The following is a 108,920-nucleotide window of genomic DNA, read 5'->3' as shown; positions in this document are numbered from 1 at the left end:
CACCATGCACCTGTTCGGCTTCGCCAGCGACCTGGAGCGGGTGGACCTGCTCTTCACCTCCCTGCTGGTGCAGGCCGCACACGGCCTGGCCGGCACGGCGGTGCCGTCCGGCGCGCACCCGGCCGCGTTCCGTCGTTCCTGGTTGGCCGGGTTCGCGCAGGTCGTCGGGGAACGGCTGCGGACGGCCGAGGCGTCGGCGGTGAAGGTCGCGGAGGCGGACGGCCCGTCGGTGGCACTGGTGCTCGTCGACCGGTCGGACCGGGTGCGTCGGCGGCTCGACGAGGTGTATCCCCGGCTGCGGACCGCCGCACCGCGGCGGCTGGCCGGCACCGGCTACTCCGTCGGAGCGGACGCGGGTCGCCGGGCCGACCTCGGCGGACGTACGGTCGGCCGGCCGTCCCGCCGGGCGCTCGGGGACCGCTGAGCCGACCCGGCCGGTCAGGCCGGATGCGGGCGGCGGCGGACGGAGTGGAGGTAGCGGGTGAGCATGTCCTGCCACCCCTCGGTCATCGCCTGCCGGTAGCCCTCCGCGGCGGCGCCGTGCCGGTCGAACTTCCGGTGTTCGACGGTGACCCGGGTGCGTCCCGGCCCGTCGGCCTCGACGAGCACCTCGACCTCGCTGGCCCGGGACGGGTCCGGCACGGGCACCCGGTCCGGGCCGATCTGCCAGACGAAGACCAGCCGGTGGGGCGGCTCCCAGGTGAGGACCCGGCCCCAGTCGGACCGGAAGCCGTGCGGGCCGATCTCGTAGAGCATGCCGCCGGGCCGGGGCTCGATGCCGAGGTCGGTGAGGAAGTCCGGTCCGGACCAGGTGTACTCGGCGACCCACCAACTGGTCAGTTCGGTGAAGGCGGTGAACGCCTCCGCCGGGGAGGCGGGGACGAGAAGAGTGCTGCGAAGGGAGAAACGGTCGACGTCCTGATGGACGGCGTCCGGCTCAGCGATCTCCTGCCCCATAGGCCCGGACCCTACCGGCTGGCGCCGCGACGTGCAGCGACCTTCGCCTGCGGGCCAGCGCGCGGTGACCTTGCGAAATCCGGATAAAAAGCATCAAGAATCGTCGCGTCACGCTGTCCCGAACGCGATCACCTCCGTCGATCACAAGTGCGTAAACCACCGCCCGGGCGGGCCCTCGCCCGTCTGTTGGGACGGGAACGCCATGGGTGTCTCCCGCCGACGGCGTTCGGGCACCGGCCCGCCGCCCCCGGCCACAATCTAGTACGTTTGTACATGTACGTCAGTACCAATAAAAGGGGCACCGGTGGCATACCTCTTCCTCCTGGGCGCGATCTCAGCCGAGGTGATCGGCACGAGCCTGCTGAAGGCGACCCACGGGTTCACCCGGCTGTGGCCCACCCTCGGGCTGGTCACGGCCTACATCACGGCGTTCCTGCTCCTCGCCCAGGCGGTGAAGACCATCCCGGTCGGCGTCGCCTACGCGATGTGGTCCGGCCTCGGCACCGCCGCGATCGTCGCCATCGGCGCGGCCTTCCTCGGCGAGCCGCTCAGCCTCGTCAAGGTGCTCGGCGTCGGTCTGGTCGTCGCCGGTGTGGTGATCCTCAACCTCGGCGGTGCGCACTGAACGCCGGTCAGCCCCGCCGGGCCGCCCGCCCCCGCGACCCGGAGGGCCGCCGTCGCGCGCTGACCGCCGCGGTCGTCGAGGTGATCGCGGAGGTGGGGATCGGCCGCACCACCCACCGGGCGGTGGCCGCCCGCGCCGGGGTGCCCCTCGGCGCGACCACCTACTACTTCCCCACCCTGGCCGACCTGGTGGCCGCCGGGCTGGCCCGGGCCGGTGCGGAACTCGACGCCGAGATGTGCCGGTGGGCCGACTACCTGGGCGACGGCAACGACCTGCCGGCCCGACTCACCCGCCTGGTCAACGACTACCTCGCCGACCGGGGACGGGCGCTCACCGAGTTCGAGCTGTACCTCGCCGCCGCCCGGAGCCCGGAGTTGCGTCCCCTCGCCCGCTCCTGGCGCGACCAGGTCCGCCGGCTCCTCGCCCCGACGGTCGGCGACCGGGCCGCCGGGGCCGTCGCCGCCTTCGTCGACGGAGTCGTGTTGCAGTGCCTTGCCACCGGCGAGCCGGTCGACCCGGCGGCCGTCGAGTCGGCGATCGCCGCGCTGGTCTCGGGTCGCACCGTCAGGTGACGACGGGACTGCGGCGCTCGATGAGGGTGACGTCACGCCAGACGCCGTGGTGACGGCCGACGCGCTGGCGGATGCCGACGGTACGGAAGCCGCAGGACGTGTGCAGGGCGAGGCTGGCGGTGTTCTCCGGGAACACGCCGGACTGGATGGTCCAGATCCCGGCCCGCTCGGTCGAGGCGATCAGGGCCTGGAGCAGACCGCGTCCGACTCCCCGCCCCCCGGCGTCGGGATGGACGTAGACGGAGTGCTCGACCACACCGGCGTAGACCCGCCGCTCGGACACCGCCGAGCAGGCGATCCACCCCAGGACCGCGCCGGCCCGGTCGACGGCGACCCACCGGTGCCCCGGCAACCGGGTGGCGGTGAAGCTCTCCCAGGCGGGCGGCTCGGTCTCGAAGGTCGCGTTTCCGCTGACGATGCCGAGCCGGTAGATGTCCAGGACCGCCGGACCGTGCTGGTCGCCCATCGCGGCGATGGTGATGTCCCCGGCGGTGCGGAGAGGTGGCACCGGGTCCGAACTCACGTGACGCTCTCGCCGGCCGTGGTGGGAAGTCTCGGCATGCGCCCAGGTTGGCAGGGGGCGGAACAGGGTGCAACAGGTGGCCCGCCCCCGGAACAGGTCCGGGTGGGCGGTCAGCTGCTGCGCGGGGCGTACATGATGACCGCGACCCCGACGAGGCAGATGGCCGCGCCGATCAGGTCGTAGCGGTCGGGGCGGAACTTGTCCACGACCACGCCCCAGGCGAGGGATCCGGCCACGAAGATCCCGCCGTAGGCGGCCAGGATGCGGCCGAAGTTCGGGTCGGGCTGGAACGTGGCGACGAAGCCGTAGAAGCCGAGCGCGATGACGCCCGCCGCGATCCACCACAATCCCCGGTTCTCCCGCCACCCCTGCCACACCAGCCAGGCTCCGCCGATCTCGGCGAGAGCCGCGAGCAGGAACAACAGGATCGACCGGGCAACCGTCATACGTCGGACCCTAGCGAAACGATCTCGCGCTCACGCTGCTCGCCTCCCCACCGGAGTGACGGCGGATGGGGTGGCGGCAGGTGGTCAGCGAGCGGGCGGGCCGCTCAGCGGGTCCGCTCAAGGCTGGCGAGTAGGTCGACGACTCGGGTCCTGATGTCGTCGCGGACCTGGCGGACGACGTCGAGGGGTTGGCCGGCGGGGTCGGGGAGTTTCCAGTCCTCGTAGCGCCTGCCGGGGAAGACGGGGCAGGCGTCGCCGCAGCCCATGGTGATGATGACGTCGCTGGCCTCGGCGGTTTCCCAGGTGAGCCGGGCCGGGGTCTGGTCGGTGATGTCGATGCCGACTTCCCGCATGGCGTCGACGGCGGCGGGGTTGATCTGGTCGGCAGGCGCGCTGCCGGCGGAGCGGACCTCGACGGTGTCTCCCGCAAGGTGGCGCAGCCAGGCGGCGGCCATCTGGGAGCGGCCGGCGTTGTGGACGCAGACGAAGAGGACGCTGGGCTTGTCGGTCATCGGGTTGCGCTCTCTCGGGCGGGATGGGGCACGACCACCGCGTCGGCGGCGTGCCCGGCGTGGGGGTACCAGGCGGCGAGGGCGGCGACGGCGATCAGACCGCCGACGAGTTGGGCGGCTACGAAGCCGGGCACGGAGGTCGGGGCGATGCCGGCGAAGGTGTCGGTGAACGCGCGGCCGACGGTGACGGCGGGGTTGGCGAACGAGGTCGACGAGGTGAACCAGTACGCCGCGCCGATGTAGGCGCCCACGGCGGCCGGGGCCGCGGTGGTGCGGCCGGTGCGGGCGAGGGCGAAGACCAGCACGACCAGGCCGGCGGTCGCGATCACCTCGGCCAGCCACAAATTCCCGCCGGTCCGGTCGGTGCGGGACCAGGTGACGGCCGGTAGTCCGAACATGAGGTCCGCCAGGACCGCTCCGGCGATGGCCCCGGTGACCTGCGCGGGAATGTAGGCGGCGAGGTCCCGGGCGGTGAGGCCGGTGCCGGCGCGGCGGCCGAGCCACCAGTCGACAGCGGAGACGACCGGGTTGAAGTGCGCGCCCGACACCGGCCCGAACATCAGGATCAGCGCCCCCAGGGCGAGCGCGGTGGCGACCGCGTTCTCCAGGAGCTGGAGTCCGGTGTCGGTCGGGGAGAGCCGGGAGGCGGCGATCCCGGAGCCGACGACAGCGGTGACCAACAGGGCGGTGCCGGCGAGCTCTGCGGACGCCCGCCGGGTCAGGGCGAGGTTCATGTGGCCGGTGCGGATGCGGTGGGGATGTCGAGCAGCGCGCCGAGTTGCCGGAAGGCCTCCGGGCGGACGCGGTACCAGACCCAGGTGCCGCGCCGCTCGGAGTCGACCAGGCCCGCGTCGCGCAGCACCTTGAGGTGGTGGGAGATGGTCGGCCCGGACAGGTCGAACGCCGGGGTCAGGTCACAGACGCAGATCTCCGGCACGGAAGCGATCATCGACATCAGCCGCAGTCGGACCGGATCGCCCAGGGCCTTGAACATCGGTGCGACGGCCGCTGCCTGGTCGACGTCCATCGGGCGGACCGCGATCGGTGCGCAGCAGGCGACCGCGTTCAGGTCCACCACCGACAGGGCTTGTTTCGACATACGCCTAGGTTGACGGAATTCGAAACAGAGTGCAAGGTGGGTCCTGATTCGAAAAGCATCTAGGCAAGGGTGGGCGTGATCACAGTCACCCCATCCGCTCCGGAGGAGAACCATGTCCCGTGTCCAGCTAGCCCTGCGCGTGTCCGACCTTGAAGGCTCCGTTGCCTTCTACGCGAAGCTGTTCGGCGTCGAGCCGGCCAAGCGCCGCCCCGGCTACGCCAACTTCGCCGTCGAGAACCCCCCGTTGAAGCTCGTGCTCCTGGAGGGCGAGCCCGACCGGCCGACCGTGCTGGACCACCTGGGCGTCGAGGTGTCCAGCACCGACGAGGTCGACGCCGCCACCAACCGCCTCACCGAATCCGGCCTGATCACCCTGGAGGAGAACAGCACCGAGTGCTGCTACGCCCTCCAGGACAAGGTCTGGGTCCGCGGACCCGGTGACGAACCGTGGGAGGTCTACACCGTCAAGGCCGACTCCGACCGCCTGGGGAAGGCCGTCGAGAGCGCCTGCTGCACCCCCGCCGCCGGGGAGGGACACGTCACCGCCGGCACCAGGGGAGGTTGCTGCTGACCGCTGCGACACGCGCCCGTCCCCGGTCGGAGAGGGCGGGCGCGTGGCAGGGGGCGCCAAAAGCAAGATCCCCACCGACGTTTCCGCTGGTGGGGACCTCTGTAGCCCGGCGAAAGGCTATGTGGCCAGGGGCGGGGTCGAACCGCCGACCTTCCGATTTTCAGTCGGACGCTCGTACCAACTGAGCTACCTGGCCGTACCCGGGTGAGTTTACCCCCCGGACGCAGAACGCCGCGCGGTGAGACGCGGCGTCGGCGTTGGCGGTCCTGACGGGACTTGAACCCGCGACCTCCGCCTTGACAGGGCGGCGAGCACTCCAACTGCTCCACAGGACCTAGCTCGTACTGCCTCCGGCCAGGCCGGATCGTGCCCCCAACGGGATTCGAACCCGTGCTACCGCCTTGAAAGGGCGGCGTCCTGGGCCGCTAGACGATGAGGGCGGCCCCGCCATCATTGCACACTCGCAACTTCTGCGGACTTGCTCCCATCCGGCCCCGCCGGAGGCCTGCAAAGCATACGTGATGAGCCGCCGGGCAACAAAATCGGTATCCGCCCGGCCGGAGTTTCGCCCAAAACCGCAGGTCAGCGTGGTTCAGCGCAGTTTGGTGACGCCGTACCGCCGTTTGCTCTCGGCGATCACCCCGGCGCAGGCGGCCACCGTGCCGGCCCGATTCCCGCCTCCGTCGTGCAGCAGCACCACCGCACCGGGCCGGAGTCCGTCCCGTACCCGCGCCACGATCGTCGCGGCCGGCGGCTTCGCCCAGTCCCGCGGATCCACGTTCCAGTGCAGCGGGGTCATGCCGAGTTCCCGGGCCACCGCCACCACCTCGGGCGTCCACCGGCCGCCCGGCTGCCGGTAGAAGGAGACCTTCGCGCCGGGCACCGCCGCCCGGATCGCCCGGGTGGTGCGGTCCAGGTCGGCGTGGATCTCCGCCCGGGGCCGGTCACCCAGGTCCACGTCGTGCCGCCAGCTGTGGTTGCAGAGCTGGTGCCCCTCGCGCACGATCCTGGCCACCAACCCGGGGTGCTTACGGACGCGGGTGCCGACCACGCAGAACGTGGCGGTGACCTGGTGCTTACGCAACTGCTCCAGCACCTTCGGCGTCCAGGCCGGGTCCGGACCGTCGTCGAAGGTGAGCGCCACCCCCCGGGTGCCGGTGGTACGCCGCAACCCCGCCGGCAGCGAGGTACGGGTCGTCTTCGGGCCGGGCTTCGACGCGGACGGCGAGGGGCTCGGCACGCCGGACGGCGCCGGGGACTCCGGTGGTTCGGGGGTCGGCGTCGCCTCGGCGGGGTGGGAGAAGACCGGGGCGGTCGGGCCGGCGGAGCGGACCGCTGTCCCCTCGCCGCAACCGGTGAGAAGCAGCAGCAGGGCGGCACCGGCCGCAGCCAGGACGCGTGGCGTCATCGTCGTCGCTCCCGAGAGGGGGGTCGGGGTCACGGGCGCTCCGACGTTACGCCCCGGTCCGGTGACGGTGACACCCCCGGTCAGTCAGTGGGCGACCGGTCCAACGAGTCCCGTACCGCGAGGGCCAGCGAGACCGCCTCGGCCAGCGACACCGGCCGGACCACCCCGGCCGGTAGGGTGTCGTCCCACCAGCCGGGACCGGCGGCGAGCACCAGCAGGGGCCGGTTGGGGCCCGCGAGCACCGCGGTGAGCTGGGCCGGGTCGGCGGTCGCGCGGAGGTGCGACCAGAGCACCACGGCGGCCGGGGCGGTCCGGGTGACTGCGGCCGTCAGCGCCGCCACCGGCACCCGCGCGCCGAGCATCCGGCAGCCGACCCCGGTTTCGGCGAGCGCGGCGGCCAGCGCCTCCAGGGGCAGGGTGTGCTGTTCGTCGTCGGTGCAGGAGAGCAGGACGCGGGGCGGGCCGTCGGCCGGGTTGGCGCGGGTGACCACCGCGAACGCCTCGGTCACGCAGCGGGAGAAGAGGTGCTCGACCTCGATCATCGCGGCGGTCGCGGCGTGCCGCTCGCCGATGCCGGTGAGCACCGGGCGCAGCAGTCCGTCCCAGGTGGCGACGACACCCCTGGCGGCGATCGACTCGTCGATCGTCCGGCCGACGGTGACCGGGTCCAGCCGCATGGCGGCGCGGGCCAGCCCACGGGCGGCCGGACCGGCCCGACCGACCGGGATGGCCGCCCCGCCGCCGTCGCGTACGGCGATGCCGTTCCGGCGCGATGGTGGTGTGTCGACCGGGGACTGTCGGGCCCAGCGGGCGGCCTCGGCCGGGGTGACCCCCTCGGCGGTGAGCCGACGCATGATCTCCAGCCGGGCCAGGTCGGCCGGGGTGTAGCGGCGGTGGTGGCCGGGGACGTGCTCGCTGGGGCCGAGTCCGTAGCGCTGGTGCCAGGTCCGCAGCGTGGTCACCGCGACCCCGAGCCGCCGCGCCACGGCTCCCGCGCTCAGCGCTTCATCGACCACCCGACCGCTCCGACGCGTCGTCCGCCGGAGCGCCGGACAGCGGCCCGGCCCGGTCGGGTGCGGGACCGCTGGGGCGCAGCAGGCGGTTCACCACTCCGCCGAGCCACGGCGCGTACGCGCGCGGGTCGGCGTCGAGTTCCGTCTCCAGGGTGAGCGGGTCGACCCAGCGCAGCTCGGCGACCTCGGAGGTGTCCGGCCGGAGCACGAGGTCGGCCGGCACGTCGGCGCGCAGCACGTGGTCGTACTCGAACTCGACCCGACCGGTGGCCGGGTCCTCGGCGTAGTAGACGTACACCCCGACCTCGGTCAGCTCGACCGGGCCGGCGCCGAGTTCCTCGCCCAGCCGCTTGTTGGCGGCCTCGGCCGGCGACTCGCCCGGCGCGGGGTGGCCGCAGCAGGAGTTCGCCCAGCGCAGCGGGAAACGGGTCTTGGCGGCGGCCCGCCGTTGCAGCAGTACCCGGCCGGACGGATCGACCAGCAGCACCGAGAAGGCCCGGTGCAGCCGACCCGGCGGCTCGTGCGCCTCGGCCACCGTGGTCCGGCCGGCGACGGTGCCGTCGTCGTGGACCAGTTCGACCAGGTGGGCCTCACGGGAGGTCACGGGAGGCACCTTTCGGTGATGCGTGCGGCGGCGAGCTTGCCGGAGATCAGCACCATCGGCACTCCGACGCCCGGTTGGGTGCCTGATCCTACAAAAACCACGTTCGACAGTGTGCGGTGCAGGTTCGACGGGCGGAACGGGCCGGTCTGGAAGAGGCTGTGCGCGGCGGCGAACGGGGTGCCGGCGGCCATGCCCTGGTCGGCCCACTCGGCGGGGGTGACGACCTCGCACAGCTCGACGCCGTCGGCGAAGCCGACGTAGCCCCGTTCCTCCAGCGTCGCCATCAGCTCGTCGGCGTACCGACGGGACAGGCCGCCGCGCCAGTCGAAGGGCGCCCGGTCGAGGTTCGGCACCGGGGCGAGCACGTAGTAGGTGTGCCGGCCGGCGGGAGCGACCGAGGGATCGGTGCGACTCGGGTTGGTGACCAGCAGGGACGGGTCGGTCATCAGTTCGCCGCGCCGGATCACCTCGTCGAAGGTGCCCTTCCAGGACCGGCCGAAGTGGATGTTGTGGTGGGCGATCTTCGAGTAGCCCTGCGTCGAGCCGACGTGCAGCACCACGCAGGACGGCGAGTAGGTCAGCCGGCGGGCGCGGGCTGGGGGGAGCAGGTCGCGGTACGCCACCGGGAGGTCCGGGTTGAGCACCACCACGTCGGCCGGGATCCGTTCGCCGTCGGTGGTGAGCACACCGGTGGCCCGGCTTCCGGCGGTCTCCACCCGCTCGACCGTGGTGCCGTACCGGATCTGGACGCCGTGCTTCTCGGCCGCCCCGGCCAGGCCCCGGGAGACGGCGTGGATGCCGCCGCGCGGGAAGTACACCCCGGCCACCGAGTCGAGGTACGCGATGACCGCGTAGATGGCCAGCGCGTCGTGCGGGGCGAGTCCGGCGTACATCGCCTGGAAGGAGAAGATCCGTTGGGTACGGGGGTCCCGGAAGAACTGGTTGATCTTGGTCTGGAGTCGGCGGAACGCCCCGCCGGCCAGCAGTTTCAGCAGGTTGCCGGTGAGCAGGTCGGTCGGCGCGTCGAGATTGCGCTCGATGAAGTCGGCCCGTTCCAGCCGCCACAGCTCGCGGGCGTAGTCGACGAAACGGAGGTACCCGTCGGCCTCCCGGGGGCCGCATACCTTCGAGATCTCCGCCGCCATCCGGGAGGTGTCGGTGATCACGTCGAGCGTCGAGCCGTCCGGGTAGTACGCCCGGTACGCCGGATCGAGCGGGGTCAGCTCCATCCAGTCGGTCAGCTCCTCGCCGACCGCGCCGAGCGCCTCGGCGATCAGCTCGGGCATGGTGAGCACGGTCGGGCCGGTGTCGAACTCGTACCCGTCGAGGCTGAGCCGGCCGGCCCGGCCGCCGGGCACCGGCTCGCGTTCGAGCACGGTCACCTGCCGGCCGCTGCCGGCCAGGTGCAACGCGCAGGCCAGTCCGCCCAGCCCCGCGCCGACCACCACGACCCGGTCGGTACGTCCGTCAACGGTCCGCACGCGGACCCCCTCCCTCGGAACGAAGAACGCCCATCATGCCCACCGTCGGGTGCTGGCGTCGGCGAGCCCGGCGAGCGCGGACCGCGCCGTCCCGTCGAGGTCGGCGACGTCGAGCGCGGCCAGCGCCTCGTCCACCCGTTCGGAGATCATCTGTTCCACCCGCCCGACCGCGCCGGTCGCCTCGACCACCCCGGCCAGTTCGGCGACGTCGTCCTCGTCGAGGTCGGTGCCGACCCGGTCGAGCCGGGCTTGCTGGGCCGGGCGGGCGAGCTGCCGGGCGAGCATCAGCAGCACCGTCGGCTTGCCGCTGCGCAGGTCGTCCCCGGCCGGTTTGCCGGTGAGGTCGGGATCGCCGTAGACGCCGAGCAGATCGTCGCGGAGCTGGAACGCCTCGCCGACCGCCAGCCCGTACCGGGTGTACGCGGCGACCGTCGGCGCGTCCACACCGACGCCGCCGAGGGTGGCCCCGTACAGCAGCGGGCGCGCCACGGTGTAGCTGGCGGTCTTGTAGCGGGCGACCCGCAGCGCCCGGTCCAGTGACCAGTTGGCGGGGTCGTTCTCGCCGAGCACGTCGAGATACTGCCCGGCGACCGTCTCCACCCGCATCTGGTCGTAGCAGCGCCGGGTCTCCAGCAGCCGGGTCGCCGGGAGCGTGGCGTGGGCGAGCAGGCGGTCCGCCCAGACCAGGCAGAGATCGCCGATGAGTACGGCCACCGCCTCGCCGAAGCGGTCGGGGTCGCCCCGGTGCCCGGCGGCCCGGTGGCGGGTGGCCAGCGCCCGGTGCGCGGTCGGCAGACCCCGACGGGTGTCCGACGCGTCCATCACGTCGTCGTGGACCAGGGCGAACGTGTGCAGCAGTTCCAACGCGGAGAGCGCGGGGAGCACGGGTGGCAGGGCCGCCTCGGGGCCGGCCACGCCACGCCAGCCCCAGTAGGCGAACGTCGGGCGGATCCGTTTGCCGCCGGCCAGCACGTGGTCACGGGCGGTCGCGGCGAAGTCGCCCATCGCCGCGTCGATTTCGGCAAGTGCGTCGATCTCGACGGCCAGGAACGCGGAGAGGGTCTCCTCCACGGCCCGGACCAGGTCTCTGGTGCAGGCGGCGAGCACTGCGGTCACTGGATCGTCGCCGTCGACCGGCCGGAGCGTCGCGCGGGCCGCGTTGTCGGCAACTGCGTCGTTGGCCATGTGGGCGAGCGTACCCTAGGGTTACGAGTTGCGTCGATTGGTGCGTCGATTTCAAGGAGGGGTCGGTGGACACGGATCTCACCGCTGCCTACGACCGGTGCCGTGAGCTGCACAGGCGTCACGGTCGCACCTACTATCTCGCCACCCGCCTGCTCCCCGCATGGAAACGGCGGCATGTGCACGCCTTGTATGGATTCACTCGGCACGCCGACGAGATCGTCGACCGCACCGAGGAACTGCCCCCGGCCGACCGCGCCGCGCGGCTCGACGAGTGGTCCGCCCGCTTCCTCGCCGGCCTGCACGGCGGACCGGTGGACGACCCCCTGCTGCCGGCGGTCCTGCACACCATCGCCGTCTTCGACCTGGACCGGGCCGACTTCGCCAAGTTCCTGCGCAGCATGGCGATGGACCTGACCGTCACCTCGTACCGCACCTACGACGACCTGCTCGACTACATGGAGGGCTCGGCCGCCGTCATCGGCACGATGATGCTGCCGATCCTCGGCAGCGCCGAACCGGCCGCCGCCCGGGAACCGGCCCGCCAGCTCGGCCTCGCCTTCCAGCTCACCAACTTCATCCGGGACGTCGCCGAGGACCTCGACCGGGGCCGCACCTACCTGCCCGACGAGGACCTCGCCAAGTTCGACGTCACCCGGGAGGACCTGCTCGCGGCGCGGGCCCGGGGTCGGGGCACGCCGAAGATCCGGGACCTTGTCGAGTACGAGGTCAGCCGCGCCCAGGCCCACTACGAGGCCGCCGCACCCGGGGTCGTCCTGCTCGACCCCGCTTCGCAGGCCTGCATGCGGACCGCGTACGCCCTCTACGGCGGGATCCTCGACGAGGTGGCCGGCCAGGGCTACGACGTGTTCACCCGGCGGGCGCTCGTACCGCGCCGGCAGCGGCTGGCGGTGGCGACGCGGGCGCTGCTCACCCCGGCCGGCACCCCGGTCACCGTCCCCGGCCCCCGGACCGTCGTGTTCGGCTGAGGTGGTGCCTCGGCGGCGCGGCGGCTCACGTGGTGGCAAGGGCACCTTGCAGGTGATTTTCGAGTAACAGGGGTCCCCTGCTACCAACTCGGCCGAGCAGGGCACCGTCTCAGAAGCAGGAGTGCAGGGCGTCGACGAGCGCCTCGACCCGGTCGAACCCGGCCAGCCGCGAAGTGGTGTACGCCAGCGTGTAGCCCCGGACCGGGTCGGCCCAGGCGCAACTGCCACCGATCCCGCCCATGCCCCAGCTGCCGTCCTCCTCGTACTGCATGCCGAGGGTCCACCGGGTGCGGCTGGCCAGGAGCAGGTCCGGGCCGTCGTACTGCACCCGGGTCGCCTCGGCCACCAGGTCGGCGGCGAACAGGCGTACCCCGTCGAGGGCGCCGCCGGCCAGCAGCCCGTCGTAGAGCCGGGCCAGCCCGGTCGCGGTGGCGTGCAGGTTCACCGCGGGAATCTCCGCGCCGCGCCAGAGCGGACTGTTCAGCACCGCCAGGTCGAGGCAGCCGACAGGGTTGCCGAGCGCCCGCTCCCGGAGGGACCCGGGTACGCCCAGCGTGGTCACCGGCCAGTCCGGCACCCCGTACGACAGGTCGGCGCAGCGCCGTTGGTCGGCCGGCTCCAGCCCGAAGGCGAGGTCCAGTCGCCACGGCCCGGCGATCTCCTCGGCGAGGAACCGGCCGACCGTTCGGCCGTCCACCCGGCGGACCAGTTCGCCGACGAGGTGCCCGTACGTCAGCGCGTGCTCGCCCGCGACGGTGCCCGGCTCCCACTCCGGCTCGGCGGCGGCGAGGTCCCCGGTGAGCAGTGCCCAGTCGCCCAGCGCGGGGGCCGGCCGGGGCACCGGGAAGACCGGCAGCCCGGCGGTGTGGGCCAGCACCTGCCGGACGGTGGCCGGGGTGCGGAATTGCGGCCAGTGCCGGACCACCGGGTCGTCCAGGTCGAGTCGACCCCGGTCGACCAGGAGCAGCAGGCAGAGGGCGGCCACCGGCTTGCCGACGGAGTACACGTTGACCAGGGTGTCCGCCTGCGACACGTCGCCGCCGGCTCGGCGCGGTTCGTCGGCGGGGTGCGTGCCGCCGCCGGCCGGTCGGGTCGAGCCGCCGACCAGGTCGACCACCGGCTGACCGTCGTACCGCACGGCCAGCGCCGCGCCGGTCTCCCGGCCCGAGGCGAACAGGTCGTGGAAGCAGTCGTGGACCGCGGCGAAGCGTGCGCGCATCGGGCCACGGTAGGGGGTACGGCCCCGGTTCCGCGTCGGATTACCGCGCCGGGGCCGACCCGGTGCTCAGCCGGACCCGGGCACCGTGTCGAGCGCCTCCCGGCAGGCGCCCGCGAGCGCGCGGGTCACGGCGTCCGCGTCGCCGGGCGCGCACCGTTCGGCGATCCGGCGGCTCATCGTGTCGAGGTACGGGGCGAGCGCGCCGGCCGGGGTGGACCGGGCGACCTCGGAGGCCGGTACGACCACGTTGACGGTGAGCCGTCGCCGGGTGGCGGAATACCGGAGGTGGTGCACCCCGCCGTGACCCTCGGCGCTCGTGACCGCGCCGCCCAGCGTGAGGTGGACGTCGACCTCGTCGAGCCCGTCGACCTCGACCCGTGCGAGCGACGCCTTCAGCGCCCGCCGCAGCGTGACGGTCGTCGCCAGGGAGTGCTCCGGGCCACCGAGGCGGCAGGTGAGAACCAGTCGCACGGTCTGACCTCCCCGGCCGTCAGCGGGCGTCGGTGTCCGGCGCGGACAGGTCGAGGGCGCCGACGGTCTGCCCGCCGCTGAGTTCCCCGGTCGGCTGGAACCCGAGCCGCAGGTAGAACCGCTCCGGTCCGTCGTCCCCCGGCTCCCAGGTCGTGTAGATCCGCCGCTCACCGCGTCGCCACGCCTCGTCGGCGACCGCCCGGACGGCGAACCGTCCGTACCCGCGTCCCTGCCGGTCGGCCGCGACGTTCAGGCGCCACAGCCCGGAACGTAGGTCGTCCGGGTCGTCCTCGCGCCAGGGGATCCGGAAGAAGCCCATCAGGAAGCCCACCAACTCGTCGCCGTCGTAGATCAGCCGGGGCCAGGCGATGCCGGGCCACGCGTACGCCTCGGCCAGCGACCGGGCGACCGGCTCGACCAGGTGCTCCTGATCCGGTCGTACCCGCAGGTCGCAGGCTGCGTCGACATTGCCGGGCGTGATCTTCTCAAGGCGCGGCTCGGGTGCGGGTGGCATGGGCGGACCCTACCGGCCACCCACGACGGGCTCGACCTGGTTGTCGCGGCCGGGCCGCACCCGGAGACCGGGACCGCCCGTGTGCGGTCATCCGCCCTCCCGGTGGTCCGGCCGGGTGGTTGGGGGATGCTGTCGGAATGACGGAGCCGCAGCAGGTGGACGTGGTCGTGGTCGGGCTCGGGGTCGGCGGCGAGGAGGTGGCCGGGCGGCTGGCCGAGGCGGGTCTCGACGTCGTCGGCGTCGAGCGGGGACTGGTCGGCGGCGAGTGCCCCTACTGGGGCTGCATCCCGAGCAAGATGATGATCCGGGCGGCCAACGCGCTGGCCGAGGCGCGACGGGTCGACGGGCTCGCCGGCTCCGCCGAGGTCCGGCCGGACTGGGCCCCGGTGGCCCGCCGGATCCGCGAGGAGGCGACGGCGAACTGGGACGACACCGCCGCCGTCGAACGGTTCACCGGCAAGGGTGGCCGCTTCGTCCGGGGGACCGGCCGGCTGGCCGGCCCGGGACGGGTGGCCGTCGGCGACCAGGTCTTCCAGGCCCGGTACGGGATCGTCGTGGGGGTCGGCACCCGGCCGTCGGTGCCGCCGGTCGACGGGCTGGCCGGGACGCCCTACTGGACCAACCGCGAGGCGATCGAGGTGGCCACGTTGCCGGCGTCGCTGCTCGTGCTCGGGGGCGGGGCGATCGGGCTGGAGTTGGCGCAGGTGTTCGCCCGGTTCGGGGTACGGGTGACGGTGGTCGAGGCGTCCGACCGGGTGCTCGCCGTCGAGGAACCGGAGGCGTCCGAGGTGGCGGCCGCCGCCCTGCGTGCCGACGGGGTGGAGATCCACACCGGCGTCCGGGTGGAGCGGGTCGACCACGACGAGGAGACCGGGTTCACCCTGCGGGCCGGTGACGGCGCCCGGTTCACCGCCGAGCGGCTGCTGGTGGTGACCGGCCGCCGGGCCCACCTGGACGAGTTGGGGTTGGACACCGTCGGCCTCGACGCCGGGCAGCGCTACCTGCGGGTCGACGGCCGGATGCGGGCCGGCGACGGGATCTGGGCGGTCGGCGACGTCACCGGCGAGGGGGCGTTCACCCACATCGCGATGTACCAGGCGGAGATCGTCGTCCGCGATCTGCTCGACCACGTCGGTCGGCGACGGGGCGGGCCGGACGCCAGTGGCACCGCCAGTTCGATCGGTGGAGCGGTCGGTGCCGCCGGAGCGGGCGGCGACGACTCCGGCCCGGACACCGCCGGCAGCGTGCCCCGGGCGGACTACCGGGCGCTGCCCCGGGTCACCTTCACCGATCCGGAGGTGGGGGCGGTCGGGCTGACCGAACGTCAGGCCCGGGACCGGGGGATCAACGTCCAGGTCGGCTTCGCGCCGCTCTCCTCGTCCACCCGGGGCTGGATCCACCGGGTCGGCGACGAGGGGTTCATCAAGCTCGTCGCGGACGCCGACCGGGGTGTGCTGGTCGGTGCGACGTCGGTCGGCCCGGCCGGTGGGGAGGTGCTGTCCGGACTGGTGGTGGCGGTGCACGCGGCGGTACCGGTGGGCCGGCTCCGACACATGATCTACGCGTATCCGACCTTCCACCGCGCCATCCGGACCGCCCTGGACGACCTCGCCTGACGGCCGCCCGGAGGTGGGACGGGACGCCGGCGCGGGGGCGGCTAGCCTTGCGCGGTGCCGAAGAACCCTCTCTCGCTCCGGCGGTTCCCCGGTCCGGTGCGGACGCTGCTGAGTTGCCTCACCGCAGTGGCGTTGGCCGCCACCGGGATCTACCTGGTGGGTCCGTGGTCGAGCGGATCGCCCGTGTCGACCGGTCGGCCCCGGCCGGTGGGCGCCCCGGTCGAGGTGCCCGGACGTACGGTCACCGTGCTCGGCGCGGGTGACATCCTCGTCCATCCGGAGCTGTGGGACCAGGCCCGACGAGACGGCCGCGGGCAGTTGGACTTCGCGCCGATGCTGGCACCGGTCCGCTCGGCGGTGGAGAGCGCGGACCTGGCGCTGTGTCACCTGGAGACCCCGGTCGCGCCGCCCGGCGGCCCGTACATCGGCTTTCCGCGGTTCAGTGTGCCCCGGGAGGTGGTGCAGGGCATCAAGAGCGTGGGGTACGACGGCTGCTCGACCGCCTCGAACCACAGCATCGACCAGGGCTACGACGGAGTGAAGCGCACCCTGGACACGTTGGACGGCGCCGGGTTGGGGCACACCGGTACGTACCGCACCGCCCGTGACGCCACCCGGCCCCGGATCTATCCGGTGGACGGGGTGCGGATCGCGCACCTGAGTTACACCAAGAGCTTCAACGGGCTGCGCCCGGCGTCCGGGCAGGCCTGGATCGCCAACCTGATCGACACGGACAAGATCAAGGAAGACGCCGCCCGGGCCCGCGCGGCCGGCGCGGAGATCGTCCTGGTCAGCCTGCACTGGGGCACCGAGTACGAGCACGAGCCCGACGCCGACCAGCAGACCTGGGCCCGTGAGGTGGCGGAGCTGCGCAATGTGGACCTCGTCTTCGGTCACCACGCGCACGTCGTCCAGCCGGTCGAGCGGATCGGCGACAAGTGGATCGTCTACGGGATGGGCAACCAGCTCGCCCGGCACGCGGAGCCGGTCAACGCCAATCGCGACGGGGCCATGGTTCGGGTGACGTTCGGACCGGCCGCGGCGACGAAAAGGTGGAAAGTGATGACCGTCGAGGCACTACCCACGTTCGTGGACCTGAACCCCGACATCCGTCTGATCGACCTGGAACGGGCGCTGGCCGACCCCGCCCTGTCCCCCGGGCGTCGGCGGATCTACGAGGCGGCCGTCGAGCGTATCCAGGGGAATCTGCTGACGAGGGCGGCCGGCGAGGCCGGTCTGGTGGTGCGCGGTACGGGGGAGTGACCGCCCTGCCGCGCCCGTCCTGCGGACCTGGAGCGGCGGCTGACCCAGGTCTCGTCGTCCGCGAACATTGCTAACATTCGCCCCGCCCGTCTGCTGCCCCAGGTCAGCGGCGTACGGCTGAGGTACGGATAGATGTCACGGGGGAAGGCGAACGGTCGTGTCAGTCATGCCTGGGCACACTCCGCACCGGCGCGGTGGTGGCGGACCGGACGACCGGGAGCAGCTCCTGCTCTGGCGGCGTCGGGCCCTGGAACAGCAGCTCCCCGCAGCAACCTTCCCGGCCGGCAGCGGTGCGCCGTCCCTGATCTACCTCTGGGCTTCGATGTTCGTCGTCGTCGCGGTGGTGCTCGGGTTCGCGCTCAACGCCCAGCGGGGCGTCCTGCCCGCGGTGATCGACTCGCAGCGCGACGTGGTCACCAAGTTGGCGTCCACCATCTCGGTGGCCAACCGCGCCTGGTCGGACGAACTGGACCGCGCGGTGGCCGGTCGAGGGACCGTCACCGACGCCGAACTGCTGACCCGGCTGGTCGGCGACGGCACCTCGGTCAGCGGTGCCGCAGTGGTGGAGACGGCATCCCGACGGTCGCTCGCCAGCAAGGGCACCGCCGTCCCCGCCGACCTGATCCCCGCCGAGATCCCGCTCGACTCGGCATTCGGGGCGACCATGCCGGACGGGCCCGTGGTGCTGCGCGCGTACCGGCTGGACGAGACCCGGACGCTGGTGGCGCTGCGACCGCTCACCCTGCGTAACCTGCGGCTGAACCCGGACGCGGGGCACGGGGTCCACGTGCTCACCCGCGACGGCGGGACGAGCCTGATGCAGGGGGCCAACGCGGTGGGGCAGGAGCACCTGCCCGTCGTCTTCGAGGGACTGGCCGGGAGCACCTCGCGGCAGAGCCGGGAGGTGGTGATCGAGGAGTGGCCGGACCGGAGGCTGATCGTGTCGTCCGCACCGGTCGGCGACACCGGCCTGGTCGTGGTCTCGCTACTGGCCGCGGAGGTCACCGGGGGTGCCTCGCTGCGCACCGGGCTGCTGCTGGGGCTCACCCTGCTGATGTTCGCGGTGCCGAGCTTCCTGCTCATGCGGATGTCGCTGGTCCGTCCGATCCGGGTCCTGCTCGCGCAGGCCAAGGCGGACGCCTGTGGCGGCCTCACCCCGCACCGCCGGCCGGCCCGGATCGCCGAGGCCCACCGGATCGCCCGGGCCCTCGCGCTGACCTCGGGAGACCGGCCGCCCGCCGCGCGTCGGTGGCGGCCCACCGTGTTGCAGGGGCTGACCGTCGCGATGGTGGTCGCGCTGCTCTGGCCGGCCGGAGCCGTGGTGCTGGCGCTCCAGAACCCCGCTCCCACGGTTCCGACGCAGCTTGTCCGGGACCAGGAGAACCGGGCGGAGGAAGCGGCCGTCGCGCTGGGCAGCGCCCTCGACGCCGGACTGGGGACGGTGTCCCGGACGTCCCGGTCGGTCGACCCCGACGACCGGGAGCGGACCGCCGGCGCGCTGCGCCGGGAACTCGCCGAGGCGGGTCGACTCCGGGCGCTCTACCTGGTGGACCGGGACGGGAAGGTCATGGTCTCGGCGGGACGGGAACCGCTGCGCACCGCTGAGCCGCTCCCCGGCGAGGTGGGCGTCCACCTCGACGAGGCCGTCTCCCGACTGCCCGTGGTGTTCGCCTACAACCTGCGCTCCGACGGCTTCGCGGTGGTGGGCGAGTTCGACCCGGATCGCCTGGTGGGGCTGGTCCGCCGGGTCGACGGCCGGGTCCGGGTGGTGGACGCCGAACTGCGGACCATCCTCGACTCGGAGGGCTACCGGGCGTATCAGCCGCTCGGGGAGGACCTGGCCGCCTCGGCGGCGATCGAGGCGCTGCCCGGCAACACCGTCGGCCGCTCGGCGACCGCCGACGGGGCACCCGCCCTGGTCGCCGCGTCGGGGCTGACCGCACCGACCACCGTGGCCCACCTGGAGTGGTCGGTGGTCGTGGAGCAGGACATCGCCGCGCTGCGCCTGCCGGAGATGGTGGAACGGCGATGGACGCTGCTGGTGGCCGCCGCGATGGTGGGGATCATCCTGCTCACCCACATGTGGCAGCTCTACATCTACGTCCGGCCGGTACAGCGGCTGGCCTCCTTCGCTAACCGGATGAGCCGGGGCGAGATTGACGTGCCGGTGCCGCCGCAGCGCCACGACGACATCGGCGCGGTGGCGATGTGCCTGGAGATCTGCCGGCAGGTCCGGCACACCGGCTCCGCCCGGTTCGGTGGCGCCATCCGGATGCGCGGCTCGGAGCTGAACCGTACGACGGTCCTGCCCCGGGTCCGGCGGCCGGAGCCCGCCCGGGGGAAGAAGGGCTGAGATGTTCTACCTCTACACCGTCTACGCGCTCTGCTGCCTGTCGTTGCTCGTGGCCGGGGTCATCGAGCAGCGCAACCACTACCGCAACCTCGACCGCATCCCGCACCGGGTGCTGGTGAACGGGATCCGGGGCAAGAGTTCGATCACCCGGCTCTGCGCCGGTGCGCTGCGCGGTGGCGGCAAGGTGGTGGTCGCCAAGACCACGGGCACCGCCGCCCGGTTCATCTTCCCGGACGCCAGCGAGGAGCCGGTGCACCGGAAGTTCGGCATCGCCAACGTGGTCGAGCAGATCGGCATCGTCCGCCGGGCCGCCGTCTACCATCCTGACTCGCTGGTCATCGAGTGCATGGCGGTGATGCCCGCGCTTCAGGAGATCAACCAGAGCAAGCTGATCCGGTCGAACATCGGGGTGCTCTGCAACGTCCGGGAGGACCACCTCGCCGAGATGGGACCGACTCTGGACGACGTGGCCCGGTCGCTCAGCCGGTCGATGCCGGTGGGCGGGATCTGCATCACCGCGGAGAAGGACCGGCTGGCGATCCTCGAACAGGAGGCCGCCAAACGCGACTGCCGGTTGATCGCGGTCGACCCGGAGACGGTCAGCGACCGGGAGATGGCCGGCTTCGGCTGGATCACCTTCAAGGAGAACGTGGCGATCGCGCTCGCCGTGGCCGAGCAGCTCGGGGTCGACCGGCGCAGCGCGCTCGCCGGGATGTGGGCGGCCCCACCGGATCCGGGTGTCCTCTCGGTGGCCCGGGTGCTGTACGAGGGCAAACGGGTCCGCTTCGCCAACATCTTCGCCGCCAACGACCCCGAGTCCACCTTCATGAACATCGAGCAGCTCGAGCGGCAGCAGCTGATCGGCCGGCCGCTCACCATGGTGATCAATTGTCGTCCGGACCGGGTGGAACGCAACGGCCAGATGGGCGCGCTCTCCGGCCGCATCAAGCCGCAGCGCATCGTGCTGATCGGTGAGATGACCCGTAGCGCCCGGGCGACGGTGCCCGCGGAACTCCAGGAACGGGTGGTCGACCTCGGCGGGAAGCTGCCCCCGGAGCGGTTGCTCGCCGACGTGATGACCGCCACCGCAGCGGACGCCTCGATCGTCGCGGTGGGCAACATCCACGGTCAGGGCGAAGTGCTGCTGCACGAACTGGCCGCACTGCCGAGCTGGAGTCCGCAGGGACAGGCCGGGGCCGAATCGATGCTGCGCACGCCGACCCTGCCGAGGTTCGACCACGATGCCGAGACCGTGCTGTTGGAAAGGATCCGTCGGTGACCTTCGGAGGAGAGCTCAGCGCGCAACTCGCCACCGCCTGCCTCGGTATCGGACTGGTATTCGCGCTGCTTTGCTATCTGACCACCAACCTCTCGCCGGGCGGCATGATCACGCCGGGCTGGATCGCGTTGGCGTTGATCGAGGACCCGCTCCAGGCGGGCGTGATCGTGGTGATGACCGTGGTCACATACGGGCTGACGCTGCTGATGCAGCGGGTGGTGATCCTCTACGGCAAGCGGCTCTTCGCCGCGATCGTGCTGCTGAGCGTCTTCCTCCAACTGACGCTCTTCGTGATCGTGCAGAAGGACCTGCCGCTCCTCTTCGCCCACCAGACCCTGGGCTTCGTCGCGCCGGGGCTGATCGCCTACCAACTCGTCCGACAGCCACCGAAGGCAACCGTCGTGGCCACCGCGATCGTCACCGCGATCACCTACGGCGTCGCGTTCAGCGGCGTCGTCGCCGGCCTCGTCCCGGTCACCTGACCGGCCGCACCCGAGGAACAGCCGATGAACTACCGGACCTACTCCCGGACCCAGGCCGCACTGGTCACCCTCGCCGCGTTCGCCCTGATGACCGGGGCCGGCTTCGTCACCTACCTCGTCGCCCGCCCCTCCACCGACCGGATCGTGCTGTCGCTCGGAGCCGCCGCCGTGCCGCAGAGCGTGGTCCGGGCCGACACCGGGTACAGCTACCGCCGGCTGAGCGCTCCCGACCGGACCCAGATCGTGGACGCCTCGGGGCAGGTACTCGCCACCATGACCGACGGGGCCCGGACGGTGCACCTGCACGGACCGGAGCGCACCTTCGCGGAACCCCGGTTCACCAAGGCCAAGGTGCACACCGACCTGTGGGTGCGGCTCGCCCCGAAGGAGTGGTACGCCGGCGCGGAGCAGGACGCCTGGTTCACCACCTGGTTCACCAGGGCGCGCGCCGACCGCTCTCCGGACGTGCTCGGGGTGGCGATGGAGTACACCTACGTCTCGTCGCCGAAGAAGGACGAGCAGGGCCTGCAGTACTCCGGCGACGCCGCCTTCGGACCCCTCTCCGACAAGGATCCGGACGGCCGGGCGGAGAACTCCGACTTCTACGACTACCTCGGGGTTCCCTGGACCTTCCCCGACAAGAAGGAGAAGCCGGCCGCTGCGCACATCCGTAGCCTCGACTGTTCGGGATTCCTGCGGATGGTCTACGGCTACCGGCTCGGGTACCCGCTGCGCGGGACGAACGAGGCGGGACCCGGGCTGCCCCGCCGGGCGTACGCCATGGCCTCGGTCGGCCCCGGTGCCCAACTGATGCCGAACACCGGCAAACGGGCCCGGGAACTGGACCGGTTGCTCCCCGGGGATCTCCTGTTCTTCAACGCGGGGCCGGTGCAGGGGACGCACATCGAGCACTCCGGCATGTACCTCGGCGTGGACGACCGGGGGCACCACCGGTTCATCTCCAGCCGGACCACCGCCAACGGGCCGACCATGGGCGACCTGGGCGGTGAATCGACGCTCGACGGCACCGGCTACTGGGCGACCCGGTTCCGTACCGCCCGGCGGGTCTGACCCGGATTCCGGGCCCGCCGGCCGGAAGGCTCGGCGCGGCGGGTAAGGGGCCGTGTCCGGGAGGCGGCGGGGCGGGAAGAGCCCGCCGGCCGGGAGGGGCCGGCAGGGCGGAAGGTCAGGCCCGCAACCGCTCCGCCAGCACCTGGGCGACCATGTCCCGGGCGACCGCGTCCCGGCGCACCGACCAGCTCAGTTCCAGGTGGACGAAGGCACTGTCCAGCTCGCCGCTGGCCCGGCCCTGCGCGTTCCGGGTGCCCTCCAGTTGGCCGCACTTCTGCGACCAGGCCCGACAGGTGTTCAGCCCGCTGCGGCTCAGCCCGTCGGCGATCCGTCGGGCCACCTGGCTGCGGGGTGCCGAACCGGTCGACACGACGGCGTCCGCGCCTTCCAGGTTCCGGTCGGCGAAACCGTGCAGTTGGATCTGGTCCAGCCCGCGCCGGGCGAACTCGACCGCCAGGGTGTGGAAGAGCGAGTTGCTGTTGTGCGCCACGTCCGCCGCCCCGCCGGCCGCCTCCCGGTGCGCGCCGGCCACCAGCAGCACGCTGCCCGGCAACCGCCGGTGCAGAGCGAGCCCGAGTTTCTCCGTGTCCAGGTCGAACGCCGGGTGCGGGACCTGCACCACGTGCCGCGCCGCCGCCGACCGGTCGAGCACGAGCGCCCCCCAGGTCCGCTCGTCCGAGCCGTCGGCCAGGAAGACGGTGACCGGGCGTCCGGTGGCCGGGTCGGTGCTGTGCTGTACCCCGAAGCCGAGACCGGCGAGGAGGTCCTCCTGACCGGCGCGGTCGTCGGGATCCTCGACCAGCAGCCGGGCCGCCCGGCGGGCCCGGGACCGCTCGTCCGCGTCCGGATCCCGGTACGGGCCGGTCCGGGACAGGCCGGTGGTCAGCTCGTCGACTACCTGGGCCGGGTCGAGGTCCGCACGGGCCACGGGCGCCTCCGGCTCGTCCCGCCCCCAGCCGACGGCGGTGGCGGCTGCGGCGGCAGCGGTCGCTGCGGCGGCGGCGAGGATGACCGTTCGTCTGGTCGTACCGACGACGGAAGCGGATCTTGGCACGTGTGCAGGCTAACCGAACCGGGCCGGGTCGACGGGGCGGGCGTGCCGGCCGGCACCGGCGGCGAAGGCAGCGACACCGGCCGCCGCCTCGGTCAGCGAATCGACGCCGTAGGCCAGTTCGACGGCCATCGCCTCCGCCTCCGGGCGACCCGCGCCGGCCCGTACCGCAGCCCGGTCGTTGCGCAGGCAGCGCTGCGGCGCGCGGGCGATCTCGGCGGCGAGCCGCTCGGCCTCCGCGCGGGCTGCGCCGGGCGCGACCAGCCGGTTGACCAGACCCATCGCGTACGCCTCCTCGGCCGGCACCGGTCGGCCGGTGAGGATCAGGTCCAACGCCCGGCTCTCGCCGATCAACCGGGGCAGGCGCACCGTCCCCCCGTCGATCAACGGCACCCCCCACCGCCGGCAGAAGACCCCGAGCACCGCGTCGGACTCGGCCACCCGCAGGTCGCACCAGAGGGCCAACTCCAGCCCGCCGGCCACGGCGTACCCGGAGATCGCGGCGACGACCGGCTTGGTCAGCGACATCCGGGTCGGACCCATCGGGCCGTCCCCCTCAGGTTCCACGCGGTTTCCGCTCGGCGTACCGATGGCCCTGAGGTCGGCGCCGGCACAGAAGGTGCCGCCCGCTCCCCAGAGCACGGCCACGGCGGCGGTCGGGTCGGCGTCGAAGGCGCGGAACGCGTCGGCGAGCGCCCGGGCGGTCGGGCCGTCGACGGCGTTGCGGACCCCCGGCCGGTCCAGGATCACCGTGGTCACCGGTCCGTCGCGCTCGACCCGTACACCCATCGGACCAGGATGCCCGGCTCCGGCCGGGCCGCGCCAGACCCCGGTCAGGCCCGGTCGGCGCGGACCAGCGTGGCACCGAGCGCGGCACCGACCACGCAGGCCACCCCGAGGAACTGCGGCCAGGTCAGCAGCTCGCCGAGCAGGACCAGACCGACCAGCGCGCCGATCGCCGGTTCGAGGCTCAACAGCACCGCGAACACCCGGGCCGGCATCCGGCGCAGCGCGGACATCTCCGCCGAGTACGGCAGCACCGACGACAGCAGCGCGACACCGACGCCGAGCAGCAGGATCCACGGGTCGAGCAGCGCGGCACCGCTCCCCGCGACGCCGAACGGCAGCACGGCGAGCGCGCCGACGGCCATACCCAGGGCCAGCCCCCGGCTGCCGGGGACCCGCTTGCTGACCGCTCCGCCGAACACCACGTAGCCGGCCCAGCCGACGGCCGTGCCGACGCAGAAGAGCAGCCCGAGGCCGTCGACCGCAGCCCCGCCCAACCCACTGATCAACAGGACGCCGCCACCGGCCAGCACCGCCCAGCCGGCGTCGAGCAGCCGACGGCTGCCGGCCAGCCCCACCAGCAGCGGCCCGGCGAAGCCGATGGTCACCGCCACGCCCAACGGCACCCGGTGCAGCGCGGCATAGAAGCTGAGGTTCATCAACGCGAGCATCAGGCCGAAGCCGACCACCAGGCCGCCGGTACGCCAGCCCAGCCGCAGCCCGGGACGGGCGACCGCGAGCAGGATCAGCGCGGCGAAGCCGAGCCGCAGCGTGGTGGTGCCACCGGGGCTGGTGGTGCCGAACAGCTGCTTGGCCACGGCCGCGCCGAGCTGGGTGGAGAACATCCCGAGCAGCATCAGCACCGGCGGCGGTACGGCGTCGGGACGACCCGCGCCGACGAGCCGGGCGACGGTGGAGGTGGGGACCGGCTCCGGACGGAGGGCGTGCGCGTACATGGGTGCAGCATGCCGTCCGACCCGTTCGGAGGGCGACCGGAATCCCGTCCGCCGGTTACCATGCTGGCGGCACGACTTGAGTGAGGTGCCCCGCGCGAGCGGGGAGAATCGGGAAGCCGGTGCGAATCCGGCACGGGCCCGCCGCGGTGACCGGGGAGCCACCGTCCACGCGCGAAGAGCGCAGCCACTGGTCCGCACGGGCTGGGAAGGCGGACGGCACGGCGTCGATCCGGGAGTCCGAAGACCGGCCTCGCGTCACGCGCCCACCCCTGCCGGGTGGGCCGAGCGCAGCGGGAGCCTGCCCATGGACCTGTACGACGTCATCCACCGCCGCCGGGACGTACGCGCCCAGTTCACCGGGGAACCGGTGCCCGACGAGGCGTTGCACCGGGTGCTCACCGCGGCGCACGCCGCCCCGAGCGTCGGCTACTCCCAGCCCTGGGACTTCGTCGTGGTGCGGGACGCCGACACCCGACGCCGGTTCCACGAGCACGTCCGCACCGAACGGGACGTCTTCGCCGCCACCCTGGAGGGGGAGGCGGCCGAACGGTTCGCCCGGATCAAGATCGACGGCGTGTTGGAGTCGACCCTGTCGATCGTCGTCACCCACGACCAGTCGCGGGGCGGGCCGGCGGTGCTCGGCCGGCACGCCATCGCCGACACCGGCCTCTACTCGACCTGCCTGGCCATCCAGAACCTCTGGCTCGCCGCCACGGCCGAGGGACTCGGCGTCGGCTGGGTCTCCTTCTACCGGGAGCCCTGGCTGGCCGACCTGCTCGGCATCCCCGCCGGCATCCGGCCGGTCGCCTGGCTCTGCCTCGGGCCGGTCACCCACTTCGAGACCGTGCCGGACCTGGCCCGGCACGGCTGGCGGCAGGCCCGCCCGCTCGCCGAGGCGATCCACCACGACCGGTGGACGCCGCGCGGCTGAACCCGCCGACGGGCTGCCCGAGCACGGTGGGCGGCACCTGCCCCGGTCCGGTTGGCGCCTGCCCGGTCACGCCGGGCGGCGGTGAAATCGTCACCGCCGCCCGGTTTGCGGGCTCCCGGACCGGGAAGTCGGTACGGGTGCGAGCACTTCTGATGAGGATCGAGCAGGCGGCCGGACTGGACCGGGTCGGCGACCGCCTCCAGCGGGCAGTCCAGAGCACCCTCCGGCCGCAGCGCGTCCGTGACCTGCTGCACGGCGTGTGGCTGGGGCATCCGCTGCACCCGGCGCTGGTGCAGGTGCCGGTCGGCGCGTGGCTCAGCGCCGCCGTCCTCGACGCGATGCCGGGCCAGCGGCGTGCGGCGACCGCGTTGGTGGCCGTCGGTACGGCCAGCGCCCTGCCGGCCGCCGTCACCGGGCTCAACGACTGGGCGGCCCTGAACCGGGAGCAGCGCCGGGTGGGGCTGGTGCACGCCGCCTCGAACACCGTCGGCCTGGCCTGCTACGCCGGCTCACTCGCCGCCCGGCTGAGCGGCCGGCACAACCTCGGGCGGACGCTGGCGTACCTCGGACTCGGCGCGGCGAGCGCCGGGGCGTACCTCGGCGGGCACCTGGCGTACAAGCAGGGGGCGCAGGTCAACCAGAGCGTCTCCGAGGCGCACCTGATCGGTGACGGCTGGCACCCGCTCGCCGACCTGTCCAGCCTGCCGGACCGGGAACTGGTCACCCGCGAGATCGACGACGTCTCGGTGATCGTCTACCGGCACGGCGACGACGTCACCGTGATGCTGGAACGCTGTCCGCACCAGAGCGGGCCGCTCGGCCAGGGCGAGGTGCGGGAGGTCGACGGTCACCCGTGCGTCGTCTGCCCCTGGCACGGCAGCACCTTCCAGCTGAACAGCGGCGGCAAGGTCGTCCACGGGCCGGCCGCCAACGACCAGCAGGTGCTCGCCACCCGGGTCGTCGACGGTGTCCTCCAGACCCGCCTGGCCTGACCCGCGTCGGCGCGTGACCGACATCGGCGCGCCGTCCGGCGCGGAGTCACTCACCGTGGGGATCCGCCGCCACTCTCACGCTGGCGTACCCAGCGTGACCGCGAACAGCCGGCACCGGTCGACGAGCGAGCGGTGTAACCCGCAGGAGACGACCTAGTCACGCCGATGGCGACCGCTACCCAGCGGGGCGCGGGTGCCTGCCGACGACGCGGGCCGACGGCGCAGGCCGAGCACCGCCCCGATCTGCGCGCCGACGATGCTCGCCACGGCGACCACGGCGGAAACCGCCAACGGCCGGTTGACCCGGTCCTCCTGACCCGGCCGGGCCGCCCCGACGGTCATCGGCGGGGCCTCCTCCTGCGGCCACTCGGTGGTCGGCGGCTCCGGCGTGACCTGGCGCGGACCCTGGTCGGGCGCCTGCTGGGGAGCCTGGTCCGGCACCTCGTCCGGGACGGGGGACGCCGGCGGCGGAGCCGGGCGCGGCGACGGCTTGTGCACCAGCCGACCGGTGGCGTGCGGCCGGGCACCGCCGTCGTCGGCCTGGTGGGGCAGTCTGATCAACTGTCCCGGGTGGATCCGGTCCGGATCGCCGAGCTTGTTCAGCTTGACCAGCACCCGGTAGCTCTGGAAGTCCTCCAGGTAGCGCTCGGCGACCTCGCCCAGGTAGTCGCCCTTGGCCACCCGGTACACCTGGGTCTGGTCGGTGGTCGCGGTCCGCTCCACCGCGCCGACCACCGGGGCCACGCCCCGGGCGACCGGGGTGACGGTGGTGGGTGGCGACGCCGTGGCCGGTCCGGTCGCCGACACGGCGTACGTGGCGGTGGGGGCCGACATCCCGTACGTGGCGGTCGCCGCGGTCGCCGCCGGGCTGGCCGCGATGATCAGGGCGACCGACCCGACCAGCGCCGCCGCCGCGCGCTGCTGGTTGCGCATGCCGGGCAGCTTCGGCGTCGGCCGGCGCAGCACCTGGGCGAGCAACTCCACCAGGACGGAGAACGCGAAGGTCGCCCATCCGAACCAGCCGAGCACCGCCAGGGCCCGGAGGAAGAGCTGCCCGTCGTCCCGACTGGTCAGTGCCGTGCCGACGGTGTCCAGTGTGGGCACCTCGGCGGGCAGCGGATTGCCGGCGAGGGCGACGAGGGCGGCGGGCCCCCCGACCAGTACCGCGCCGAGCACGACGAGCGCGCCGAAGCCGGTGAGGACCTGACCGGTCCGCCGGGCGGAACGGGATGCGGCCATGGCGGCCTTCCTCTCTACGGTCCGGTGATGGCGCGTGCGGTCGCCTCGCCGGAGACGGTCACGGAGTCGGTGAGGTCGAACAAGCCGAGCAGGTACCTGTCGTAGGTGATGGTCAGTCGGACGGTGATCTGCTTCTCGCCGTCCACCACGGGGAAGCTCACGGTGTGGTCGGTGACGCCGGCAGCCGTCAGGTAGTGCCGCACCGCGGCGGTGGCGGCCACCTCGTCGATCTCCTTCTTGCCGCCGTTGATCGCCTGTGCCCGGTCGATGGCCTGGCCGCCGGTCCGGGCCGCCTCGGCGGCGAGGTTGTCCGCCCGGTGCATGGTGCGTAGCTGCCCGGTGCCGTCGAAGGCCAGCCCGATGATCATGAGTACGCCGACCATGCTCACCGCGAGGAAGAGGCTCACCCGGCCCTCGTCCCCCCGGAACCCCCGGCCACGACCGGACCCGGGCTTCGGCGACCGTCGGCCGCCCGCCCCGGGTGCCGGGAACCGGTGGCGGCTCATCCCCGGCTCCGGTAGCTGTCCAGCGGCGAGGTGAAGCGCGCCGACACCGGCCGGCCGGCCGGCATCCCGGGCACGCTCGACAGGTGGATGTCGGCGAACGACACCGTGCAGCTCACCTGCACCGAGACCGCCGCCGGTTGCCCCGGGGCGGCTGCGTACGCCCGCTCGAAGCTGGTCGGCGCACCGTCCACCGACCCGGTGAAGCTGAACGACGGTGGGCCGACGCAGTCGAGCCCCTGCCAGTTGAGCTGTTCGGTGGCGGCGGCGACGGCGGCGTCCCGGCCCGTGCCGGCGTCCCGGGAGATCGAGGCGGCGCGGGCCGCGTCGTGCGCAGCAGCCTGGATCGCCTCCGCCCCCACGGCGGTACGCCCGGCCACCCCGGCCAGCACCATCAGCGCGATGAAGGCGGGCGCGAGCACCGCCACCTCCACCGACACCGAACCGCGCTCGGTGTTCCGCCGGCCCGGCCGGCGGCCGAGGAACCGGCGTTCGGCGACTCCCCGGCTCACGGGTTGCCCGCCGTGGTCCAGCGCTCCACCGTGCCGTGGGCGGTCTGCGACACCGTCAGGTGCACCCCAGGGACCACCGAGATCGACTTTCCGGTCACCGTGCAGGTGACCTCGGTGGCCGTGCTGGCGCAGCTCAACTCCGGCTTGGCCAGCCAGTCTCCGGCAGCGGCGAGGAAGGCGTTTCCCCGTTCCACACCCGCTCCGGCCGGGGCCTGGTGGACGCGTTGCGCGTTCACCCCGCTCTGCGCGGCGTGCATCGCCGTGCTCCGGGCCAGGAACCAGGCCGCGACCTGGATCGACCCGAAGAGGAGCAGCAGGATCGCCGGCATGACCACGGCCAGCTCGACCGGGTTGGCTCCCCGGTCGGCCCCGCCGGACACGAGTCGGAGCCGGGTGGCGGCGACCACCCGGCGACCGGTGACACGGATCGGTCGAATCACGGTTCGGCTAGGGGGTGGGGCCGTCGATGGAGTCCATCCAATCCCCGGCCTTGTCGAGGACGGCGGCGGTGACGGCCGCTGCGGCGATCACCAGGCCGGCGATGATCACGGCGGTCGGGACCGGGCTGTCGCCGCGCTCGCCGTCGCGGCGCAACTCGGCCAGCCGTGTGCTCACGACGACGTGCAGGTAGGTGAAGAAAGCCATCGGGGTGCTCCTCGTGTCGGGGTTCGGGTCTACAGGCGGGCCAGGAACGGATAGACGATGAAGCCGAGCAGCACGAACACCAGCAGCGAGCCGGGGACGTCGAGCCGACTGGTGATGCCCTCGGCGTGGGCCAGGTTGTCCGTGCGGATCTGGTCGCGCAGCGCGTCGGCGCGGCTGCGCAGGGTCTCGTGCACCTGCGCGCCCTCGCTGCCAGAGGAACGCATGATCGCGCCGACGTCCCCCAGCTCCGGGATGCCGATCTTGTCGGCCAGGTCGCGCAGCTCGTCCCAGGGCGAGTGCATCTGCATCTGGGCGATCCGCAGCGCCTCGCGGATCCGGTCGAAGACCCAGCCGTCGCAGACCTCCGCCGCCCGCTCCAGGGACTGCACCGGCCCGTGCGCGGCGGACAGTTGCAGGGCGACCAGGTCGAGATAGGTGCAGACTGCCAGCCGGAACTGCGCCCGGGCCTTGTCGGCCTTCTGGATTACCGAGCGGTGCGCGATCAGCGCGGCGAGGAAGGCCATCCCCAGGCTGCCCAGCACCGGTACGACGAACGGCAGGCCGATGCCCATCACGGCCAGGAAGGCCGCCGCCAGGGTCGGCGTGGCGAGCCCGATCAGTGCGGAGAGCAGCACCGAGAGGGCGTACTGCTCGGGGGTCTGGCCGATCAGCGCGAGCTGCCGGTGCGGCGGGCGCAGCCAGCGGGCCGCCCCGGTCAGCCACTCCGGATTCCGGGCGGCGGACGCGGTCACCGCCCGGGCGGCGGTCGGCGGCTGGTGCAGCCGGCGCAGCGCCGGACCCAGCGCCGGGGTGGCCGGCAGCATCTCCCGGACCACCAGGAACACCCCCAGCCCGACCGCCGCGCCGCCGACGACGGCGAGGGTGAGATGCCAGTTGAGGATCATGCGAGCGCGTCCTCCGGATCGGGGGCGGGCAGGAAGCGCGCCGGACGCGGGGGCTGGCTCATCGACCGCACCCAGGCCAGCAGGGCGATGAAGGCGGCACCGAGCACCACCATCACGACCTGCCCGGTCGGAGTGCCGTACGGGCGGATGTAGTCGGTGTTCAGCAACCCGTACGCGAGGGTGGCCAGGGTCATCCCGGTGAGGAAGCGGACCGCGAACCGGGGCTGGGTGCGTTTCGCCTCGATCTCCCGCCGGGTCGCCACCTCGGCCGCCGCCGCCCCGGCGATCGCCCCGAGCACGTCGCCGAGACGCTCGCCCCGGTCGGTGAGGTGCAGGATCAACGCCGCCACCACCTGGTCGGCGACCGGGTCGCCGATGTCGTCGGCGAACGCGAGCAGCGCGGGACGGGCCAGCCAGCCGGCCTGGAGCCGGGCGGCGAGCAGGCGTACCTCCTCCTCGATCTCCGGTGGCGCGGTGGCGATGGTGCCGACGATGGCCTGCTGGAGGCCCTGGCCGGTGGCGGAGATGTCCTTGAGCCGGCGGGTCCACTCGCCGACCGCCTCGATCCGGGCGATGGCCCGCTGCTCGGCCTGACCGACCGAGAAGAGCCACGGCGCGCCGGGCACCGCCACGGTGACCAGCAGCCCGACCACGGGCAGCCCGGTCAGCAGGAACGCCAGCGCGCCGGCCACCACCGCCCCCACCAGCAGGGTCTGGTGACGCCGCTGTTCCCGGCGGCTGGTGCCGGAGCCGAGCCAGAGCCGGCGCAGGCCCGCCCCGCCGCCCGGTCCGGGGCCCGGCGGGCGGGTGGTGCCGACCAGGGCGACCACCGCCAGCACCAGCCCGGCCACGCAGGCCGCCCCGGAGACCATGGCGATCAGTTCGATGTTGACGATCACCGGGTCACCCCCGGCTGCGTCCGGTGCCCGACCGGTCCGGCCACCGCGGTCACCGCCGACCCAGCCGGGTCTGCACGGGCCGTCGCCACGCACCGGTGCCCGCCTCGATGTAAGGGCTGAGCAGGCGGGCGTCGTAGCCGACCCGGAGGAGCTGCTGACGGACCCGCTCGGGCAGGTGTTTCGGCACCGCCCGGCCGTCCGGTCCGGGGCCGAAGACCTCGGTGGTGGTGATCCGGTTGCCCTCGCCGGCCCCGATCACCTCCTCCACGTGCGAGACGAAGCGGTGCTTGCGCCCGCCGATCGCGGTCTCGTCCTCGACGTTGACGTAGACGATCAGGTCCAGCGCGTTTCCGGCCATCCGGCGGGCCTGGTCGACGGTCATCTCCCGGCCGTGCGAGAGCGCCAGCTCGATGATCCGCTCGGTCACCCCGGCCGGCGTGCGGGCGTGGATGGTGCACATCGACCCACGGCTGGTGGTCATCGCCTGGAGCATCGGCACGATCTCCCGGGACCGCACCTCGCCGACGACGATCCGCAGCACACCCATCCGGAGCGAGACCGGGATCAGGTCGGCGATGGTCACCTCACCGGCCGGACGCCCGTCCAGGCCGCGCTCGCCGTGCCCCTCCCGGGCCTCGAAGCTCATCACCGCCCGGTGGCGGAGCTGACGGCGGGCCGGCAGCAGCTCCCGGCTCTCCTCCAGCAGCACGAACGGCTCGTCCGGCGGGATCTCGTCCATCAGCGCCCGGACCACGGTGGTCTTTCCCGCCCCGGCCAGCCCGGCGACCATGATGTTCAGCCCGGCGCGCATGGCCGCGCGGAGGAAGTCCCGGAGCAGGACGTCGATCATCTCGTCCAGGTCGGCGCGGAACCCGGCGATGTCGTCCAGGCTCACGTCGAGGGTGTTGTGCTTCCGGATCACCGCGTACGGCCGGCTGCTGACCAGGTAGACGGCGGCGAGCCGGCTCCCGTCGGGCAGTTGCAGGTCCAGGGTGGGCTTGGCGGTGGAGAGCGACCGCTCGGTCGCGCCGGCCCGGCGGGCGGCGGCCTGGAGGATCTCCACCAGCTCGTCGTCGCTGTCGGCGATCGGGTCGGCCCAGTCCACGCCGCCGCCGCGCCGGGTGATGCGCACCTGGTCGCAGCCGAGGATGTGCACCTCCTCGATCGTCTGGTCGACCAGCAGGGACTGGAGCCGGCCGAGTCCGACCAGTTCGGCGGTCACCTGGTGGAACAACTGCCGTTCCTCGTCGGCCGGCATCGGCGTGCCGGCCCGGCGCACCGCGTCGGCGTACTCGGCCACCACGTCGACGGCGATCCGGGCCCGCTCGACGTCCTCCTCGTCGACGGTGAAGTCCCGGCCGCGTTGCCAGAGGGTGAGGCGTTCGCTCAGCTCGCGGCGCAACTCCCGGACGACGGTGAAGTCGACCCGGGGACGTGGCGGCGGGGTCGGCGCGGGAGCCGGTGCCAGGGCCACCCCGCCGGGGTGGCGGCCGTTCGGTCCGGCCGGCTGCCCGTTCGGCGCGGCCGGGTGGGAGTGCCCGTTCGACGCGGGCGGATGCGGGTGTCCGTGCGGGCCGGTCGGGTGGCGGTGTCCGTTCGCGGGGGCCAGCGGCGGGGTGACCGACGTGGCCGAAGCGGTGCGCGGGTCGTGCTGGACCGGTTCAAACCGCATGGGGCACCCCCTGGCCGGTGGGCCAGCCCAGGCGGGCCCGCCGCCGGTCGAGCAGCGTGCCGACCGCCACCTCCAGCGCACCGGCCGCGCGCATCAGCGGCCGTCCGGCGCGGACGTTGCCGCCGAGTCCGAGCACCTGGGCGGTACGCGGGTCGTCCGGCAGCCGGCCGATCACCGGCAGTTCGAGGGCTTTGCTGATCTCGCTGTTGCCGTGGCCGTCGCCGACCACCAGGAGGCGCAGCGAACCGGGGGCCACCCGATGCTCGGTGAAGTCCCGCCCGATCGCCCGGACGAGCGACCGGGTCGCGGAGATGCCCGGCAGGGTGGCCCGGGTGACCACCAGCACCACTGCGGCGGCGCGCAGCACCGGCCAGGGCGGGCCGACCACGGCCAGCCGACCGCAGTCGACGAGCACGTCGTACCCGGGGGTGCCGTTCTCCAGCGTGCCGAAGAAGTCCGCGAAGCGCTGCCAGAGCGGGGTGACGCTGCCGGCCTGGACCGGGTCGACCACACCGGGCAGGAGCAGCCGTTCCCGTTTCGGCGCGTCCAGGTCGACCAGTTGCGACCAGAACATCGCCTCCAGGCTGCCGTCGCGCAGTTCCCCGACGGCCAGCTCGCCGAGCCCCCGGGCCCCGTCGAGCAGGCCCCCCAGGTAACCGGCGAGCACCGACCCGCCGGCCGGGTCGCACTCGGCCAGCACCAGCCGGCGGTGCCAGCTCAGCGTGCAGGCCAGCGCCGAGGTGGTCACCCCGGGCGAGCCCTTCGCCGAGACCAGCGCGATGATCGCCATGCTCAGACCGACCCGGTCAGCACGAGGGCGATCCGTTGTTCGGCGGCGAGCGCCACCACCGCCGGCACGTCCCGTACGGACACCGCCAGGTAGACCACGACGGTGCTGGTCTCCGGGGTGTCGCTGTCGATGACGGTCGCGGTGAACCGGGTGGCCGAGGTGGTCGTCCGGCCGTCGTTGGTCTTCGTCGGGGTGCTGACCAGCAGCACCTTGTCGCCGGGGCGCAGTGTGCGGGCCGGCACCTCGCTGGGCTTGAGGCCGAGCGCGAGCTGCTGCTGGTCGGGGCCGAGCAGCGGCTTGTCGGTGAGCTGCGCCCGGGTGACCAGGGTGCCCGGGGTGAGGGTGACCGCCGCCCGCTTGCCGATCACGTCGTCGATCTCGGTGGCCGCCACCGGCTTCAGGCCCTGGCCGCCGGCCACTTGCACGGACATCAGGTCGTCCGCGCTGAGCACGGTGCCCACCGCGACCGGGCGGGCGACGGCGAGGTACGTGCCGGTGGCCCGGACCGAGGTGACCGCGAAGGCCGCGCCGAGGCCGCCCAGTGCGATCAGGAGCACCGCCAGACCGAGCAGGCCGGGCCGCATCCGGCGTTGCCGGACCACCTTGGGCGGGGCGACCGGGGCGTCCACCGGCCCCGGCCCGTTGCGCGTCGCCAGGCTCACCGGGTCACCACCTGAAGCTCGTTGATCTGGACCTCTACGTTGCGGCTGGTTCGGACGGCCGGGATGGTGCCGCTCTCGCCGCCGCCCTCCCACGCCACGACCCAGTGGGTGGTGGCGTTGATCGTGTACGTGCCGGCCTTGTCGTATCCCGGGTAGCCGCAGTCGGGCGACTCCTGACCCGCGCGCGGACCGGAGGGCGAGTACGGAGTGCCCGGAACGGTGCAGGTGACCGTCTCGCCGTTGCCCATGTTCCAGACGACCTCGCGCACCTTGGCCGTGATGGTCACGGTCAGGCCGCGCTCCGAGGCGGAGGCGAAGAGCTCGCCGAAGTAGTTCGGGCCGGGGCTGGCCCACATCCAGACCGGGAGCCCGACCAGACCGGGGCCCTGGCTCTTGCGCGGGGCCACCGAGATGCCCGGCCGGAGCAGCCTGATCGAGGCGAGCGCCCGGAACGCCAGCTCCTCCGGATCCGGCGGTGCACCGAACCCGGGCGGCGGCGCGTCCAGATCGATCATGTCCACCGAGCCGAGGTCACCGCCGTTGCAATGGCGGACGTACCGTTGCTTGCCGGCGGGGACGTCCGGCGGCTGGGGCTGGGCCAGCTTGTAGTAACAGCCGTCGCTGTTGTTGAACCAGCCCATGTAGTCGTCGTAGCAGGCGATGGGCTTGCCGTTCCACTGGCACTTGGCCGGGCCGCCGCCGTGGTCCCCGCCGCCGTCGTCGCCACCACCCGGGTCCCCCGGGCTGCCGGGGGTGCCCGGGTCGTCGTCCCAGACGCTGCAGTCGGTCTGCCCCACCGGGCACTCGGCCCCCGGGGCGGCGACGGCGGGCGCGGGAGCGGTGATCGTCAGTGCCAGCCCGGTGAGGGTGGCGACCAGGGCGGCGACCAGCCGGCGGGTCGTCCCGGCCGGCGCGTGGCCCGCCCCGGCCCGGGTCTCCTGGCGCGGCGTGGTTGTCGTCCGGGTCAGCACGGCTGGTCCTCGTGGGCGACCCCGGCGCTGATCAGCCAACGCCCGTCGGAGTAGCGGGTCGCGGTGGCCGTGGCGAGGTGACGTCCCGCCCCGGTGCCGGGGACGACCTTGCGGGTCTTCGCGTAGACCAGCTTGTAGTCCGTCGCGTCGAGACAGTCCTGGATCTCCACGGTGGCCGGGACGGTGTCCAGGCTCACCACGGTGACGGTCGGGTCGGAAACGAGCTTTCCGGTACGCATGGCACCGTGCTCCTTTGCCTCGCGGATTACCAGCCGCACCCTGGTCAGAAGTGGATCTGCCAGGTATTTGGCCAGGTCGGGATGGTGTGGATCACTGCGTGCGCTGGCTGCCCGGGAAGCGGTCAGATATCCGGCGTACGCCGCGAGAGCCGCCTTTCCGGCTGCCGCCTCCTCCGCTTTCCGGTTCTCCGGAGCGACGGGCTCGTGTTCCGCCGTGACCGGGCCGGGCGGTTCGGGGCCCGTCCCGCAGGCGGTGCCGGTGCCGACCAGCAGGAGCGTGACGAGGCAGGCCGTCCAACGCCGGGGGTGCTGCCGTGCGCGCAACGCCGCCCTCCTCGATGCGGATCCCGTCCGGCCGGTTTCCGGGTATGCGGCAGCGCGTCCGGATGCCCCGGTCCGGATCATTCGATCTTCCATCTGTATTTACTCTTACTGATATGTACCGATTTTTCTGTCGGGTTTCTTCCCGATCATCGGTCGAGGTGTTCCGTCGACGGTTGCGTCCCACCCAAGGGGCGAGCATAGGCTGACGATAGCCGATGCAACAGAGGCAATTGGATTGAATACGCTCAGTGATTGAAGGTGGTGGGATGCAGTGGCGGCACCCGTCGTCGTCGGGGTGTGTCACCCGGCTCGTGTCGCCGTGCCGTGGCGCGGGGGCGGTCGCCCGGGCGGTCCGCCACGGATTCCGGTACGCGGCAACGGATTCGCTCGTCGCGGCGCTCGCCGTACGCCCCGGCGGTGTGCGGGGCCGGGTGGCTGGTCGGCCCGGGTGTCGATCGGCGCGCCGGGTGGCGACGACCCTCGGCCGTGCCGCTCCGCCGATGACGAAACTACTTTGCGTATCCCCCGCTCCGGCCCGCATCTGGAGATCCACATGACGCTGACCCGGCCACCGGTCACCCGTTCGGCCTGGGTGCGCCTCGCCGCCGTCCTCGCCCTCACCCCGCCCCTACGGCTGGCCGCGCTGCGGCACGCCGTACCGCCGGAGACGCCGTGCCGGAGCGGCTGCGCCGCCTGCGCCACCCCGGTCGGCCTGGACCGGCCGGTGCCGGCACTCACCCCGGTGGCCCGCTGCCCACGTTGCCGGGCCCGGGTCGGACCGCCACCCGGCAGCGTCGAGGTGGCCGTCCTCGCCGCGCTGGTGCTGCTCGGGACGCTGGACCTGCCCCTGTTCGCCCTGCTCGCGGCCGGCTGGTGGCTGGCCTGGGCGGTGCCGCTGGCCCTGGTGGACGCGGCGGTGCACCGGCTGCCCGACCGGCTGACCTGGCCAGCCGCCGGGGGCACCTGGCTGCTGCTCGGGGCCGCCGCGCTGACCGGCGCGGGGCCGGGTCCCTGGGTCCGGGCCACCGTCTGCGGCCTGGCCCTGGCTGCCGGTTTCGCCACCACCACGTTGCTGCTCGGGCGGCGCGGCTTCGGCCTGGGGGACGCCAAGCTGGCGCTCGGCACCGGCGCGCTGCTCGGCTGGTACGGCTGGACCGCGCCGGTGCTCGGGCTGGTGCTGACCTTCCTGCTCTCCGCGCTGGTCGCCGGGATCCTGCTGGTCGCCCGGCGGGTTCGCTGGACCAGTCACCTCCCGTTCGGGCCGTTCCTGATCCTCGGCACCGCCCTCACCCTGGCGCTGCTCGGCTGAGGCGCTCCGGCCCGCGAACAGCGGCCGGTCCTACCGGGCTCCGGTGGGGGTGCGGGTCTGCGCCGGCGGGCCGGTGCGGCGGCGGTCCAGCAGGCGGGCGACCGGCCCGGACAGCGTCATCAGCAGCACCGTGCCGACCAGCGTGCCGAGCAGCACCCCGGCGACCACGTCGTGCGGGTAGTGCACCCCGACGAAGGTGCGGGAGAACGCGGCCAGCAGGGCCAACGGGACGGCCAGCAGCCCCAGCCGGAGGCCGAGGACCAGGGTCGTGGCGGCCAACGCCCCGGCGATCGTGGAGTGGTTGCTCGGGAAGGACCAGTCCCCGGTCGGGGGGCAGTGCCCGGCCACGATGGTCAGGTCGGCCAGGGCCCGACACGGTCGTTCCTGGTCGACGAGGATCTTGATCCACTCGCTGAGGCCGTAGGCGAGGACCACCGCCACCGGGGCGACCAGCGCCGCCGCCCGGTCGCGGGACGTCCCGCCGAACCGCCGCCAGGCCGCCAGCAGGAACAGCAGGCCGAGCAGGACGACCGAGCCTTCGGTGAAGTGCGCGGCGAACCACTGCACCGGCTCCGGGGTGCGGTCGGCGAACTCGACGATGTCCCGATACCACTCCACGCTGACCCGCGGCACGTCCTGTGGCAGGTCGACCATCCATGACGTCATCAACTGCTCATACCTCCTCCAGCCCTCACGGACTGTAGAAATGGGCGGAGTCCGGCACAGTGTGCGAAGGTGAGATCTGATCCCTGACTTTCGTCTCAGCGCGTGCACAGGCGGGCGTGCTGGGATGATGGCGAGCGCACCTGAGTACGGGGAGGCCGTGTGCCCGACACGACCGTCAGCGACCACCCGGCCGAGCGTCGCGCCGAGGACGACGGCTGGCGGATCCGACGGACCGAGGCCGACGCCGGCCGTCTCGGCGAGACCGAGTCGATCTTCGCGCTGAGCAACGGCTGGCTGGGCTGGCGAGGCAACCTCGACGAGGGCGAGCCGTACGGCATGCCGGGCAGCTACCTCAACGGCTTCCACGAGCGGCGGGAACTCAGCTACCCCGAGGACGGGTACGCCTTCCCGCAGCTCAGCGACACCGTGATCAGCGCGCCGAACGCCGCGTTGATCCGCCTCTGGGTCGACGGCGAGCCGCTGGACGTGCGCACCGGCACGCTGCACCACCACGAACGGGTGCTCGACCTGCGGGCCGGTCTGGTCGAGCGGCACACCGAGTGGACCTCCCCCGGCGGACACCGGGTCCGCGTACGCAGCACCCGGCTGGTCTCGCTGGCCCACCACCCCGTCGCCGCCGTGCGCTGGGAGGTGGAGGCGCTCGACGGGCCGGTCGACGTCCGGGTCTGCTCCGACCTGGTTGCCAACCAGCGCGTCCCGGAACGCTCCGACGACCCCCGCGCCGCCACCGTCCTGGACGAGCCACTGGTCGCCGAGTACCGCCGGTCCGACGGGCCGGACGGCGTGCTGGTGCACCGCACCGGCCGCAGTGGACAGCGCGTGGCCGTCGCCGTGGCGCACCTCGTCGAGGCCCCCGACACCACCGCCACCGACACCGGGTGCCAGGGTGACCGGTTCCGGCTCGCCCTCAGCGGCCCGCTCCGCCCCGGGCAGCGGCTCCGCCTGACCAAGTTCGCGGCGTACGAGTGCACCCGTACCGACATCGTCGACCACCCGGCGGAGGCGGCGGACCGGTCGGCGGGCGACCCGGGGGGAACCGGGGCGGAGCGCCCGACGGACCTGGCCGCCCGGGCGGTGGCCGCCGCCACCGAGGCCCGGTCGGTCGGCTGGGACGCCCTCGTCGCCGAGCAGCGGGCCTGGCTCGACGCGGCCTGGACCACCGCCGACGTGGTGCTCGACGGCGACCCGGAACTCCAGCAGGCCACCCGCTTCGCCCTGTTCCACCTGATCCAGGCGGGGCGGGCCGAGGGCGACCGGACCATTCCCGCCAAGGGCCTCACCGGCAACGGCTACGACGGGCACGTGCTCTGGGACACCGAGGGGTACGTCCTACCGGTGCTCACCTACGTCGCGCCGGCCATGGCCCGGTCGGCGCTGCGTTGGCGGCACGCCCACCTGCCCGAGGCGCGGGAACGCGCGGCCGAGCTGCGGCTGCCCGGCGCGAGTTTCCCGTGGCGGACCATCGGCGGTCGGGAGTGCTCCGGCTACTGGCCGGCGGGTACGGCCGGGCTGCACGTCAACGCCGACGTCGCCGACGCGGTGCTGCGCTACGTCGCGGCCACCGGCGACGAGGAGTTCCTCGTCGACGCCGGACTGGAGATGCTGGTGGAGACCGCCCGGCTCTGGCACGGCTTCGGGCACTGGTCCGACACCGGCTCCTACCACCTACGCGGGGTGACCGGCCCGGACGAGTACACCGCCCTGGTCGACGACAACGTCTTCACCAACCTGATGGCCCGGCGGAACCTGCGGGGCGCCGCCGACGCCGCAGACGCCCACCCGGAGGTCGCCGCCCGGTTCGGCGTGGACGCCGCCGAGGTGGCCGCCTGGCGGGCCGCCGCCGACGCGATGCACCTGCCGTACGACCCGAAGCGCGGGGTGCACCAGCAGTCGGCGGGCTTCACCGACCTCCCCGAGTGGGACTTCGACGGCACCGACGCGGACGACTACCCGTTGCTGCTGCACTTCCCGTACCTGGAGCTGTACCGCAAACAGGTGGTCAAGCAGGCCGACCTGGTGCTGGCCATGCTGCGCAGCCCGGGGGACTTCACCGCCGACGAGAAGGCCCGCAACTTCGCGTACTACGAGGCACGCACCGTCCGCGACTCGTCGCTCTCCTCGCCCGGACAGGCGGTGCTGGCCGCCGAGGTCGGCCACCTGGACCTGGCGTACGACCACTTCGCCGAGTCGGTCCTCCAGGACCTGGAGGACCTCGGCGACAAGACCTCCGACGGGCTGCACCTCGCCGCGCTGGCCGGGGCGTGGATCGCCCTGGTGCAGGGGTTCGGCGGGCTGCGCGACGACCGGGGTGAACTCTGCTTCGTGCCCCGGCTGCCCCGGCGGCTCACCCGGCTCGCGTTCAGCCTGCTCTGGCGCGGGCAGCGACTGCGGGTGACCATCACGCCCGACGAGGTCCGCTACGACCTGCCCGGTGCCGGGCCGGACGTGGGGCTCGACCTCTGGCACGACGGTGAACGCGTCCGGGTGACCGGCGGCACCTCCTGCGTGCGCCCCCTGCCCACCCCGCCCGACCCGGGCCCGGAGCCGCCCGCGCCCCCCGGTCGCCGTCCGACCCGCCGCGCCACCGCCTGAGCCGAACCGACGGCGTCAGGTGGTTGCAGGGGGCCCTTCCTACCGCTTTTTGGCGAGCAGGGGTCCCCTGCAACCACTCACCAGAGCCCCTGCAACCACCCGCCGGAGCGCCCGCAACCACCCGCCAGAGCCCCTGCGACAACCCGCCGGAGCGCCTATGCGTACGGTCTGGTCGCGTAGGCGGCTCGCAGGGCGGCCAGTCCGGTGTCCTTCGGGATCAGCGTGCCCCAGCCCGAGTTGAAGTAGTTCGTCCGCGTGATCCGGGGACCGCCCTCCCGGTTGAGCCGCCGGATCGCCTCCGGCACGGTGGCGATCCAGGCCGCCTGGTCCGGGAACTCCGCCTTCCGGACACCCCACTCGGCGATCAGCACCGGCCGGGAGAGCGCCACCAGCCCGAGGTCGGCGACCGCCCAGTCCTTCGTGCGACGGAACCGGGCCAGCGCGGTGTGCGTGGGGTCGGTGGCGTAGACGTTCCACTGGAGGAAGTCCAGCCGGGTCATCAGCGACTCCGGGTGGGTCCGCCGGAAGCAGGAGCGGTCGAAGCCGCCGGCCCCGACGGAGAAGGTGGTGCCGGCCGGTAGCGACCGGGCCCGGAACCAGTCGACGACGTAGGACATCGCCGTCACCGCGCGGGCGTCCGACTCGGCCCAGTTGTACGCGGTGCCGGCCTCGGTGGTGCCGAACTCGTGGTCGGTGTCCAACTCCGAGGCGAGCTGGATGTTCACCGGGAACCCCATGGTCCGGTACTGGGACAGTGCCCGGGCGAGGAGCCCGTCGCAGTGCCCGGCGAGAACCTGGCTGTACCCGTACGCCCTCGGCCAGGTGGTGCCGGGACGCTGCTGGATCGTCATCGACGGGGCCGGGACCGTGTAGGTGACCCCGTCGACCGTGAAGGTCTGCGTGCCGGTGTTGGCGTTGCCGTAGTGCTTCAGCTCCAGCACCATGTTGACCCGCACCCCGGAGCGGCCGAGGGTGAGCAGCCAGTCCTTCTGCCAGCCGGGGAAGGTGTACCCGTCGGCGAGGCTGCGGTACTGGGTCAGCGACCGGAAGCCTCCGCCGGAGAAGTCGGCCGTCGGGTCGGCGTTGCCGGTGAGGTAGTAGCCGCCCAGCACGGTGGTGACCTGGTAGTCCGTGGTGGCGGTCGCGGTCTGTCCGGCGGCGTCCCGGACCCGCACGGTGACCCGGGGCATCAGGCCACCGCCTGGAACACGGCGACCGCGCCACTGTCGGAGACCCGGGTCCAGGTACGGCCCGAGTCGTCGGTCACGGCCACGGCGAGGGGGTCGATCACGATCGGGACGGTCACCGGCGTGCTGTGGTTGCCCCGCGCGTCGGTGACCGCGATCGTGACGGTCAGTGGTTGGGTGTCGGTGTCGGCGTACGCGACGGTCAGGAGCATCTGGTCCCCGGGCGCGTACGTCGCCGCGTCCAGCGACGCGGTCACGGTCGGAACGGCCATGGCGGGTCCTCATTTCCGGCTCGAACCCTTTCCCGGTCAAACGACGGGCGTCGCTTTCCGGAATCGACCGTCGTCAGTCGCGTTCCTGGTTGCGCCGGAGCGCCCGGTGACGGACTATCCAGACGTTTGCCAGGTGGCGGCAGCCCGCCGCAGCCGGTCGTTGATCGCCCGTCCGAGGCCGGCATCCGGCACCCGCTCGGCGACGATCTCGCGCACCCCGGTCGCGTCGAGCCGGTGCAGGGCGTCGAAGAGCCGGGCTGCCGCGCCGGTCAGGTCGCCGTCGGGGGCGAGCACCTCCACCGCCCCGTACGCCCTCTCGGGCGCCTCGCGGAAGGCGAGATACCCCCGCGTACCGTCGTCCGGCCGGGTCGGGGCCGGTGCGTCGACCAGCCGCAGCGGGGTCCGGGGCGCGTAGTGCGCGGCCAGGGTGCCGGGCGCGACCGGCTGCCCGGAACTGCCCGGTCGTACGCTGACCGGACCGACCGCCTCGACCAGCGCCTCCACCGGCAGCGACCCGAGCCGCAGCACCACCGGCTGATCGCCGCGCGCGTCGACGATCGTGGACTCGATGCCGCACCGGGTCGGCCCGCCGTCGAGGATCAGGTCCACCGCGTCGCCCAACCCGGCCACCACGTGCTCGGCCCGGGTCGGGCTGAGCATGCCGAACCGGTTCGCGCTCGGCGCGGCCACCGGCAACCCGGCCCGGCGGATCAGCTCCCGGGCCACCGGGTGGTCCGGCACCCGGACGGCCATCGTCTCCAGCCCGGAGGTGACGATCGGCGGTACGGCCGGCGGCCGGTCCACGATCAGCGTCAGCGGGCCGGGCCAGAACCGCTCGGCCAGCGCGGCCACGGTCGCCGGCAGCGCGCCGACCAGCGTGGCCAGGTCCTCGACGTCGGCGAGGTGGGTGATCAGCGGGTCGAAGCTGGGCCGGGCCTTCGCCTTGAAGATCCGGGCCGCCGCCCGCGCGTCGAGCGCGTTCGCGCCCAGGCCGTACACGGTCTCGGTGGGGAAGGCGACCAGCCCGCCGGACCGCAGGACGGCGGCGGCCTCGGCCACCCCGCTGGCCGCCGGCAGGACCGGCGCGGACTTCGCGCTCATACCCCCGACGCTAACGTCCCGGGGGCGACGGGCCGCACGGGGGCGGCGACGCGGCCCGAGGAGGCCCCAGGGGCTACAGGTGCTTACGCATCTGAAGGGAGGTGGTCTCGAAGCCCATCTGCTCGTACAGGCTGCGGGCGGCAAGGTTGAACCCGAACACGCTCAGGCCGACGGAGACGACGTTCCGCGCCCGGCACCACTCCTCAGCGGTCTTGAGGATCGCGCGTCCGTAGCCCCTCCGGCGCACGTCCTGGCGCACCTCGATGTCGAACACGAAGGCGTGCAGGCCGTCCGACTTCTGTTCCACGTGCAGCCACAACATGCCGACCTCGGTGTCGCCGTCGTACGCGATCCAGAGATGGTGGTCCGTCGAGTTCAGGCCGTCGGGCAGCAGCGTCTCGTGGTCCCGGCGTGACTTCTCCTGGGCCTCCGGCAGCGGCATGGCGCCGGAGGCCGCGATGTTCCGCGCGTACCTGCCCTCCGCCTGCTGCCGGTACCGGTCGTACTGCTCCTCGGTCATCGGCGCGAACCTCAGCGTTGCCATGCCGGTACCCTAGGCGGCCCACCCCCACCCCGTCGATCATGGACTTCGGGCACCGCCCAAGCCCCACCATCACCGCTAGTCAGGCGCCATGACTCCATGATCGACGGCGTTGGGGCTACGGTGCTGCCGTGGACGACAGCCTGATCGCATCGATGTTCCGCTAGCCACGAGCGGTGGGGGCGAAGGCTCGCAGGGTGGCCTCGACCAGCGCGTCGGCGTAGGCGTCGTCGAGCGGCCCGGTCCGGCTCAGCCAGCGTTGGGTGAACGGGGCGTAGAGGAAGTCGAGGCATAGGGCGAGGTCCGCGTCCGGGTCGAATTGGCCGGCGCGCTGGGCGGAGCGCAGTCGGTCGAGCTTGGCCTCGGTGAGGGGGCGTTCGACCTTCTCCTGGTAGAGGGTGGCCAGCTCCGGGTCCACCGCGATCTCGGCGTACAGGGCGCGCAGCAGGGCTGACAGGGTCGGGTCGGTGAACTCCACGGCGGTGGCCCGCAGCACCGTCTTCAGGTCGGCTTCCAGGTCGCCGGTGTCGGGCAGGGTGATGACGCCGGCCTCGTCCTCGCTCAACGCGCGTACGGCGTCGAACACCACCGCGCCCTTCGACGGCCACCAGCGGTAGATGGTCTGCTTGCCGACGCCGGCCCGGCGCGCGATGGCCTCGATCGACACCCGGGGATAACCGACCTCGACGACGAGATCGCGGGCGGCGGCCAGGATCGCCAGGCGGGACCGGTCACTTCGGCGGGCGGCATCGGGCGGCATGGCCAGACCATATCCCGAGACGAGACGGTCCGTCTTGACAGGGAGCCAGGTTGTGAGGACAGTTCTCGGCGAGACGGTACGGTCCGTCTCGTTGAGGAGAATCATGCGAACCTGGCTCATCACCGGTGCCTCCCGTGGCCTCGGTCGCGCGTTCACCGAGGCCGCACTCGCGGCCGGGGACCGAGTGGTCGGCGTCGCGCGGGACGTCGGTCCGCTCGACGACCTGATCGCCGCAACGGACGGCCGTCTCGTCGCCTACCCTCTCGACGTCGCCGACCGCGCCGCCGTCCTCGCCGGGGTGCGGCGGGCGACCGACGAACTCGGACGGCTCGACGTCGTGGTCAACAATGCCGGCGGCGCGCTGCTCGGCATGGTCGAGGAGGTCACCGAGGAAGAGGCCCGCGCGCACCTCGACGTGAACTTCTTCGGCGCGCTCTGGGTCAGCCAGGCCGTGCTGCCGGTCCTACGCGAACAGGGCAGCGGGCACCTGTTGCAGGTCTCGTCGCTGGGGGCCTCCGGGGGATTCGCCTCGACAGGTCTCTACAGCGCGGGCAAGGCGGCCCTCGACGCCGTCAGCGACGCCATCGCGATGGAGGTCGAGTCGTTCGGGGTCCGGGTCACCATCCTGAGCCCCGGTGGCTACGAGACCGAACTGTTCACCAGGGGGCTCACCCAGGCCGCACCCCACCCGGCGTACGACCCGCTGCGTACGCAACTGAACGAGATGTGGAGCGCGGCCGAGGACTTCGATCCGGCGCTCGCCGCGGACGTGGTCATGCGGGTGGTGGCACTGCCCGACCCACCGAAGCGGATCATCCTGGGCGGTGTGGCGTTCGACCTGACCCGCGAGATGGAATCGGCACGCGCCGCCGAGTACGCGCGCTGGGAGGAACTCAGCCGCCTCGGCGACCGTCCCAGCCCGCGCCACGGGCAGTGACCCGTCTCCACCGTCGTCCCCGCATCTTCCGGTCCGGCATCCGCCCGGACGGTGCCACCGACGTGACCCTCGTCGGCGGGTGCCGTCCGAGTGGATGGACCCGGACGGCCTGCTACATGTCGGAGTCGTCGACCGGGTTGACCGTCACACTGATCTCGACCAGGTCGTCGTCGCCGCCAGGGCTGTCGACGACATTCATGCCCGCGCCCTGGCGGATCATGGCCATGAGTCGGCTGCCCACGTCGAATCCGCTGGAGAGGCCCCGGCGAATGCCCAGCGCGGGATTGTCACGGAGCAACTGCAACGACTGCGACCAGGCGATTCCGGTTACGCCATTGGTGAGTTTGAGAACGTCCGCGTTGCTCTTGGCGAAAGCCCCCATCAGCGCACCGAAGGTGTGATGCATGGTCGAGAAGACCAGGCCGGCGGTACGGTTGTTGAGTTTGTCGAGACCCCACACGTTGTTGCGGCCACCGCCGACGGCCATGAACGTCGTGGTCTTGTCGGACTTGTCGTAGACCTGCATCCAGAGCGCTTCGCCATCGAGGGCGTGCACGTCCGACGTGCTCATCAGCGAATACCGGACGACGTACAGGTCGCTCTCCAGGACGTTGGCCTGACTGGCCTTGACGAAAACGTTGCCCAGCGCGATCGGCCCGGATACCGGAACGTTCTCCGTCAGCCGCTTCTGCCGATATTCGGCAAGCGCCCGGTCGTGCTCGAACTCCTTGCTCAGGTCACTGTTCGCCGAGGAGTCGTCGATCACCGGCTGACTGATTCGCGGGACCTGCGGTACCTCACCGCCGGACGGCGGGAACACCGAGAGCAGGGCGCGGAACGGCATCCAGGACCTGATGTCGCCGAACAGCGGCTGGAACGGCGTGGGCACGGCCACCGCGTTGCTGACGTGCGTGTACATGTGGAACTTCTCGCCGGACAGGCAGTCGGTGAAGCCGGACGCACCCAGCTTTTTCGGCTTCTTGCTGTAGGGCGTGGCCTCCTTGACGAATTCCATCACCTTCTCGCCGTTGCCGGCGGTCAGATCGCGAACCGACTGCTCCGGGTTCTCGTAGTTCCAATTGATGACCGAGCTGCCGAGAGAGGCGGTGTGGAAGCGATCACGCTGGTACGTGCGGATCTTGACGCCGGTGGCCAGGTCGAACTGGCTCAGGGAGAGCTGGAGGTAGAACAGGGCGTTCCTGCGGGCGGTCTCTCGGAAGGTCGGCGGCTTCGGATCTTTCGGCTGCTCTGGCTGCATGATTGTTCCCTCTCGCACCGGGCGCGGCCCCCACGGCTCGCACTCCGAAACTGAATCCCGACAAGCATGCGGCAGGAATGGGATTCTGGACGAAGCGAAAGCCACTCAATTCTCGTGGTGACGTGTCGGGTTTCTTGCACACGCCTTCGGCATCGTGGTGCGCGGAAATGCCAACCCCGCCAAAACAGCAGATCAGGCCGCCCGTAATGCCCCGGAGGTATCGGTGGGTGCCGAGGCGCGGCGCTGGCGACGAACGTCGGGCGGGAGACGTTGGCGTACGGCAGACCGAAGGGCGGACCGCTCGTCGTACGAGCGATCCGCCCTTCGCGGTTCCTCAGGCCGGGCGATGCCCCGGGCCGGGACGGAGTCCACCGGCCGGGCGCACCCTGGCTCTGGTCAGGATTCCTTGGACAGGTCCTGCAACTCCTTCAACATCTCCATCAGGTCGGTGGTGTCCGCCGGAGCCGGCGTCTCGATGGTGACCGGCTTGCCGTAGTCGGTGTAGTCGATCGTCAGGTCGCTCATCGTGCCCATGACCATGCGCGCCCGACGCGGCTGGTACTGCTCGTCGACCCAGAGGTCGATCTTGACCTCCTTGACGCCGTTCTTGGCCAGTTCCTGCTCGACGCCCTTGCGCATCTCCGCGTCGAGCTGACCGAGGTAGGTGGCCAGCGGAGAGGTGACGGTGTAGTGGACCGTGGCCGCCCCGTTCACCGTCTCCTCACCGACGGCGGTGACCCCCTCGGTGGCGAGCAGCGTCTTGACCTGCTTGGTCGGGTCCATGTCGTCGAACTGCTTGGTGACGTCCATCCCCGCCATCTCACCCACGGCGGACAGGTCCATCTTGAGCCAGCTCTTGCCGCCGGTGCTCGCCCGTTCCGCCTCCGGCACCTGGGTGTACACCGTGGTGCCGATCATCCGGACCGTTGCCGGCTTGCCGTCCTCGCCCGGCACCGTCATCTCGAACTTGACCGGGTCGCCCAGGTCGATGACGCCCTGCATCGACATCTTCTCGCCGGCGGCTGTGCCCTCCAGCTTCACGGCCACGGACTCGGCCTTGTCGGTGGTGTCGACCACCTTCTGCAACGAGCCCTTGAGATCACTGGCGAGCAGCTTCAGCACGCTCGGCTGCTGCGGCGCATCCGACGAACCGGGCTCCGAGCCGCAGGCGGTGACGGCGAGCGCGGTGAACGCGGTGACCGCGAGAACAGTGGACCTCTTCCACAGTGACATGTGGCAACTTCTCCCCGTAGGACGGATGCCGGGGGTGCCCCCGGATCGACGGACACGCTATCCCAGCAGGTCAACTCGGGATGGCGCGGCCGGGTCGACGACGTACCACCTCCGGCCGCCCCCCACCGGCAACCCCGGCCGCCACTGATCGTGGAAGCCGACAGCGAGCCCGGCAGAGTCGCCATGCCGACAGCGAGTGGGTACGGCGACTGAGGCGTCGGGAATAGTGGCGGGGTGGCGAGCGACGAGGGCGACGACCCGTACCTGTGGCTGGAGGACCTTGATGGCGGCGATGCCGCCCGCTGGGTGCGGGAGCGCAACGCCGAGACCGTCGCGGCGTTGGCGGGCGGCGAGACGTTCGCCGGCCTGCGGGCGGACATCCGGCAGGTGTTCGACTCCGACGAGCGCATCCCGTACCCGACCTGGCGCGGGGACGGCTTCTACTACGACTTCTGGCGGGACGCGGCGCACCCACGTGGCCTGTGGCGGCGTACGACGTTGGACCAGTACCGCCGACCCGAGCCCGAGTGGGACGTGTTGCTCGACGTCGACGCGTTGGCCGCGCGGGAGGGGGAGAACTGGGTCTGGAGCGCCGCCCACTGCCTGCGGCCCGGCAACCAGCGCGTCCTGATCAGCCTGTCCCGAGGCGGTGCCGACGCGGTGGTGGTTCGGGAGTTCGACCTGCTCCGCCGTTCGTTCGTCGAAGACGGCTTCAGCGTTCCGGAGGCCAAGAGTCACGTCTGCTGGATCGACGAGGATCACATCTTCGTCGCCACCGACTTCGGGCCCGGGTCGCTGACCAGCTCCGGTCATGCCCGGATCGTCAAGCGGTGGCGGCGCGGCACCGCGCTGTCGGAGGCCGAGGTCGTCTACGAAGGACAGTTCGACGACACGGAGGTGCACGCCTCGCACGATGCGACGCCCGGGTTCGCGCGTGACTTCGTCGTCCGGTTCCTGGACTTCTACCGTACGGAGAACTACCTGCTGACGGCGGCCGGCGAGCTGGTCCGGATTCCGGTGCCGGAGGACGCCCGGTGGGACGTACACCGGGAATGGCTGGTGATCCGGCCTCGTTCTCCCTGGACTCTCGACGGGGTGACCCATCCCGCAGGCGCGCTGCTGGCGACCCGGTTCGAGGCGTTCCTCGCCGGCGGGCGGGAGATGACGGTGCTCTTCCGGCCCGACTCCCGCACCGCCTTGAGCTCCCACTCCTGGACCCGGAATCACCTGATCCTGGCCACCACGGTCGACGTGCGGAGCCGGCTGGAGGTGTTGACGCCCGGCGACACGGGTTGGCGGCGTGCACCACTCGCGGGCGTGCCGGAGCAGGACCACAGCATCGTCGTGGACACCGATTCCGACCACAGCGACGCCTACCTACTCGCCTCGGCAGGCTTCCTCCAACCGGCGACGCTCCGGCTCGGGCAGGTCGGGGGTCCGGTCGAGACGCTCAAGCGGGAGCCGGCGTTCTTCGACGCGGACGGCATGGCGGTACGCCAGTTCTTCGCCACCTCCGCCGACGGCACGAGGGTGCCGTACTTCGTGGTCGGAGACCCCCGCGCCACCGGTGTGCCGACGCTGCTCACCGGCTACGGCGGATACGAGGTGTCGCAGACCCCGTCCTACAGCGGCGCCATCGGCCGGGCCTGGCTGACCAGGGGCGGCACGTACGTCGTGGCGAACATCCGTGGCGGCGGTGAGTACGGCCCCGAGTGGCATCGCGCCGCGCTGCGGGAGAACCGGCCCCGGGCGTTCGAGGACTTCGCGGCGGTGGCGGTCGACCTGGTGACGCGTGGCATCACCACGCCGGAGCAGCTCGGAATCGAGGGCGGCAGCAACGGCGGGCTGCTGATGGGGGTGATGCTGACCCGCTACCCGGAGCTGTTCGGCGCGGTGGTCGCCCACGTGCCGCTGCTGGACATGCGGCGGTACCACCGGCTGCTGGCCGGCGCCTCCTGGATGGCCGAGTACGGCGACCCCGACCGGGAGGCGGACTGGGCCTACCTGCGCGAGTACTCGCCGTACCACAACGTCCGCGCCGGTCGGTCGTACCCGCCGCTGCTGCTCGCCACCTCGACCCGCGACGACCGGGTGCACCCGGGGCACGCCCGCAAGATGGCGGCCCGGCTACGCGAGTACGGCTACGACGTGTCGTACTACGAGAACGTCGAAGGCGGGCATGGCGCCGCGGCGAACAACGAGCAACGGGCCTTCCTCTGGGCGTTGACGCTGGAGTTCCTGTGGCGGAGGCTGACCGGACCGGCACGTTCCGCCGTGCCGCGCCAGCAGCCGTCCGTCGATGCCGGGCAACCGGCACCTGGCCAGGGCCGGGCGTGAAGCGCCTCATCGGCGTGTGCCCGTCAAACAGCCGACAGGGCCAGCGTTGACGGTGTGGCGTCCAGTGCGGGCCACCGACACGGGCCTGAATGGACGTGTCGCGCGCCTACTGACCAGTGAGCCGACCGACGATGCGGGATGGCCGGCCGATCTGCCGGCCGGTACGACGGAAGTGGTCATCGTCGAGGACACTCCCAGCCCGACAGCCACCCTGAAAGTGCAGACCAGCGGGAACGCCGCGCCGAAGAGTGTGCGGGTGAGGTTTGACCAGCTCGCTGTACGCGATGCGTTCGTAGAAGGGTGACCGCGGTGTCAATGGGACTGATCCAGATCGCGGTCGTCGGACTGGCCGTGCTTCTGCGACTGACATCTTTCGGCTGGTTCGCCATCATTGCGATCATCGTGAGCGCCATGTCGCTCGGCATCGTGCCCGTGATCGTGCTGGGGCCGCTGATCTACGCCGGATTCTCCGCGCCACAGTCTGCCTGGCCCCTGCTCATCACGGCCGACCTCCTGCTCCTGGTATGTGCGTTGACGTTCGAAGACGGCGGCGACAACACCTCCGCAAGTCCGCTGCAGGTGCTCACCGGCAGTCGTGGACTGTCCGGTCGCGCCACGGACAAAGCGTTCCAGTTCTGCGGAATCGCCTACCTACTAACCCTGCCGGCACTGGTGATCTGGACAATTGCCGGTTAGATGTGCTTTCTCGGAGGATGTCTGCCGCACGCAATTTGTGCGCTATGACGGTGCCACCCCGAATCCCGGCCCGACACCGCGGCGGGACTCGGGATCCGTACCTTAGGTGAGCCTGCGTCTCACTCCTGGCCGACCTGGCGGTGCACCCGCGGGTACTACTGAACTCCGCTGCTGTACGAGTCGAGAGCGCGGATCCAGCGGCCCCACGAAGGGGTGCTGGCCTGGGGTGGAGTGGGCCGCCAGGGACTCGAACTCTGATGCCGGACGTTGCCGATAGATCATCTTGAATCGGGCAGATCCGGCCCCTGACCAGGGCGGCGGGACGGGGCGATGCGACGGTGGTCGGGAATGGCCGTGACGTACAATCGCGGTGAGGGCGAGGCGCCAGGCCGAGACTCCGGCACCCATGTGAGGGAGGGGGCAGGATGTTCGGTTGGAAAAAGAAGCTCAACGATCTGATGGCGCAGCTCAGGCCCGACCTGAGTCGCGAATCGCTCGGCGTCGGGCCCGACTTCCCGGGCGTCGCCCCGAACCCGCTCCTGAGCAGTGATGCACGGAAGCGCAATGCGGAACTGCGTACGGGGGCGCTTGCGCTCGGCGTTCTCGTCGACTGGCGGGAGGTGAACAGCAACCCTCGCGTGGTCCTGATGTTCGACGTGGAGACCGCCGACGGCATCTCGTTCCGCGGTATCGCAGACGAAGACCTCACGATCACCGAGCTCTCCCGACTCACCCCAGGACAGACGTTGCCCGTGCGCTACCGGCCGGCCGTCATGGACCACTACGTCGCCCTTGCCCGGGACGCGGACCCCGCCCATGTGCAGCAGCTCTCTGACGAGATCGCGAGCCGCAAGCGGACCTGACCCGAAGCCATTGGCCGAATCCCTAGCTGTTCCTGCGGCGTGGGCGGTGAGGGTCCAGGTTGAGGCGGAACGAGGAGAGCAGGCCCCGGATGCTGCGGTAGCGGTCTACCTGTTGCGGCTGAGTAGCGGGGATGATGGCGGGCTGCGTCGAGTGCAGTCGGCTTTGCTTCCTCACCTCTGCCGCGCAACTGAGCAACGCCCCCCAGCGCCTCCGCCCGTTCCGCCGACAACCACAACGAGCCGTGTGGCACGTCGTCATCGGGACCGGCCAACCCTTCCGTCAGGGTCTCCGCCGGCACTTCCAGGTCAAGCCGAACGAAGTGATGCCCTCTGCTGTAGTCGACGAAGGCATCCAGGTACCGGTCATCATCGAACGTCACGGCCGTATGCTGCCATGGCACCGACGCCTACCTGACCCCTGAGCCTCGACCGCTTCGTTCCGAAGGAATGATCAGCCGTCAGTGACCTGGGCGCATAGTTAGGCTGAGCTGCCGGAGCGGTCCGCCATGGTCCGTAGGCGTCCGGGGTTGGCCGCCTCGGTCGTCACCCAGTTGGTCACTCAGCCCGGATGTCAGACATTGGTAAACTCCTCATCGGGCCTCGTGTGCCGCGCGTGGTATGTGTGCCTCCGTCGCCACCACCAGCGCAGTGACCAGAACAATCCCTTCACGGACTTCGGCAGCAGGAACGGTCCGACGGCAGTCACGGCAACGAGCTGCCAGACGTGTGCATTGCCCGGATCGGCGACATGGTCGAAGACGATCAGCGCGGCCATCACCGACCAAGCGGCGTCTGCCGCCCAGTCGCGCACCTTGACCAGCGTGCGACGCCAACCCTTCTGTACCGGAGGATCGGGAACCTCGCCCGTGGTCAAGGCCATCACGCCCCGCCACCCAAGGACCAGCGTGTAGGCGAGGGCCATTGGCACCTTCACCAGCGAGATCCACGCAGCGAACCTGGCAGGGCTCACGGCCACCTCACCCAGCCTGTTGGGAACGATCGGGGCCAGCACCAGATACGTGACAAGGAGGAGGACGAAGTCGAGGGCAAACACGAACAGCGGGAGTCCCAGCATGAGTAGTCGACCCAGCCGTCTAACCGTGCGCGGGCTCATGCCAGCCATGCCGGCCATTGTCCGGGCAGGTCGCAAGAACCCGCTCGGAATCCCCTGCCACCTCGTTCAACCTCGACCCCCTCCGGGGATTGCCGCCCAGCCGCTACGTCAAACGGCCCTCCGCGCATGTACGGATGCTGCCGGAACAGACTGAGTCGGCTCTCGTGTCACGGACCGCGCCCCCGGCGGACACCGCCACAGTGGCGCAGTTGACCCAACCTCGCCCGGCGCGGACCCGGCTCCCGGGGTCGGAGCTGGCCACCGGCGGCCACCCTCGGGTGGCGATGCAGATACTCCGGCACGCGCGGTTCGCCATCACCATAGCGATCTACGGTGGTGTCCTCGGCGGCCACCCGCGACGCCCTCAAGCGGCTCGGCAGCGCGCTGGACCGGTAGGACGTACTGATTCGGTCGGGGCGGCAGACGCCTCTGGTTCCAGTCGGTCTGCTACCGGTCGACGTAGTGGTACCGGCAGGCGATGATCTCGACGTCGTTCTTGGTGATCCGATACACCAGCCGGTGTTCGCGATCGATCCGGCGGGACCAGAAGCCGGACAGCTCTCCCCGAAGGGGTTCCGGTTTGCCGGTCCCCTTGTGTTCGTTATGTACCACGTCCGCGATGAGGTCGTTGATGCGCTTGACCAGCTTGCGGTCTATGTGGCTGAGGTACTGATTCCAGGCTGTCGCGGTGAAGACCAGCCTCACGCGACGTCCCGGACGGTGGCCGGGTCGACCAGATCCCGCTCGGCCGTGTCGCCCTGCTCAAGTTCCGCGATCGATCGGCGCAGAGCTGCGGCGTTGCTCGGGCTGCGCAGGAGGTACTCGGTCTCCTTCATCGACTCGTACTCGGCGAGCGACACGATCACCACAGGCTCGTGTCCCGACCGGGTCACCACCACTTCCTCCGCGTCGTTGATGACGCGGTCAAGTTCGGCGGCCAGGTTCTGTCGTAGCTGGGTGAAGTTCACGGTGCGCATGACCACCTCCGAGGCAAGTACAGAAAACTGTACCTCAGGTGGGCCTGCATATCACTCCTGGCCGACTTGGCGGTGCACCTACGGGTACTGCTGTACTCCGGGGGAGGAGTGGGCCGCCAGGGACTCGAACCCTAAGTGCCGAACGCTGCCGATAGATCATCCTGAATCGGACAGATCCGGCCCCTGAGCAGGGCGGCGACCGTCAACGGCTCTCGACGTTTTACACCCGTTTCCGGGCTCAGTTGTGCCGGAACTGTGCCCGATGATCTTGCAACGTCATCGATGGCCATCCCTCCGGGCCTACTACTGCGGTCGCTCCTGGGTGCAGAGTTCGGCCCGGACGTGCGTGCCGCACCACGGCGGTAGCTCGGCCGACCAGACACGCCACTCGCCGGCATCCCGCCGTGTCTCCCACCGCCACGGGTGCGCCGTACCGGCCATCGCGTTGGGTCCGTCCCACCAGACCCTGCGCACCTGCGCCACGACCAGGGCGCGATCCTCGGCACGCTCGTCGACGGCCAGGCGGCCGACCGTCTCCACCTTCGAGGGCGGGCGCCCGATCTTGCGACGTCCGATGACGTGATCGCTAAGGAATACGTAGAGTGCGGACAGAAGGGTATCGAGGTCTGTCTTCACAAACTGACATCGATACCCTTCCCTGCATCAGAGTCGAGTCCGGGTCAGTGGTTGTATCCCGACAGGCGGTACCGGGTTGCCTGACGACATCAGTTAGATTTCCGATCCGTGCACGTCACTGAGTATGCGGAAAGTGCCCATGTCGCCGGAGTGTGCGCTGTACTGGGGACGCTCGGCTGGGAGCAGCGGTACATCGACGGGCAGCTCGGCGCGGTGGCGCGACTGGCGTCCTCGTCTGACGGGTGCGTTTACGTCGCCATCGCGGATGGCCATGTGATCGGCTACGTGTCGGCGGTGCTGGCGCGTTGGAACATGCTGGGTCAGATTCACGGGCTGGCCGTGGACCCCGCCGCCCGTCGAGGCGGCGTGGCCCGAGCGCTGGTTACAACAGTCGAGGATCACCTCCGTTCGCACGGTGCCCGCGGCGTATACGTGGACACCCCGGTCAACAACCTGCTTGGCCGAAGCTTCTACGAGGCGATCGGGTTCTCGCAGGACTACATCATGAGCCGTTACTACGCTCATGATCTTGATGGCGTGACATACGTCCGGTTCTACTGACCGCGTCATCTGCGGACACTGGACGTTCAGACTTCGGGCTCAATCATCCAGTTGGCTCTCGTGTCGCGGACCCTGCCCCCGGCGGACACCGCCACAGCGGCGCTTTTGACCTGACCGCGACCGGCTACGGCGTCGGCTCCTGGGTGACCGGCCCGACCACGGCGGCCACCACCCCCTTCCCAGGTGCCGGTTTTGACCTGACCTGGACTGCGGTAGCGGCTGGCGTGGGGGTCGTCTGCTCGGGCACGGCGGACACCGCCCCCATGCTTGGGGCTTGCCGGGCGAGCCTTGCGGGGCATTCTCGGCGCTGCGCTCCGGCGGCGGTCGGTTCTAACTCCTGGTGCGCCGTGCGCCGGGGCGTGACCGGCCGCCAGGCCGCACGCGCGCCCCGGCGCGGTACGGCGGCGGGCCGAAGGCCCGCCCTTGACCAAGTAAAAAAAGTCTGAACACACACTACGCTTCGGCCGTGTCCAGTCTCGAAACCTGCATGAGACCTCGGAATTAGGACCGATCGGACCCCGCATCTTCGGGGAGATGGGCGACAACAAGTGCGGCGGCCTCTTCCGGTGTTGCCGCCGTGCCGAGAAGCTCGCTGTATCCGGCGGCGTACACCTGATACGGAGGCTCCCCACAGACGATAAATGGGAGTGAATCAATCTCCTCGGACTGCCGTGGTGGTGCCGTGCGAAGAAATCTCAGCGTTCCATGCGTCGGGAACGGGAACAGCGCGCGTAGGCGTGGTTGGGCATAGGCCGCGTTGACGACGAGTGGATCTCCCTGGCGGGTGTTCGGGGTTTTCTCCCGCAGGTATCGCCATGCAGTCGTGATGTCGGGCGCTTCGGGCATGCTGGCGAGGTTATCGGCATGGTTGCTGGCGGGACACCTGCCAGAAGGTTTGAGCCTGGCCCGAGAGATGTCAGGCGGCGTAGCTTCTGATTTCCTCCCGGACATCGTCAGCGAGGCTCGAACCACGGTACTTCTCGGAGTTCAGCATGCCTGCGATCCGGTCCATCCTCCTCTTGATCCAGGAGATCTGACGCTCTTCGGGTAGGTCCAGAATGGGGCGCAGGGCCGTGTAGGTGGCATCAATCTCGTTGAGCTGAAGGTGAGCAGTTGCCTGGTAGACGTGGGCTAGCGCCTCCGCAGCTTCGGGCGGTGCGTCGGCGGTGGCTGTCGAAGAAGGATCGGCCGCGCGGTCTGGTCGGTCACCTTCTGTGGAAGGCAGACAGCCAGCAGCGGGAAGCTCCCGCCGGTCAGGGTTGGAGCTGAGTTGTGCCCTGGTTGTGCCCGATGATCTTCGCTGGGCGTTCTCGCAGCTCAGCGGCGGGGAAGAGTGGGCCGCCAGGGACTCGAACCCTGAACCTATGGATTGCCGGCGGGCCGGCTGGACCGGGTGCCGTCCGAGGTCACCCGGCCTGCTGAGGGTCGTCTCGGCCGGACTCGGTCGGCTCGGTTGCTGTACTCCGCTGCTGTACTTCCTCGGCGGTGCGGAGGACGTTGCGGGCGGCGGTTGCCACCGGGCAGGCTGCTGTGCGGCAGATCGGGCAGCGGCCGTCGGGCCCGGAGTGGTGGTCGCGGAGGATCGCTCGGGCGGTGAGGATCAGCCGGTTGCGGATTTGCGCCAGGGACAGGAACGGTGCGGTCATCCTCAGCCCACCCCGAGGGTGGCGGCGAGTTGAATGAGCGTTGTCGGGGCGGCGGGATCTCGGGCGACCTGGGCGAGGATGTCCCGGCCGGCTGGTCGGTGGCGGATCTCAGCGGGTGCTATCCGGTCGGCCTCCATCAGGACCCGGCCGGCGTTGATCGGGTCGTCGGCGTACTGGTAAGCGCGGGCGGCGTCGATCAGGTGGGCGGCGCGGTGCTCGGCAGGCAGCCACCGCCACCCGTCCCGCGTGATCGCTTTTTCATGCCAGGCCACGGCTTCCTCTGCGTCGCCTGACTCCATCGTTGCGGCGACGCGGGCGAGCTGAACCGCTGTCGGCCCGAATCCGGTGCGATGGTGGTCGTGACCGTCCCCTACCCGCGCCGCCATGTCGGCGGCCTCGTTGATCAGCTCGGCGGCGGTCCGGTCGTCTCCGTCACGGGCAGCGGCCAAAGCGGCCTGGACCACCAGGGTGCCGCAGAGGGACAGCTCGGCCGGGGTGCCGTATTCGATCACGGGTGGGGCGATGCGGTAAGCGGCGGCCAGCATTACCGACTTCCCCACCCGCGCCCGCCCCGATTCACGCAACACCTGCCCGAGCTGCACGGCAGCGGCAGCGACCAACACCCGGTCACCGGTAGCGGCGATTATCGCCCGGTCGACCGCCAGCCATGCCACGTCGGGGGCACCGAGCTTCATCAGCAGCGATGCGGTCACCCGGTACGCCTCCACCAGCGGCACCCGACCCGCTCCGGGATCGTGGGCGTGGGTGCGCTGCGCGTCGGCCACCAACTCTGGCACCAGGTCGACGACCTGCGGGTAGCGGGCGTGCTGGAAGGTGGTCCACACGTGTGTGACCTCCCGCATCAGGCGGTCGGCCGGCAGCACGCGGCGGGCCGCTGGGCGCTCCAAGGCGATCTCGTACGTCGACAGAGCTGCGCGGATCCGTTCCACACCCTCGACGCGCTCGGCCACCCCGGACGGCTGGGCGTCCCGACCGAGCAGCACCGCCGTGTCGATCCGTAGGACGGCGGCGATGTCCTGAAGCGTCGACACCTTGTCCAGCGACCGGACACCCCGCTCGACCTTGTCCACCCAACTCTTCGACTTGCCGAGCCGATCGGCGAGCACCTGCTGCGACAGTTTCCGCCGAGCCCGCCAGTACGCCACCCGACGACCTACCGGCAGCAGATCAGTGCTGTCCACGACGCCACCGCCGGTCCGGCACCGCTCGGTTCGTCTCCTCGGCTGGTATTCGATCCGCCTCGGCCTGCGCGAGGATCCGCTGTCGGGCGGCCTCCCGTTCTGCTGCCTGGATCTGCTCGCCTCGGCCCTCGGACGGAGCGTTCTCGCTCATCCCTACCTCCGCTGGTAGGGGCGCGGCGGCGTGCTCTGGAAGGACCGACACCGCCGCACCCGGCTCCGAGCGGGTCACGCCTCACCGGTACCAATGACCGTGGCGAACCGCCCTGGTCACAGCATCGGGTGATCAGCCGGTCACGTTCCAGGTAGCACGCGTCCGGTTACTTGTCCAGGGACACGGACAAGCTGCGGACAAGGGCGGACAACCGGCTGGACCGGTTTCGGGCGGCGATGGCCCGCGCTCGCTCCACCGACTGGCCTGCGCTGTCGCGTTCACCGATGGCTAGCTGTGCACCGGCGAGGTGGCACACGTAGGTGCCGGTCCAGTCGGCTGAAGCCGAGTCGGCGTCCAGACCATCGAGGCCGGCGGTCAACAACTCCACCGCTTGCTCGTTCTGTCCGAGCGTGGCCCGGGTAGTGCCGGCCTCCAGGTCGAAGAACGCTCGGTCCCGGTAGTAGTCCCACGGCGGCATCTCGCCTGCGTACTCCAACGCGGCTATCGCTCGGTCGTCGGCCGCCACCGCCGTATTGATCGCCGCCTGCCGGTCACCAGCGAGGACGTATGCGCGGGCAAGTTGGTAGTGGTCGTACGCGAGCTGCCCCGGCGACATACCCGGCCTGGTCAACGCCGCTCGGGTCACGCCGAGCAAGGCACCGATGTCCCCCGTCTGCCCGGCCAGATCGGCGCGGAAGGACAGCACCGTACCCAGCAGCGCGTCATGTCCGCTCTCGACGGTCCACTCCAACGCCTGATTCAGCCAGTGCCGCGACCAGCCGTGATCACCAGCGGCGATACCCAACCAACCGGCAAACTGCGCCCACTGTGCGGCCTGGTCGACCAACCGGCCCCGTAGGTCGTCGTGCGCCTCACTAGCCAGGTGGCTGACGAGATCCAGGTTCGCCCGGACCGCCGGCATGACAGCGGCAGCACCAAGAACATCGTCAAGGCGGCGTTGACTGGCCAGAAGCTCCGCGAGTGCGTCGACCGTAGCCGGATCAGTCCGCGTCGGATGACGAGCGGCGAAGGCGATCCGGTCGGCACCGTCCCCAGGCAACTCCGGCGGACGCGCCAACGCCACCAGCCGGCCGCCCGCGCCGAGAGCATCATCCAGGCGTCTCGCCACGTCCTCGCTCGGTTGTCGTCGCCCCGCCTCCAGGTCGTGAAGCTGGCTCTTGCTCTGGTACACCAAGTGCGCGAGAGCGCGAAGCGAGATCCGGGCCTCGGTACGCAGCCGGCGAAGCTCCGCACCGAAGCGCGGGTCAGCAATGGGCGACACGGCGTACTCCCAGGTAGAGGGCTGGGGCGGCGGTCCCGCCGGCCTCTACCCCGACGGGCCGCCACATCGGACGGTACACCCGCCCCGCACCCTATGTAACGCCGCGCGCCGCCCCTGCCGAGGGATCACTTGGCGTTGAACTGTTGCCGGGTGCCAGGCGAACCGGGCAAAGGATGCCTATCCATCGCCTGAGCTGCACAAACACTAGGCATCGATCGTCGCCGCTGGGCATCGTTGGTCAACGTTCGACGGCCTAGACTCCTTGACCCCTAGGCAACGATCAGCCGGTCTCCACGTGGACCTTCACGCTAAAGACCTGCGGACTACCGTCCACCGTTGTCCAGGATTTCGCACCGCCGGACATCGTGATCTTCACCCAACTAGTGTCCCGTAATAGAGTTCTTTTACTTGTCGTTGTTGACGAGGTTAGCTGATGAGATATCGCTCGCAGTCGATTAGCAAAGAAAGGCTGCCTGGGCGCCCCCGCCTGATTGATATTCTCTCAAGGAACGCGGGCTATGAGAAGAGGCTGGAAATAGTTACTCTCCTCGGGATCCCACCAATGAGGCTCCTCGAATCGCGCTGCCGTGACGAATCCGGATAACTCGCCCCGGGTAAGCGCCCAGTATGCGGCACGCCGCACCTTCACGCTCCAGTCATCGCTACCGGGGATCAACTGAAAATGCTCTAAGTCATATCGCTCGCCGTCCTCGCGCCAATTCCATAGCTGAAAGGACAGAATGTGGCCGTTACCCACATGGGGAAGCGTTGCAGCGGGGCGAGACCGCCGCACCTTATCGTAGTCTCGCGTGCTGATAGTCAGCATCCCGTCACTGCGTAACACGCGACGCATCTCACCCAGTGCCATTTCCACGTCTTTCGACGTCAGAAGGTGAGGTAATGAGTTGTCGGCGCAGACAACAACATCGAAGGCGCCGTCCGCGAAGGGTAGGGATCGCATATCGGCTACCTGTGTGGGTAAGTTCAGGCCACGTTCGGCAGCCTCACGTCTTGCCCGACCGGCGGCAATCCTACTGATATCGGAACCTGCCACCCGGTGCCCCTGTAATGCAAGCCCAATGGCCTGAGTGCCAATTCCGCAGGCGCAGTCCAAGACGCTGGCGGACTCCACCTTCATCGTTGCACTGATGAGTGCATGCAGAGCTTCTCCCTGACGCTTCAACGAGCTGTCCCAGTCAGGAAAAATGAGATGGTAATCGAGCGCAAGATCATCATAGAAGGCTGCTGCCGAAGCGTCACTCATGGAAGCACCTTACCGACTCCGCACATGAAGCGCATTGCGCTCACTCGTCACCGCGCCTTCCATGCCCGGGAGGCTGCATGTAATCCCCGTATTGACTGAAGCACGTGTCGTTCAACAATCCGTTCAGCCGGCACATCCTGAAGCGGTCGGGCGCTGCCGCGTCGAGGGAGATTGGCCGGCGCACTACGGCAGGCGTCGTCTGCTGCGACGCAGGGGTAAGGCTGAAGCAGGCAGGTTCCACTCATCCTGGTACAGCGGTGCAGGAAAGTCAGCACATGCCAACGACGATTGCCAGCCGTCCCGGCGGTTCGTCAACGCCACCAGAGCCCCACCGTGCATCAACCTCCGCAGCATCACCTCCTCCTGCATGGACTAGCCTTCAGGGATGATCCGTCTGGCGTTTCGCCATGTGGTGCCCGAAAAAGAGCGTGAGCTGCGGGAGTGGCTGGCAACGCTAAACGGCCCGCGTTCCAACGAAGCAGTGGTCACGCTTCAAGACGAAGGATGTACTTCACGAGGTAGCTACGATCTTGCGCACATCAGACGGCCCGATCCTGGTATACGCGATGGAAGTGGAGGATGAAGAACGCTCACGATCGGCAGCCGCAACCTCATCCCATCCTGTGGACAAGGATCACAGGCGCGTTCTTGCAGCCGCTCTTGCAGCCGAGGTCGAACACGAACGCATACTTGACCTACGAACCCGCTAATTAGCGTCGCGCAACCGTGATCTTTGGCCGTGGTTCGGTTTGTCAATCCCCTGGAATCGTGGAGGGCGTCGTTATGCGGCCCGGGCCTCCAGGACGCGGGGCTCTGATCGTTCGTAGCCAATGGGGGATCGCCAGTCGCAGACGGAGTGCCGGCGACGCGGGTTGTAGAAGTCGGTGATCCAGGTGGCGATCTTCAGTCGGGCCTCTGTGCGGGTGCGGAAGTGGCGGCGGTGGACGTACTCGACCTTGATGGTGGAGAAGGTGGCCTCGGCGACGGCGTTGTCGAAGCACGATCCGACCCGGCCCATCGACTGGCGTACCTTCCACCGGTTACAGGCCCGGGCGAAGTCGGCCGAGGTGTACTCGCTGCCCCTGTCGCTGTGGAAGATCACCCCGTCGACGTTGCCGCCTCGGGTGACAGCGGCCATGTTCAACGCGGCGACGACCAGCCCGGCATCGTGGTGGGCACCCATCGCGTAGCCGAGGATCCGACGCGAGTACAGGTCGATGACCGTGGCCAGGTAGAGCTTGCCCTCGTCGGTGCGGATCTCGGTCATGTCGCCGCACCAGGCGACATTCGGTGCCGGCGCGGTGAACACCCGTTTGACCAGGTCCGGTGCGGCCGGACGTTTGCCTTGGCGGGTCAGGCCCCGCCGGCGGCGCTTGACCCGGGCGGCCAAGCCCAACTCGGCCATGAGCTGCGCGATCGTGTTGTCGGAGACCTGCCAGCCGGACTCGCGTAGCTCGATGCCGATGCGCGGGCTGCCGTAGGTGGCGCCCGAGTCGTCGAACACCTTCCTGACCGCGTCCGCCAGCCGGACACGCCGGTCATCGCGGCGGGTCGGCGGCCGGTCACGCCACTTGTAGAACCATGACTCGGACACCCCCAACGCCCGGCAGGCCACCGCGTGCGGCACGGAATGCTCGGTCCTCTGGGAAGCGATGAACCCGGCCACGCTCACCGGCCCGTCGCTTCCTTGACCCACAGGACCACGGATCGCTTGAGGACATCACGCTCCATCGCCAACTCGGCGTTCTCCCGCCGCAGCCGGGCCAACTCCGCCCGCTCGTCCTCGGCCAACTGCCCGGCAGCGGCCTCACCACGAGTCTCGCGGTCCCTCTTCACCCAGTTGGCCAGGGTCCCGCTGTTGATCCCCAGGTCACGAGCGACCTGAGCGATCGACTTACCCGTCTCACGCACGATGCGCACCGCGCCCGCCCGGAACTCCGGATCGAACTGCCGTCTCGTCTCAGCCATGAACCTCTATCCCTCAAGCTCTGGCCTCCACGCTACGAGGGGAAGGGCAGTTCGGTCCACGCTGGTTGGCTGTTGTGTGTGCCTTTGACCGTGCAGCAGCGCGTCGGACTGTCCAGGATGGTTGGTGATCGGTCGGTGGACGCTGTCGTGGCCGGTCGGGCACGGATGGTGTTGTGGCGCGACGACGGCTACAGCGCTGAAGAGATCGTCACCCACCTGCGGACCGTGCTTCGGACGCTGCTCTCTCAGGCGATCACCGAAGGGCTGATCACCCGCAACGTCGCGTCCCTGGTGAAGCTGCCCCCGGTACGTCAGCGCAAGCGGAAGGCGTGGACGAGCGATGAGGCGCGGCGCTTCCTGGAGTCGGCCCGCGCCGACGACGACCCCTCTACGCCGCGTACGTCCTGGTCCTGGTGCTCGGTCTGCGCAAGGGCGAGATGTTGGGGCTCACCTGGGCGGACGTCGACCTCGACGCGGGGGAGTTGACCGTCGACCGACAGCTCCAGCGGGTCGGTGCCGAACTGCTGCACCGGGAGACGAAGACGGCCGCCTCGGACGCCACCCTGCCACTGCCGGACATCTGCACCGTAGCGCTCGACCGCCGCCGTGCCGCGCAGACTGCCGCCCGGGATGCCGCTGGCCCGGTTTGGCAGTCCTCCGACCTGATTTTCACCACCCGGTACGGGCGACCGGTCGAGCCGCGCAACGTCAACCGCTTCTGGGACCGGCGCTGCGACGCCGCCGGTGTCCGGCGGATCACCGTCCGGGACGCCCGGCGGACCTGCGCCTCGCTCCTGGCGGACCTGGACGTGCACCCCCGGGTGGCGATGCAGATTCTCCGGCACGCGCAGTTCGCCATCACCATGGAGATCTACACGGTGGTCTCCTCGGCGGCCACCCGCGACGCTCTCAAGCGGCTCGGCAGCGCACTGGACCGATGAACGGCCTACTGCTGTACTTCGCTGCTGTACCGGGCCTGATCGCGACATCGTTGATCCCGGTCAGGGCGGCTGACCTGTGGAGGAGTGGGCCGCCAGGGACTCGAACCCTGAACCTATGGATTAAAAGTCCACAGCTCTGCCATTGAGCTAGCGGCCCGCGCGCTCAGGCTACCGGACAACGCGTGTTGATCGCTCGTCGCTTCCCGTGGGGTGTCGGCCCCGCTGGGCAGGCTCCGGTGGCATGCGCCGGGCCGCCACCGGGAACCGTGGCAGGCATGAGACTGACCAGGACCCCCGCCGTGGCCGCGTCGAGCGAGGTGGCCGGCAACGACGGCGTACGCCAGCCGGGCGGCGAGGTGCACGCCTGGCTGCCGGGGCAGAACCAGACCCTCTGCGGGCTGCCGCTGAGCCGTACCCGGCTGCGTCGTTTCCCGCACGTGTCCTTCGACTACTCGACGACCGACCAGCTCACCGGGGCCGACCCGGTCGGCCGGATCTGCCCGCGCTGCCTGGCCGCCGCCGGTGGGCGGGGCGGACGCCGCCGGTAGCGCTGGGAGCGCCACGCACCCCGACCCTGAGCACGCCGCAGCGCCGGGAACGCGGGCCGGGCGACGCCGTGAAGGCCGGTCGAGTGACGCCGCGGCGGCCGGTCGGACGGCGCCGGGCACGGTTGGAGCGGGCCGGACCGGGTACGGAGCGGCATGCGGATCGTGGTGGTGGGGGCCAGCGGTAACCATGGAACAGCCCTGTTGCGCCGGCTGCGTCGGGAGTCGGGGCTGGAACTGGTCGGGGTGGCGCGCCGCCTGCCCGATCCGTCGGCCGGGTCGCCGTACGACGCGGTCGAGTGGCACTCCTGCGACATCGGTGAACCGGGGGCCGTGGACCAGCTGGCCGGGGTCTTCGCCGGTGCCGACGCGGTGGTGCACCTGGCCTGGCAGATCCAGCCCAGCCACGACCAGCGGCAACTGAACCGGACCAACGTCGGCGGCAGCCGTACGGTGGTCGACGCGGTGCTCCGGGCGAAGGTGCCGGCCCTGGTGTACGCCTCGTCGGTCGGCACGTACGCACCGGGCCCGAAGGACCACCCGGTCAGCGAGCGCTGGCCGACGACCGGGGTGGCGGCCTCCTCGTACAGCCGCGACAAGGCGACGGTGGAGGAGTTGCTCGACCGGGTCGAGCGGGAGTACCCGGGGCTGCGGATCGTCCGGCTCCGCCCCGCGCTGGTCTTCCAACGGGACGCGGCCACCGAGATCACCCGGTACTTCCTCGGGCCGTTCGCGCCGGTCCGGCTCCTGCGGTACGGCCGGCTCCCGTTGGTGCCCACGCACCGCCGGCTGCGCATGCAGGCGGTGCACGCCGACGACGTCGCCGACGCGTACGCCCGGGTGCTCCTCGGCGATGCGCGCGGCGCGTTCAACGTGGCGGCCGACCCGGTGCTCACCCCGGAGCTGGTCGCCCGGCACTTCCACGGCTGGACGGTGCCGGTGGCCGCCCCGGTGCTCCGTACGGCGGCGGCGCTGACCTGGCGGGCCCGGTTGCAGCCGGTCGACCCGGGCTGGGTGCAGTTGGCCCTGGACACCCCGCTGATGTCCAGCGATCGGGCCGAGACCGAGCTGGGCTGGCGGCCGGAGACGGACGCGCTGACCGCGCTGCGGGAACTCTTCGCCGGGATGGCCGACGGCGGGCACACGCCCAGCCCACCGATGTCCGCCCGCAACGACCTCGCCGGCCGCCCTGGCGCGCTGCTCCTGGGCCGCCCCGCCGGCCAGGGCAACCCGTACTAGTGGCGGATGCCACCGGGCCGGCACGACCACCCGCGACACGCCAGCTTTAAGCGGGCGTCAGCCGTGATGACCCCGGCGGCCGGTGACGGCCGCCGGGGTCTGCGCGGTCAGGACTCGAAGGTCCTGCGGCGGTAGAGGAGAAGCAGGGCCGCGCCGGTGGCCACGGCGACGCCGCCGATGGCCGTCAGGAGGGGTACCAGCGCACCGCCGCCGCGACCGCCGGTCACCGGCAGCGTCGTGCGGCTTGGAGTCGGCAACCCGGTCGGACCTCCAGTGGGTTGGCCGGTCGGGCCTCCCGTGGGGCCGCCGGTCGGTTGGCCGGTGGGTTGGCCGGTGGGGCCGCCGGTGGGTTGGCCGGTCGGGCCTCCCGTGGGGCCGCCGGTCGGTTGGCCGGTGGGTTGACCGGTGGGCTGGCCGGTGGGGGGACTCGTCGGCTGGAGGCAGACGGGGGCGGTGATGACGTTGGTGTCGAGGGTGACGGCACCGGTCTGGGCCAAGGCCCGGCCCTGGAGGGTCGCGCCGGTTCTCATGGTGATCGAGGTCTGGGCCAGGATGTTGCCGACGAACCGGGTGCCGGTGCCGAGCGTGGCCGAGCTGCTCACCTGCCAGTAGACGTTGCAGGGTGAGGCGCCGTTGATGAACACGACGCTGCTGTTGGCCGCCGTGATGAGGGTGGAGTTGATCTGGAAGATGAACACCGCCGCCGGGTCGCCCTGGGAGTCCAGGGTCAGGGTGCCGGTCAGCTGGGCGGCGCCGATCCGGTACACCCCGGGAAGGAGCGTCGATCCGCCGAGTTCCGCAGGAAGGCTGGTGAACGGGGTCCGGCCGGCGGCGTCGTTGTAGGCGTCGGTCAGGTCCTCCTTGGCCTGTAGGGCGACAGCGTCGCCAAGGTGGATCTCGCCGCCGACCATGATCGGCAGGAAGCCGGGGGCGGTGTTGCCGGGGTGGACGCCGAGGCTCTGCCCCAGGAAGCTCGGGCCGGTATTGGTGGCGGTGGAACCGGCAAGCACGGAGAAGTCGGCCGCTGTGCCCAGGCCGACCGGCGCTACCGCCGCGTTGGCACCGGTTCCGCTGAAGATCAGCATGGCTACGGCCGCGCAGCCCGCGGTGACGGCCGCGAGTGCCGGCAGTACGGCGCGTCGACGCAGACGGAGTCGACGATGACGGATTGAAGTGACTGTCACGATGTGGCCCTCTCATGGCGCGTCTCCGGCGGTGCCGCCACGACAGCGGGCCGAAGACACACGGAAATGCACGTGTCCTTAATCGGACTTTTGCATACGAAGAGGTGCATTAAAGACAAAACTCCCGAACGCTAGCCGCTCGGGCCGGGTGTCCGTGGTCGGAGCGCCGACTTGAGCATCAACCGGTGAGGGCGGCAGTCGTCAGGACGACGAGGGCGACGGCGGGTGTCGCGTACCGATCGATGTCGAGCGCTGGGTCAGGAGTCCCAGCCACCCGACCGCCATCCCGGTACCCGTCCGGTCTGCCCCGTCGGGCGGATACCGGAACGGGTCAGAAGCTGGCGCAGAGGTACGGCAGCTCGCGCGGAAAGAGGCGACGCAACTCCAGCATTGCGTCGGTCGGCACGTCACCGAGCCCCCGCACCACCACCTCGGCCGGGTCGAGCGCCCCGTACGCCAGGGCGGAGAGTCCGGCGGCGGTGAGCGTGGCGGACGGCGGGTCCACCGCGCCGACGGACGCCCTGGACCGGATCTCCAGTTGCCCGGTCGTCCCGTCCAGCAGGTACGTCCCGGCGAGCCAACGGTCCCCGGTCAGCTCCACCCGGCAGCACCCGGCGTCGGCGGGCAGCCCGGCCAGTGCGTCCATCGAGAGCACCCGGGCCATCGGGGCGGACTCGTCCGGGCGGGTCACCCGGGTCTCGCAGACCACCCCCAGGTCGGTGGCCCAGAGTTCGGGCAGGTCGTCCGGGGCGACCACCACGCTCACCCGCTCCACCTGGTCGACGTGCCGGGCGAGGAACTGCAACAGCAGCGCGCGGGCGAGGGGACTGGTGGCGAGCAGATGGCCGCCCTCCAGGGTGCCACCGTAGCCGTCGATCCGGTACGTGAGCAGGCCCTCGGTCACCCCGTCGACCCGCGCGGTCACCAGCCAGCGGTTGTCGTCGTCGCGTACCCGGATCCGGCGGTACTCGGGGAGGACCGCGAAGCCGTGCCGCTGCACCAGGCAGCGGTCGTGGAAGGCGGCGTACTCGTCGTATCCGGCACCGGTGCGTTGCCAGACCAACTCGCCCGGCAGCTTCACCCGGAGCAGAGCGGCGAGGTCGTCCGGGGGAAAGGTGGCGGTACGTGGCGCGGGGAGGCCGACGTAGCCGAACCGTTCGTAGAACGAGGGCCGGAACGGGTAGAGCGCGGAGAGCACGTGCCCCTCGTCGAGCATCTCGTCGAGCAACTGGTGCATCAGGTCCCGGACGTGTCCCTGGCGGCGGGCGAGCGGGTGGCTGGCGAGCCCGGCGACCCCGGCCATCGGCAGTACGGCGCCGCGCAGGTTCTGCCGCATCGGGATGGCGGAGGCGCAGGCCACGGCGGTGCCGTCCGCCTCGGCAACGAGCGTCCGGTTGCCTTCCTGGTACGGCAGCCAGTCCCGCATCGACTCGGCTTCGTCCGCCGGGCGGGGCGTCTCGTCGAAGGAGTACGCCTGGAGCGGGAAGCTAGTGGTCAGGCGTTCCCCGGGGGTGAGACGACGAATGCTCATCCGTCCATCCCAACCCCGGTCCCGGGACCCCGCAACCCGATTCGCCCGTCGCCGGTTCAGACCTCGGTGACGTCGGAGACCACGACCGTGACGTTGTCCGGTGCGCCCGCCTGGTGGGCCAGCTTCACCAGCTGCTCGGCGCACTGCTGCCGGTCCCCGTACGTGAAGACGGTGTTCGCGACCGTGCCGTCGTCGACGTAGTCGGAGAGCCCGTCGCTGCACAGCAGCAGCCGGTCGCCGGGCAGGACGGTGTAGCGGGCGATCGACGGAGGCGCGTCGGCCCCCTGGACCGCCCGGGTGACCAGGGACCGCTGCGGGTGCTGGCGGGCGGCGGCGGGGGTCAGCGCCCCCTGGTCCACGAGCGCCTGGACGAAGGTGTCGTCCCTGGTGAGCTGGTGCAGCGCCCCCTCCCGGAGCAGGTAACACCGGGAGTCACCGACCTGGGCGACGACCAGGACGTCCCCGGCGAGCAGTGCGGCGGTCAGCGTGGTGCCCATGCCCTCGCGGGCCGGGTCGGCGTCGATGGCGGCCCGGATGCGCTGGTTGGCGGTCTGCACGACGGCGCGGAGCGCGTTCTCTGCCTCGTCCGGCGTCTCCGGTGGTATCAGCTCGTCGAGGATCCGGATGACGATCTCGCTGGCGACCTCCCCGGCCGGCAGTCCACCCATTCCGTCCGCCACCGAGACCAGCCGTTCCCCGGCGAGGGCGGAGTCCTCGTTGTTGGTCCGGACCAGGCCGACGTCGTTCAGAATGGCCGAGCGGAGGATCAGCGTCATGGGTGAAGTCTGCCAAGAAGACCGCACCCGCGTCTCCACCCACTGCCGCCCGGGGCCGGCGTGGCGTGCCGGATCCAGGTTGGACGGAGCATGTCAGCCGTGGGGGTAGCGCAGCAGGAGACTCGCGGCGACCTCCTCGTCACCGACCGCGGCGTAGCAGTGCGGCACGTCCGACGTCCAGCGCAGGTGCCCACCTGCGGCGGCGGTCAGCGGCGCGTCCACCGGACCCGCGCGGAGCACGCCGGCGAAGACGGTGACGTGCTCGGTGACCCCGGGCCGGTGCGGGGGTGACATCTGGCCCGGTCCCGGGGCGACCCGCATCCGGTACAGCTCGTAGGTCGCCCCGGCCTCGGTGAACACCTCGAGCAGGGTGGCGCGTACCGCGGCGCCGCGCACCGAGGGCGCGCTCGCCGGTCCGGCCAGCACCGCACCCAGGGGTACGCCGAGCTGCGCGGTCACCGCGTAGAGCGTCTCCAGGGTCGGGTTGCGGGTGCCGTTCTCCAGCCCGGAGAGGGTGGCCTTGCCGACCCTGGCCGACCGCGCCAGGGCGGAGAGCGAGACACCGCGCTCCTCGCGGAGAAGCCGGACCCGACGGCCGATGGCGGCGGCGCCCTCCTCCAGGGACGCGGAGTCGGCGACTTCCCCCTGGGGGGCCGGTGGTCGGTCGGCGGTGGGCATGCCGCTATCGTGCATCACGCCACCGTTCCGTATACGGAACGGTCGTGGAGGGAGACGGAATGGCCGGCGTCCTGCAACCCGTGCTGGCCGGCGTGGTGACCGCCCTGGTCGGCTTCGCCAGCTCGTTCACCGTGGTCCTGGCCGGGCTCCGGGCGGTCGGTGCCACCGAGACGCAGGCGGCCTCGGGCCTGCTCGCGGTCTGTCTCGTGTCGGGGGCCAGCGCCGTCTGGCTCGGACTGCGGCACCGACTGCCGATGAGCGTCGCCTGGTCCACGCCGGGTGCCGCGTTGCTGGTGGCGACCGGTCCGGTGGCGGGTGGCTGGCCGGCGGCGGTCGGCGCGTTCGTGGTGTCCGGCCTGCTGGTCGTGGCCGCCGGTCTCTTCCCTCCGCTGAGCCGCGCGGTCGCGGCGATCCCGAAGCCGATCGCGGGCGCGATGCTGGCCGGCGTCCTCCTGCCGCTCTGCACGGCGCCGGTCCGGGCCCTGGTCGAGGTGCCGGCCCTCGCCGGGCCGGTGGTGGTGGTCTGGCTCCTGTTGCACCGGTTCGCCCGTCGCTGGGCGGTGCCGGGGGCACTCGTCGTCGCGGTGGTGGCGATCGCGTCGACCACGCCGTCCGGTCGGCTCGGGGGCACCGGGCTCTGGCCGGCGTTCGACCCGACGCCACCGGCCTGGAGCATGTCGGCCCTGGCCGGGCTGGCGGTGCCGCTGTTCCTGGTCACCATGGCCGCGCAGAACGTACCGGGCATGGCGGTGCTCACCGGGTACGGCTACCGCCCACCGTTCGGCTCCGCGCTCCGGGTCACCGGGCTGGCCAGCGTGGCCGCCGCGCCCGTCGGCGGGCACGCGGTCAACCTGGCGGCGATCACCGCCGCGCTCGCCGCCGGCCCGGACGCCCACCCCGACCCGGACCGTCGCTGGATCGCCTCGGTCACCGCCGGGGCCGGGCTGGCCCTGCTCGGCCTCGGCGCGGGGGTGGCCACCACGCTGGTCCTGCTCTCGCCCCCGGTGCTGATCGAGGCGGTCGCCGGCCTGGCGCTGATCGGCGCGCTGGCCACCGCCCTGACCTCGGCCGTCGCCGAGCCGGACGACCGCGAGGCGGCGGTGGTCACCTTCGTGGTCACCGCCGCCGGGGTCACGCTGCTCGGGATAGGCGGTGCCTTCTGGGGACTGCTGGCCGGTGGGGCGATGCGGCTCCTCTTCCGCCGGAGGCCCGTCCCCCAGCGTGGGCGCCCGGTGCCGCAGCGCCGCTCGGCGGAGCGGGAGGACCCCGACGAGGTCAGCGGGTCGGAGGCACCCGCGGAGCGGGAGTCGCCGGAGGGTGAGCTCCAGCCCGTCCGCGATCCAGGCGCAGCCGTTGGTGCATTGGCGAGAGACTGTGGAGCTGCCCGCACAGACGGGGCACCCCGGGTCTAGTCGCGAGCCCGCGCACTCCGCGCCCGCGCACTCCGGGACCGCGTCTGACTTTCCGTAGGCGGGCGTGGCCTTCGCGCGCCTGGCGACTCCAGGGTGCGGCCGGGTCGGCGGGACGCCTACTCCTCGCGGGCGAGGTCGGCGAGGGGGACGGTGAGGCGTACCCGCTGGTCGGCGACGTCGGCGATCTGCTCGGCGAGGGCGTAGACCGCCCAGCCGGATGTGGTGATCTTGAGGTAGCCGCTGCGCAGCAGCCGGGCGGCCAGGTCGGCCGGGACGTCCGGTTCCTCGACCGCTGCCGACTCGATCAGCTCGTCGAGGCTGCTGCCCGGGTCGGCGGTCGGCGCCTCCACGGTCACCGCGTTCGGGTCCCCACGCTGGACGAGGTCGACCGTGCCAACCTCGGTGCCGGTCGCGTCGACGACCCGCATGCCGGTGGTGACCCGTCCGATGACCGTCTGCGCGTCCGTGTCCTGTCGCGTCATGCTGGCGCGGTTCCCGGCCCGGCGTCCGGCTAAACGCGGGGCGGGCGCGGGGAGAGCTCGCGCCAGGTGTCGGTGCCGTCGAGCAGGGCCCGGACCGTCTCCTCCGCCTCCTCGGCGCTGTCGTACTCGTAGAACCGGGAGACGCCCTCGGCGCCGCCGGCGCGTTGTTCGACGTGCCACCGGTCGGCGTCCACCCGGAGGAAGACGTCCCGCCGGGCCAGCCGCCCCCACTTGCCGTTCCACCAGTGCTTTCGCTGCTCCATGGCGGCACTGTATCGAACATGCGTACGAAAGGGTCCGGCCCCTGCGGGAATCCCGCAGAGGCCGGTGTGCGTGGTCGGATCAGCGTGCGGTCGGCGGCTCTGGCCGGCGGCCGAGCACGTCGTCGAGCGCGCCGCGCTGCTGCCCGGGGGTGGTGTGCCCGGCGGCGAGCAGGGCGTCCCGGATCTCGGTGAGCAGCTTGACCTCCTCGCTGGGCGCCTTCGGCGGCGGCTCCTCGCCCCGCTTGCGCCGCTCGGCGAGCTTGTTCATCGGGAAGACCACGAGGAAGTAGAGCGCCGCCGCGGTGAGCAGGAACGTGATCAGCGCGTTCACGAACGCCACCCAGTCGAAGGGGATGTCCCGGTACATCGGCGTTGAGCCCGACAGGCCGTCCTCGTTGCCGGTGATCAGCACGATCAGGACCCGTACGAAGGGCTCCAGGAACGACTTGGTGAGCTGCGTGACCACACCGGTGAACGCGGCACCGATGACGACGCCGACCGCCAGGTCGACGACGTTGCCGCGCATGATGAAGTCCTTGAACCCTTTGAGCATCTGTCACTCCCGCTGTCCGGTGCTCGATCCCGGACAACCTATGCCCTGGCCCGGTGCTCCAGGAACGCGCCCGCCTCGTGCGCCGCCCGGGCCGGGTCGCCCGCCCGGATCGCCGCCACCAGGCGGCTGTGGTCGACGTACCGGTCGGGCTCCAGGGAGCCGATCGCCTGGGCGACGGAGGCCCGCATCGCGGTGCCCACCGAGGCGTACAGCTCGGCGAGCATGGTGTTGTGGGCGGCGGCCACCACCACGACGTGCAGCCGGGCGTCGGCCTCCACGAACTCCTCGAACCGGCCGTCGCGCCAGGCCGCCTCCCGCTCGGCGAGCGCCGCGTCGAGCGCCGCCAGGTCCTCCGGGGTACGCCGGAGCGCGGCCAGCCGGGCGGCCTCCACCTCGAACGCGCGGCGGACCTCGACCACCTCCGCCATCCGGTCGTCGGTGAGTCGGCGGGCCACCACCGGGGCCAGTTCGTCGGTCGACACCACGTACGTGCCGGAGCCCTGGCGGGGCTCCAGCACCCCGGCGTGCACCAGCGCGCGGACCGCCTCGCGGACGGTGTTCCGCCCCACGCCGAGGGCGGCGACGAGCTGCGGCTCGGTCGGGATGCGTCCGCCCAGCGGCCACTCCCCGCCGAGGATCCGGGCCCTGAGCTGCTCGATCGTCTCGCTCACCCGACGGCCGCGCGGCGGCACGGGCGGGGAATGCCCGGACGGTGTCACTGGTTACAACCCACGCCGGAATTCATCCCATGATTGTAGGTTCAAGCTCATGACGCCGCCAACAGCCGCCCTCGCGGGACCCGACGTGGCCTCCGACGTCCCCCCGGCGACACCCGCCGACCAGAGTTCCGGCGCACCGGCCGCCACCTCCACCCCCGCCCCGGCCCGGCCCGGGACCGGAGGGCTGCTGGTGCTTGCCGGGATGCTCCTGGTCGCGCTCAACCTGCGGGCCGCCATCACCAGCCTCGGCGCGCTCCTCGACGAGGTCCGTACCGGCCTGGCGCTCTCCGGCGCGATGGCCGGGTTCGTGACCACGCTGCCCACCATCGCGTTCGCCGTGTTCGGCGCATTCACCCCGTGGCTGGTCCGGCGGGTCGCCCCGGCCCGGGTGCTGGTGGTGGCGATGATCACCCTCGCCCTGGGGCAGTTGCTGCGGGTCCTCACCGGCTCGGCCCTGGTCTTCCTGGTCGCCAGCGCGCTCGCGCTGGCCGGGATCGCGGTGGCGAACATCCTGCTGCCGATGCTGGTCAAGCAGTACTTCCCGCATCGCACCGGCCTGGTCACCGGGGCGTACACGGTGGCCCTGACCCTCGGCACGTCGGTGGCCGCCGCCGCGGCGGTGCCGGTCGCCCACGCGTTCGGGTCGTGGCGGATCGGCCTCGGGGTCTGGGCCGGGCTGGCCGCGGTGGCCGTACTCCCGTGGGTGCCGCTGGCGCTGCGGGCCCGGGCCGCCGCGCGACGGGCGGGACGGACGGCGCAGGTCTCCGCCCGGTCGCGGATCCGGCCGGAACGCACCCGGCTCGGGTGGGCCATGGCGGTGTACTTCGGGGCCCAGTCGCTCAGCGGGTACGTGGTGATGGGCTGGCTGGCCCAGCTCTTCCGGGACGCCGGCTACCAGCCGCAGGACGCCGGGCTGCTGCTCGCCGGGGTGACCGCCTTCGGGGTGCCGGTGGCCCTGGTCATGCCCGCCATCGCCACCCGGCTGCGCACCCTGCGCCCGCTGGTGCTCTTCCTGTCCCTGTCGGCGACCCTGTCCTACCTGGGCCTCGCGTTCGCGCCGCACGACCTGGCGCTGCTCTGGGTGCTCCTCCTGGCCATCGGCCAGGGCGCGTTCCCGCTGATCCTGACCACCATCGGCCTGCGGGCGCGCACGGCCGAGGGAACGGTGCAGCTGTCGGCGTTCGCGCAGAGCACCGGGTACGTGATGGCCGGCCTCGGTCCGCTGCTCGTCGGCATCCTCTACGAGGCGACCGGGGGCTGGCAGGTGCCGATCGGCTTCCTGCTGGTCGCCCTCGTCGTGCAGACCGTGGCCGGACTGGCGATCGCCCGTCCCCGCTACATCGAGGACGAGTGAGTCGACGGGTGGCGCGCGGGGTGGTGGTCGCTCAGGAGGCCGGGGTCGGCTCCCCCGCCACCGCCTCGTCGACCGTCGGGTACGTCTGCAGCACCTCGACCAGTCCGCTGACCTCGAGGATGCGCAGCACACCGCGCTGCGGTGCGGCGAGTCGCACCACGCCACCGGCCTCGTCGCAGTTGTTCTTGGCGCGTACGAACACCGAGAGCCCGGTCGAGTCGCAGAACGAGACCTGCGCCAGGTCGAACACCAGCCGGCTGCGCCCCTTGTCGAGCAGGTCGGTGATCTGGTCCTGAAGCTGGGGGGCGGTCGCCATGTCCAGCTCGCCCGCGACCGACACCACGACCACGTCGCCGCGCTGTTCCGTGTGCACCGTCAACGACATCCGCCAGACCTCCTGTAGTCGGTGGAACCGTATCCCACCGTCGGCGTGCCACGCAGAACGGGAGCTGTTCCGGAGGGGTGGGCAACAGTTCTTTGTCCTGCGGCAACTAGTCTTACCAGGTCCGGTGATAAAGTCCGCCCCGGTCGGGGGTGGAGGGGGAGTCCGATGGCGCTGAGCACGGAAGTAAGCGGACGACTGGCCAGCCTGCTCACCGAGCATGCCGATCTGGTCACGCAGCGCTGGACGGAGGCGGTGGCAGCCTCGCTGCGTGGCCGACTCAGCCAGGCGGAACTCCGCAGCCAGGTGCAGGACCTGCACCGCAGCATCGTCGTCGCCAGCGAGGGCAGGGCCATCGACCTAGAGTCGGAGCAGGCCGCCGAGCTGCGGGCCGTACTCGCCGAGCTGTCCCGGGGCCGGGCCCGGCAGGGTTTCACCGCCACCGAGACGGCGGTCAGCATCTACGCCCTCAAGGACGTGCTGCTGGAGCTGATGGAGAGCCTCCCCGACGAGGGCACCCAACTCCGCGACTTCGTGGGCTTCTCCAGCCTCATCGACAAGATGGGGCTGTTCACCTTCGAGAGCTACGTCCGCACCCGGGAGAGCCTGATCGCCGACCAGGCCGAGCAGCTTCTCGAACTCTCCACCCCGGTGGTCAAGCTCTGGGAGGGCGTGGTCGCCGTGCCGCTGGTCGGCACGCTCGACTCGGCCCGCGCCCAGGTGGTGATGGAGCGGCTGCTCCAGACCCTGGTGGACACCAGCTCGCCGTACGCGATCATCGACATCACCGGCGTGCCGGCGGTGGACACCCAGGTCGCCCAGCACATCCTGAAGACCGTGGTGGCCGCCCGGCTGATGGGGGCGGACTGCATCATCTCCGGCATCCGACCGCAGATCGCCCAGACCATCGTGGCGCTCGGTATCGAGTTCGGCGACATCGCCACCAAGGCCAGCCTCGCCGACGCCCTGCGCCACGTGCTGCGGCTCACCGGCGTCGACAACGCCGCCAACCGCCGCGCACGTCGGGACGCCTGATGGAGCGGGTGCCGGTCCTCAAGATCGGTGACATCCTGCTGGTCTCCATCCAGGTCGACATGGAGGACCAGACCGCGCTGCAACTCCAGGAGGACCTGGCCGAACGGATCGTCGAGACCGGTTGCCACGGGGTGATCATCGACATCACCGCGCTGGACATCGTCGACTCGTTCATCGGCCGGATGCTCTCCACCATCGCGTCCATCTCCAAGGTCCTCGACGCCGAGACCGTGGTGGTCGGGATGCGCCCTGCGGTCGCCATCACCCTGGTGGAACTGGGCCTTTCCCTCAACGGCATCCGGACCGCGTTGAACGTCGAACGCGGTATCGAACTGATCGCGGCGGCCCGGGACGAGGAGGACGACCTCGACCTCGATTCCACCGACGCCGAGCCGGCGTCGCCATGACCACCGGTATCGACCTGGGCCGCCCGCAGGCGCAGGCGATCCGGAGCGACGAGGACGTGGTCCGTGTCCGCCAGCTGGTCCGTACGGTCGCGGTCGCCGTCAAGCTCTCCCTGGTCGACCAGACCAAGCTGGTGACCGCCGCCAGTGAGCTGGCCCGCAACACGCTGGTCTACGGCGGTGGCGGCGAGGTCGAGGTGACCTGCGTCGACAACGGCGTACGACGCGGGGTGCGGATCGTCTTCGCCGACTCCGGTCCGGGCATCGCCGACCTCGACCTGGCCCTCACCGACGGCTACACCACCGGTGGCGGCCTCGGGCTCGGGCTCAGCGGGGCCCGCCGCCTGGTCGACGAGTTCGACATCCAGACCGCAGTGGGCAAGGGAACCCGGATCACCGTGACCAAGTGGTCCCGATGACCACCGACCCCGTCTCCGACCAGGGCCTCTGGTTCCGGGTGGAGACGAGCAGCGCGGCCAGCGCGGCACGCCGGGCCGCCGAGCGGCTCGGCGAGCAGCTGCATCTCGGTGCCCGGCGCACCGCCGACCTGGCGATCGTCGCCGCCGAGCTGACCAGCAACCTGGTCAAGCACGCCCAGGACGGGGTGCTCCTGCTCCGTCCGGTGCGGCGCGGCGGTGAGGCCGGCGTGGAACTGGTCGCCGTCGACTCCGGGCCCGGCATGGCCGACCTCACCGTCTCCTCCCGGGACGGACACTCCACCACCGGCACCCTCGGCATCGGCCTCGGCGCGATCGCCCGGCAGGCCAGCTGGTACGACGGCTACTCGCAGTCCGGCCGGGGCACCGTGCTCGCCGTGCAGGTCTGGCCGTCGGCCGCACCGATCCCCGGGTGGGCGGCCGGCATCACCCGGCCGCTGACCGGGGAGGACCGGTGCGGAGACGCCTTCGCCGTGCGGCTGGCCGACGGTCGTCCGCAGGTGCTCGTCTGCGACGGGCTCGGGCACGGTCCGCTGGCCGCCGCGGCGAGCGAGGCCGCCGTCGCCGGATTCCGCTCCGCGCCCGTCGGGCCGCCGAAGACCGTGGTGGAGCACCTGCACCGCTCACTTGCGCACACCCGGGGAGCCGCGCTCGCCGTCGCCGAGCTGGAGCCGTCGGCCGGGCGGCTGCGTTACGCGGGGCTGGGGAACATCGCCGCCAGCGTGGTCGAGCACGGCCGGCGTCGCGGGCTGGTCTCGCTCCCCGGCATCGCCGGCCACCAGCGTCCCGTGGTCCGGGAGTACGAGTATCCGTTCGGCGGGGACGCCCTGCTGGTCATGCACACCGACGGGGTCACCGACCGCTGGCAGCTCACCGAGTACCCGGGGCTCACCGACCGGTCTCCGCTGCTGACCGCCGCCACCATCCTGCGCGACTACGGCGTACGACGCGACGACGCCGGGGTCCTCGTCGCCCGGGCCCCGGCATGAACAGCTCTCTCACCGCACCGCTGTTGCAGATGACGCTCCGCGCCGAGCCCGACATCTTCGTGCTGCGGCAACGCGGCCGGGAGGTGGCCACCGCCGTCGGCCTGGAGTACCAGGACCAGATCCGCATCGCCACCGCGCTCAGCGAGGTGGCCCGGGACCTGGTGCGTGCCGTCGGCGGCGCGGACGTCGCCTTCCGCGCCGCCGGGGTGGAAGAGGGGAGCCCGGTCCTGCGGGTCGACCTCGCCCCGCTGCGACCGTTCGGCCCGGCCGGGTACGAGCCGACCTCCGGCGCGGTGGCCCGGCTGGTCGACACTCTGGACCTGACACCGGTGGGTGGAGTTACCGTCATACGGATGTCCCGACGCATTCCTGCCCACGCCGAGGCGCTGACCCCGCAGCGTCTCGCCGAACTGCGCGCGCAGCTTGCGCAGAGCGCGCCGGCCAGCGTACTGGACGAACTCACCTCCCAGAACGAGCAGCTCATCGCCGCACTCGACGAGGTACGCAGCCAGCGTGACGAGCTGGCCGTGCTCAACGAGGAGCTCCAGGAGACCAACCGGGGCGTGCTCGCGCTCTACAACCAGCTCTCCGAGGAACTGGAGGAGACCAACCGGGGCGTGGTGGCGCTCTACGCCGAGCTGGACGAGAAGTCGGCGCAGCTCAAGGCGGCCAGCGAGTCGAAGAGCCGGTTCCTGGCCAACGTCAGCCACGAGTTGCGTGCCCCGGTCACCGCCGTCATCGGGCTGGCCCGACTGCTCGCCGACTCGGCCTCGGATCCGCTCACCGGCGAGCAGGCCCGCCAGGTGGGGCTGATCCGCTCCTCCGCCACCGACCTGCTGGCCCTGGTCAACGACCTGCTGGACCTGGCCAAGGCCGAGTCCGGCCGGATCGAGCCGGACTGGACCGAGGTCGACCTGCGGGTGGTCTTCGGCCAGCTCCGGGGCACGCTGCGAGCGCTGGCCACCCGGCCCGGCGTGGACCTGGTCGTCGAGGAGCCGCCCTCCCCGGCGACGCTGCGGTCGGACGAGACCCTGCTGACCCGGGTGTTGCGTAACCTGCTGCACAACGGGCTCAAGTTCACCGAGGCCGGCGAGGTGCGGATGCGCGCCGACCTGGTCGACGGCCGGTGGCGGATCGTCGTCTCGGACACCGGCGCCGGCATCGCGCCGGACCTGCACGAACGGATCTTCGAGGAGTTCTACCAGGTGCCCGGCAGCACCAGCGGCGCCGGCACCGGCACCGGCCTCGGCCTGCCGTACGCCCGGCGGCTGGCCATGCTGCTCGGCGGTAGCCTGAGCGTGACCAGCGAGCCCGGCCGGGGCAGCGCGTTCACCCTGGACCTTCCCGTGGACGGGGCGTGACGGTGGAGGGCGCTCCCGCGACAGTGCTGGTGGTCGACGACAGCCGCACCAAGCGCTACCTGCTGGTGAGCTGGCTGACCCGGGCCGGTTTCGAGGTGCGGGAGGCGGAGACCGGCAAGGAGGCGCTGGAGCGGGTCGGGACCGACCCGGTCGAACTGGTGGTGCTCGACGTACGCCTGCCCGACATGAGCGGCTTCGAGGTCTGCGAACGGATCAAGGTCAGCCATCCGGCCCTGCCGGTCATCCACGTCTCCGCACACGCCGTCGACGTGGTCGACCGGGCGCAGGGCCTGACCCGGGGCGCGGACGCGTACCTCGCCGAGCCGATCGAACCGGACGAACTGGTCGCCACCGCACACGCGGTGCTGCGCTACTACCGGGCCCGTCGACGCGCCGAACTCTTCGCCGAGCGGCTCGCCCGGCTGGCCGAGACCACCATCGCGGTCCACGCCGCGCCGACCTTCGGCCGGCTGCTGGAGGAGGCGGCCATGGGCGCGGCGGCGATCTTCCGTACCCCTGCCGCGGTGGTGGCCGAGACCTTCGACGGGGACTGCGTGGCCGGGGTCTGCCCCGGCCCCGGCGAGGCGGGCAGCGTCGTCCCGTGGACGGTGGACGACACCGGGGTGCCGACCGGCACGACGGTGCGCATCGACGAGCCGTCCGACTGGGACCTGACCGACTGGCCGGCCGACGACCGGCTGGCGGTCGCCGCGGCCCGGCTGCGCGAGGACCGCGCACCGCTCTACGTGGTGGTGCCGGCGGGGGTGCAGGTGCCGGGCATGCCGGTGCTGGTGCAGCTCGCCCAGGCGGTGGCGGCGTCCGTCGAGGCGCAACGCTCCTACGACGAGGAACACCGCATCGCGGTCACCCTTCAACGCAGCCTGCTGCCGCGCCGCATCCCGACCATCGACGGCCTGGACCTCGCGGTGCGGTACGAGCCGGCGAGCGCGCAGACCGAGGTGGGCGGCGACTTCTACGAACTGGTGATGCTCGACGGGCACCTGCTGATGGCGATCGGTGACGTCGCCGGGCATTCGCTGCACGCCGCCACGGTGATGGCCGAACTGCGGCACGCGGTGCGGGCGTACGCGGTCGAGGGGCACCAGCCGGGGGAGATCCTGCACCGGGTCAACGAGCTGATGCGCCGACTGCTCCCGTACGAGCTGGCCACCATCTGCGTGCTGCTGCTGGAGCCGGACAGCGGGAAGGTCCGGATGGCCAGCGCCGGCCACCTGCCGCCGCTGCTCGCCGTGGACGGGCAGGTGGAGTTCCTCCAGCACTCCGCCCCGCTGCTCGGGGTCCGGGCGGCCCGCCCGCCGGACCTGGAGTTCGTGGTGCCGGCCGGGGCGACGCTGGTGCTCTACACCGACGGGCTGATCGAGCGCCGGGACACCACCATCGACGAGGGACTTGCCGCCCTGGCCGGGCAGGCCGCCCGGGTCGAGCCGGACCTGGACGCCTTCTGCGCCCGCCTGCTGCGCGAACTCGCCCCCTCGGAGATCCACGACGACGTCGCCGTGCTCGCCCTCCGCCGCCACTGAGGTGGTAGCAGGGGCCCCCTGCACGGCATTTTGCGGTAGCAGGGGACCCCTGCTCATCACCAGGCGGTAGGAAGGGGCCCCGGCAACCACCCGACTCCCCGCTACCCGGCGTGCAGTGAGCGGACGTAGGCGGTCGGGGTGACGCCGGTGACGGCGGTGAAGTCGCGGACCAGGTGGGCCTGGTCGCTGTAGCCCAGGTCGGCGGCGAGTGCCGCCCAGTCCGGCGGGCCGGCGGCAGCCCGCTCGATCGCCTCCTGGAGCCGGTAGCGCCGGATCACCCACTTCGGTCCGACACCGACGTGGTCGAGGAAGAGGCGCTGGAGGCGGCGGGTGGAGACGCCGTGCCGGCGGGCCAGGTCGTCCACCCGGAGGATGCCCCGGTCGGTGCGGATCTCGTCGGCCAGGCGCATCGCCTCGTCGGCCGACGCATCCGGCTCCGGCGCCCAGCCGAGGAGGAAGTCGTCGAGCGCCCGCCGTCGGTCGTCGTCGTCACCGGCGCAGACCCCGGCCGGGCCGGGCGCCGGCACGAGGGGGAGCCGACGGCCGGTCAGCTCGGCGACCGGACGCCGCCAGAACGGCCGGAACCCGCCCGGCCGGAACTGGACGCCGCAGACCCGGCCGGCCCCGGCCAGGGTGATCGAGAAGAGGCGCTGCCCGACGCCGGAGACCTCGACCGAGCCGGCAACGCCGCCGTGGGAGCCGGAGCCGGGGTCGTCGTCGTGCCGGAACACCAGGTTCACCGCCGGGTGCGGTACGACCCGCTGCTCGAACGCTCCGGTCACCGACCAGTCGACGAACCAGTAGTGCTCGACGTACCGGCGCAGCGGGGCGGCGGGCAGGTGCCGGCGGAAGCGCAGTTCACGGTGGAACCGGCCCGGGTCGAGGATGCCCCGGTTGTCGCTCCGTGGCTCGTGTCGCATTCCTTCAAGACCACTCTCATACGCTGCCCGTATGGCGACAAAGACTAGTGACCTGCTGACCGCCGCCGCGCCGGAGACCGTGGCCGTGGTCCGGGGCATTTCCGACGACCAGCTCGACCGGCCCACCCCGTGCCAGGAGTACGCCGTACGCGACCTGCTGGGCCACCTGTTCCAGGTGGTGGTCAACTTCCAGGGGCTGGCCGCCCGACGTCCTGTCGACTGGTCGGAGCAGCCGGACTTCCTCACCGGCGACTGGCGGGACCGGTTCGCTGTCGAGACCGGGCGTGTCATCGGGGCCTGGTCCGAGCCGTCCGCCCTGAAGGGGGTGTCCCCCGGCATGGGCATGCCGCAGGAGGTCGTCGGGGGCATGCTGCTGCTCGACCTGACGGTGCACGGGTGGGACCTGGCCCGGTCGACCGGCCAGCCGTACCGGGCCGATCCGGCGGTGGTCGCCGAGCTGCTCGACCTGGCCGCCCGACTCGCGCCGACGGCCCGCGAGCGGGGCGTGTTCGGCGCGGTGGTGGAGCCCGCCGACACCGGCGACGACCTCGACCGCCTGCTCTGCCTGACCGGTCGCGACCCGGCCTGGCCGTCGGCGGGCTGACCCGGGTAGCCCGTCCACCGGGCAGGATGGCGGAATGGACCTGGTCTCGCTCGCCGACATCCGCGCCGCCGCCCGTGCGGTCGCACCGACCGTGCTGCGTACCCCGTTGCTGCCCACCCGGTGGGACGACCGGCTGTGGCTGAAGCCGGAGAGCCTGCAACCGGTCGGCTCGTTCAAGCTGCGGGGCGCGGCGCACGCGGTGGCCTGCCTCGACCCTGCCCGACGGGCGCGCGGTGTGGTCACCCACTCCTCCGGCAACCACGGCCAGGCCCTCGCGTACGCGGCCCGGGCGGCTGGGGTTCCCTGCACCGTGGTGGTGCCGGAGGGCGCGCCCACGGTCAAGGTCGACCAGATGCGGGCGCTCGGGGCCGAGGTGGTGCTCGTACCCCGGGAACGGCGGGGTGCCGAGGCCGACCGGATCGCCGCCGCGACCGGCGCGGTGCTGGTGCCGCCCTTCGACGACCGGCGGGTCATCGCCGGTCAGGGCACGGTCGGGCTGGAGATCGTCGAGGACCTGCCCGACGTGGACGTGGTGCTGGTGCCGGTGGGCGGCGGTGGACTCTCCTCCGGGGTCGCCACGGCGGTACGGGCGGTGCGCCCGTCCGCCGTGGTGGTCGGGGTGGAGCCGGCGCTGGCCGCCGAGGCGCGGGACTCGCTCGCGGCGGGCGAGGTGGTGGTCTGGGGTGAGGACCGCACCTACCGGACCTGCGCCGACGGGCTACGGCTGCCGCTGTCCCCGCTGACCTTCGCCCACCTGCGGGCCCGTCTCGACGGCATCCTCACGGTCACCGAGGACGAGATCCGGGCGGCGATGGGGCGGCTGGCCCGGGACGCCCGGCTGGTGGCCGAGCCGAGCGGCGCGGTGGCACTCGCCGCTCGGCTGTTCCACGCCGACGAACTGCCGGCTGGTCGTACCGTCGCGGTGGTCAGCGGTGGCAACGTCGACCCGGAGGTGCTCACCGCCGCGCTCTCCGCTCCACCTGGGCAGTAGCGTCCCGGCCCTGCGTGCTGTCGGATCAGCTGCGGCCGAGGCGGTCGAGGATCCAGGCGTTGATGAACGCCTCTTCCTTCCAGGCGTCGTACCGGCCGCTCGGGCCGCCGTGCCCGGCGCCCATCTCGGTCTTGAGCAGGTAGTCGCCCTGCGGCGCGACCGCGCGCAGCCGGGCGACCCACTTGGCCGGCTCGTGGTAGAGGACCCGGGTGTCGTTGAGGCTGGTCACCGCCAGGATCGCCGGGTAGTCGACCGGGGCGACGTTCTCGTACGGCGTGTACGACTTCATGTAGGCGTACACCTCCGGGTCGGCCAGCGGGTTGCCCCACTCCTCCCACTCGGTGACGGTCAGCGGCAGCGACGGGTCGAGGATGCTGGTCAGCGCGTCCACGAAGGGCACCTGCGCGACGATGCCGGTGAACGCGTCCGGGGCGAGGTTCGCCACCGCACCCATCAGCAGGCCGCCGGCGGAGGCGCCCCGCGCGACCAGCCGGTCCTGGGCCGTCCAGCCTGCTTTGACGAGATGCCGGGCGCAGGCCACGAAGTCGGTGAAGGTGTTCTTCTTGGCCAGCAGCTTGCCCTCTTCGTACCAGCGTCGGCCCAGCTCACCGCCGCCGCGGATGTGCGCGACGGCGAACACCACGCCCCGGTCCAGCAGGGAGAGCCGGGGGATGGAGAACCACGGGTCGATGCTCGCCTCGTACGAGCCGTATCCGTAGACCAGGCAGGGGGCGGAGCCGTCCTTCGGGGTGCCGGCCCGGCAGATCAGCGAGATCGGGATGCGGGTGCCGTCGTCGGCGAGCGCCCAGTCCCGGTGCTGCTCGTACTCGGCCGGGTCGTACTCCCGCCCGTCCGGGCCGGGCCGCACCGGCTTCCGCCTGCGCAGGATCATCTCCCGGGTGACCAGGTCGAAGTCGTAGACCGAATCGGGGCTGACCAGCGAGCTGTAGCGGAACCGGATCCGTCCGGTGTGGTACTCCGGGTTCGCGTCGAGGCCGACGCTGTAGAGCGGCTCCGGGAAGTCGATGTCGTACCAGTCGGTGCTGCCGCCGGTGAGCACCCGCAGGCCGGTGAGCCCGTTGCTGCGCAGCGAGATGACCAGGTGGTCGGCGAAGGCGTCGACCGACTCCAGCCGGGTGCCCGGGGCGTGGTCGATCATCGGCACCCAGTCGCCGGGCGCGTCCGCCGAGGTGTACGCCAGCGCGAAGTCCTCCGCGCCGTCGTTGTGCAGGATCAGGAAACGGTGCCCGTGGTGCTCGACGGAGTACTCGACGCCCTGCCGGCGCGGGGCGACGACGGCGGGCGCGCCGGTGGGGTTGCCGGCCGGGATGACCAGCACCTCGCTGGTGATCTTGCTGTGGATGTCGATCAGGATGAACCGCTCGGAGCGGGTCAGCTCGACGCCGACCCAGAACCGCTCGTCGGGCTCCTCGTGGACGATGACGTCCTCGCTGGCCGGGGTGCCGATGACGTGCCGCCACACCCGGTACGGCCGCCACGACTCGTCGACCGTGACGTAGAAGAGGACGGAGGCGTCGGCGGACCAGGCGGTGCCGTAGGAGGTGTCGGGCACCTCGTCGGCGAGCACCTCGCCGGTGCTGAGGTCCTTGACCCGTAGCGTGTACCGCTCGTCCCCGGCGAAGTCCGTCGAGTACGCCAGCCAGCGCCCGTCCGGGCTGACGTCGTACGCGCCGAGCGAGAAGAAGTCGTGCCCCTCGGCGAGCTGGTTGCCGTCGAGCAGCACCTCCTCGCCCTCCAGGGGCGCGCCGTCGACGCTGACCGGGGGCTCGGTCTCGCCGTCGCGGACCGGCCGGCGGCACTGGATGCCGTACTGCTGGCCCTCGACGCTGCGGCTGTAGTACCAGTACCCACCCTTGCGCGCGGGCACCGAGAGGTCGGTCTCCTGGGTGCGCCGCCGGGTCTCCTCGAACAGGGTGGCGCGCAGGTCGGCCAGGTGGGCGGTGCGTGCCTCGGTGTAGCCGTTCTCGGCGGTCAGGTGGGCGATGGTCTCCGGGGCGTCCTTGTCGGCGAGCCAGGCGTACTCGTCGACGACCGTGTCACCGTGGTGGACACGCTCGGTGGGGACGCGCTTGGCGACGGGCGCGGGGGTCTCGGTGGTCACTCTGCCACGTTACCGGCCGGGAAGCCGGGACCGGGGTACGCGCCGATGCCCGGTTTCGCCCCACGACTGTTCGTACACATGTACGATTGCCGCCATGTCGGGATCCCTGCCTTCGGCCCACCGTTCCGGTCCGGCCGACATCGCCCGTCGGCTCGTCGAGATCTGCGGCCCGTCCTTCGCCCGTCCCGCCGGACCGGCCGACGAGGTCGCCGGACGGCTGGCCGGCTGGGTGGCGGTGCCGGGCGATGCCCGCGCCGCCGCCGAGGTGCTGCGGCTGGCCGCCGCGCACGACCTGACCGTGGTGCCCCGGGGCGCGGGCACCAAGATCGATTGGGGTGCCGCGCCGGAGCGGGTGGACATCATGCTCGACACCGGCCGGCTCGCCGGCATCCGCTCCCCGGGCGGCCCTGGCTGGCATGGCTCGGCCGGTGCCGCCCGGTCCGGGCCCGCCGGGAGCGGGTGGTCGGGGCCGGTCGGCCATCCCGAAGGGCGCCACCGCCGGTCCGAGAGCGTTCCCGACCCGTCGGGATCAGTGGTCGAGGTCGGCGCGGGCACCCCGCTGCGCGCCGTACAGGCCGCATTGGAGCGGACGGGATGGCGTCTGGCGCTGGACGCTCCGTCCCCCGGGGCGACCGTTGGCGGTGTGCTCGCCGCCGACGAGGCCGGTCCGTTGCGCCTGCGGTACGGCACCCCGGGCGACCAACTCCTCGGCCTGCGCTACCTGACCGCCGACGGGGAGCTGGTCGAGGCCGACGGCGACACGTCCGGCCCGGAGTTGGCCCGGCTGCTCTGCGGCTCGCACGGCGGGCTCGGCGTGCTCGTCTCGGCCACCCTGCGGGCCCGGCCCCTGCCACCCCGCCGTGCCTGGGTCACCCGGCCGGTCTGGACGCCGCTGGAGGTGCACGAGCTGATCCGCGCCGTGCTGTCGGCCGGGCTCCGCCCCGCCGCGATCGAGCTGGACCTTCCCGCCGTGCGCCGGCCGCCGACCCCTCGTCCCGCCGTGTCCGGCCCCGCCTGGTCGGGCCATCCGGCGGGCTCGGCCCGAGCGGCGCACCCGGCTGGTTCCGGACGGGCCGCCCACCCGGCCGGCTCGGCGCGTTCCGGTCCGATCCCCGGGAGCGGACGGTCCACCCCACCCGCCGCCGGTGACCTGGTGATGCTTCTGGAAGGGGGCCCGGCCGACGTGACCGAGCGGGCCCGCCACCTGACCAGGCTGCTCGGGGAGGGGGCCACCGTCGCCGACTCCCCGCCCGAGTGGTGGCGGCACTACCCGTTCCGGCCGGACGACATCGCGCTCCGGGTCGACGTCCCCCTCACCGACCTGCACGCCGCCATCTACGCGCTGCGGGACGCGGTGGGTGCCCCGGTGCCGGTACGCGGCTCGGTCGGCCTCGGCGTGGCCCATGCCGTGCTGCCCGGTGGCACATCCGTGGAGCGGGTGGCCTCGATCCTCACCGCGGTCCGACAGGTGCTCCTGGCCCGTGACGGCCGCTGCGTGGTGCTGGCCGCGCCACCCGCCGTCCGGCAGGGCGTCGACCTCTGGGGCGACCTGCCGGCCCTGTCCCGGTTGCGCGCGGCCAAGCAGCAGCTCGACCCGCACCACCGGCTCGCCCCCGGCCGCCTGCCCGGCGGCCTCTGACCCAGGCGCCCAGCGCCCGGCTTCCGGCTGACGGTTCGGGGCAGGCTCCGGGAAAGCGGCGCTCAGACGGCGTCGTTCCGGATGACCAGCACGGCGATGTCGTCCCGGGGCGGCTCGGGAGAGAAGTTGATCGCGGTGGAGCGCAGCCGGGCGGCGATCACCTCCGCCGAGTAGCCGGCGAGCGGCGCGGCTGCCTCCCGCAGGCGGTCCGGGCCGAAGAGTTCCCGGCCGCGTCGCCGTTCGGTGACCCCGTCCGTGTAGAAGATCAGCGCGTCGCCGGGGTCGAGCGGGACCACCGAGGTCGGTGAGGCGATCGCGTCGAGCAGGCCGAGGGCGGTCCCGCCGGTGCCGACGAAGGACGCCCCACCCGCGCTGCGCAGCAGCACCGGCCGGTCGTGCCCGGCGAGGTGCAGTGACACGTCGAGCTGGTTGCCCTCGCCCGGCCCGACCGCCGCCAGGGCGAGCGTGCAGTACCGGCCCCCGCCCCGCTCGACCAGGGTCTCGTTGAGCCGGTTCAGCGCCTCCGGCAGCGGCTTGCCGTCGCCGACCAGCACCCGGATCACGTCGCGGACCAGCCCGGTCACCGCAGCGGCCTGGACGCCCTTGCCGGAGACGTCCCCGATCACCACCAGCCAACGACCGTCCGGCAATGGCAGCACGTCGTAGAAGTCGCCCCCGACCTCGGCGTCGTCCCCGGTCGGGACGTACTCGGCGGCGAAGCCGATGCCCTCGATCACCGGCAGCACCGGCGGCAGCAGCGACTGTTGCAGGGTCTGCGCCACCCGGCGGCGCTCCGCGTGGATGCGGGCGTTCTCGATCGCCAGCGCGGCCCGCCGGGCCACGTCCTCCAGCACGGCGATCTCGTCCGGGTCGTGCCGGTGGCGCTGGTGCCGGCCGACCGCGAGGGTGCCGAGCCGCTGCCCCCGCGCGACCAGGGGCACCGCGAACCCCTCCATCGGGCCGCCCAGCGGCACCTGCGAGCCGATCCGGATCGCCTCGCGCAGCCGGGCCTGGATCGACTCCGGGCCGGTCTCCCGGAGCACCTCGTGCAGGTGCGGCAGGACCGACTCGTCGGTGTGGCTGGCCGCCGCCAGGTTGAGCCGCCCCCACTCGTCGGCGATGTGCACCGCGCACCACTGCCCGAGCCGGGGCACCACGAGCTGCGGGACGAGCGCCATGGTCAACTCGACGTCGAGGGACTGGGCGAGCAGTTCGCTCGCCTCGGCCAGGAAGGTCAGCCAGGCCTGCCGGCGGATGTCGGCCCGGCGCAGCCGGTCGTTCTCCAGGTGCAGGGAGAGCCGTTCGGCGGTCAACGCGGCGAGCGGGCGCGCGTACGCCGAGGGCACCGCGTCCAGCTCCAGCTCACCGGAGTACGGCCGCTGCACCGCCAGCCGCACCCGGAGCAGCTCGCTGTCGGTGCGGGGCGGCCGGCCGTACCGGGCCAGCACCTGGGTGCCCTGCCCGTCGCCCCGGTCCAGCCGGACCAACCCGCCGGTGGCCCCGACCATCGTGGCGACCCGGGTGAGCAGGTCGGTGGCGAAGTCGGGGAGCGGATCGTCGGCGTACGGATCGGGACGGGTCTGCATCAGCTCGCTCATCGCGGCCGCGCTCGGCCCGGGGGTCTCCACCGGGTTGCCGTCACCGTCGGTCCCCGACGAACAGGGGGAGAGCCGGCGGCCTTCGGCGAGCGCGTCCCGGCGTGGCGGGGTGACGTCCGGACGGTCCAGCCGGAACCAGACGCCCTTGCCGGAGGGGAGGTAGGTCGTCCCCCAGCAGCTCGCGAAGTGGTCGACCAGGAGCAGGCCCCGGCCCCGCTCGGCGACCTCGGCGATGTCGGCCGTGTCGTTGCGCACCCCGACGGTCAGCTCGTCCACCGGCCCCGGCGCGTAGTCGGAGACCATCACGCTCAGCCCCACCCGGTCCGCGACCACCTCGATGTCCAGCTCGGTGCCGGCGTGCTCGACCGCGTTGGTGGAGAGCTCGGTGGTCAACAGGAGCGCCTCGTTGAGCAGCTCGTCCAGGTGGGCCTCGGCGAGCACCGAGCGGACCACGGCCCGGGCGGTGGCCGGGGTGCGGCGGTCGGCGGGCAGCCGGACCCGCCGGACGTGCTCGTCCGGGCCGCCGGTCGTCGTCGGTCCCGTCTCCGCTGCCACCCTCGTATCCTCCCCTCCGGTTCGCCGGGAAGCCAAGCGGGTCGACTCCCTTTCGCGCCCCGGGCGCGTCGTCCCGCCCCGCGTGTCACTCGGCCCACTCCGTCGCAGGCGATCCGGGTGGCGACGCATCGACGGATGGGAGCGGCGTGGGGATGCGCAGGCCCGGTGCGGGCACAATGATGGGATGGCCGGCACGAGCCTGGAGGCCCCCGAGCTGAGCGAGGAACGATGACGACGGCGAGAACCACGGCCGGCGCGGACTCCGCGGCGTCCGACCACGAGACTGTCCTCGGCGAGCTGGCGGCGGCGCTGCGCCGGGTCGGCCAGGGCGATTTCAAGGTACGGCTGCCCCGTCGGGCGGGCGTCGCCGGTGACGTGGTCGACGCCTTCAACGATGTCGTGTCGTTGCAGGAGCGGCAGTACTTCGACCTGCGCCGGATCAGCCGGATCGTCGGCCGGGAGGGGCGGCTCACCGAGCGGCTCGATGAGGAGGGGCTGGACGGCTCCTGGGCGGAGGGCCAGCGGGCGGTCAACTCGCTCATCGACGACCTGGGCCGGCCCACCACCGAGATCGCGCGGGTGATCGTGGCGGTCGCCGACGGCGACCTCTCCCAGCACATGGCGCTGGAGATGGACGGCCGGCCGCTGCGGGGCGAGTTCCTGCACATCGGCCGCACCGTGAACACGATGGTGGACCAGCTCTCCTCGTTCTCCAGCGAGGTGACGCGGGTGGCCCGTGAGGTGGGCACCGAGGGCAAGCTCGGCGGCCAGGCCGACGTGCGGGGCGTCGCCGGCACCTGGAAGGACCTCACCGACTCGGTGAACACCATGGCGTCGAACCTCACCGACCAGGTGCGGTCGATCTCGCAGGTGGCCACGGCGGTGTCCGGGGGCGACCTGTCGCGGAAGATCACCGTGTCGGCGAAGGGCGAGGTCGCCGAGCTGGCGCACACCATGAACGGGCTCACCGACACGCTCCGGCTCTTCGCCGAGCAGGTGACCCGGGTGGCGCGGGAGGTGGGCACCGAGGGCAAGCTCGGCGGCCAGGCCGAGGTGCCGAACGTCGCGGGCACCTGGAAGGACCTGACCGACAGCGTCAACTCGATGGCGTCGAACCTGACCGCCCAGGTGCGGAACATCGCCCAGGTCTCCACCGCGGTCGCCCGGGGTGACCTCTCCCAGAAGATCACCGTCGCCGCGCAGGGCGAGATCCTGGAGCTGAAGGACACCGTCAACACGATGGTGGACCAGCTCTCGTCGTTCGCGGACGAGGTGACCCGGGTGGCCCGGGAGGTGGGCACCGAGGGCAAGCTCGGCGGCCAGGCGCAGGTGCGCGGGGTCTCCGGCACCTGGCGCGACCTGACCGAGAACGTCAACCAGCTCGCCGGCAACCTGACCAGCCAGGTCCGGAACATCTCCCAGGTCTCCACGGCGGTGGCGAAGGGTGACCTGTCGCAGAAGATCACCGTGGACGCCCGGGGTGAGATCCTGGAGCTGAAGTCGACGGTGAACACGATGGTGGACCAGCTCTCGTCGTTCGCGGACGAGGTGACGCGGGTGGCCCGTGAGGTGGGCACCGAGGGCAAGCTGGGTGGTCAGGCCCAGGTCAAGGGCGTCAGCGGTACGTGGCGGGACCTGACCGACAACGTGAACTCGATGGCGTCGAACCTGACGTCGCAGGTGCGGAACATCGCCTCGGTCACCACCGCCGTGGCGAAGGGTGACCTGTCGCAGAAGATCACCGTGGACGCCCGGGGCGAGATCCTGGAGCTGAAGTCGACGGTGAACACGATGGTGGATCAGCTCTCGTCGTTCGCGGACGAGGTGACGCGGGTGGCCCGTGAGGTGGGCACCGAGGGCAAGCTCGGCGGTCAGGCCCAGGTCCGGGGCGTCGCGGGCACCTGGCGGGACCTCACCGACAACGTGAACTCGATGGCGTCGAACCTGACCGCCCAGGTGCGGAACATCGCCCAGGTCTCCACCGCGGTCGCGAAGGGTGACCTGTCGCAGAAGATCACCGTGGACGCGCAGGGTGAGATCCTGGAGCTGAAGAACACGGTCAACACGATGGTGGACCAGCTCTCGTCGTTCGCCGACGAGGTGACGCGGGTCGCCCGCGAGGTGGGCACCGAGGGCAAGTTGGGTGGTCAGGCGCAGGTGAAGGGCGTCTCCGGCACCTGGCGGGACCTCACGGACAACGTGAACTCGATGGCGTCGAACCTGACGTCGCAGGTGCGGAACATCGCCTCGGTCACCACCGCCGTGGCCAAGGGCGACCTCGGCCAGAAGATCACCGTGGACGCGCAGGGTGAGATCCTGGAGCTGAAGAACACGGTCAACACGATGGTGGACCAGCTCTCGTCGTTCGCCGACGAGGTGACGCGGGTCGCCCGCGAGGTCGGCATCGAGGGCAAGTTGGGTGGTCAGGCGCAGGTGAAGGGCGTCTCCGGTACCTGGCGGGACCTCACCGAGAACGTCAACCAGCTCGCCTCCACCCTCACCACCCAGCTCCGGGCGATCTCCCAGGTCTCCACCTCGGTGACCCGGGGCGACCTGACCCAGCGGATCTCGGTGAAGGCGCAGGGCGAGGTTGCCGAGCTGAAGGACAACATCAACCAGATGATCGTCACCCTCCGGGAGACGACGAAGAAGAACGCCGAACAGGGCTGGCTGGACTCCAACCAGGCCCGCATCGGCGGTCTGCTCCAGGGGCAGCGCGACCTCGGCGAGGTCTGCCGCATGATCATGATGGAGGTCACGCCGCTGGTCGACGCCCAGCTCGGCGCCTTCTTCCTCGCCGAGACCTCGGACGGCGTCACGCGACTTCGGCTCACCGCCTCCTACGGGTACGTCGCCCGGGGCCACGAGGTCACCTTCGGTCCCGGCGAGGGCCTGGTCGGGCAGGCCGCCCTGTCCCGCCGCACCATCCGGGTCAGCGCGGTGCCGGACGGCACCATCACCCTCCGCTCCGGCCTGGCCGAGACGAACCCGGCCGACCTGGTCGTCCTTCCCGTGCTCTTCGAGGGGGAGCTGCTCGGGGTGATCGAGTTCGCCAGCGTGGCGACCTTCTCCGAGCTGCACCTCTCCTTCCTGGAGCGGCTGGTGACGACCATCGGCATCGCGGTCAACACCATCCAGGCCAACCGGCGTACGGAGGAACTGCTCTCCCAGTCGCAGCGCCTCGCGCTGGAGTTGCAGGAGCAGTCGGCGGAGTTGCAGCGCACCAACGCCGAACTGGAGGACAAGGCCCAGCTGCTGTCGGAGCAGAAGGGCAACATCGAGACGAAGAACCGGGAGATCGAGCTGGCCCGGCTCGGTCTGGAGGAGAAGGCGCAGCAGCTCACCCGCGCCTCGGCGTACAAGTCGGAGTTCCTGGCGAACATGAGCCACGAGCTGCGGACGCCGCTGAACTCGCTGCTGCTGCTGGCCCGGCTGCTCGCCGAGAACTCGGAGCAGAACCTCACCCCGAAACAGACCGAGTTCGCCCGGACGATCCACAGCGCCGGTTCCGACCTGCTCTCGCTGATCGACGACATCCTCGACCTGTCGAAGATCGAGGCCGGCCGGATGGACGTCCAGCCGGTCGACGTGCGCTTCTCCGACATCCGTGGCTACGTCGAGCAGGCGTTCAAGCCGCAGGCCGAGGAGAAGGGGCTCGACTTCCAGGTCGAGATCGCCCGGGACCTGCCGACCACCGTGGTCACCGACGCCCAGCGGTTGCAGCAGATCTTGCGCAACCTGCTCTCCAACGCGGTCAAGTTCACCGACGCCGGGGCGGTCACCCTGCGGATCGGCCCGGCGGCGGAGAACGTGGTCTTCGACGTGCCGGCGCTGACCAACGCCCGGCAGGTGATCGCCTTCACGGTGGTCGACACCGGGATCGGCATCCCGGACGACAAGCTGTCGCTGATCTTCGAGGCGTTCCAGCAGGCCGACGGGACCACCAGCCGCCGGTACGGCGGCACCGGCCTCGGACTCTCCATCAGCCGGGACCTGGCCCGCCTGCTCGGCGGCACGATCACCGTCGCCTCCATGCCCGGCCAGGGGTCGACGTTCACCCTCTTCGTGCCCGACGTGCTGGCCCCGGACGCGGTGGTCGCCCCGCTGCCGCCCTCGCCGGCCCGGGCCGGGCTGCCCTCGTCGCTGCTGATGCCCCCGCCGGAGCTGCCGAAGCCGCCGGAGGGCCCGGCGACGCGGCGGCTGGAGGGGGCCACCGTGCTGATCGTCGACGACGACGTCCGCAACGTCTTCGCCCTGACCAGCGCGTTGGAGTTGCACGGCATGACCGTGCTCTACTCGGACAACGGGGCGGACGGGATCCGGCTGCTCGCCGAGCACCCGGAGGTCGACATCGTGCTGATGGACGCCATGATGCCCGACCAGGACGGTTACGAGACGACCCGCTCGATCCGGCGCAACCACCGCTTCGCGGACCTTCCGATCGTCTTCCTGACCGCGAAGGCGATGCCCGGGGACCGGGAGTCCGCCCTGGCGGCGGGCGGCAGCGACTACATCACCAAGCCGGTCGACCTGGACGAGCTGATCGAGCTGATGTCGACCTGGATCAGCGGCAGCGGACGCGAGGAGAACCAGTGACCCAGATGGCCAAGGCGCTGCTGGTGGACGACCGACGGGAAAACTTGATGGCCCTGGAGGCGATCCTCCAGGGCCTGCCGGTGCAGTCGGTGGCCGTCGAGAGCGGCGAGGCGGCCCTGAAACAGCTCCTGGTGGACGACTTCGCGGTGATCCTGCTGGACGCCCAGATGCCGGACATGGACGGATTCGAGACGGCCGGGCACATCAAGCGCCGGGAGCGGACCCGGCACATCCCGATCATCTTCCTCACCGCCGCCGACCGGGACGCCCAACTCGCCCTGCGGGGGTACGCCGTCGGCGCGGTGGACTACCTCACCAAGCCGTTCGACCCGTGGGTGCTACGGGCCAAGGTGTCGGTCTTCGTCGACCTGTGGTCGAAGACCCGGCAGCTCGCCGCCCAGTCCGAGGTGGTCCGGGAACGCGAGTCGCAGTGGCGGGTGCTCACCGACGCGGTCGACGAGGCCACCGCGCTGCTGCGTTCCGACGACCCCGACGCCCGGGACCGCGCCGTCGAGATGCTGGAGCAGGCCCGTTGGGGCACCCCGCTCTGAGCCTCAGGGGGCGGACTGGTTGTTGCGGATCATCAGGGCGGAGCGCAGACCGGTGATGTCCAGGACGCGCAGCAGGAAGTCGCCGACGTGGGTGAGCACCAGCAGGCTCTGCGCGTGACTGGCCTTGCGGCTCAGCACCACGAGGGTGCCGAGCCCCTGCGAGTCGCAGAAGGTGACACCACCGAGGTCGAGGACGACGCGGGGCGGCGGATCGGTGAGGATCTCGTTCACCGCGCTGGAGAGCTGGGCTGCGGTGAGCATGTCGATCTCACCGACCAGGCGCAACACCACTTCGTCGGCCGTCCGGTGTACCGTGATGGACAGTTCGGCACGATCCACCCGGTCAGCCTAGCGCGAACCGGGTGACCTGGCCTGCCGAGGCCGATCCGGCCCCCGACCGGGTCCGGCGACCGGGCCGGGCGGGGTGAGTCTGGTAACCCTGACCAGGGGTGGTTGTCGATCAGCCCCCCGGCGCTGACACAATGGCCGCATCGTGACGGATACGTACCCTGCCGGATCCGGCCGTTACCCGGCCGACGCACCGGCCTCCGAGGCCCTGTTCGACCGCGCCCGCGCCATCGTGCCGGGCGGGGTGAACTCCCCTGTACGCGCCTTCCGTGCCGTCGGTGGCACGCCGCGCTTCATGGTCCGGGGGGAGGGTCCCTGGCTGTACGACGCGGACGACCGCCGTTACGTCGACCTGGTCTGCTCCTGGGGGCCGCTGATCCTCGGGCACGCGCATCCCGGGGTGGTCGAGGCCGTCCAGGCCGCCGCCGCGCGGGGCACCAGCTTCGGCACCCCGACCCCGGGTGAGGTCGAGTTGGCCGCCGAGATCGTCGACCGGACCCCGGTCGAGCAGGTCCGGCTGGTCAACTCCGGCACCGAGGCGACCATGTCGGCGATCCGGCTCGCCCGGGGCTTCACCGGCCGGTCCAAGATCGTGAAATTCGCCGGCTGCTACCACGGACACGTGGACGCGCTGCTGGCCGCCGCCGGCTCCGGCGTGGCCACCCTCGGCCTGCCCGACTCGCCCGGGGTGACCGGCGCGGCGGCCGGCGAGACGATCGTGCTGCCGTACAACGACCTCGCCGCGGTGGAGGAGGTCTTCGCCGCCGAAGGACCGCACATCGCTGCGGTGATCACCGAGGCCGCCGCCGGCAACATGGGCGTCATCGCCCCCCGCGACGACTTCAACGCCCAGCTCGCCCGGATCGCGCACGCGCACGGCGCGCTGCTGATCGTCGACGAGGTGATGACCGGGTTCCGGGTCTCCCGCTCCGGCTGGCACGGCCTCGACCCGGTCGACGCCGACCTGTTCACGTACGGGAAGGTCATGGGGGGCGGGCTTCCGGCCGCGGCGTTCGGCGGGCGCGCGGAGATCATGGCCCGACTCGCCCCCGCCGGCCCGGTCTACCAGGCCGGCACCCTCTCCGGTAACCCGCTGGCCTGCGCCGCCGGCCTGGCCACCCTGCGGCTCGCCGACGACGCCGTCTACCGCCGGCTCGACGAGACGGCCGCCACCGTGGGCAAGCTGGCCGGCGACGCGCTCGCCGCCGCCGGGGTCCCGCACCGGCTGTCGTACGCGGGCAGCATGTTCTCGGTCTTCTTCACCGACGCCGAGGTGCGCGACTACGACAGCGCCCGCACCCAGGACGTGCCGGCGTTCACGGCGTTCTTCCACGCGATGCTGGCCGCCGGGGTCTACCTGCCGCCGAGCGCGTTCGAGGCGTGGTTCGTGTCGGCGGCGTTGGACGACGCCGCCCTGGATCAGATCGCCGCAGCCCTGCCGGGCGCGGCGAAGGCGGCGGCAGCGGCAGGCCACGGGGGGTAGGTGCGGTGAGCAGCAAGACGGTGGTCCACGTGCTGCGGCACGGCGAGGTGCACAACCCGGACCGGATCCTCTACGGCCGGCTGCCCGGTTTCCGCCTCTCCGAGCTGGGCGTGCAGATGGCCAAGGCCGCCGCCCAGGGGCTGGCCGACCGGGACGTGGTGCACGTGGTGGCCAGCCCGCTGGAACGCGCCCAGCAGACCGCCGAGCCGATCGCCGCGCAGTTCGGTCTCCCGGTCGGGGTGGACGAGCGGCTGATCGAGAGCGCCAACTGGTTCGAGGGCAAGAAGGTCTCGCCCGGTGACGGGTCCTTCCGTGACCCGCGCAACTGGTGGGTGCTGCGGGACCCGGTCACCCCGTCCTGGGGCGAGGCGTACCGGACGATCGCCGAGCGGATGTTCGCCGCGCTGCACGCCGCCCGGGTCGCCGCCGAGGGGCGCGAGGCGGTCTGCGTCTCCCACCAGCTCCCGATCTGGACGCTGCGCCGGCACGTCGAGCGCAAGCGGCTCTGGCACGACCCGCGTCGCCGGCAGTGCGGGCTGGCCAGCCTCACCTCGTTCCACTTCGAGGGGGCGAAGATCGTCGGTGTCGGGTACTCCGAGCCGGCCGCCCACCTGATCGCCATGTCGCCGACCGCCAGGACAGCCAAGGGAGCCTGATGAACGCCCGGAGGTGGACCGCCGCCCTGCTCGCCACCGTCGCCACGGTGGCGCTGGCCGGCTGCACCGCCGAGAGCGGCGAGCAGCGCTGCACCACCCGGGACGGCTTCCTGGAGTGCGCCCCCGACCAGCGCGGCACCGCGCCCAAGGTCAGCGGGGAACTCCTCGACGGCGGCAGCTACGACCTCAGCCAGGACCGGGGCAAGGTCGTCGTGATCAACTTCTGGGGCTCCTGGTGCGCCCCCTGCCGGGCCGAGGCCGACGACCTGGAGAACACCTACCAGGCGACCAAGGCGTCCGGGGTGACCTTCCTCGGCATCAACGTCTCCGACAGCCGGGACAAGGCGATCGCCTTCGAGGAGGGCCGGGCCACCTATCCGAGCCTCTTCGACCCACCCGGCCGCACCGCCCTGGACTTCGAGATCGCGCCGAACGCGATCCCGGCGACCGTCGTCCTCGACCGGGAGGGGCGGATCGCGGCGCTGCGCCGTGGCGCGGTGATCCAGGACGCCCTGCAACCGGTGGTCGAACGGGTCGCCGCCGAAAGCGCCCGCTGATGGGCGAGACCTTCCGCAGCCTCGCCGAGAGCGGCCCGCTGCTGCTGGCGATCGGCGCGGCGGCCCTCGCCGGTCTGGTCAGCTTCCTCTCGCCCTGCGTGCTGCCCCTCGTCCCGGGCTACCTCTCGTACGTCACCGGTCTCGCCGGCGCCGACCTGGAGGGCCGCCGAGGTGGTAGCAGGGGACCCCTGTTACCGGATTCTGCCGAGGAAGGGCCCCCTGCAACCACCTCAGCCGGCGGTGGCACCACCTCAGCCGGCGGTGGCACCACCTCAGCCGGGGGCGGCACCACCTCAGCCGGCGGTGGCATGGCGCTCGCGGTGCGGCAGCGGCAGCGGGCGTCGACCGCCGCCGTGAAGGGGCGGGTGCTCGCCGGGACGCTGCTGTTCATCGGCGGCTTCACCGCCGTCTTCAGCGCCACCGCGATCCTCTTCGCCAGCGTCGGCAAGGTCCTCTTCGCGTACGAACGGGCGCTGGAGATCGGCATCGGCGCGCTGGTCATCGTGCTCGGCCTGGCGTTCGTCGGGGTGCTGCCCGGCCTGCAACGGGAGTTCCGGATCCGCCGGCTGCCGTCGGCCGGCCTGCTCGGCGCACCCGTCTTCGGGGCGGTCTTCGCGCTGAGCTGGATGCCCTGCACCGGGCCGACCCTCGGGGCGGTGCTCGGCATGGCCGCCGCCGGTGGCCAGACCGACCGGGCGGTGGTGCTCGCCGTCGCGTACTGCCTCGGGCTGGGCCTGCCGTTCGTGGTCTTCGGGCTCGCGTTCCAGCGGCTGCTCGGCGTCTTCAAGCTGATCCGGCGCAACAGCCGCTGGGTCACCCGGGCCGGTGGGGCGTTGATGCTCCTGATCGGCCTGGCCCTGGTCACCGGGGGCTGGCAGAGCTTCGTGATCTGGTTGCAGACCACCTTCGGGGTGGGCGAGGTGAGCATCTGATGGCGATCGTCGACGACCGGCCCGCGACACCCGCGCCGCCGGCCCGGCGTCGGCCCAACCCGCTGCTGGCCCTACTGCGCAACTCGTGGCGGCAGCTCACCAGCATGCGTACCGCGCTGGTCCTGCTCTTCCTGCTGGCCGTCGCCGCCGTCCCCGGCTCGGTGCTGCCGCAGCGCGGGGTCAACCCGGAGGACGTCGACGACTTCTTCGTCGAGAACCCCGACCTGGCCCGGGTGCTGGACCGGATCGGTGGGTTCGAGGTCTTCGGCTCGGTCTGGTTCTCCGCGATCTACCTGCTGCTGTTCACCTCGCTGGTCGGCTGCATCGTGCCCCGCCTCCGCGACCACGTACGCGCGCTGCGGTCCGTACCGCCGGCGGCCCCGAAGCGGCTGGAACGACTGCCGCAGCACGCGGTCCTGACCGACCACGACGGCGGCCCGGAGGCCATCGCGGCGGTGTTGCGCCGCCGCCGGTGGCGGGTGGTGGTCCGGGGCAACGAGGTCTCCGCCGAGAAGGGCTACCTCAAGGAGACCGGGAACCTCCTTTTCCACACCTCGATGATCGCGGTGCTGGTCGGGGTGGCCCTCGGCTCGTGGTACGGCTGGAGCGGCAACCGCCTCCTGGTGGCCGGCGCGGACAACGCCTTCTGCAACACCCAGTTCCAGTACGCCGAGTCGAAGTTCGGCGCCCGGGTGCAGAGCCCGGACCTCCCGCCGTTCTGCATGACGCTGGAGGAGTTCGAGGCCCGCTTCCTGGAGTCCGGCCAGCCGGAGTTCTACAACGCCACGGTGACGGTGACCGAGGAGGGGCGACAGCCGCGCCGGGAGGAGTTCTCGGTCAACTCGCCGCTGCGGCTCGACGGGGCCAACGCCTACCTGCTCGGCCACGGCTACGCGCCGATCATCCGGTACACCGACCGCAACGGCGATTCGCAGACCTCGGCGCTGCCCTTCCTGACCACGGACAACACCCTCACCGGTGAGGGTGTGGCGCTGTTCCCCGACGTCAACGCCGACCCGGCGACCGGGAAGCGGGACCCGAACCTCCAGATCGCCTTCGAGGGGCTCTACCTGCCCACCGCGCCGGACGCCCCGCCGTACGTGCGGTCGCAACACCCGACCGAGCGGAACCCGGCGGTCTTCCTGATCGCGTACCGGGGAAACCTCGGGCTGGACGCCGGCATCCCCGGCTCGGTGTACCGGCTCGACCAGCGCCAGGTCGACAACGGCAAGCTCACGCAACTCGGGGACGCGAAGCTGCTCCGGCCGGGCGAGAAGTGGACTCTGGACGACGGGACCAGCGTCGAGTTCCTCGGCACCGAGCCGTTCATCACGCTCTCCGTCCGGTACGACCCGGGTTCGACGCTGATGCTGGTGGCCTGCGGGGTGCTGCTGGTCGGCCTGATGGGGTCGCTCTTCGGGCGGCGGCGTCGGGTGTGGTTCCGGGTGGTCCCGGGTGGGGCCGCCGACCCGGACGGCGCGTCAACGACGGGCGGTAGTAGTTTGGTGGAGGCCGGTGGGCTGCCGCGCACCGAGTACCCCGGGTTCGCCGCCGAGTTCACGCAGCTCGTCGACGAGATCCGGGGAACCGGCGCGGCCGGTGCCGCCGGCCGGGCCGCCCCGGGCTCGCGAGAAGGGACCGAGTGATGTCCGCGCTCTCCGATCAGCTGGTGACCTTCGCGATCCTCGCGTACCTGGTCGCGATGATCTGCCACGCCGTCGAGTACGCCCTCGGCAACGCCCGTACCCGGGCGGTGGCCGCGACGCCCGCCCGCGAGCTGGTCGGCGCGGGGGTCGGCGGGTCCGGCGGAAGCCCGGCCGGAACGGACGCCCCGGTCGGCGGAGACGCCCCGGCTGGCGGGGACACCGGTGCGAAGCTGCCGGCACGCCCGAACGGGCGGGCCCGGCTCGCCGGCCGGATCGCGGTCGTCGCCACCGTGGTCGCCACCCTGCTGCACCTCGCGGGCCTGGTCACCCGGGGCATCGCCGCCGACCGGATGCCCTGGGGCAACATGTACGAGTTCGTGCTGACGGTCTCGTTCATCGGCGTCGCCGGCTGGCTGACGGTGCTCTGGAAGCGTCCCTCGCTGCGCCGCCTCGGGCTGTTCCTGACGCTGGTCATGGTGCTCCTGCTGGCCACCGCCGAACTGGTGCTCTACGTGCCGGTGGTGCCGCTGGTGCCGGCGCTCAACTCGTACTGGTTCATCATCCACGTCTCGACGGTGGTCTTCGCCTCCGGTCTCTTCCTGCTCGGCTCGGTGCCGGCGGTGACCTACCTGATGCGCGCCGGGTACGAGCGCGGCAAGCGGAGCTTCCCGTACACGCTGGCGAAGCGGATGCCGGCGGCGGATAGCCTGGAGCGGCTCACCTTCGTGCTGCACGCGTTCGCCTTTCCGGTCTTCACCTTCGCGGTCATCGCCGGGGCGATCTGGGCCGAGGCGTCCTGGGGCCGGCCTTGGGGCTGGGACCCGAAGGAGACCTGGTCGTTCATCTCCTGGGTGATCTACGCCGGCTACCTGCACGCCCGGGCCACCCCGAGCGTGAAGCGGAACGTGGCCACCTGGATCGCGGTGGTGGGCTTCCTGACCATGCTGATGAACCTCTTCGGCGTGAACATCTTCTTCGAGGGCCTGCACTCGTACGGCGGCCTCGACTGATCCTGTCGCCACCCGCTGGCGTGCTGCCATGGCCGGCGCTCGTCGCGCCGGAAAGGGGCCTGGCCCGGCCTGGCTAGGCTCGCCTCATGGCCGAGAAGGAGTCTTCGGAGCACCCGGAGGTCGCGCTTTCGCTGCCGTTCACGGGACTGTGGTTGGCCCGGAACAGTCCGGCCCGACGGATCCCGAGTCACGGCACGGACCTGTTCGGCGAGCGGTACGCCATCGACTTCGTCGGGGTGGACGAGCGCCGCCGGACCGCCGACCGCCGCGACTGGCGGACCTTCCTCGCCACCGAACCGGCCGACCGGTTCTTCGCCTACGACCGACCGATCCTGGCCCCCGCCGACGGCACCGTCGTCGAGGTGCACGACGGCGAGATCGACCACGCCGGGCGGCGCTCACAGCTTGCTCTCGTGCCGTACGCGCTGGGCCAGGCGGCCCGGGTCCGGCAGGGCGTACGTGCGGTGGCCGGCAACTACCTGGTCATCGCGCTTCCCGGCGGCGCGTTCGTCGCTCTCGTTCACCTGCGGTCCGGTTCCCTCCGGGTCACCGTCGGGGAAGCGGTGACGGCGGGGCAGCACGTGGCGACCTGTGGCAACTCCGGCAACTCGACCGAGCCGCATCTACACATACAGGTCATGGAGACCCGGGATCTCTCCGTCGCCCGAGGCCTCCCGATGGCGTTCCGACACTTCCGCGAACGGCCGCGCGGCGCGAAGCAGTTCCGCACCAGGGAGTACGGCGTCCCCGCCGAGGGCGCGGTCGTCGAGCCGCTGCCGCTACCAGGGGCGCACTCGACTTCCTGACCGAGTTCCTGGCCAGACAGATGCCCGCTGCGTACGTCACGCCGGACCGACACCTGTCAGCAGAATGTATAACCACAGTTATAAGAAGTGTAGTTATACATTCTGCGGTGCCGACTGAGCGGCCGGAGACCAGGTTGCCAGCGTCCGTTCCACCTGACGGGTGATCTGGTAGGCGACCTCTGGTACGGCGTCGAGTTCGATCCGCTCGGCCCGCAGGGCGAGCTGCGCGTGCAGTTCCCGGGAGATAGCGTCGCGAAGCGCGACCAGCAGCGGGGAGAGCCCGTCCGGATCCCCGACGACGTAGGCGTCCGACATCTCGCCAGCCTGGCAGCGCGGCCAGATCTTGTCGAGCCTCAGTCGCGCGCCGCCAGTCACAATGGACACTAAGCACGTGCCACAACTCCGTGATCGACGAGCGGTCTGTTGGGTAGCCGAGCTGTATGCAGAGCTGCAGGGGCTGCATGCTCCTCAGGAGGACCAGGGGACCTCGTAGTACCTGGACCCCGAGGAGATGGTGACGAGATATTGGTGCCTCCGCAGCCGGCCGCTCCGCAGTGCGTCGAGGTCGACCGGCTGGGCCTCGACGAAGACGGTCGGCCAGGTGAGGTCCGGGACCGATTGACTGTTCAGCGGGTCGCTGACCTGCGACCACCCGACCCAAATCGGCGAGTCGTGCCCAGCGGCGAAGTAGCTCAACCCCGGTAGGGGCAGCAGTAGCCCGCGACCGTTGCCAGCTTTATCAGGCGACGAGGAGCCCATGGTCACAAGGGTGCTGGGCAGCGGTACGAAGAGGATGAGTTGTCGTACTCATCTTCTGCCGCGAGCAGTGGAACCGAGCCCAGAGCGCCTGCGTAGATCAGGTGCTCCACCCACCCGTCGCAGCGCGTCAGCCCAGCTCGTCTTCGTCGGCTGGGGGGCGGGGCTGGCGGTACTTGGCGATGTACGCCTCCACGTCCGACCGAAGCCACACCGAGCCGGCCATGAGTGTCTGGAACGGCCGGGGAAAGTTCGGATGCACGATGATCTGCCGGAACCGAGAGCGGCCCACGCCCAACATCGCCAGAATCTCGCCTGGCCCGACGAGCGGGCCCGGGACCTCCTCACCCATGACAGGAACGGTAGGCACGGTGCGGCCTACCCAATGTTGTCCGCCTCAATCGGTCCGTCTGTGAGAGTCCGACAGATCCGGCGCGCCTATACTGACAGGGGATGGCTGAAAGAGTTGGATCGGTCACGTGGTGCCCCCGGTTCGGTGGAGGCGTGACCCGACGGGCCGGGGTGCCGCGAAGACCCAGCCCAGCCCCGGGGAGGCGACCGGCCATGACGCACAGGGAACCCGTACTCGTCCGGTGCTCCTGGCTCGTCCTGACGTACCACCGGAACCGGCGCTGCGGGTCGTGCCGGCTCGGCGGCGGTTGCCCCCGAGTCGAGCTGGCCCGACGGCGTATCCGCGCTTGGCGGCGGTTCGGCGCGTGAACGCTCTCGTCCGGGTCGGCAACGGGGCGGCGAGGGCGGCCCCGGCCGAGATGCGGCTCAGGGCGGGGAACGTCCTCCACCTGACCCGGGCCGCGAGTGTCCAGTTCCACCAGCCGATCATGTTCCGGCTGATCCGGGTGAAGGACGACTGGACCACGTTCGATGGCTGGGCCTGGCTGGACGGCTACCAGTTGGACACGAAGGGCAACGCCGTCGCGCGGCGGAGCGTCTTCGTCCAGTGGGCCGGGCTCCGGGTGGTGCCGCAACCCCGCCCCGCCCATTCAGAACGCGCCACCCGCTCAGAACGCGCCACCCGCTCAGAACGCGCCACCCGCTCAGAACGGGACGCCTGTCCGGAACGGGCGGCAGTACCGGCCGAACTCGCGCCGGCTTCCCTCGGCCCGGCCCTGATGTCCGGCGACGCCGTCGGACTTTCGCCGATGCGGCGGTGTCCCGCGAACTGGATATCGCGATATCGCCGAAGAGGAGTGGATCACCGGGGCGGTGGTGGGCCGGCTTCGGTGAGGACCGGGTGGGATGGAGTTCAAGAAGTTGATCATCGAGGAGACGGTGACCGGCTTCCGTGGGGACCGGGTGGGGTGGGGCTCAGGCTGGTGCGGGACACTGGGGGTATGGCGGCTCGTGGCTTCCCGTACACCGATCTCAAGGACTTCCTCAAGACGCTGGAGCGCGAGGGGGAACTGCGGCGCGTGAGCGTGCCGGTGGACCCGACGCTGGAGATCAGCGAAATCGTGACCCGGACGGTTCGGGCGGGCGGGCCGGCGTTGCTCTTCGAGCGACCGACCCGAGGCGAGATGCCGGTGGCGGTCAACCTCTTCGGCACCGAGAAGCGGATGGCGATGGCGCTCGGCGTCGAGTCGCTGGACGAGATCGGCAACCGGATCGGGGAGATGCTCAAGCCGGAACTGCCGATCGGCTTCTCCGGCATGATGGGCGGCCTGGGCAAGGTGATGCAGCTCAAGTCGATGCCGCCCAAGAAGGTCCGGACCGCCCCCTGCCAGCAGGTCGTCTACCGGGGCGACGACGTCGACCTGAACCGGCTGCCGGGGTTGCAGGTGTGGCCCGGTGACGGCGGGATCTTCCACAACTTCGGACTGACCCACACGAAGCACCCGGAGACCGGCAAGCGCAACCTCGGGTTGTACCGGCTCCAGCAGCACAGCCACAACACGCTCGGCATGCACTGGCAGATCCACAAGAACTCCACCGCGCACCACGCGGTCGCCGAGCGCCTCGGGCAGCGGCTGCCGGTGGCGATCGCGATCGGCTGCGACCCGGTGGTCAGCTACGCGTCCAGCGCGCCGCTCCCCGCCGACATCGACGAGTACCTCTTCGCGGGGTTCCTACGCGGGGAGCGGGTCGAGATGGTCGACTGCCTGACCGTGCCGCTCCAGGTGCCGGCGCACGCGCAGGTGGTGCTGGAGGGCTACATCGAGCCCGGCGAGCGGCTGCCGGAGGGACCGTTCGGCGACCACACCGGCTTCTACACCCCGGTCGAGCCGTTCCCGGTCATGCACGTCGAGACGATGACCATGCAGCGCGACCCGGTCTACCACTCGATCGTCACGTCCAAGCCGCCGCAGGAGGACCACGGCCTCGGCAAGGCCACCGAGCGGATCTTCGCCCCGCTGCTGCGGTTCCTCATCCCGGACATCGTCGACTACAACCTGCCCTCGGCCGGCGTGTTCCACAACTGCGCGATCGTGTCGATCCGTAAGCGCTACCCGAAGCACGCCCAGAAGGTGATGAACGCGATCTGGGGCGCGCACATGATGTCGCTGACCAAGCTGATCGTGATCGTCGACGAGGACTGCGACGTACACGACTACCAGGAGGTGGCCTTCCGGGCCTTCGGCAACGTCGACTACTCGCGTGACCTGCTGCTCACCGAGGGGCCGGTGGACCACCTGGACCACGCGTCGTACCAGCAGTTCTGGGGTGGCAAGGCGGGCGTCGACGCGACCCGCAAGCTCCCCACCGAGGGCTACACCCGGGGCTGGCCCGAGGAGATGACCATGTCGCCGGAGGTCGTCGCCCTGGTGGACAAGCGCTGGAAGGAGTACGGCGTCCGATGACCGTGGTCACCGAACGGCCGGGTCGGGTGAAGTCCTTCCTCCGGCTCGTGGCGATCGAGCACTCGGTCTTCGCGCTGCCCTTCGCGTACCTCTCCGCGCTGACCGCGATGCGGGTCGACGGGGGGCGGGTGCGCTGGCTCGACCTGCTGCTGATCACGGTGGCGATGGTCGGGGCCAGGACGTTCGCGATGGCCGCCAACCGGATCCTCGACCGGCGGATCGACGCGCGGAACCCGCGTACCGCTGGACGGGAGCTGGTGACCGGGGCGGTGAGCGTGCGGACGGCCTGGACCGGCGCGGTGGTCGCACTGGTGGTCTTCCTCGCCGCCGCCGCCCTGCTCAACCCGCTCTGCCTGGTGCTCGCGCCACTGGCCGTGGTGCCCCTGGTCGTCTACCCGTACGGCAAACGGTTCACCGACTGGCCGCACGCGATCCTCGCGGTGGCCCAGGCGGTCGGGCCGGTCGGCGCGTGGCTCGCCGTCACCGGCACCTTCGCCGGCTCCTGGCCGGCCTGGCTGCTCGGTGTCGCGGTGGGCCTGTGGATCGGCGGGTTCGACCTGATCTACGCCTGCCAGGACGCCGAGGTGGACCGGGAGATCGGGGTGCGCAGCGTCCCGGCCCGGTACGGGCTGCGTTTCGCCCTGCACGCCTCGACGGCGGCCCACGTGGTGACCTTCGCACTCTTCGTCTGGTTCGGGGCGCTGGTCGGCTTCGGCTGGCCGTGGTGGGCCGGGCTGACGCTCACCGCGCTCGCCTTCGGCTACCAGCACGTGGTGGTGAGCCCGACCGACCTGACCCGGGTCAACCGGGCGTTCTTCACCGCGAACGGCTTCGTCGGCATCGCCCTCTTCCTCTTCGCCCTGCTCGACCTGGTGCTCCGGCTGGACCTGCGCGCCTGAGCCGACCGCGCCAGGCGGGTCAGGCTACGGGGTAGCGGGCGCTCTCCCGGGACCAGTCGATGGTGCCGCGCACGGAGTTCGCCACCGCGTCCAACTGGACGGCGACCGCCCGGTCCAACTCCGGCCCGAACGACGGCACCGCCGCACGCAGCGCCACGAAACGGTCCATCGTCTCCCGCCACCGGTCGGCCACCAGGGTGACCGCGGTCCCGACCGGCACCCCGCGCTCGTGCGCGGTGGCCAGCACCAGGTTGTGCCCACCGGCATCGGCCAGGTCCCGCTCCAGCGAGATCACGTCGTTGAACCAGGAAAGCAGGTCGTTCGCGGTCTCGGCGATGCTGACCAGCAGCGGATGGTGGTAGACCGCGTCCGGCAGCACCTGTCCGGTGGCGAACTCCACAAGCGTGTACGAGACGTACGCCGCCGAGGTGGCCCGGCGCAGCGGCACGTACTCGTCGACTGTCGGCACCCGCCCGGCGGCCTTGTTGACCGACTCGCGCCACGTGCCGTCCAGGTGGTGGGCCATCGCGTCGGTGAAGCGGACCCGCCAGCGGGCGGGCATCCGGGCCCGGGGCGCCCGCCAGGCGTCCACCAGCATCCGCCGCAGGGGACCGGTGAAGCCAGGGTGGCGCGAGCGCGGACCGGTCCGCAGCAGCCTCAACACCCCCTGCCGGAGCCCGTCGACCTCCTCCGGGGTGGAGTGGCGCGGTCCGTCGCAGAAGTCGTCGACGAGGAAGAACCAGGTGAACAGGGCGGCCAGGGTGCGCAGGTCGTTCTCGCCGGCGTCCGGGTAGATCCGGCCCGCGTACCGGGCGATGCCGGCCCGGTCGAGCCGTTCGAGGGCTACCCGGTCCAGCGGCAGGTCGAACCGGGCGACCCAGGAGGAGAGCCATTCCTGCGTCGCGTCGGCGTGCGGCGACAGCCGGGGCGGAATGGGGCAGTCGAACCGTGGCGATCCGAGGGATCCGCCGGTCATCACCGATTCCTTCCCCGCTGTACGTTATGCACCCGCAGCATGCCAGGTGCAAACGCTCTCCCGTCATCCGGCCCCGGCGGTGACACGGGGCGGTGGGTCTGGGGTTGCAGGGGGCCCCTGCTGCCGCTTTTTGCGTAGCAGGGGCCCCCTGCAACCACGAAGCGGCGGGGGCGGCGGACACCTTGGGCGGGCGACCAGGCACGCTTGTCGGTATGCGCGAACCATGGGTGGTCGGGGTCTCCGGAGCCTCCGGTACGCCGTACGCGGCGGCGGTCCTGCGCGGGCTGCTCGACGCCGGGGCGGCCGTCGACCTGGTCGTCTCCCGGGCGGCCCGGCTGACCGTCCTCGACGAGACCGGCCGGCCGTTCCGGGACGGGCACTGGCGCGAGGACCTGGGTGACTGGCTCGGGCGTGACCTCGACGGAGCCGACCTGCGGTACTGGTCCGCCGGTGACCTGGCCGCCGGCCCGAGCAGCGGCTCCTACCGGGTGCGCGGCATGGCGGTGGTGCCGGCCAGCACCGCGGCCTGCGCGGGCATCGCCATCGGGCTCTCCAAGGACCTGTTGCAACGGGCCGCCGAGGTCAACCTCAAGGAGCGGCGGCCGGTGGTCGTGGTGCCCCGGGAGACCCCGGTGACCCGTAGCCACCTGGAACACCTCATCGCGCTGCTCGACGCCGGGGCGGTAGTGCTGCCCGCCAGCCCCGGTTTCTACGGTGCCGGGGCGTCCGCCTCCGCCCAACAGTTGGTCGACTTCGTCGCCGGCAAGGTGCTGGACGCGCTGGGCGTACCGCACACGTTGTTCCGTCGATGGTCCGGGGACCTCGGCGCGGCCCTGGACTGACCCGCGACCCCGTGGGACGGGACACGGACCGGCGGCCTGCGCTCGGTCCGCGTGACCCGTCGTCCGGTCAGTACATTCCGGCGTTGGCCGGCCCCGGGCCGGTGGAAGCCGTTGGTCCGACGTTGCGTGGCCGGTTCGCCACGTCCTCCCCCTCGTCGAGCATGCCCTCCCCCTCGAGCAGGGCCCGCACCTCGGACTCCCGAAAACGGCGATGCCCGCCTGGAGTCCGGATGCTGCCGATCCGGCCGGCCGCCGCCCATCTCGTGACGGTCTTCGGGTCCACCCGAAACAGCGCGGCCACCTCGCCCGGTGTCAGCAGGCGATCTCCAGTGTCCACAGCCCCCTCCTCGCGTCGACGAAGCCCTCGGCTGAACACACTGCCCCCGGCCGGTGCGAGCCCAGAGCCGTCATGAGGGACGTATGGCAATTACAGCACCAGCGAGGTGACGCGGTCCGCCAAACGCGAAAAATGCACTGGTTGGGAACGGGAGGCCGATGGGACGTCCGACGTCTGCGACTGTCGTACGGACACGTGCGGTCGGAATGCCGGACGCCCGCCGCTCCGAGCGCTTCGGAGACGACTAGGGTCTACAGTCCGTGGACGCCATCGACCTCAGGCTCGTGGATCTGCTGCGGGGCAACGCCCGTCTGTCGTACGCCGAACTGGCCCGTCAGGTCGGTCTTTCCGCCCCTGCGGTACACGAACGGGTCGGCAAGCTGGAGGCCGGCGGGGTCATCCGGGCGTACCGGGCGGAGGTCGAGCCCGAGTCGATCGGGCTTGCCGTCACCGCCCTGATCGGCATCGTCGAGGACTCCGCCGCCGACACCGACGACGTGCTGGAGGCCCTTCGGCAGATGCCGGAGATCGAGTCCTGCTACTTCATGGCCGG

General features: G+C 71.7%; 113 protein-coding genes, 4 tRNA genes, 1 pseudogene and 1 riboswitch (2 of these 119 cut by a window edge). Of the genes and pseudogenes, 48 read left to right on the top strand and 70 right to left on the bottom strand.

Annotated elements, in window-relative coordinates; genetic code table 11:
• Positions 1-424, top strand: partial view of a DUF2786 domain-containing protein gene (locus GA0070618_RS08845; protein WP_088981209.1) — the 3' portion only. The gene continues 287 nt to the left of window position 1, outside the view; only the last 424 of its 711 coding nucleotides appear in the window; the start codon falls outside the window, past its left edge; the stop codon is at positions 422-424.
• A gap of 14 nt (positions 425-438) precedes the next feature.
• Here the strand turns inward: GA0070618_RS08845 and GA0070618_RS08840 are convergent, their stop codons facing one another.
• Positions 439-957, bottom strand: coding sequence for an SRPBCC family protein (locus GA0070618_RS08840; protein ID WP_088981208.1), 519 nt, complete (start codon positions 955-957; stop codon positions 439-441).
• A 304-nt stretch (positions 958-1,261) separates the two neighbouring features.
• Here GA0070618_RS08840 and GA0070618_RS08835 point away from each other — a divergent pair, with 304 nt between their 5' ends.
• Both GA0070618_RS08835 and GA0070618_RS08830 read left to right on the top strand, forming a co-directional pair.
• On the top strand, positions 1,262-1,582 hold the full coding sequence (locus GA0070618_RS08835; protein ID WP_088981207.1) for a DMT family transporter: 321 nt from the start codon (positions 1,262-1,264) through the stop codon (positions 1,580-1,582).
• Complete coding sequence (locus GA0070618_RS08830) at positions 1,579-2,154, top strand: TetR/AcrR family transcriptional regulator (protein ID WP_088985390.1); 576 nt, start codon at positions 1,579-1,581, stop codon at positions 2,152-2,154. The genes GA0070618_RS08835 and GA0070618_RS08830 overlap by 4 nt, the downstream gene beginning before the upstream one ends.
• Here the strand turns inward: GA0070618_RS08830 and GA0070618_RS08825 are convergent.
• The 5 genes from GA0070618_RS08825 to GA0070618_RS08805 all read right to left on the bottom strand — a co-directional run bounded on the left by GA0070618_RS08825 (position 2,147) and on the right by GA0070618_RS08805 (position 4,734).
• Positions 2,147-2,620, bottom strand: a complete 474-nt coding sequence (locus GA0070618_RS08825; protein ID WP_088985389.1) for a GNAT family N-acetyltransferase — start codon at positions 2,618-2,620, stop codon at positions 2,147-2,149. The two genes, GA0070618_RS08830 and GA0070618_RS08825, sit on opposite strands and share 8 nt — an antisense overlap.
• 167 nt (positions 2,621-2,787) lie before the next feature.
• Positions 2,788-3,123, bottom strand: a complete 336-nt coding sequence (locus tag GA0070618_RS08820) for a YnfA family protein (RefSeq protein ID WP_088981206.1) — start codon at positions 3,121-3,123, stop codon at positions 2,788-2,790.
• Positions 3,124-3,227: 104 nt separating this feature from the next.
• Complete coding sequence (locus GA0070618_RS08815; protein WP_088981205.1) at positions 3,228-3,635, bottom strand: arsenate reductase ArsC; 408 nt, start codon at positions 3,633-3,635, stop codon at positions 3,228-3,230.
• Positions 3,632-4,369 carry an aquaporin gene (locus tag GA0070618_RS08810; protein WP_088981204.1) on the bottom strand — a complete coding sequence of 246 codons (738 nt, stop codon included), beginning with the start codon at positions 4,367-4,369 and terminating at the stop codon, positions 3,632-3,634. Before GA0070618_RS08810 ends, GA0070618_RS08815 begins: the two co-directional genes overlap by 4 nt.
• The gene (locus GA0070618_RS08805; protein WP_088981203.1) at positions 4,366-4,734 is read right to left on the bottom strand and encodes an ArsR/SmtB family transcription factor; all 369 of its coding nucleotides are present in this window, start codon (positions 4,732-4,734) and stop codon (positions 4,366-4,368) included. The genes GA0070618_RS08810 and GA0070618_RS08805 overlap by 4 nt, the downstream gene beginning before the upstream one ends.
• A gap of 112 nt (positions 4,735-4,846) precedes the next feature.
• On the opposite strand from GA0070618_RS08805, the gene GA0070618_RS08800 reads away from it, so the two are divergent.
• Positions 4,847-5,305, top strand: a complete 459-nt coding sequence (locus GA0070618_RS08800; protein ID WP_088981202.1) for an ArsI/CadI family heavy metal resistance metalloenzyme — start codon at positions 4,847-4,849, stop codon at positions 5,303-5,305.
• A gap of 122 nt (positions 5,306-5,427) precedes the next feature.
• On the opposite strand, the gene GA0070618_RS08795 is transcribed toward GA0070618_RS08800, so the two are convergent.
• The 8 genes from GA0070618_RS08795 to GA0070618_RS08760 all read right to left on the bottom strand — a co-directional run bounded on the left by GA0070618_RS08795 (position 5,428) and on the right by GA0070618_RS08760 (position 10,996).
• Positions 5,428-5,501 (bottom strand) — tRNA-Phe (locus GA0070618_RS08795).
• Between the two features lie 62 nt (positions 5,502-5,563).
• Positions 5,564-5,640, bottom strand: a tRNA-Asp gene (locus GA0070618_RS08790).
• Positions 5,641-5,672: 32 nt separating this feature from the next.
• A tRNA-Glu gene (locus tag GA0070618_RS08785) sits at positions 5,673-5,745 on the bottom strand.
• A gap of 152 nt (positions 5,746-5,897) precedes the next feature.
• Entirely contained in the window at positions 5,898-6,713 is an 816-nt protein-coding gene (locus GA0070618_RS08780) for a polysaccharide deacetylase family protein (protein ID WP_088981201.1), read from the bottom strand.
• A gap of 80 nt (positions 6,714-6,793) precedes the next feature.
• Positions 6,794-7,729, bottom strand: a complete 936-nt coding sequence (locus tag GA0070618_RS08775; protein ID WP_088981200.1) for a MerR family transcriptional regulator — start codon at positions 7,727-7,729, stop codon at positions 6,794-6,796.
• Positions 7,719-8,330, bottom strand: a complete 612-nt coding sequence (idi, locus tag GA0070618_RS08770) for an isopentenyl-diphosphate Delta-isomerase (protein WP_088981199.1) — start codon at positions 8,328-8,330, stop codon at positions 7,719-7,721. Before idi ends, GA0070618_RS08775 begins: the two co-directional genes overlap by 11 nt.
• Entirely contained in the window at positions 8,327-9,811 is a 1,485-nt protein-coding gene (crtI, locus tag GA0070618_RS08765; RefSeq protein ID WP_088981198.1) for a phytoene desaturase family protein, read from the bottom strand. Before crtI ends, idi begins: the two co-directional genes overlap by 4 nt.
• Positions 9,812-9,844: 33 nt before the next feature.
• Positions 9,845-10,996, bottom strand: a complete 1,152-nt coding sequence (locus GA0070618_RS08760) for a polyprenyl synthetase family protein (protein WP_088981197.1) — start codon at positions 10,994-10,996, stop codon at positions 9,845-9,847.
• A 65-nt stretch (positions 10,997-11,061) separates the two neighbouring features.
• On the opposite strand from GA0070618_RS08760, the gene GA0070618_RS08755 reads away from it, so the two are divergent.
• Positions 11,062-11,982 carry a phytoene/squalene synthase family protein gene (locus GA0070618_RS08755; RefSeq protein WP_088981196.1) on the top strand — a complete coding sequence of 307 codons (921 nt, stop codon included), beginning with the start codon at positions 11,062-11,064 and terminating at the stop codon, positions 11,980-11,982.
• A gap of 109 nt (positions 11,983-12,091) precedes the next feature.
• On the opposite strand, the gene GA0070618_RS08750 is transcribed toward GA0070618_RS08755, so the two are convergent.
• From GA0070618_RS08750 to GA0070618_RS08740, 3 genes are all read right to left on the bottom strand, one after another.
• Entirely contained in the window at positions 12,092-13,201 is a 1,110-nt protein-coding gene (locus GA0070618_RS08750) for a serine hydrolase domain-containing protein (RefSeq protein WP_088981195.1), read from the bottom strand.
• Between the two features lie 66 nt (positions 13,202-13,267).
• Entirely contained in the window at positions 13,268-13,672 is a 405-nt protein-coding gene (locus GA0070618_RS08745; protein ID WP_088981194.1) for a hypothetical protein, read from the bottom strand.
• Positions 13,673-13,691: 19 nt separating this feature from the next.
• Positions 13,692-14,186 (bottom strand): GNAT family N-acetyltransferase, encoded by a 495-nt coding sequence (locus GA0070618_RS08740; RefSeq protein WP_088981193.1) that lies wholly within the window; start codon positions 14,184-14,186, stop codon positions 13,692-13,694.
• A 137-nt stretch (positions 14,187-14,323) separates the two neighbouring features.
• Here GA0070618_RS08740 and GA0070618_RS08735 point away from each other — a divergent pair, with 137 nt between their 5' ends.
• From GA0070618_RS08735 to GA0070618_RS08710, 6 genes are all read left to right on the top strand, one after another.
• On the top strand, positions 14,324-15,802 hold the full coding sequence (locus GA0070618_RS08735; RefSeq protein ID WP_088981192.1) for a dihydrolipoyl dehydrogenase family protein: 1,479 nt from the start codon (positions 14,324-14,326) through the stop codon (positions 15,800-15,802).
• A gap of 54 nt (positions 15,803-15,856) precedes the next feature.
• The gene (locus GA0070618_RS08730) at positions 15,857-17,065 is read left to right on the top strand and encodes a CapA family protein (protein WP_231931664.1); all 1,209 of its coding nucleotides are present in this window, start codon (positions 15,857-15,859) and stop codon (positions 17,063-17,065) included.
• A 166-nt stretch (positions 17,066-17,231) separates the two neighbouring features.
• A complete protein-coding gene (locus GA0070618_RS08725; RefSeq protein ID WP_088981190.1) occupies positions 17,232-19,418 on the top strand; it encodes a HAMP domain-containing protein in 2,187 nt (728 codons plus the stop codon).
• A gap of 1 nt (position 19,419) precedes the next feature.
• Positions 19,420-20,697, top strand: coding sequence for a poly-gamma-glutamate synthase PgsB (pgsB, locus tag GA0070618_RS08720; RefSeq protein ID WP_088981189.1), 1,278 nt, complete (start codon positions 19,420-19,422; stop codon positions 20,695-20,697).
• Positions 20,694-21,179 carry a poly-gamma-glutamate biosynthesis protein PgsC/CapC gene (locus GA0070618_RS08715; protein WP_088981188.1) on the top strand — a complete coding sequence of 162 codons (486 nt, stop codon included), beginning with the start codon at positions 20,694-20,696 and terminating at the stop codon, positions 21,177-21,179. The genes pgsB and GA0070618_RS08715 overlap by 4 nt, the downstream gene beginning before the upstream one ends.
• Before the next feature lie 24 nt (positions 21,180-21,203).
• A complete protein-coding gene (locus tag GA0070618_RS08710; protein ID WP_088981187.1) occupies positions 21,204-22,250 on the top strand; it encodes a C40 family peptidase in 1,047 nt (348 codons plus the stop codon).
• A 115-nt stretch (positions 22,251-22,365) separates the two neighbouring features.
• On the opposite strand, the gene GA0070618_RS08705 is transcribed toward GA0070618_RS08710, so the two are convergent.
• The 3 genes from GA0070618_RS08705 to GA0070618_RS08695 are packed head-to-tail and all read right to left on the bottom strand — an operon-like array spanning position 22,366 to position 25,043.
• Positions 22,366-23,304: a hypothetical protein gene (locus tag GA0070618_RS08705; RefSeq protein ID WP_231931663.1), complete on the bottom strand. Its 939-nt coding sequence runs from the start codon at positions 23,302-23,304 to the stop codon at positions 22,366-22,368.
• Positions 23,305-23,313: 9 nt separating this feature from the next.
• A complete protein-coding gene (locus tag GA0070618_RS08700; RefSeq protein WP_088981186.1) occupies positions 23,314-24,090 on the bottom strand; it encodes a crotonase/enoyl-CoA hydratase family protein in 777 nt (258 codons plus the stop codon).
• Positions 24,091-24,134: 44 nt separating this feature from the next.
• A complete protein-coding gene (locus tag GA0070618_RS08695) occupies positions 24,135-25,043 on the bottom strand; it encodes an EamA family transporter (protein WP_088981185.1) in 909 nt (302 codons plus the stop codon).
• Positions 25,044-25,114: 71 nt separating this feature from the next.
• Positions 25,115-25,310, top strand: a riboswitch (cobalamin riboswitch).
• A gap of 37 nt (positions 25,311-25,347) precedes the next feature.
• Here GA0070618_RS08695 and bluB point away from each other — a divergent pair.
• Complete coding sequence (gene bluB, locus GA0070618_RS08690; RefSeq protein WP_088981184.1) at positions 25,348-25,974, top strand: 5,6-dimethylbenzimidazole synthase; 627 nt, start codon at positions 25,348-25,350, stop codon at positions 25,972-25,974.
• A 137-nt stretch (positions 25,975-26,111) separates the two neighbouring features.
• Positions 26,112-26,966 (top strand): Rieske (2Fe-2S) protein, encoded by an 855-nt coding sequence (locus tag GA0070618_RS08685; protein ID WP_088985387.1) that lies wholly within the window; start codon positions 26,112-26,114, stop codon positions 26,964-26,966.
• Positions 26,967-27,119: 153 nt separating this feature from the next.
• Here the strand turns inward: GA0070618_RS08685 and GA0070618_RS08680 are convergent, their stop codons facing one another.
• The 12 genes from GA0070618_RS08680 to GA0070618_RS08625 form a co-directional block, all read right to left on the bottom strand.
• A complete protein-coding gene (locus GA0070618_RS08680; RefSeq protein ID WP_088981183.1) occupies positions 27,120-28,205 on the bottom strand; it encodes a LysM peptidoglycan-binding domain-containing protein in 1,086 nt (361 codons plus the stop codon).
• 14 nt (positions 28,206-28,219) lie between these two features.
• On the bottom strand, positions 28,220-28,612 hold the full coding sequence (locus tag GA0070618_RS08675; protein ID WP_331253132.1) for a pilus assembly protein TadG-related protein: 393 nt from the start codon (positions 28,610-28,612) through the stop codon (positions 28,220-28,222).
• Positions 28,613-28,707: 95 nt separating this feature from the next.
• The gene (locus GA0070618_RS08670; protein ID WP_088981182.1) at positions 28,708-29,220 is read right to left on the bottom strand and encodes a TadE/TadG family type IV pilus assembly protein; all 513 of its coding nucleotides are present in this window, start codon (positions 29,218-29,220) and stop codon (positions 28,708-28,710) included.
• Entirely contained in the window at positions 29,217-29,660 is a 444-nt protein-coding gene (locus GA0070618_RS08665; RefSeq protein WP_414467568.1) for a TadE family protein, read from the bottom strand. Before GA0070618_RS08665 ends, GA0070618_RS08670 begins: the two co-directional genes overlap by 4 nt.
• A gap of 7 nt (positions 29,661-29,667) precedes the next feature.
• A complete protein-coding gene (locus GA0070618_RS08660; RefSeq protein ID WP_088981181.1) occupies positions 29,668-29,865 on the bottom strand; it encodes a hypothetical protein in 198 nt (65 codons plus the stop codon).
• A 29-nt stretch (positions 29,866-29,894) separates the two neighbouring features.
• Positions 29,895-30,767 (bottom strand): type II secretion system F family protein, encoded by an 873-nt coding sequence (locus GA0070618_RS08655; RefSeq protein ID WP_088985384.1) that lies wholly within the window; start codon positions 30,765-30,767, stop codon positions 29,895-29,897.
• Positions 30,767-31,642, bottom strand: a complete 876-nt coding sequence (locus tag GA0070618_RS08650) for a type II secretion system F family protein (RefSeq protein WP_088985383.1) — start codon at positions 31,640-31,642, stop codon at positions 30,767-30,769. The genes GA0070618_RS08655 and GA0070618_RS08650 overlap by 1 nt, the downstream gene beginning before the upstream one ends.
• 76 nt (positions 31,643-31,718) lie before the next feature.
• Positions 31,719-33,341 carry a CpaF family protein gene (locus GA0070618_RS08645; protein ID WP_088981180.1) on the bottom strand — a complete coding sequence of 541 codons (1,623 nt, stop codon included), beginning with the start codon at positions 33,339-33,341 and terminating at the stop codon, positions 31,719-31,721.
• Positions 33,331-34,131 (bottom strand): P-loop NTPase family protein, encoded by an 801-nt coding sequence (locus GA0070618_RS08640; RefSeq protein WP_088981179.1) that lies wholly within the window; start codon positions 34,129-34,131, stop codon positions 33,331-33,333. The genes GA0070618_RS08645 and GA0070618_RS08640 overlap by 11 nt, the downstream gene beginning before the upstream one ends.
• Before the next feature lie 2 nt (positions 34,132-34,133).
• Positions 34,134-34,793: an SAF domain-containing protein gene (locus GA0070618_RS08635; protein WP_414467567.1), complete on the bottom strand. Its 660-nt coding sequence runs from the start codon at positions 34,791-34,793 to the stop codon at positions 34,134-34,136.
• Positions 34,790-35,761 (bottom strand): hypothetical protein, encoded by a 972-nt coding sequence (locus GA0070618_RS08630; RefSeq protein WP_088985382.1) that lies wholly within the window; start codon positions 35,759-35,761, stop codon positions 34,790-34,792. Before GA0070618_RS08630 ends, GA0070618_RS08635 begins: the two co-directional genes overlap by 4 nt.
• Entirely contained in the window at positions 35,758-36,327 is a 570-nt protein-coding gene (locus GA0070618_RS08625; RefSeq protein WP_088981178.1) for a hypothetical protein, read from the bottom strand. Before GA0070618_RS08625 ends, GA0070618_RS08630 begins: the two co-directional genes overlap by 4 nt.
• Before the next feature lie 541 nt (positions 36,328-36,868).
• Here GA0070618_RS08625 and GA0070618_RS08620 point away from each other — a divergent pair.
• Positions 36,869-37,636 carry a prepilin peptidase gene (locus GA0070618_RS08620; protein WP_414467601.1) on the top strand — a complete coding sequence of 256 codons (768 nt, stop codon included), beginning with the start codon at positions 36,869-36,871 and terminating at the stop codon, positions 37,634-37,636.
• 30 nt (positions 37,637-37,666) lie between these two features.
• Here GA0070618_RS08620 and GA0070618_RS08615 read toward each other — a convergent pair whose 3' ends face one another.
• Entirely contained in the window at positions 37,667-38,302 is a 636-nt protein-coding gene (locus GA0070618_RS08615; protein ID WP_231931662.1) for a phosphatase PAP2 family protein, read from the bottom strand.
• A gap of 159 nt (positions 38,303-38,461) precedes the next feature.
• Here GA0070618_RS08615 and GA0070618_RS08610 point away from each other — a divergent pair, with 159 nt between their 5' ends.
• Positions 38,462-40,915, top strand: a complete 2,454-nt coding sequence (locus GA0070618_RS08610) for a glycoside hydrolase family 65 protein (RefSeq protein WP_088981175.1) — start codon at positions 38,462-38,464, stop codon at positions 40,913-40,915.
• Positions 40,916-41,070: 155 nt separating this feature from the next.
• Here the strand turns inward: GA0070618_RS08610 and GA0070618_RS08605 are convergent, their stop codons facing one another.
• The 5 genes from GA0070618_RS08605 to GA0070618_RS08585 all read right to left on the bottom strand — a co-directional run bounded on the left by GA0070618_RS08605 (position 41,071) and on the right by GA0070618_RS08585 (position 44,776).
• The gene (locus GA0070618_RS08605; protein ID WP_088981174.1) at positions 41,071-42,105 is read right to left on the bottom strand and encodes a hypothetical protein; all 1,035 of its coding nucleotides are present in this window, start codon (positions 42,103-42,105) and stop codon (positions 41,071-41,073) included.
• On the bottom strand, positions 42,105-42,374 hold the full coding sequence (locus GA0070618_RS08600; RefSeq protein ID WP_088981173.1) for a hypothetical protein: 270 nt from the start codon (positions 42,372-42,374) through the stop codon (positions 42,105-42,107). The genes GA0070618_RS08605 and GA0070618_RS08600 overlap by 1 nt, the downstream gene beginning before the upstream one ends.
• A gap of 114 nt (positions 42,375-42,488) precedes the next feature.
• On the bottom strand, positions 42,489-43,451 hold the full coding sequence (locus GA0070618_RS08595) for an L-threonylcarbamoyladenylate synthase (protein ID WP_088985380.1): 963 nt from the start codon (positions 43,449-43,451) through the stop codon (positions 42,489-42,491).
• 97 nt (positions 43,452-43,548) lie between these two features.
• Entirely contained in the window at positions 43,549-44,019 is a 471-nt protein-coding gene (locus GA0070618_RS08590; protein ID WP_088981172.1) for a GNAT family N-acetyltransferase, read from the bottom strand.
• 160 nt (positions 44,020-44,179) lie between these two features.
• Entirely contained in the window at positions 44,180-44,776 is a 597-nt protein-coding gene (locus tag GA0070618_RS08585) for a TetR/AcrR family transcriptional regulator (RefSeq protein WP_088981171.1), read from the bottom strand.
• A gap of 103 nt (positions 44,777-44,879) precedes the next feature.
• On the opposite strand from GA0070618_RS08585, the gene GA0070618_RS08580 reads away from it, so the two are divergent.
• On the top strand, positions 44,880-45,713 hold the full coding sequence (locus GA0070618_RS08580; protein WP_088981170.1) for an SDR family NAD(P)-dependent oxidoreductase: 834 nt from the start codon (positions 44,880-44,882) through the stop codon (positions 45,711-45,713).
• A 112-nt stretch (positions 45,714-45,825) separates the two neighbouring features.
• Here the strand turns inward: GA0070618_RS08580 and GA0070618_RS08575 are convergent, their stop codons facing one another.
• Together GA0070618_RS08575 and GA0070618_RS08570 are read right to left on the bottom strand one after the other, a co-directional pair.
• Positions 45,826-46,971 (bottom strand): hypothetical protein, encoded by a 1,146-nt coding sequence (locus GA0070618_RS08575; RefSeq protein WP_088981169.1) that lies wholly within the window; start codon positions 46,969-46,971, stop codon positions 45,826-45,828.
• Positions 46,972-47,367: 396 nt separating this feature from the next.
• Positions 47,368-48,204: an SCO4651 family lipoprotein gene (locus GA0070618_RS08570; protein ID WP_088981168.1), complete on the bottom strand. Its 837-nt coding sequence runs from the start codon at positions 48,202-48,204 to the stop codon at positions 47,368-47,370.
• Positions 48,205-48,438: 234 nt separating this feature from the next.
• On the opposite strand from GA0070618_RS08570, the gene GA0070618_RS08565 reads away from it, so the two are divergent.
• The 4 genes from GA0070618_RS08565 to GA0070618_RS08555 all read left to right on the top strand — a co-directional run bounded on the left by GA0070618_RS08565 (position 48,439) and on the right by GA0070618_RS08555 (position 52,100).
• Complete coding sequence (locus GA0070618_RS08565; RefSeq protein ID WP_088981167.1) at positions 48,439-50,541, top strand: prolyl oligopeptidase family serine peptidase; 2,103 nt, start codon at positions 48,439-48,441, stop codon at positions 50,539-50,541.
• Positions 50,542-50,605: 64 nt separating this feature from the next.
• Positions 50,606-50,845: a DUF7161 family protein gene (locus GA0070618_RS33360; protein ID WP_143740329.1), complete on the top strand. Its 240-nt coding sequence runs from the start codon at positions 50,606-50,608 to the stop codon at positions 50,843-50,845.
• An 11-nt stretch (positions 50,846-50,856) separates the two neighbouring features.
• Positions 50,857-51,237 carry a hypothetical protein gene (locus GA0070618_RS08560; RefSeq protein WP_088981166.1) on the top strand — a complete coding sequence of 127 codons (381 nt, stop codon included), beginning with the start codon at positions 50,857-50,859 and terminating at the stop codon, positions 51,235-51,237.
• Positions 51,238-51,662: 425 nt separating this feature from the next.
• Positions 51,663-52,100, top strand: a complete 438-nt coding sequence (locus tag GA0070618_RS08555; RefSeq protein ID WP_088981165.1) for a hypothetical protein — start codon at positions 51,663-51,665, stop codon at positions 52,098-52,100.
• A 571-nt stretch (positions 52,101-52,671) separates the two neighbouring features.
• Here the strand turns inward: GA0070618_RS08555 and GA0070618_RS08550 are convergent.
• The 4 genes from GA0070618_RS08550 to GA0070618_RS34235 form a co-directional block, all read right to left on the bottom strand.
• The gene (locus GA0070618_RS08550; protein WP_231931661.1) at positions 52,672-53,223 is read right to left on the bottom strand and encodes a hypothetical protein; all 552 of its coding nucleotides are present in this window, start codon (positions 53,221-53,223) and stop codon (positions 52,672-52,674) included.
• A gap of 438 nt (positions 53,224-53,661) precedes the next feature.
• The gene (locus tag GA0070618_RS08545; protein ID WP_088981163.1) at positions 53,662-53,919 is read right to left on the bottom strand and encodes a Txe/YoeB family addiction module toxin; all 258 of its coding nucleotides are present in this window, start codon (positions 53,917-53,919) and stop codon (positions 53,662-53,664) included.
• Positions 53,916-54,191, bottom strand: a complete 276-nt coding sequence (locus tag GA0070618_RS08540; protein WP_088985379.1) for a type II toxin-antitoxin system Phd/YefM family antitoxin — start codon at positions 54,189-54,191, stop codon at positions 53,916-53,918. The genes GA0070618_RS08545 and GA0070618_RS08540 overlap by 4 nt, the downstream gene beginning before the upstream one ends.
• Before the next feature lie 303 nt (positions 54,192-54,494).
• Complete coding sequence (locus GA0070618_RS34235) at positions 54,495-54,827, bottom strand: hypothetical protein (RefSeq protein ID WP_197701734.1); 333 nt, start codon at positions 54,825-54,827, stop codon at positions 54,495-54,497.
• A 108-nt stretch (positions 54,828-54,935) separates the two neighbouring features.
• On the opposite strand from GA0070618_RS34235, the gene GA0070618_RS08530 reads away from it, so the two are divergent.
• Complete coding sequence (locus GA0070618_RS08530) at positions 54,936-55,388, top strand: GNAT family N-acetyltransferase (protein WP_088981161.1); 453 nt, start codon at positions 54,936-54,938, stop codon at positions 55,386-55,388.
• 501 nt (positions 55,389-55,889) lie between these two features.
• Here GA0070618_RS08530 and GA0070618_RS08525 read toward each other — a convergent pair.
• From GA0070618_RS08525 to GA0070618_RS08495, 7 genes are all read right to left on the bottom strand, one after another.
• Entirely contained in the window at positions 55,890-56,234 is a 345-nt protein-coding gene (locus GA0070618_RS08525; protein WP_088981160.1) for a DUF6193 family natural product biosynthesis protein, read from the bottom strand.
• A 560-nt stretch (positions 56,235-56,794) separates the two neighbouring features.
• Positions 56,795-57,034, bottom strand: coding sequence for a hypothetical protein (locus GA0070618_RS08520; protein WP_088981159.1), 240 nt, complete (start codon positions 57,032-57,034; stop codon positions 56,795-56,797).
• A 2-nt stretch (positions 57,035-57,036) separates the two neighbouring features.
• On the bottom strand, positions 57,037-58,236 hold the full coding sequence (locus GA0070618_RS08515; protein WP_231931660.1) for a helix-turn-helix domain-containing protein: 1,200 nt from the start codon (positions 58,234-58,236) through the stop codon (positions 57,037-57,039).
• Between the two features lie 317 nt (positions 58,237-58,553).
• Entirely contained in the window at positions 58,554-59,669 is a 1,116-nt protein-coding gene (locus tag GA0070618_RS08510) for a helix-turn-helix domain-containing protein (RefSeq protein ID WP_088981158.1), read from the bottom strand.
• Positions 59,670-60,171: 502 nt separating this feature from the next.
• Complete coding sequence (locus tag GA0070618_RS08505; protein ID WP_088981157.1) at positions 60,172-60,933, bottom strand: class I SAM-dependent methyltransferase; 762 nt, start codon at positions 60,931-60,933, stop codon at positions 60,172-60,174.
• A 781-nt stretch (positions 60,934-61,714) separates the two neighbouring features.
• Positions 61,715-62,599 (bottom strand): IS3 family transposase, encoded by an 885-nt coding sequence (locus GA0070618_RS08500; protein WP_269148504.1) that lies wholly within the window; start codon positions 62,597-62,599, stop codon positions 61,715-61,717.
• Between the two features lie 2 nt (positions 62,600-62,601).
• Entirely contained in the window at positions 62,602-62,901 is a 300-nt protein-coding gene (locus GA0070618_RS08495; protein WP_088981155.1) for a transposase, read from the bottom strand.
• Between the two features lie 207 nt (positions 62,902-63,108).
• On the opposite strand from GA0070618_RS08495, the pseudogene GA0070618_RS08490 reads away from it, so the two are divergent.
• A pseudogene (locus GA0070618_RS08490) lies at positions 63,109-63,842 on the top strand (tyrosine-type recombinase/integrase); the annotation flags it as partial.
• Positions 63,843-63,927: 85 nt separating this feature from the next.
• On the opposite strand, the gene GA0070618_RS08485 reads toward GA0070618_RS08490, so the two are convergent.
• Positions 63,928-63,999, bottom strand: a tRNA-Lys gene (locus tag GA0070618_RS08485).
• A 118-nt stretch (positions 64,000-64,117) separates the two neighbouring features.
• Between GA0070618_RS08485 and GA0070618_RS08480 the strand changes: the two genes are divergently transcribed.
• Together GA0070618_RS08480 and GA0070618_RS08475 are read left to right on the top strand one after the other, a co-directional pair.
• Positions 64,118-64,390: a hypothetical protein gene (locus tag GA0070618_RS08480; protein WP_088981154.1), complete on the top strand. Its 273-nt coding sequence runs from the start codon at positions 64,118-64,120 to the stop codon at positions 64,388-64,390.
• A 153-nt stretch (positions 64,391-64,543) separates the two neighbouring features.
• A complete protein-coding gene (locus tag GA0070618_RS08475) occupies positions 64,544-65,626 on the top strand; it encodes an NAD-dependent epimerase/dehydratase family protein (RefSeq protein ID WP_088981153.1) in 1,083 nt (360 codons plus the stop codon).
• A 107-nt stretch (positions 65,627-65,733) separates the two neighbouring features.
• On the opposite strand, the gene GA0070618_RS08470 is transcribed toward GA0070618_RS08475, so the two are convergent.
• From GA0070618_RS08470 to GA0070618_RS08455, 4 genes are all read right to left on the bottom strand, one after another.
• Positions 65,734-66,711: an ice-binding family protein gene (locus GA0070618_RS08470; protein WP_143740330.1), complete on the bottom strand. Its 978-nt coding sequence runs from the start codon at positions 66,709-66,711 to the stop codon at positions 65,734-65,736.
• A 430-nt stretch (positions 66,712-67,141) separates the two neighbouring features.
• Positions 67,142-68,341, bottom strand: a complete 1,200-nt coding sequence (locus tag GA0070618_RS08465) for a GNAT family N-acetyltransferase (RefSeq protein ID WP_088981152.1) — start codon at positions 68,339-68,341, stop codon at positions 67,142-67,144.
• 56 nt (positions 68,342-68,397) lie between these two features.
• On the bottom strand, positions 68,398-69,117 hold the full coding sequence (locus tag GA0070618_RS08460) for a PP2C family protein-serine/threonine phosphatase (RefSeq protein WP_088981151.1): 720 nt from the start codon (positions 69,115-69,117) through the stop codon (positions 68,398-68,400).
• A gap of 93 nt (positions 69,118-69,210) precedes the next feature.
• Positions 69,211-69,795 carry a helix-turn-helix domain-containing protein gene (locus tag GA0070618_RS08455; RefSeq protein WP_088981150.1) on the bottom strand — a complete coding sequence of 195 codons (585 nt, stop codon included), beginning with the start codon at positions 69,793-69,795 and terminating at the stop codon, positions 69,211-69,213.
• A gap of 44 nt (positions 69,796-69,839) precedes the next feature.
• On the opposite strand from GA0070618_RS08455, the gene GA0070618_RS08450 reads away from it, so the two are divergent.
• Positions 69,840-71,207: a benzoate/H(+) symporter BenE family transporter gene (locus GA0070618_RS08450; protein ID WP_231931659.1), complete on the top strand. Its 1,368-nt coding sequence runs from the start codon at positions 69,840-69,842 to the stop codon at positions 71,205-71,207.
• Between the two features lie 116 nt (positions 71,208-71,323).
• Here the strand turns inward: GA0070618_RS08450 and GA0070618_RS08445 are convergent, their stop codons facing one another.
• The 4 genes from GA0070618_RS08445 to GA0070618_RS08430 form a co-directional block, all read right to left on the bottom strand.
• On the bottom strand, positions 71,324-71,689 hold the full coding sequence (locus tag GA0070618_RS08445; protein ID WP_088981148.1) for a hypothetical protein: 366 nt from the start codon (positions 71,687-71,689) through the stop codon (positions 71,324-71,326).
• Positions 71,690-71,718: 29 nt separating this feature from the next.
• Positions 71,719-71,952, bottom strand: coding sequence for a hypothetical protein (locus GA0070618_RS08440; RefSeq protein WP_088981147.1), 234 nt, complete (start codon positions 71,950-71,952; stop codon positions 71,719-71,721).
• 79 nt (positions 71,953-72,031) lie between these two features.
• Complete coding sequence (gene mscL, locus GA0070618_RS08435) at positions 72,032-72,505, bottom strand: large conductance mechanosensitive channel protein MscL (protein WP_088981146.1); 474 nt, start codon at positions 72,503-72,505, stop codon at positions 72,032-72,034.
• Positions 72,506-72,543: 38 nt separating this feature from the next.
• Entirely contained in the window at positions 72,544-73,224 is a 681-nt protein-coding gene (locus GA0070618_RS08430) for a FadR/GntR family transcriptional regulator (RefSeq protein WP_088981145.1), read from the bottom strand.
• A 49-nt stretch (positions 73,225-73,273) separates the two neighbouring features.
• Between GA0070618_RS08430 and GA0070618_RS08425 the strand changes: the two genes are divergently transcribed.
• Positions 73,274-74,578: an MFS transporter gene (locus GA0070618_RS08425; protein ID WP_088981144.1), complete on the top strand. Its 1,305-nt coding sequence runs from the start codon at positions 73,274-73,276 to the stop codon at positions 74,576-74,578.
• A 31-nt stretch (positions 74,579-74,609) separates the two neighbouring features.
• On the opposite strand, the gene GA0070618_RS08420 is transcribed toward GA0070618_RS08425, so the two are convergent.
• A complete protein-coding gene (locus GA0070618_RS08420) occupies positions 74,610-74,963 on the bottom strand; it encodes an STAS domain-containing protein (protein WP_088981143.1) in 354 nt (117 codons plus the stop codon).
• Positions 74,964-75,128: 165 nt separating this feature from the next.
• Here GA0070618_RS08420 and GA0070618_RS08415 point away from each other — a divergent pair, with 165 nt between their 5' ends.
• The 6 genes from GA0070618_RS08415 to GA0070618_RS08390 are packed head-to-tail and all read left to right on the top strand — an operon-like array spanning position 75,129 to position 80,727.
• Positions 75,129-75,995: an STAS domain-containing protein gene (locus GA0070618_RS08415; protein WP_088981142.1), complete on the top strand. Its 867-nt coding sequence runs from the start codon at positions 75,129-75,131 to the stop codon at positions 75,993-75,995.
• Positions 75,995-76,402, top strand: coding sequence for an STAS domain-containing protein (locus tag GA0070618_RS08410; protein ID WP_088981141.1), 408 nt, complete (start codon positions 75,995-75,997; stop codon positions 76,400-76,402). Before GA0070618_RS08415 ends, GA0070618_RS08410 begins: the two co-directional genes overlap by 1 nt.
• Positions 76,399-76,818 carry an ATP-binding protein gene (locus GA0070618_RS08405; RefSeq protein WP_088981140.1) on the top strand — a complete coding sequence of 140 codons (420 nt, stop codon included), beginning with the start codon at positions 76,399-76,401 and terminating at the stop codon, positions 76,816-76,818. The genes GA0070618_RS08410 and GA0070618_RS08405 overlap by 4 nt, the downstream gene beginning before the upstream one ends.
• Positions 76,815-77,825: a SpoIIE family protein phosphatase gene (locus GA0070618_RS08400; protein WP_088985376.1), complete on the top strand. Its 1,011-nt coding sequence runs from the start codon at positions 76,815-76,817 to the stop codon at positions 77,823-77,825. Before GA0070618_RS08405 ends, GA0070618_RS08400 begins: the two co-directional genes overlap by 4 nt.
• Complete coding sequence (locus tag GA0070618_RS08395; protein ID WP_231931658.1) at positions 77,822-79,186, top strand: sensor histidine kinase; 1,365 nt, start codon at positions 77,822-77,824, stop codon at positions 79,184-79,186. Before GA0070618_RS08400 ends, GA0070618_RS08395 begins: the two co-directional genes overlap by 4 nt.
• A 2-nt stretch (positions 79,187-79,188) precedes the next feature.
• Positions 79,189-80,727, top strand: coding sequence for a SpoIIE family protein phosphatase (locus GA0070618_RS08390; RefSeq protein ID WP_088985374.1), 1,539 nt, complete (start codon positions 79,189-79,191; stop codon positions 80,725-80,727).
• Between the two features lie 101 nt (positions 80,728-80,828).
• Here the strand turns inward: GA0070618_RS08390 and GA0070618_RS08385 are convergent, their stop codons facing one another.
• Complete coding sequence (locus tag GA0070618_RS08385; protein ID WP_088981139.1) at positions 80,829-81,647, bottom strand: helix-turn-helix domain-containing protein; 819 nt, start codon at positions 81,645-81,647, stop codon at positions 80,829-80,831.
• 31 nt (positions 81,648-81,678) lie between these two features.
• Here GA0070618_RS08385 and GA0070618_RS08380 point away from each other — a divergent pair, with 31 nt between their 5' ends.
• Together GA0070618_RS08380 and GA0070618_RS08375 are read left to right on the top strand one after the other, a co-directional pair.
• A complete protein-coding gene (locus tag GA0070618_RS08380) occupies positions 81,679-82,251 on the top strand; it encodes a TIGR03086 family metal-binding protein (protein ID WP_088981138.1) in 573 nt (190 codons plus the stop codon).
• A gap of 34 nt (positions 82,252-82,285) precedes the next feature.
• Positions 82,286-83,242, top strand: coding sequence for a threonine ammonia-lyase (locus tag GA0070618_RS08375; protein WP_088981137.1), 957 nt, complete (start codon positions 82,286-82,288; stop codon positions 83,240-83,242).
• A 25-nt stretch (positions 83,243-83,267) separates the two neighbouring features.
• Here GA0070618_RS08375 and GA0070618_RS08370 read toward each other — a convergent pair whose 3' ends face one another.
• Positions 83,268-85,364 (bottom strand): S9 family peptidase, encoded by a 2,097-nt coding sequence (locus GA0070618_RS08370; protein WP_088981136.1) that lies wholly within the window; start codon positions 85,362-85,364, stop codon positions 83,268-83,270.
• A 94-nt stretch (positions 85,365-85,458) separates the two neighbouring features.
• Here GA0070618_RS08370 and GA0070618_RS08365 point away from each other — a divergent pair, with 94 nt between their 5' ends.
• Positions 85,459-87,003: an FAD-binding protein gene (locus tag GA0070618_RS08365; protein ID WP_088981135.1), complete on the top strand. Its 1,545-nt coding sequence runs from the start codon at positions 85,459-85,461 to the stop codon at positions 87,001-87,003.
• Positions 87,004-87,065: 62 nt separating this feature from the next.
• On the opposite strand, the gene GA0070618_RS08360 is transcribed toward GA0070618_RS08365, so the two are convergent.
• Positions 87,066-89,156 (bottom strand): SpoIIE family protein phosphatase, encoded by a 2,091-nt coding sequence (locus GA0070618_RS08360; RefSeq protein WP_088981134.1) that lies wholly within the window; start codon positions 89,154-89,156, stop codon positions 87,066-87,068.
• A gap of 228 nt (positions 89,157-89,384) precedes the next feature.
• Here GA0070618_RS08360 and GA0070618_RS08355 point away from each other — a divergent pair, with 228 nt between their 5' ends.
• On the top strand, positions 89,385-93,752 hold the full coding sequence (locus GA0070618_RS08355) for a HAMP domain-containing protein (RefSeq protein ID WP_088981133.1): 4,368 nt from the start codon (positions 89,385-89,387) through the stop codon (positions 93,750-93,752).
• The gene (locus GA0070618_RS08350; RefSeq protein WP_088981132.1) at positions 93,749-94,303 is read left to right on the top strand and encodes a response regulator; all 555 of its coding nucleotides are present in this window, start codon (positions 93,749-93,751) and stop codon (positions 94,301-94,303) included. The genes GA0070618_RS08355 and GA0070618_RS08350 overlap by 4 nt, the downstream gene beginning before the upstream one ends.
• A gap of 3 nt (positions 94,304-94,306) precedes the next feature.
• Here the strand turns inward: GA0070618_RS08350 and GA0070618_RS08345 are convergent, their stop codons facing one another.
• Positions 94,307-94,642 carry an STAS domain-containing protein gene (locus GA0070618_RS08345; protein ID WP_088981131.1) on the bottom strand — a complete coding sequence of 112 codons (336 nt, stop codon included), beginning with the start codon at positions 94,640-94,642 and terminating at the stop codon, positions 94,307-94,309.
• 154 nt (positions 94,643-94,796) lie between these two features.
• On the opposite strand from GA0070618_RS08345, the gene hemL reads away from it, so the two are divergent.
• From hemL to GA0070618_RS08310, 7 genes are all read left to right on the top strand, one after another.
• On the top strand, positions 94,797-96,134 hold the full coding sequence (gene hemL / locus GA0070618_RS08340; protein WP_088981130.1) for a glutamate-1-semialdehyde 2,1-aminomutase: 1,338 nt from the start codon (positions 94,797-94,799) through the stop codon (positions 96,132-96,134).
• 20 nt (positions 96,135-96,154) lie between these two features.
• Complete coding sequence (locus GA0070618_RS08335; protein WP_172900375.1) at positions 96,155-96,790, top strand: histidine phosphatase family protein; 636 nt, start codon at positions 96,155-96,157, stop codon at positions 96,788-96,790.
• Entirely contained in the window at positions 96,790-97,347 is a 558-nt protein-coding gene (locus tag GA0070618_RS08330; protein ID WP_088981128.1) for a TlpA family protein disulfide reductase, read from the top strand. The genes GA0070618_RS08335 and GA0070618_RS08330 overlap by 1 nt, the downstream gene beginning before the upstream one ends.
• Positions 97,347-98,279 (top strand): cytochrome c biogenesis CcdA family protein, encoded by a 933-nt coding sequence (locus GA0070618_RS08325; RefSeq protein ID WP_088981127.1) that lies wholly within the window; start codon positions 97,347-97,349, stop codon positions 98,277-98,279. Before GA0070618_RS08330 ends, GA0070618_RS08325 begins: the two co-directional genes overlap by 1 nt.
• Positions 98,279-99,925: a cytochrome c biogenesis protein ResB gene (resB, locus tag GA0070618_RS08320; RefSeq protein ID WP_088981126.1), complete on the top strand. Its 1,647-nt coding sequence runs from the start codon at positions 98,279-98,281 to the stop codon at positions 99,923-99,925. The genes GA0070618_RS08325 and resB overlap by 1 nt, the downstream gene beginning before the upstream one ends.
• Positions 99,925-100,935 carry a c-type cytochrome biogenesis protein CcsB gene (gene ccsB / locus GA0070618_RS08315; protein ID WP_088981125.1) on the top strand — a complete coding sequence of 337 codons (1,011 nt, stop codon included), beginning with the start codon at positions 99,925-99,927 and terminating at the stop codon, positions 100,933-100,935. The genes resB and ccsB overlap by 1 nt, the downstream gene beginning before the upstream one ends.
• Positions 100,936-101,021: 86 nt before the next feature.
• Positions 101,022-101,741 (top strand): M23 family metallopeptidase, encoded by a 720-nt coding sequence (locus GA0070618_RS08310; protein WP_088981124.1) that lies wholly within the window; start codon positions 101,022-101,024, stop codon positions 101,739-101,741.
• A 93-nt stretch (positions 101,742-101,834) separates the two neighbouring features.
• Here GA0070618_RS08310 and GA0070618_RS08305 read toward each other — a convergent pair whose 3' ends face one another.
• The 3 genes from GA0070618_RS08305 to GA0070618_RS08295 all read right to left on the bottom strand — a co-directional run bounded on the left by GA0070618_RS08305 (position 101,835) and on the right by GA0070618_RS08295 (position 102,849).
• Positions 101,835-102,056, bottom strand: coding sequence for a hypothetical protein (locus GA0070618_RS08305; protein ID WP_088981123.1), 222 nt, complete (start codon positions 102,054-102,056; stop codon positions 101,835-101,837).
• 153 nt (positions 102,057-102,209) lie between these two features.
• A complete protein-coding gene (locus GA0070618_RS08300; RefSeq protein ID WP_088981122.1) occupies positions 102,210-102,437 on the bottom strand; it encodes a hypothetical protein in 228 nt (75 codons plus the stop codon).
• A gap of 190 nt (positions 102,438-102,627) precedes the next feature.
• Positions 102,628-102,849, bottom strand: coding sequence for a helix-turn-helix transcriptional regulator (locus tag GA0070618_RS08295; protein ID WP_088981121.1), 222 nt, complete (start codon positions 102,847-102,849; stop codon positions 102,628-102,630).
• A gap of 1,000 nt (positions 102,850-103,849) precedes the next feature.
• Here GA0070618_RS08295 and GA0070618_RS08290 point away from each other — a divergent pair.
• Together GA0070618_RS08290 and mqnP are read left to right on the top strand one after the other, a co-directional pair.
• Positions 103,850-105,313 (top strand): menaquinone biosynthesis decarboxylase, encoded by a 1,464-nt coding sequence (locus GA0070618_RS08290; protein ID WP_088981120.1) that lies wholly within the window; start codon positions 103,850-103,852, stop codon positions 105,311-105,313.
• Positions 105,310-106,212: a menaquinone biosynthesis prenyltransferase MqnP gene (gene mqnP, locus GA0070618_RS08285; protein WP_088981119.1), complete on the top strand. Its 903-nt coding sequence runs from the start codon at positions 105,310-105,312 to the stop codon at positions 106,210-106,212. The genes GA0070618_RS08290 and mqnP overlap by 4 nt, the downstream gene beginning before the upstream one ends.
• A 19-nt stretch (positions 106,213-106,231) precedes the next feature.
• On the opposite strand, the gene GA0070618_RS08280 is transcribed toward mqnP, so the two are convergent.
• Positions 106,232-107,188 (bottom strand): terpene synthase family protein, encoded by a 957-nt coding sequence (locus GA0070618_RS08280; RefSeq protein WP_088981118.1) that lies wholly within the window; start codon positions 107,186-107,188, stop codon positions 106,232-106,234.
• A gap of 212 nt (positions 107,189-107,400) precedes the next feature.
• Between GA0070618_RS08280 and GA0070618_RS08275 the strand changes: the two genes are divergently transcribed.
• Positions 107,401-108,030, top strand: a complete 630-nt coding sequence (locus tag GA0070618_RS08275; protein WP_088981117.1) for a UbiX family flavin prenyltransferase — start codon at positions 107,401-107,403, stop codon at positions 108,028-108,030.
• Between the two features lie 67 nt (positions 108,031-108,097).
• On the opposite strand, the gene GA0070618_RS08270 is transcribed toward GA0070618_RS08275, so the two are convergent.
• Positions 108,098-108,367 (bottom strand): BldC family transcriptional regulator, encoded by a 270-nt coding sequence (locus tag GA0070618_RS08270; protein ID WP_088981116.1) that lies wholly within the window; start codon positions 108,365-108,367, stop codon positions 108,098-108,100.
• A gap of 260 nt (positions 108,368-108,627) precedes the next feature.
• Between GA0070618_RS08270 and GA0070618_RS08265 the strand changes: the two genes are divergently transcribed.
• On the top strand, positions 108,628-108,920 hold the 5' portion of the coding sequence (locus GA0070618_RS08265; protein ID WP_088981115.1) for an Lrp/AsnC family transcriptional regulator. Its footprint extends 166 nt past the window's final position; only the first 293 of its 459 coding nucleotides appear in the window; it begins with the start codon at positions 108,628-108,630; its stop codon lies off the right edge, out of view.

Origin of the sequence: Micromonospora echinospora, from assembly GCF_900091495.1 — a bacterium.
GTDB lineage: Bacteria > Actinomycetota > Actinomycetes > Mycobacteriales > Micromonosporaceae > Micromonospora > Micromonospora echinospora.
Note: the sequence above shows the minus strand (reverse complement) of the source record. Positions and strands in the feature narration are given on the sequence as shown.

Coding starts and splice junctions, on each gene's coding strand:
- GA0070618_RS08840 (WP_088981208.1), bottom strand. CDS start 957: ATGGGGCAGGAGATCGCTGAGCCGGACGCCGTCCATCAGGACGTCGAC.
- GA0070618_RS08825 (WP_088985389.1), bottom strand. CDS start 2,620: ATGGGCGACCAGCACGGTCCGGCGGTCCTGGACATCTACCGGCTCGGC.
- GA0070618_RS08820 (WP_088981206.1), bottom strand. CDS start 3,123: ATGACGGTTGCCCGGTCGATCCTGTTGTTCCTGCTCGCGGCTCTCGCC.
- GA0070618_RS08815 (WP_088981205.1), bottom strand. CDS start 3,635: ATGACCGACAAGCCCAGCGTCCTCTTCGTCTGCGTCCACAACGCCGGC.
- GA0070618_RS08810 (WP_088981204.1), bottom strand. CDS start 4,369: ATGAACCTCGCCCTGACCCGGCGGGCGTCCGCAGAGCTCGCCGGCACC.
- GA0070618_RS08805 (WP_088981203.1), bottom strand. CDS start 4,734: ATGTCGAAACAAGCCCTGTCGGTGGTGGACCTGAACGCGGTCGCCTGC.
- GA0070618_RS08800 (WP_088981202.1), top strand. CDS start 4,847: ATGTCCCGTGTCCAGCTAGCCCTGCGCGTGTCCGACCTTGAAGGCTCC.
- GA0070618_RS08780 (WP_088981201.1), bottom strand. CDS start 6,713: ATGACGCCACGCGTCCTGGCTGCGGCCGGTGCCGCCCTGCTGCTGCTT.
- GA0070618_RS08760 (WP_088981197.1), bottom strand. CDS start 10,996: ATGGCCAACGACGCAGTTGCCGACAACGCGGCCCGCGCGACGCTCCGG.
- GA0070618_RS08750 (WP_088981195.1), bottom strand. CDS start 13,201: ATGCGCGCACGCTTCGCCGCGGTCCACGACTGCTTCCACGACCTGTTC.
- GA0070618_RS08740 (WP_088981193.1), bottom strand. CDS start 14,186: ATGCCACCCGCACCCGAGCCGCGCCTTGAGAAGATCACGCCCGGCAAT.
- GA0070618_RS08735 (WP_088981192.1), top strand. CDS start 14,324: ATGACGGAGCCGCAGCAGGTGGACGTGGTCGTGGTCGGGCTCGGGGTC.
- GA0070618_RS08725 (WP_088981190.1), top strand. CDS start 17,232: ATGCCTGGGCACACTCCGCACCGGCGCGGTGGTGGCGGACCGGACGAC.
- pgsB (WP_088981189.1), top strand. CDS start 19,420: ATGTTCTACCTCTACACCGTCTACGCGCTCTGCTGCCTGTCGTTGCTC.
- GA0070618_RS08710 (WP_088981187.1), top strand. CDS start 21,204: ATGAACTACCGGACCTACTCCCGGACCCAGGCCGCACTGGTCACCCTC.
- GA0070618_RS08700 (WP_088981186.1), bottom strand. CDS start 24,090: ATGGGTGTACGGGTCGAGCGCGACGGACCGGTGACCACGGTGATCCTG.
- GA0070618_RS08695 (WP_088981185.1), bottom strand. CDS start 25,043: ATGTACGCGCACGCCCTCCGTCCGGAGCCGGTCCCCACCTCCACCGTC.
- bluB (WP_088981184.1), top strand. CDS start 25,348: ATGGACCTGTACGACGTCATCCACCGCCGCCGGGACGTACGCGCCCAG.
- GA0070618_RS08680 (WP_088981183.1), bottom strand. CDS start 28,205: ATGGCCGCATCCCGTTCCGCCCGGCGGACCGGTCAGGTCCTCACCGGC.
- GA0070618_RS08660 (WP_088981181.1), bottom strand. CDS start 29,865: ATGGCTTTCTTCACCTACCTGCACGTCGTCGTGAGCACACGGCTGGCC.
- GA0070618_RS08650 (WP_088985383.1), bottom strand. CDS start 31,642: ATGGTCTCCGGGGCGGCCTGCGTGGCCGGGCTGGTGCTGGCGGTGGTC.
- GA0070618_RS08645 (WP_088981180.1), bottom strand. CDS start 33,341: ATGCGGTTTGAACCGGTCCAGCACGACCCGCGCACCGCTTCGGCCACG.
- GA0070618_RS08640 (WP_088981179.1), bottom strand. CDS start 34,131: ATGGCGATCATCGCGCTGGTCTCGGCGAAGGGCTCGCCCGGGGTGACC.
- GA0070618_RS08615 (WP_231931662.1), bottom strand. CDS start 38,302: ATGACGTCATGGATGGTCGACCTGCCACAGGACGTGCCGCGGGTCAGC.
- GA0070618_RS08605 (WP_088981174.1), bottom strand. CDS start 42,105: ATGCCCCGGGTCACCGTGCGGGTCCGGGACGCCGCCGGACAGACCGCG.
- GA0070618_RS08600 (WP_088981173.1), bottom strand. CDS start 42,374: ATGGCCGTTCCGACCGTGACCGCGTCGCTGGACGCGGCGACGTACGCG.
- GA0070618_RS08590 (WP_088981172.1), bottom strand. CDS start 44,019: ATGGCAACGCTGAGGTTCGCGCCGATGACCGAGGAGCAGTACGACCGG.
- GA0070618_RS08585 (WP_088981171.1), bottom strand. CDS start 44,776: ATGCCGCCCGATGCCGCCCGCCGAAGTGACCGGTCCCGCCTGGCGATC.
- GA0070618_RS08580 (WP_088981170.1), top strand. CDS start 44,880: ATGCGAACCTGGCTCATCACCGGTGCCTCCCGTGGCCTCGGTCGCGCG.
- GA0070618_RS08575 (WP_088981169.1), bottom strand. CDS start 46,971: ATGCAGCCAGAGCAGCCGAAAGATCCGAAGCCGCCGACCTTCCGAGAG.
- GA0070618_RS08570 (WP_088981168.1), bottom strand. CDS start 48,204: ATGTCACTGTGGAAGAGGTCCACTGTTCTCGCGGTCACCGCGTTCACC.
- GA0070618_RS08560 (WP_088981166.1), top strand. CDS start 50,857: ATGGGACTGATCCAGATCGCGGTCGTCGGACTGGCCGTGCTTCTGCGA.
- GA0070618_RS08555 (WP_088981165.1), top strand. CDS start 51,663: ATGTTCGGTTGGAAAAAGAAGCTCAACGATCTGATGGCGCAGCTCAGG.
- GA0070618_RS08550 (WP_231931661.1), bottom strand. CDS start 53,223: ATGGCTGGCATGAGCCCGCGCACGGTTAGACGGCTGGGTCGACTACTC.
- GA0070618_RS08540 (WP_088985379.1), bottom strand. CDS start 54,191: ATGCGCACCGTGAACTTCACCCAGCTACGACAGAACCTGGCCGCCGAA.
- GA0070618_RS08525 (WP_088981160.1), bottom strand. CDS start 56,234: ATGCCCGAAGCGCCCGACATCACGACTGCATGGCGATACCTGCGGGAG.
- GA0070618_RS08520 (WP_088981159.1), bottom strand. CDS start 57,034: ATGACCGCACCGTTCCTGTCCCTGGCGCAAATCCGCAACCGGCTGATC.
- GA0070618_RS08505 (WP_088981157.1), bottom strand. CDS start 60,933: ATGAGTGACGCTTCGGCAGCAGCCTTCTATGATGATCTTGCGCTCGAT.
- GA0070618_RS08495 (WP_088981155.1), bottom strand. CDS start 62,901: ATGGCTGAGACGAGACGGCAGTTCGATCCGGAGTTCCGGGCGGGCGCG.
- GA0070618_RS08480 (WP_088981154.1), top strand. CDS start 64,118: ATGAGACTGACCAGGACCCCCGCCGTGGCCGCGTCGAGCGAGGTGGCC.
- GA0070618_RS08475 (WP_088981153.1), top strand. CDS start 64,544: ATGCGGATCGTGGTGGTGGGGGCCAGCGGTAACCATGGAACAGCCCTG.
- GA0070618_RS08470 (WP_143740330.1), bottom strand. CDS start 66,711: ATGCTGATCTTCAGCGGAACCGGTGCCAACGCGGCGGTAGCGCCGGTC.
- GA0070618_RS08465 (WP_088981152.1), bottom strand. CDS start 68,341: ATGAGCATTCGTCGTCTCACCCCCGGGGAACGCCTGACCACTAGCTTC.
- GA0070618_RS08460 (WP_088981151.1), bottom strand. CDS start 69,117: ATGACGCTGATCCTCCGCTCGGCCATTCTGAACGACGTCGGCCTGGTC.
- GA0070618_RS08455 (WP_088981150.1), bottom strand. CDS start 69,795: ATGCCCACCGCCGACCGACCACCGGCCCCCCAGGGGGAAGTCGCCGAC.
- GA0070618_RS08445 (WP_088981148.1), bottom strand. CDS start 71,689: ATGACGCGACAGGACACGGACGCGCAGACGGTCATCGGACGGGTCACC.
- GA0070618_RS08440 (WP_088981147.1), bottom strand. CDS start 71,952: ATGGAGCAGCGAAAGCACTGGTGGAACGGCAAGTGGGGGCGGCTGGCC.
- mscL (WP_088981146.1), bottom strand. CDS start 72,505: ATGCTCAAAGGGTTCAAGGACTTCATCATGCGCGGCAACGTCGTCGAC.
- GA0070618_RS08425 (WP_088981144.1), top strand. CDS start 73,274: ATGACGCCGCCAACAGCCGCCCTCGCGGGACCCGACGTGGCCTCCGAC.
- GA0070618_RS08420 (WP_088981143.1), bottom strand. CDS start 74,963: ATGTCGTTGACGGTGCACACGGAACAGCGCGGCGACGTGGTCGTGGTG.
- GA0070618_RS08415 (WP_088981142.1), top strand. CDS start 75,129: ATGGCGCTGAGCACGGAAGTAAGCGGACGACTGGCCAGCCTGCTCACC.
- GA0070618_RS08410 (WP_088981141.1), top strand. CDS start 75,995: ATGGAGCGGGTGCCGGTCCTCAAGATCGGTGACATCCTGCTGGTCTCC.
- GA0070618_RS08405 (WP_088981140.1), top strand. CDS start 76,399: ATGACCACCGGTATCGACCTGGGCCGCCCGCAGGCGCAGGCGATCCGG.
- GA0070618_RS08400 (WP_088985376.1), top strand. CDS start 76,815: ATGACCACCGACCCCGTCTCCGACCAGGGCCTCTGGTTCCGGGTGGAG.
- GA0070618_RS08395 (WP_231931658.1), top strand. CDS start 77,822: ATGAACAGCTCTCTCACCGCACCGCTGTTGCAGATGACGCTCCGCGCC.
- GA0070618_RS08385 (WP_088981139.1), bottom strand. CDS start 81,647: ATGCGACACGAGCCACGGAGCGACAACCGGGGCATCCTCGACCCGGGC.
- GA0070618_RS08380 (WP_088981138.1), top strand. CDS start 81,679: ATGGCGACAAAGACTAGTGACCTGCTGACCGCCGCCGCGCCGGAGACC.
- GA0070618_RS08375 (WP_088981137.1), top strand. CDS start 82,286: ATGGACCTGGTCTCGCTCGCCGACATCCGCGCCGCCGCCCGTGCGGTC.
- GA0070618_RS08365 (WP_088981135.1), top strand. CDS start 85,459: ATGTCGGGATCCCTGCCTTCGGCCCACCGTTCCGGTCCGGCCGACATC.
- GA0070618_RS08355 (WP_088981133.1), top strand. CDS start 89,385: ATGACGACGGCGAGAACCACGGCCGGCGCGGACTCCGCGGCGTCCGAC.
- GA0070618_RS08330 (WP_088981128.1), top strand. CDS start 96,790: ATGAACGCCCGGAGGTGGACCGCCGCCCTGCTCGCCACCGTCGCCACG.
- GA0070618_RS08325 (WP_088981127.1), top strand. CDS start 97,347: ATGGGCGAGACCTTCCGCAGCCTCGCCGAGAGCGGCCCGCTGCTGCTG.
- resB (WP_088981126.1), top strand. CDS start 98,279: ATGGCGATCGTCGACGACCGGCCCGCGACACCCGCGCCGCCGGCCCGG.
- ccsB (WP_088981125.1), top strand. CDS start 99,925: ATGTCCGCGCTCTCCGATCAGCTGGTGACCTTCGCGATCCTCGCGTAC.
- GA0070618_RS08310 (WP_088981124.1), top strand. CDS start 101,022: ATGGCCGAGAAGGAGTCTTCGGAGCACCCGGAGGTCGCGCTTTCGCTG.
- GA0070618_RS08305 (WP_088981123.1), bottom strand. CDS start 102,056: ATGTCGGACGCCTACGTCGTCGGGGATCCGGACGGGCTCTCCCCGCTG.
- GA0070618_RS08295 (WP_088981121.1), bottom strand. CDS start 102,849: ATGGGTGAGGAGGTCCCGGGCCCGCTCGTCGGGCCAGGCGAGATTCTG.
- GA0070618_RS08290 (WP_088981120.1), top strand. CDS start 103,850: ATGGCGGCTCGTGGCTTCCCGTACACCGATCTCAAGGACTTCCTCAAG.
- mqnP (WP_088981119.1), top strand. CDS start 105,310: ATGACCGTGGTCACCGAACGGCCGGGTCGGGTGAAGTCCTTCCTCCGG.
- GA0070618_RS08280 (WP_088981118.1), bottom strand. CDS start 107,188: ATGACCGGCGGATCCCTCGGATCGCCACGGTTCGACTGCCCCATTCCG.
- GA0070618_RS08275 (WP_088981117.1), top strand. CDS start 107,401: ATGCGCGAACCATGGGTGGTCGGGGTCTCCGGAGCCTCCGGTACGCCG.